Here is a 115,343-nt window from a genome sequence, read left to right as displayed (position 1 = left end):
AAATCCAGCTTGAGATTCTGAGGCCTTCGCATTTGTCCCTCTGCACAGGAGGTCTCAGTCGCCCTGTCTTCGTCCGGAGTGTGAGTCCATCATGAGTTTTTCCGTCGCCATCCAGCCCAGTGGCCGCAGCTTCACCATGGAGGCCAACGAAACGGTGCTGGGCGCTGCGATCAACGCCGGCATCGGCCTGCCCTATGGCTGTAAGGACGGCGCCTGCGGTTCGTGCAAGTGCAAGCTGGTGTCGGGCCAGGTCAGCCACGGCTCCCACCAGGACAAGGCTCTGAGTGCCGCCGAAGCGGCCGCCGGCTACCTGCTGACCTGCTGCGCCAAGCCCGAGAGCGACCTCGTCATCGAAGCCCGGCAGGTCGTGGCCCTGGGCGACCACCCGCCCGTCAAGATGCCCACGCGTGTGACCCGCCTCACCCGCGTCGCGCCCGATGTGATGGTGCTGCGCCTGCAACTGCCGGCCAACAACAGCTTTGGCTTTCGCGCCGGCCAGTACATCGAGTTCATCCTGAAAGACGGCCAGCGCCGCAGCTACTCGATGGCCAACGCCCCGCACGCCGTCAAGGAAGCCGGACCGGAAGGCATTGAGCTGCACATCCGCCACATGCCGGGCGGCCTGTTCACCGATCAGGTGTTCAGCACGCTGAAAGAGAAAGACATCCTGCGCGTGGAAGGCCCGTTTGGCACCTTCTTCCTGCGCGAAGACTCCGAGCGTCCCATCGTGCTGCTGGGCTCGGGCACCGGCTTCGCGCCGCTCAAGGCCATCATCGAGCACATGCGCCACGCCGGCATCAGCCGCCCGACCACGCTGTACTGGGGCTGCCGCAGCCGGGCCGATCTCTACCTGCACGACTGGGCGCAGCAACAGGCCGCCGAGCTGCCCTGGCTCAGCTACGTGCCGGTGCTGTCCGACGCCAAGCCGGAAGACGCGTGGACTGGCCGAACCGGTTTCGTTCACCAGGCCGTGCTGGCCGACCTGCCTGACCTGTCGGCCCACGAGGTTTACGCCTGCGGAGCCCCGATCATGGTGCAATCGGCACGCCAGGACTTCACCACGCAGGCCGGCCTGCCCGAAGAGTTCTTCTACGCCGACGCCTTCACCAGCGAGGCCGACAAGCACGGCGCTTGAGCACTCCGCGCGCTCAAGCCCTTCCAACCCTTTCACGGAGTTGCCATGTCCTACGACTCGAACAACATCTTCGCCAAGATCCTGCGCGGCGAGATCCCCTGCATCAAGCTGTACGAAGACGCCCACACGCTGGCCTTCATGGACATCATGCCGCAGGCCGAAGGCCACGCGCTGGTGATCCCGAAGGAGCCGGCCGTGACCTTGTTCGAGCTGTCGGATGCAGCCGCGCAGGCCTGCTTGGCCACCGTGCGCAAGATCGGCAACGCGCAGAAGAAGGGTTTGGGTGCCGAAGGCGTGGTGCTGATGCAGCTCAATGGCGAAGGCGCCGGCCAGACTGTGCCGCACTTTCACATCCACGTGATTCCCGGCTCGATCGCCGACCTGCGCAAGCCGCACGCCACGCACATGGCCGATCCGGCCCACCTCAAAACGGTGGCCGACAAGATCGTGGCCGCGCTGGCCTGATCTGGCCGAACAGCGCTCGGAGCGGGCGCGCCACGCCCCTCAGGTCCGTGGCATGAAGCCGGTTTGCAGGGCATGCGCCCACTCGGCCCGCCCTCGCTGACGCGCCAACTCGGCCATGGCCACGTGCGGGTAGGGAACGGCCAGCAAGGACACCGTCCACGCCGCACCGCAGCGCTCGACGATGGCGTAGCGGGCGTCGGGTGAACCCATCTCCACCCGGTGGTGCATCGGCTGGACATCGTCATAGGCCGGCCGCCCGACACTGCCGGGATTGACCACCCAGGCACCGGTGGCACTGCGCATCACCCGCGGCACATGGGTGTGGCCACAGGCAATCAGACTGGCCTGCACCACGTCCATCTGCGAACCCAGTCGTTCGCTCAACTCGGCCTGCGTGGCCATGCGCACGACGCCCTGCCCGTCGCCCACCGGCTGCACGGTCTCCATCAGGTAAGCCGCGTCGCTGCGAGGGGTGGCGTGACACAGGAACACTTCGTCCGACCACGCATGCCAGGGACGCTGCGCGGCCATCCAGGCCCGCTCGGCCTCGCCCAGTTGCGCACTGGCATGGCCGTCCGACGCCCCTTGCTGGTCCAGCGGGGTCTGCAACATCTGGCGTTCATGGTTGCCTGCCAGGCTGAACCAGCCTTCGGCCATCAGGCATTGCGCCGTCTCCTTCGGCAGCAGGGGGCCGGAAAGGCTGTCACCGAGGTTGAGCACCGCATCCACCCCCCGGCGGCGAATGTCGGCACGCACGGCCTCCAGCGCGGCCAGATTGCCATGGATGTCGGAGACCAGGGCCAGGCGCATGGCTCACACGGGGATCTCGGCCTCGACCAGCAAGGCGAGCAAGGCCAGCGACTCCTGCCAGCCCACATGACAGTCTTCGGGCGGAATGGCCTCCGGGATGCCCTCCTGCACGATGCTCAGTTCGGTGCCGCACGACACGTGTGTGAAGTTCACCGTCACCCGCATGGCGCCGGGCAGGCCTGCGTCATCGAACGCATCGGTGTGACAGATGCGGGTGTAGGGCAGCAACTCCAGGTACTCACCGCCGAACGAATGCGTCTGACCCGTGGCGAAGTGCGTGAACGACATCCGAAAGCGACCGCCGACCCGTGCGTCCAGCTCATGGACCTCACCGGTGAAGCCATGGGGTGGCAACCACTTGACCATCGCCTGCGGATCGAGGAAGGCGCGGTAGACGCGCTCAGGCGGCGCACGCAGCACACGGTGAAGGCGAACGGTATGGCCTGACATGGCGGCTCCTTCGTTGGCCTCACAAGGCCTGACGCTGCAGCCTACCCCGCCCGCCACGCAGGGTCAAGACGGCGACGGCACCGCCCGCCCCGAGGCTTCAACCGCCCAGATAAGCCGCCTGCACCTGCGGATTGCCCAGCAACTCCCTCGCCGGACCCGACAGAACGCACTCACCCGAGTCGAGCACATAGGCCCGGTCGGCCAGCTCCAGCGCGCGGTGGGCGTTCTGCTCGACCAGCAGCACGGTCACGCCCTGCTGCGACACGTCGCGCACCACCTCGAAGATCGTGTCCACCATGATGGGCGACAGGCCCATCGAAGGCTCGTCCAGCAGCAACAGCTTGGGGCGCGCCAGCAGCGCTCGCCCCATGGCCAGCATCTGCTGCTCGCCGCCCGACAAGGTGCCGGCCAGCTGCTTGTGACGCTCTTTCAAACGCGGGAAGCGCTGGTACACCGCCGCAATGTCGGCCTCCACCTCGCCGTCCTTGCGCAGGTAGGCGCCCATGCGCAGGTTCTCGTCGATGGTCATGCGCGCGAAGATGCCGCGGCCTTCGGGCACCATCACCAGGCCCTGGCTGACCAAGTCCCACGGGCCTTGGCCGATCAGGCTCTGGCCCTGGTAGCGCACCTCACCCGACTGGGGCTTGAGCAGGCCGCAGATGGCCTTGAGCGTCGTGGTCTTGCCCGCGCCGTTGGCGCCGATCAGGCTGACCAACTCGCCCGGATGCAGCACCATGTCCAGGCGCTTGACCGCCTGGATGCCGCCATAGGCCACATGCAGATCGCGCACGGCCAGCAAGGGCTCAGCAGCGCTCGAAGAAACAGAAACAGCAGCAGACAACGTCATCGCAAGGCACTCAAGCAGGCTGGTGGGACTGGCCCAGGTAGGCCGCGATCACAGCGGGATCGCGCTGCACGTCGGCTGGCAGCCCATGGGCAATGCGCCGCCCCTGGTCCAGCACCGTCACCTGGTCGCACAGGCCCATCACCAGCTTCACATCGTGTTCGATCAGCAGCACGGCACGCCCCTGGGCGCGGATGCGCTCGATCAGTTCACGCAGTTGCACCTTCTCGGTGGCGTTCATGCCGGCCGCAGGTTCGTCCAGCGCCAGCAGCTTGGGCTCGGTCGCCAGGGCGCGGGCAATCTCCAGGCGACGTTGGTCGCCGTAGCTCAGCGTGCGCGCGGTCTGGTGGTGCTTGCCCGACAGGCCGACGAAATCCAGCAAGGCCTGGGCATCGCGGGTGATCAGGGCTTCTTCGTGCATGAAGGCGCGCGTGCGCAGCAGGGCCTGCCACCAGCCCACTTTCGTGCGCACATGGCGCCCCACCCGCACATTGTCCAGCGCCGACATGTCGGCAAACAGGCGGATGTTCTGGAAGGTGCGCGCGATGCCGGCCTGCGCCACCTTGTGCACCTCGGTCGGTCGGTAGGCGCGACCCGCCAGCGTGAAGCGACCCCGGTCGGCCGGCACCAGCCCGGTGATCACATTGAAGAAGGTGGTCTTGCCTGCGCCGTTCGGGCCGATCAGGCCATGCACCTGTCCGGGCTCGATGGTGAGCTCGACCTCGCTGAGCGCCTGCAAACCGCCAAAGCGTTTGGACACGCCGGACACCGTCAACAGAGGGTTGCTCATGCGCGACCTCCCTTGGCCTCACCCGGGATCAGGCGATCTTCCGGGTTCGGAGAGGGCCACAGGCCCCGTGGCCGCGCCAGCATGATGCCGATCATGGCCAGCGCGATCAGCAACTGGCGAAGGATGGATGCATCCAGGCGGCCATCCGTGAGCGCTTGCAAGGGCCCCGCCACATGGCGCAGCACCTCGGGCAAGGCGGCCAGCAGGAAGGCGCCCAGGATGACGCCGGGGATGTGCCCCAGTCCGCCCAGCACCACCATGGCCACCACCAGCACCGACTCTTGCAGGCTGAACGATTCGGGCGAAACAAAACCCTGGAAGCTGGCGAACAGCACCCCGGCCACGCCACCGAACATGGCTCCCAGGCCGAAGGCCAGCAGCTTGAGGTTGCGCGTGTTCAGGCCCATGGCCTTGGCCGCGATCTCGTCTTCACGGATGGCGATCCAGGCGCGGCCCAGGCGCGAGTCGTGCAGGCGCAGGCTGATGACCACGGCCAGCACCACCACCGCCAGGAACAGGTAGTAGTACAGCGTGACCGAGTACAGCGTGAAGCCCCCGATGTGCAGCGACTCGCCCAGGCTCAAAGGCCCGATGTGGATGGGCTCGATGCTGCTGATGCCCTTGGGGCCGTTGGTGATGTTGACCGGCGCATCCAGATTGTTCATGAACACGCGGATGATTTCGCCAAAGCCCAGCGTGACGATGGCGAGGTAGTCACCACGCAGCTTGAGCGTGGGGGCGCCCAGCAGCACCCCGGCCATCGCCGCCACAGCCGCCCCCAGCGGAATGGCGGCCCAGATGGGCAGGTGCAGGCCGTTGGGGAACATGGCCGCCACGGCCGGCAGGTTCTCGACCAGGTGTGGCGACGCCAGCAGCGCGAACAGATAGGCGCCCACCGCATAGAAGGCGATGTAGCCCAGGTCCAGCAGGCCGGCAAAGCCCACCACGATGTTCAGTCCCAGCGCCAGCAGGATGTAGAGCAAGGCGGTGTCGATGATGCGCACCCAGGCTTCGCCCACGCCTTGCAAGGCCAAGGGCAGGATGGCCAGGGCCACGGCGCTGATCAGGAAAACGTGCAAACGGTTCTTCAACATGGCTCGACCTTTACCCATCACGCCCGGTCGGCCACGCGCTCACCCAGCAGGCCGCGCGGTCGCAAGGTCAGCACCAGGATCAGCACCGCGAAAGCGAAGATGTCCTGGTAGTGGCTGCCCAGCACGTCGCCCGTCAGCTCACCGATGTAGCCCGCGCCCATCGCCTCGATGACGCCGAGCAGCACCCCGCCCACCATGGCCCCGCCCAGGTTGCCGATGCCACCAAACACCGCTGCCGTGAACGCTTTGAGGCCGGGCAAGAAGCCCATGGTGTGCTGCACCGAGCCATAGTTGGCGGCCCACATCACCCCGGCCAGGGCGGCCAGCGCTGCGCCGATGATGAAGGTGGCCGAGATGACCTTGTCGGGCTGCACACCCATCAACTGCGCCACCTTCGGGTTCTCGGCCGTGGCGCGCATGGCGCGACCCAGCTTGGTGCCATGGATCAGCGCCAGCAGTCCTGCCATGGTCAGCGCCGTCACCACCAGGATCAGAATCTGCACCAGGTTGATCGTGGCGCCCATGAACTCATAGGGCTCGTCATTGAGCAGGATGGGATAAGGCTTGTAATCGGGCTTCCAGATGATCATGGCCATCGTCTGCAGCAGCAGCGACATGCCCATGGCCGTGATCAGCGGCGCCAGTCGGGGCGCATTGCGCAGCGGCCGATAGGCCAGTTTCTCGATCGCGTAGTTCAGCGCCATGCACACGGCCATGGCCGCCATCAGCGACAGGCTCAGCAGCACCCAGCCGGGCCAGCCGGTGTCGCCCAGCAGGGTGACCACCGTCCAGCTCACCAGCGCCCCCACCATCAGCACCTCGCCGTGGGCGAAGTTAATGAGGTTCACGATGCCGTACACCATGGTGTAGCCCAGGGCCACGAGCGCATACATGCTGCCCAGCACCAGGCCATTGATCAGTTGTTGAATGAAGATGTCCACGATCCGTGAGGCATGCAAAAAGCCCGCCAGGCAGGTCGAAACCAGCAGGCGGGCAGTGTCGAAATCAAACGGCTGGGATTATCGGCCATTCACAGGGTGACACCCCTGGGGGATCACCCTTCTTCCGCGGTGATTCACAGGGGCAGGCGGTACTTCAGCATCCCCAGGAACTGCGAGACCATGCGGCGCTTGAGGCCCGTGTAAGGTGGGTAGAACAGCATCTTGGCGGCGTTGATCGAGCCACCCTTGAGCACGCCACGCTCGTGCGAGAAGGTCTTGAAGCCGAACTCGCCGTGGGCGTTGCCGATGCCGGAGTTGTTGACCCCGCCGAACGGCAGGTTGCCCTGCGCGTAATGCAGCACCACCTGGTTGATGGCCACACCACCCGAGCTGGTCTGCGCCAGGATGCGGCGCGTACGCGCCTTGTCCTGGCTGAACACATACAGCGCCAGCGGCTTGGGGCCTTCGTTGATCTGGCGCACCACCTCGTCCACGTTGCGGAAGGTCAGGATGGGCAGCAGCGGGCCAAAAATCTCTTCCGACATGATGGCCGCGTCGCGGGGCACCTGATCGAGCAGCGTCGGCGCGATGTAGCAGCCCGCCACGTCCACCTCGCCACCGGTCAGGGTGCGCGCGCCCTTGGCCACGGCGTCTTGCAGCAGCCCGGCAATGCGCTGGGTGTGACGCTGGTTGATCACGCCCGTCAGGTCGCGGCAGGCACGTTGCGCCTCGGGCGTGGCGCCATAGCGCTCGGCCAGCACCTTGCGGCATTCGGCCACGAAGCGATCTTTCACGCTCTCGTGCACGAACACGTGGTCGGGCGCCACACAGATCTGACCACAGTTGGTCAGCTTGCCCCACAGCATCACCTCGGCGGCGTTGCGCACGTTGGCCGTCTCATCGACGATCACCGGCGACTTGCCCCCCAACTCCAGCGTGACACTGGTGAGGTGCTTGGCCGCCGCTGCCATCACCACCTTGCCCACGGCCGGTGAGCCGGTGAAGAAGATGTGGTCGAACGGCAACTCCAGCAGCGCCGTGGACGTGGGCAAGCTGCCCTCGAACAGGGCCACTTCGTTGGACGGGAAGGTGTCGGCAATGACCTGGGCCATCACGGCGCTGACCGAGGGCGTCATCTCCGAAGGCTTGAGGATGACGGTGTTGCCGGCCGCCAGTGCCGACACCAGCGGGCCGAAACACAGGTTGAGCGGAAAGTTCCACGGCGCGATGATCAGGCAGCGGCCCCGCGGCTGGTACTCGATCCAGCTTTCGGTGAACAAGGTGCCGATGGTGGGGCGAACGCGCTTGGGCTGGGCCCATTTTTTCAGCGAGCCAATGGTGTGGCGGATCTCTTCGAGCACCGGCATGAACTCGGTGCCGTCGACCTCGATGGCGGGCTTGCGGTAGTCCTTCTCGAAAGCCGCATAGAAATCGGCGCGGCGGGCCAGCATGGCCTCGCGCAGCTTCTTCAAGCGCGCAATGCGCTCGGCAAGCGTCGATTCGCGCCAGGCCAGCGACGTGGCCAGTTGCGAGTCGAAGACCCGACGGATGTCGGCGGGATCGGACTCCCCGGTCTTGGGATCGACAAGGTGCATCACAGGTCGGGTCATGAGAACTCCAGGTTCAACGATCGAGATCAGGCCACATCAGGATGGGAGACCCACCCGCCGAGATCAGGCCTTCTTGGTTTTGGCAGGGACGGCCTTTTTGACGGCCGCTTTCTTGGCTGGGGCCTTGTTGGCGACCACAGCCTTCGGCGTCGCGGCCTTTTTGGCGGGCACCTTCTTGGCTGGGGCCGACTTCACCGCCGTCTTGGTGGCGGTGGCCTTCTTCGCCGCTGCGGGTTTGGCCACCACGGGGGTCGTCGGCTTGGAAGCGGCCTTCTTCACAGGTTTCACCGGCGCCTCGGTCGCCGCAGCCGGTTTCGCCGGAGCCTTTGCGGGCGCTTTTGCAGGTGCCTTCACCGTCGGCAACTTCACCGCGACCTTCTTGGCGATTGCGGGGGACACTGCCTTCTTGGCTGTCGGCACACGCACGCCCTCGGCGCTCAGACCGGCACGGATCAGACGTTCGGTCAGGGCATTCAGGTCCCCGCCCTCTTGCTCAGCCAGGGCACGCAGGCGCTGCACCAACTCATCCTTGAGCTTGCAGGCGAACGGCACCAAGCCCGCCGCCTGGTCCAGTCGACGCTGCTCGCGGCGATCGGGCACCGCGGTCGAGGCCACGCCAAAGCGCGTCGGCACCGGGGCCTTCTGCACGCCTTCGCGCAGCTTGATGGCTTTGTTCTTTTCCAGGTCGGTTTTCTTCATGCTCATGGCGAGGCGGTCCCCTCACGGGACAAAATAGAGGTCGGGCACGCGGATCGCACCGTATCTGAAAACAGCGTGATCCACAATCCCGAGATTGTGCACGGTGAAACCCCTCTTGTGCCCTCGTCCATCCCCCTGACAACCCTGAATCGCCCCCCACCATGCCCCTGCAACAGATCACCTTTCCCCTGCGTGGCGAATTCATCACCCTGGACCGCCTGCTCAAGGCCTGCGGCCTCGCCGAAAGCGGCGGACGCGCCAAGACCATGGTGGCCGAAGGCATGGTGCAGGTTGATGGCCGCGACGAGCTGCGCAAGACGGCCAAGATCCGCGGCGGTCAGGTGGTGAGCCTGCACGGTGCCCGCATCAAGGTGCTGCCCGATCCTGATCTGGATCAGGTTTCCCCCGACAACGGGGATTGACCCGAGGCCACGCCTCGCCACTTGAGGCACGATGCAGGATTCCCACAAGGAGAAAACCGATGCCGAACATCTACGCGCAAGACCTGCCCAAAAACGACGCCAACTTTGCAGCCTTGACCCCGTTGCTGTACCTGGAGCGCTCGGCGCTGGTCTACCCTGACCGCCTGGCCATCGTCCACGGCGCCCTGCGCCAGACCTGGTCACAGACTTACACACGCTGCCGCCAGCTCGCCAGCGCCTTGCAACGGCACGGCATCGGCAAAGGTGACACGGTGGCCGTGATGCTGCCCAACACCCCCCCGATGGTCGAAGCGCACTTCGGCATCCCCATGTCGGGTGCCGTGCTCAACACGCTCAACACCCGCCTGGACGCTGAAGCACTGGCCTTCATGCTCGACCACGGCGAAGCCAAGGCCGTCATCGTCGACCCCGAATTTGCCGCGGTCATGAGCCGCGCGCTGGCGATGCGCCAGTCCACCCACCCGGTACTGGTGATCGACACCGAAGATGCGCTGTACGCCGGCACGGTGCAACGCATCGGCAGCCAGACCTACGACGACTTCGTGGCCAGCGGTGACGCGAACTTCGCCTGGCAGCTGCCCGAGGACGAGTGGGACGCCATCAGCCTGAACTACACCTCGGGCACCACCGGCAACCCCAAGGGCGTGGTCTACCACCACCGCGGCGCGGCGCTCAACGCCATCTCCAACATCCTGGAGTGGGACATGCCCAAGCACGCCGTCTACCTGTGGACGCTGCCCATGTTCCATTGCAACGGCTGGTGCTTCCCCTGGACGGTGGCCGCGCGGGCCGGCGTCAACGTCTGCCTGCGCCGTGTTGACCCCAAGGCCATCTTCGACGCTATCCGGGCTCACAAAGTGACCCACCACTGCGCCGCGCCCATCGTGCTGTCGGCCATGATCGCCGCGCCGGACGCGCTCAAGCAGGGCATCACCCACCAAGTCAAGAGCATGGTGGCCGGAGCCGCGCCCCCCGCCGCCATGATCGAAGGCATGGAACAACTGGGCTTTGACCTCACCCACGTGTACGGCCTGACCGAGATCTACGGCCCCGCCTCGGTGTGCGTGAAGCACGAAGCCTGGGATGCGCTGGACGTGGGCGAGCGTGCCCGCCTGAACGCTCGCCAAGGCGTGAACTACCACCTGCAGCGCAACGTCACCGTAATGGACACGATGACCATGCAGCCCGTTCCCGCTGATGGCGAGACCATGGGCGAAATCATGTTCCGCGGCAACATCACGATGAAGGGCTACCTCAAGAACCCCAAGGCCACGCAAGAGGCCTTTGCCGGCGGCTGGTTCCACACCGGCGACCTGGCGGTGATGTACCCCGATGGCTACGTCAAGATCAAGGACCGCAGCAAGGACATCATCATCTCGGGCGGCGAGAACATCTCGTCCATCGAGGTGGAAGACGTGCTCTACCGCCACCCCGCCGTGATGGCCGCCGCCGTGGTCGCCAAGCCCGACCCGAAGTGGGGCGAGACGCCGTGCGCCTTCATCGAACTGAAGGCCGGTGCCCAAGTCACCGCCGAAGACATCGTGGCGCACTGCAAGGCCCACCTGGCCGGCTTCAAGGTGCCCAAGGCTGTGGTGTTTGGCGAGCTGCCCAAGACCTCGACCGGCAAGATCCAGAAGTACGAGCTTCGCAAGGTGGCTGGCTCGGCCGATGCCATCGACGTCTGAGGTCCGCCGCGTGAACATGCCTTCCTTGAAAGACCAGGTCAGCGCCGAAGAATGGCAGTTGCGCGTGGACTTGGCCGCCGCCTACCGGCTGGTGGACCTGTATGGCTGGAGCGATCTGGTCTTCACCCACATCTCGGCGCGCATCCCGGGGCCCGAGCACCATTTCCTGATCAACCCCTACGGGCTGATGTTCGACGAGATCACGGCCTCCAGCCTGGTCAAGGTGGACTTGCAGTGCAACAAGGTGATGGACTCGCCCTTCCCGGTCAACCCGGCGGGCTTCAACATCCACAGCGCCGTCCACGAGGCACGCCACGACGTGGGCTGCGTGATGCACACCCACACAGTGGCGGGCGTGGCCGTGTCGGCACAGCGTGAGGGCGTCTTGCCCATCTCGCAGCAAAGCACCTTCGTGCTGAGCTCTCTGGCGTACCACGACTACGAAGGGGTGGCCTTCCGCGAGGAAGAGAAGCCCCGACTGCAGGCCGACCTGGGTGACAAGCGCTTCCTGATGCTGCGCAACCACGGCCTGCTGGTCGCCTCGCGCACCATCGCCGACGCCTTCCTGAACATGTACCTGTTCGAAAGCACCTGCCGCATCCAGCTGGCCGCCCAGTCGGGCGGGGCCGCCCTCACCGAGGTGGACCCTGGCATCATGTCGGGCGTGTCGCGCGCCAGCAAGGTGCAGACCGGCGGCCAGGGCGGCAACTTCGTGTGGCCGGCCCTGATCCGCAAACTGGACCGGGTGGACCCCAACTACAAGACATGAAGCAGTTCTGGATCGTGAGCGGCCTGGTGGTCGCAGCCTTGGGCGCCAGCGCCCTCATCGTGGGAGGCGGCATGTGGTCAGGCCAACACGATGCCCCCGCCGCCACCCACGACATGCCCTGGCAAGTGCAAGCCCTGCCTGGCGGTGGCAGTCAGGTGCTGGGCCTGACGCTGGGCGAGGCCTCTGCCGGCCGCAGTACCCTGGGCGACATCCAGCGTCGCTGGGGCGATGCGGTGCAGATTGCCATCGTGGCCGCGCCCAACGAGGTCGGCACGCTGGAAGCCTATGTGGACCCGATGCAGGCCGGCTTCATCAGCGGCAAGGCCATCATCACGGCCCACCTGCCGCCGGACGTCATCCAGGGCATGCGCGAGCGTGCCGTCAAAACGGAATACATGGGCGGCACCACGCGCAAGGCCACGCTCGCCAGCACCGACCTGGCCGAGGCCCTGAAAGCCCCGGTCACCGCCGTGAGCTTCATCCCCGCCGCCAATCTGGACGAAGCCATCATCCTGAGCCGCTTTGGCCAGCCCGCTGAGCGCGTGCGCAGCAACGGCCACCTGGTGCACTTCCTCTACCCCGACAAGGGGCTGGATCTGGCGCTCGACAGCGAAGGCAAGGAACTGCTGCAGTATGTGGCGCCCGCCGAGTTCGAGCGCCTGCGTCAGCCTTTGCTGGCCGCAGCATCGGCCGCTGCTTCAGGCGCCTCCGCCCCTGCCGCGCCTTGATCAGGCCGGCGCCCCGGTCTTCCGACCCGGGCGGGCCCTCGGCCTGGCGGGCTCAACCGCCCGCCATCACGTACCCGCCATCACTTGCCTGAATAACGGGCCTTGATCTCACCGATCTCACGGTCCTTGGCCTCCCACAGACCCTGCACCCAGGTCTGGATGGTGGCGCGGCTGGGGGCCTGGCCTCTCTCGTCCACCAGCACTTCCTTGGGAATCTTCACTTCCTTGACGGTGACCACCACCTCGTCCACGCGGCCCATCAGCAGGTCGGTGAAGGTGGGCACGCCGTGCGGATAGACGATGGTGATGTCGAGCATGCAGTCGAACATCTCCCCCATGGTTTCCAGCGCCATGGCCACCCCACCACTCTTGGGCTTGAGCAGGTGCTGATAGGGCGAGCGCTGCTGGTCGTGCTTGGCCTTGGTGAAACGCGTGCCCTCCATGAAGCTGATCACCGAGGTCGGGATCACGCGGAACTTCTCGCAGGCCTTGCGGGCCGTCTCCAGATCCTTCTGGGCACTGACGCCGCCCTTGCGCTTCATGAAGGGGAAGTCCAGCGCCCACCAGCACAGGCCGATCACCGGCACCCAGATCAGCTCCTGCTTGATGAAGAACTTGAGAAACGGGATGCGACGGTTGAACACGTACTGCAGCACCAGGATGTCCACCCAGCTCTGGTGGTTGCTACTGACCAGGTACCAGCCCTGGCGACGGAAGCCCTCATGGCCCGAGACCTGCCAGCGGGTGTGACCCACCATGTCGATCCACCAGTTGTTGGCGCCGATCCAGCTCTCGCCGATGCCGTTGATCACGGCGTCGAACACGCGGCGTGCCGGCTTGAAGGGCAGCAACAGCTTGAGCAGGGCAAACGGCATCATCAAGGTGAAGCCAATCAAGGTGCTGCAAGCCAGCACCAGCGAGGCAAAAGTGCCCCTGATGATTCGGACGAACTGAGACATGGGGTGCGACAGACGCCAAGCGTCTTTTCGAAAAAGCGACAACCCGGGATTATGTGCACAGATGTGCATCAATTCGTCCATCCCCCTCAAGACCGGGAGCAGGGACCCGCTGCCAGCCCGGGCATCCCCTGGCATGATCACCAAATCGACACACGACTGTGGCAAGGTGGGAAGCTGCTTTGTCCTTTGTTCCGCCTTTTGCCCCCGCCCTCTTTCGCATGAGCTCCACATCCAAACCTGTTCTCGACGCCGACATGCTGCGTCGCCTGCAAGACGACGCCATCGACAGCTACGACGAAGAGCTGGAGATGGAGGTTGATGACCGGCTGCTGGAAGGCACCATCGGCATGTCGCCCGAGGCCCGCGACCTGCGCCGCCTCTACTTTCGCGAGCTGTTCCGCCTGCAAGGTGAGCTGGTGAAGCTGCAGGACTGGGTGGTCGCGACCGGCCAGCGCGTGGTCGTCATCTTCGAAGGCCGAGACGCGGCAGGCAAGGGCGGCACCATCAAGCGCATCACCCAACGCCTGAACCCGCGCGTGTGCCGCGTGGCCGCCCTGCCCGCGCCCAACAACCGCGAAAAAACGCAGTGGTACTTTCAGCGCTACGTCGCTCACCTGCCCGCCGCCGGTGAAATCGTGCTGTTCGACCGCAGCTGGTACAACCGCGCCGGTGTCGAGACCGTGATGGGCTTTTGCACCGACGACGAGCTCGAAGAGTTCTTCCGCTCGGTGCCCGAGTTCGAGAAGATGCTGGTGCGAAGCGGCATCCGCATCATCAAGTACTGGTTCTCGGTGTCCGACGACGAGCAGGAAGCGCGCTTCCTGGGCCGCATCCACGACCCGCTCAAGCAGTGGAAGCTCAGCCCCATGGACCTGGAAAGCCGCCGCCGCTGGGAGGACTACACCCGAGCCAAGGAGGTGATGCTCGAGCGCACCCACATCCCCGAGGCCCCCTGGTGGGTCGTGCAGGCCGTGGACAAGAAGCGCTCGCGCCTGAACTGCATCGCGCACCTGCTGTCTCAGTTCGACTACCACGAGATCGAGCACCCCCCGGTGCAACTGCCCCCGCGTGAGCGCCGCGAGGACTACATCCGCCAGCCGGTGCCGGCGAGCATGTACGTGCCCGACATCTACTGACCCACAGCCTGGCCGCACCGGGCCGCTGCGGGTCTCGATCGGATGACCCCGCATTGGCACAGGCGGGCCCGCTCGCGCTACCCTAGAAGGTTTGATCCTTGGCGGAGACCTTGTTGTGCTGAGCTGGTTTGAAAATCTGGTCGATCCGTACCCGGCGGCGCCCCCGAAAACGCCCCCCAAGGGCTTCTTCGCTTTCCTGTGGGCCGGCACGCACGGCATGCGCCGCTACCTGCTGTGCATGACGCTGCTGACCGCCTCCATCGGCGCGTTCGAGGCCCTGCTGTTCAGCATGCTCGGCAACATCGTCGACTGGTTGGGCGCCACCCCACCCGGCGAGTTCTGGACGAGCTCGCGCAACACCTTGCTGGGGCTGGCCGCCGTGCTGCTGCTCAGCCCCTTGGCCGTGATGCTGCAGACCCTGCTCAAGCACCAGGCCCTGGCCGGCAACTTCCCGATGCGGCTGCGCTGGAACTTCCATCGCCTCATGCTCGGCCAGAGCATGCACTTCTACCAGGACGAGTTCGCGGGCCGCATCGCCACCAAGGTGATGCAGACCGCCCTGGCCGTGCGCGACACCTGCTTCATCGTCGGCGACATCCTCGTCTTCACCGTCATCTACTTCGTCACCATGACGGCAGTGGTGGGCAGCTTCGACGCCTGGCTGCTGCTGCCCTTCCTGGGATGGATGGTGCTGTACGGCAGCGCCGTGCGCTTTTTCGTCCCACGGCTGAGCCGCATGGCCAAGTCCCAGGCTGACGCCCGCTCGCTGATGACCGGCCGCATCACCGACGCGTACACCAACATCGCCACCGTCAAGCTGTTCTCGCACGCGCACCGCGAAGCCGGGTACGCCCGCTCGGCCATGCAGGAGTTCATGAAGACCGTGCACGGCCAGATGCGCCTGGTCAGCGGCTTCGAGGTGGTCAACCACACGCTGAGCATGTTGCTGATCCTGTCGACCGCAGGCGTAGCCCTGTGGCTGTGGACACAAGGTCAGGTCGGCATTGGTGCCGTGGCCGCCGCCACCGCGATGGCGCTGCGCCTGAACGGCATCTCGCACTGGATGATGTGGGAGGTGGCCTCGCTGTTCGAGCACATCGGCACCGTGCAGGACGGGATCAACACCCTGTCGCGCCCGCACAAGGTGGTGGATGTGCCCGACGCCACCCCGCTGCAGGTCGCCCAGGGCGACATCCGTTTCGACAACGTCGGGTTCAGCTACGGCGGGGATCGCACTGTCATCGAAGGCCTGAACCTGCACATCCGCCCCGGCGAGAAGATCGGCCTGGTCGGTCGCTCGGGCGCGGGCAAGTCCACCATCGTCAACCTGCTGCTGCGCTTCCACGATGTCGAGCACGGTCGCATCCTGGTCGATGGTCAGAACATTGCCCAGGTCACGCAAGACAGCCTGCGCGCCCAAATCGGCATGGTCACGCAAGACACCTCGTTGCTGCACCGCTCAGTGCGCGACAACATCCTCTACGGCCGCCCCGACGCCGGCGACCCCGAGATGATCGAGGCTGCGCGCCGCGCCGAGGCCCACGACTTCATCCAATCCCTGAGCGACCCCAAGGGCCGCACCGGGTACGACGCGCACGTCGGCGAGCGCGGCGTGAAGTTGTCAGGCGGCCAGCGCCAGCGCATCGCCATCGCCCGCGTGATGCTCAAGGATGCGCCCATCCTGCTGCTCGACGAAGCCACCAGCGCGCTCGACTCCGAGGTCGAGGCCGCCATCCAGGCCAGCCTCTACCGCCTGATGGAGGGCAAGACCGTGGTGGCGATTGCCCACCGTCTGTCCACCATCGCTGCCATGGACCGCCTGATCGTGCTGGACCAGGGGCGCATCGTCGAGCAAGGCTCGCACGCCGAGTTGCTGGCCCAGGGCGGCCTGTATGCGCGCCTGTGGGCGCACCAGAGCGGCGGCTTCCTGGGCGAGGAAGACACCGGGGACATCGCGCCCTCGGTGCCCTGATCGGCCGTCGGCCGCGCGCAGGAGGCCGTCAAGTGCACTCAGCGCACGGGCCGGCGCTCGGGCAAGGCCACGCCTTCGGCCTTGGCCACTGTGGCCAGGGCCTCTTCCATCAAGGCCCGCGCATGCCCCGCCACGCGGTACAGGTAGGCGTGCAAGGTGACATCGGCCGGCTGGCGGCTTTCACAGTCGGCGCTGTAGGCCTCGAACTGCCCCAGCATCGTCACCAGCTCGGACAGGTGCTGCGGACACTCGCAGGCCACGCGCGGCATGGACTGGGCCAGGTTGACCAAGCCTGGGCCATCGAAGCGCGGCGGTGGCGCGGGGTCGGGCAAGGTGCGCAGGGCTTCGGACACGCTTTGCCAGCCACGCACCGTGTCCACCAGCGCCTGACTGAGTTCATGCGGGGCCAGCGGCGAGCGGCGCAGGATCACGCCGCGCGCCCGCAGGGCTTCGAGCACCTGGCTGTTGGCAAAGCCGTAGATGACGCACATCTGCCGCGCATTGACCAACTTGGTCAGACGCACCAGCCAATCCACCGTTTCCATGTGCAGTGCGCCCAGTTCGGCCACCACCATGTCGGCCTGCAAATGCTGCACGCGCAACTCGGACTGCGGGCTGGCGTCCAGGCTGCCGACCACATCCAGTTCCGGCACGGCCTCTAGCGTGGTACGCCAACGGGTGCCGGCGTCCGGCCCCACCAGCAAGACCCTCAAGCGCGTCAAGGCATCGGCAGCCCGAGGCGTCGGTCGAGCAGGCACCGGTGCCACCGAGCGCTGCAACAAGCCTTCGGCCTGCTCGGCCTCATGCAGCAAATCCTGCAACTGCGGCGTCTGCATGCGCGCCAGCATGCCGATGCCGTGGCCCTTGTTGACCAGTTGTTTGATCAAGACCAAGCGCCGCACGTCTTGACTTGAGTAAAGTCTGTGGCCAGAAGCTGCTTGAGCAGGTCCCACAACCTGATATCGTCTCTCCCAGACCCGGAGGGTGGCGACAGGGATGTTGACCATGCGTGCCGCGGCACTGCTGCGGTATCGTGGGGTGCTGGCGTCGGCCAGCGTGGCATCTTGTTCAGTCATGCATCACCTTCAAGGTTCATTGACCTCAAATTGAAAACGTACGATGCATTCTGATACGGTCACAATCGAAATGACCGCTCAGAATGTGAGTCAAACCAAGGTCAAACCCTTTTCTTTCATCCCCACTGGAGAAAACACATGAGCACACGTCGCCAATTCATGATGACCCTCGTCCCAGCTGCCGCGGCCCTGACCGCCGTGACCGGTGCGCGCGCCCAAGCTGCCAAGGTCGATGAAAAAGACCCGGCCGCCGTGGCCCTGAACTACAAGCACGACGCCACCAAGGTGGACGCCAAGGCCAACCCGACCTACAAGGCCGGCAACAACTGCGCCAACTGCCAGTTCTACCAAGGCAAGGATGCCTGGGGTGCCTGCCCGATGGTCGGCGGCAAGCTGGTCAACGGCAAGGGTTGGTGCAAGGTCTGGGCGAAGAAGGCCTGATCGGTCTCTCGCGCCACTGACCGCGATGCACCCGCACGCGGTCAGACACAAAAAAGCCCGCGACGAAGCGGGCTTTTTGTTGGGCACAGACAGTCAGCGCAGCGTGCCAACCGCCTGAGCAGGCATCAGCCGTTGAGCGGTGTGATGCCGGCGATGGCCCACTCACCACTGTTGTCCAGCGGCTTGACCAGGTGCCACAGCTCATCAAACGGCTGGGCGCCAGCATTGATGTCTTCGCGGATCAGGCCATGGAAACGCACGGAAGCGACCCACTGACCGTTTTCCTGAGCGGTGTCCACCAACTCGGCGTCCAGCTGCATCACGTCGGTCTGGTTGGCAGCGCTGCCACGCTCTTGCAGGTCCAGGCGCAGCGAGGCAAACAGTTCGGGCGTGGTGAACTTGCGCAGGTCCTCGATGTTGCCGGCGTCGTTGGCCGCCTGCAGGCGGATGAAGATCATCTTGGCGATGCGCTGGAAGCCTTCGGCGTCGAAACCAGCCGGCACGTTGTTCAGGTTGCCCCCCACGGCCGCACCTGTGGCAGCGGCACCGACAGCGGCGGGCGCGGCGTCAAAGCCCTGGCGCTGCATCGGCTGCGCGAAGGCATCACGGCTGTCGGCCTGGTTGAACTGCTGACCATAGGGCGCACCGGCACCGGCCAATTGCGGGCCACGGGCCTGCTGGGCGCCGCCCTTGAAGCGGCGCATCAGGAAGGCGATCAGGGCCACGGCGGCCACGGCCAGCAGCGCCATCATCAGGAAATTGCCAAAGGCTTCACCCATGCCCAGGTGGCTCATCAGGGCGGCAATGCCCAGACCCGCAGCCAGACCGGCGATCGGACCCATCCACGAGCGCTTGGCCGGTTGGGCAGCGGCGCCAGCGGCGTTGGGCGCGGCGGCATTGGTCGGCGCGGCGCTCTTGTTCATCTGGTTGGGCGCTGCATCGGGCGCAGCATTGGGCTGCTTGGCCGGCATCTGACGCTGCATGCCGGACGCGCGTCCACCACCCAGTCGCTTGGCCTCGGCGTCCATCGGAACGCCCACCATGCCCACGCCAGCCATCGTCACAGCCAGTGCCATCAAGAGATTCTTCAATTTCATTGCGAGATCGGTCCTTGCCCCTCGGGGCGATTGATCGACGGTTGATCGGTTGATTGCCAGCGCATTGTGCGCAAGATCAAGGCCAGATATTCGGCCAATCCGGGCAGATGGCGGCAACTTTACAAAAATCAACACGCCCCGACTGGGGATAATCCGCCCCATGAGCACACCCCAGACCGACGCCCCTTCTTTCAGCAGCCTGCCGCTGAGCCCCGCCATGCAGGCCACCCTGCAGAGTCTGGGTTACCTCAGCATGACACCCATCCAGGCCAGCAGCCTGCCCCTGACCCTGGCCGGCCATGACCTGATCGCCCAGGCCAAGACGGGCAGCGGCAAGACCGCCGCCTTTGCGATCCCGCTGCTGAACAAGCTGGACGTGCGCAACCCCGCCGTGCAGGCCATGGTGCTGTGCCCGACGCGGGAGCTGGCCGATCAGGTCTGCCAGGAAATCCGCCGCCTGGCGCGCTCGGAGGCCAACATCAAGGTGCTGACCCTGTGCGGCGGCAGCACCATGCGCCCGCAAATCGAAAGCCTGGCCTATGGCGCCCACATCGTGGTCGGTACGCCGGGCCGCATCATGGATCACCTGGAGCGCGGCACGCTGGACCTGCGCCACCTGAACACCCTGGTGCTCGACGAAGCCGACCGCATGCTGGACATGGGCTTTCACGACAGCATCGTCTACGTGGCCCGCCAGTGCCCCAAGGACCGTCAGACCATGCTGTTCTCGGCCACCTACCCCGACACCATCGCCAAGCTGAGCGCCCAGTTCCTGCGCCAGCCCAAGGAGGTGAAGGTGGCAGCCACGCACGAGGCCAGCAAGATCCGCCAGCGCTGGTACCAAGTCGACCGCGACACGCGTCTGGACGCCGTGGTCAAGCTGCTGCTGCACTACCGCCCGGCCAGCACCATCGCCTTTTGCAACACCAAGCAGCAATGCCGCGATCTGGTCGATGTGCTGATGGCGCACGGCATCGAAGCCATCGCCCTGCACGGCGACCTGGAACAGCGTGACCGCGATCAGGTGCTGATCCAGTTCGCCAACCGCAGCGCCTCGGTGCTGGTGGCCACCGACGTGGCCGCGCGCGGCCTGGACATCGCCAACCTGGAAGCCGTGATCAACGTGGACGTGACGCCCGACCCTGAGGTGCACATCCACCGCATCGGCCGCACCGGCCGCGGCGATGCCGAAGGCTGGGCCCTGAACCTGGCCAGCATGGCCGAGATGGGCCGCGTGGGCAACATCGAGCTGCTGCAAAAGCGCGAGTCCGAGTGGCACAAGCTCGAAGAGCTGGCGCCCGCCAGCGACGACCCCCTGCTGCCCCCCATGGTCACGATTCAGCTGCTGGGCGGGCGCAAGGAAAAACTGCGCCCCGGCGACCTGCTGGGCGCCCTGACCGGCGAATGCGGCTTCGTGGGCAGCCAGATCGGCAAGATCAACGTCACCGACTTCCACACCTATGTGGCCGTGGACCGCGACATCGCCGCCAAGGTGGTGGCCCAGCTCAATCGCGTGCCGGTCAAGGGCAAGAAGACCAAGGCGCGCCTGCTGAAAGACGTGCAGCGCCAGGAACGCGACTGATCCGCCTCCACCGTCGGCCGCTTCCGTTCGCACGGCGCGGGGAGTAGGCGGGATACGACTAAGGCCTTGCACGCAAAAACTGCCACAGAAATGAGCAGAGCGGCGACAATATCAGGTTGCCCGCCTGCTCCCGTTTTTGCGTCTGCGCCTGCCCATGTCTGACCTGACCGTCGCGTCTCCTGCTGCTCCGGCCATGCCGAGCGCCAAGCCCATCGACAGCTACAAGCCGTTCTGGGCCAAGCGCTTCGGCCCGGCCAAGTTCCTGCCCACCAGCCGTGCCGAGATGGACGCCCTGGGCTGGGACAGCTGCGACGTCATCATCGTGACGGGCGACGCCTATGTGGACCACCCCAGCTTCGGCATGGCCGTGATCGGCCGCGTGCTGGAGAACCAGGGCTTTCGCGTGGGCATCATCTCGCAGCCCGACTGGCTGAGTGCCGAGCCCTTCAAAGTGCTGGGCAAGCCCAACCTGTTCTGGGGCGTGGCGGCCGGCAACATGGATTCGATGATCAACCGCTACACGGCCGATCGCAAAATCCGCAGTGATGACGCCTACACCCCCGGCGGCCAGGGCGGCGCGCGCCCCGACCGCTGCTCCGCGGTGTACGCCCAGCGCTGCCGCGAAGCCTTCAAGGACGTGCCCATCATCATGGGCGGCATCGAGGCCTCGCTGCGCCGCATCGCTCACTACGACTACTGGTCGGACAAGGTGCGCCGCTCCATCCTGATGGATGCCAAGGCCGACCTGCTGCTGTACGGCAACGCCGAGCGCGCCATCATCGAGGTGGCCCACCGCCTGGCTGCGCGCGAGCCCATCGAGAGCATCACCAATGTGCGTGGCACCGCCTTCCTGCGCCGTCGCCACGACCCGACGGCCGAGGGCTGGTTCGAACTGGACTCGACCGAGGTGGACCAGCCCGGCCGCATCGACCAGCACATCAACCCCTACTTGACCACCGGACAGCTGGCCGCCGAAAAGGGCGAGACCTGCGCGATGGAGGAGGCCGGCGCCTTTGACCCGCTCAAGGCATCAGGAAAGGTTCCGGCGCAAGCGGGTGCGGCTCAAGCCGGTCAAGGCGACCTGCGCGGCGGCGCCAAGCCCATCCAGATCGTGCGCAACCCGGCCCTGGCGGCCAAGGTCCTTCCAGAGCGCAGCGGCAAGATCGCCCTGCCCCCGCGCGACCGCACCGTGATCCGCCTGCCTGCCTACGAGCAGGTCAAAGACGACCCGGTGCTCTACGCCCACGCCAACCGCGTGCTGCACCTGGAAACCAACCCCGGCAACGCCCGCGCGCTGGTGCAGCGCCACGGCGAAGGCCCCGGCGCGCGCGACGTCTGGATCAACCCGCCCCCCATCCCGCTGAGCACCCCCGAGATGGACCTGGTGTTCGACCTGCCCTATGCCCGCGCGCCGCACCCCAAGTACGGCGACGCCGTGATCCCGGCCTGGGACATGATCCGCTTCAGCGTGAACATCATGCGCGGCTGCTTTGGCGGCTGCACCTTCTGCTCCATCACCGAGCACGAGGGCCGCATCATCCAAAGCCGCTCCGAGGCCTCCGTGCTCAAGGAAATCGAAGACATTCGCGACAAGGTCAAGGGCTTCACTGGCGTCATCTCCGACCTGGGTGGGCCGACAGCCAACATGTACCGCCTGGGCTGCGCGTCCAAGGCCATCGAGGCCGCGTGCCGCAAGCCGTCGTGCGTCTACCCCGGCATCTGCCAGAACCTGCACACCGACCACGGCCCGCTGGTGCGCATGTACCGCCGCGCCCGCGCCATCCCCGGCGTCAAGAAGATCCTGATCGGCTCGGGCCTGCGCTACGACCTGGCCGTGCGCGCGCCCGAGTACGTGAAAGAGCTGGTGACCCATCACGTGGGCGGCTACCTCAAGATCGCGCCCGAGCACACCGAATCGGGTCCGCTGTCGAAGATGATGAAGCCCGGCATCGGCACCTACGACCGCTTCAAGCAGATGTTCGAGCAGTTCAGCGAAGAAGCCGGCAAGAAGCAGTACCTCATCCCTTACTTCATCGCGGCCCACCCGGGCACGACCGATGCGGACATGATGAACCTGGCCGTCTGGCTCAAGCGCAATGGCTTCAAGGCCGACCAGGTGCAGACCTTCTACCCCAGCCCCATGGCCACGGCCACGGCGATGTACCACTCGGGCCTGAACCCGCTCAAGGGCATCAGCCGCCTGGCCAACAAGGGCGAGAAGGTCGACATCGTCAAGGGCGAGAAGCGCCGCCGCCTGCACAAGGCCTTCCTGCGTTACCACGACCCCAACAACTGGCCGCTGCTGCGCGAGGCACTCAAGGACATGGGCCGGGGCGACCTGATTGGCAACACGCCCAACCACCTGATCCCGACCTACCAGCCCGCCACCGACGGCACGTACGAAAGCGCGCGCCGCAAGAACTCGACCAAGTCGGGCACCAAGACCTCGGTGGTGACCGTGGGTCGTGTGGCCGGACAAGGTCGCGGCAGCCAGGCTCAGGCCCGCAGCGCCGAGCGTGATCCGCGCAACCTGCCGGCCAGCTCAGGGCGCCCGGCGGGCAAAGCGGCACCGCGCCCCGGTCAGATCCTGACCCAGCACACGGGACTGCCGCCACGGCAGCAACAGGTCTCGGGACGCGAAGGCCGACCGGCCGGCAAGCCCATGGGACCGCGCGGCGGCAAGAAGGCACGCTGATCCGCGGCCCGCGTGGGGCACGCACCAGCGTGATCTGCTGCCGCGTCCCGTCAGGGCACCGTCTGCGTGGGCAGGGCCTGAGCCTCGTACTGCAGGGTGCGCTCCCGCGCCCGGCTCACATCGGCATCGCGCGGCAAGATCAGCATCAACACGCCGCCGCTGCGCAACCGTGTCGGGCGCAGCAGCACCTGCGCTTCGCCCAGCGACACGTGCGCCTCTCGCACCGAACGCCCCAGTGTCAGGCCCTGCCCGATGCGGCCCACGGCCACCAACAAGGCATGCCCCTGCTCGGCCATCGCCGCACCATCGGCACCTTCGGTGCGCGCCCACACTTCACGGTTGGACAAAGCAAAAATACAGGCGCGCAAAGCCCCTGTGTGGGCCTGCAGCGCCATCAGGTGTGCATCCAGGCTCATGACAACACCGGCGTCCGTCACGCCAGGCGCACGGCCCTCGACGGTCCGCCCCTGAATCACCGGCATGGGTTTGGGCGCCCGCGGCGCCGGCGCCACGCGGGCGGGGTCGGGCGTGTCGGGCAAGCCCGACAACGTGATGCGCTCGATCAACGGCATGGCACCCGGTACCCCGGCCTGAGCCAAACGGTTCCAGTAAGTGGCCAGCAGCGTCCAATTGGCGGCCACCGTCTGGCTGACCGGACTCACCTCCACCTGCCAACGTGGCGTGCGAGCCAACGCCGAGAGGCTGAGCATCCAGTCAGGGTCACGGACCTGAGGCAGCGCCAACACCGACACCGCCCCCTCAGGATGCACCACCAGCAACTGCTCACGCCAATGGCTCACGCGCGCAGCCACATCCGGAGGCATCGGCGAGCCCCCCATCAGCACCTGCACCGAGGCCGAAGCCGCCAGCAAGCGACTCAAAGCCTCTTGCTCGCGCGACTCGGCCTGAACCTCGGCCAGGTAGATGCGCACGCATCCATCCGACACTGGGCAATCCAGATAGGACAAGGCCGCCAACACCGTGCCAAACCCCTGGCGCCGGATGCTCAAAGATTGCACGCGCCAGCCGGTGCGCTCACTCAGCCCCTGCAGAAAAGCTCGCCCGGCGCCATTGCCGAGATCGTGCAACAGCACGAAGGGAGACACCCCCATCTCGAAATGCTGGCGCAAGGCCTCTGACGGGTCGCAGACCACGAACAGCTCGCGCAAGGTGGGCGACACCTGTCGACCCAGCTCGCGCAAGGCCTGCACCGGCGCGCGCTCCTCCATCAACTGTGTGGCCACCTGGGTGTGTGCCGCCCAGGCGTCACGCTGTTCGCGGTCTTGATCGTGTGCCATCGCCATCCCCGTTCTGGCGTGTGCGATCTCGGCCAGTTGTGGCCGCGCCCACCCATTATTGTTCTGGATATTCTAATGGTCTGGCGCGCGACAACCCCGGCTTCAGCGCGCGACCCAGGCCACCCAAGCCCACCCCATCACCATGTTGGCGGCCAGGGCTGCGGCCACCACCACACCGAACCGCCAGCCGCCCGACACGCAGGCCACCGTGCCCCGGGTCGTGCTGTTGACGCTCAGGGCCACCATCAAACCCATCAGCAAATGCTCAGCCGGCAAGGTACCGGCACCGTACATCGCCAGCAGACTGGCCATGGGGGCCTGGGCATCGGCTATCGCCGCCACCCCGGTCCCCAGCAGCAAGCCCCCGACGCCCTGCTTTTGCGCATAGCTCACGACCAGGGCACCACCGACCAGGAGCAGCGCCACCATCACGGCCTCCCGCAAGCGCAGCACATTCCGCTGACCGGACGCGGGCACCACTTCCCCACCTTGGTGCTGCCACAGCAAGGCCCCAAGGGTCAGCGGCAAAGCCACTCCCACGGCCATCAGCGGCAAGGTCACCGGCAAAGCCGAGGGCGCCACCACCAGGATCATCAGCACGATCTGCATCCAGGTGGCGGCCGTCGACAAGATGGCCGCACACAGCGTCATGCGCAAGGGCACCTCGCGCTGACGCGCCAGGCTGCCCATGGCCCCGATGGTGGCCGTGCTCGAGACGAATCCCCCCAAGAAGCCCGACACGGCCAAACCGGAGCGGGCGCCCAACAGGCGCTGTGCCACATGGCTGGCGCCTTGCAACATCAGGATCACGATGAGCAGCATCAGCCCGCGCTGTGGTGACAATTCACCCAGCCAGCTCACCGGCTCCCGCGGCATGAGGGGCAGCAGCACCAGGGCCAAGGCGGCCAGCAGCAACCCGTCGTAGAGCTCCTTCTCGCTCAACCACGTGTGGGCAAAGTGGTGCAGGCGTTCGCGGGCCGCCAACACTCCGGCCAGCAGGGCCGCGCAAGCCGCAGACAGCACCGGCTCCGACACGGCCATGACGCCGATCAGGCAGGTCGCAATCAGCGACATCTCGGTGGTGATGCCGGGGTCATCGTCTCGGGTGCGCCAGTACGACAAGGCGGCCATCACCGCCACGCTGCACAAAGCCACGGCCGACAGCCACACGGACACGATCTGGGCGATCGCCCCCAGCAACGCCACCACCGCGAAGGTGCGCAACCCCGCAGCAGCCCGGTCCTGGCCGGTCCCCTTGCGGCGTTCGCGCTCCAGCCCGATCAACAGGCCACAACCCAGCGCCACCGCCAGGCCCATCTGGGCTGGTGACAAAGAAAAACCGTTCACCGAAGTGCCTCCTCATTGCATCGCCCTCAGTATGGCCCGTCCAGGGGGGATCGGGGTCAGGAAGTGCCCTGTGCTGCCTTAAACTGCGGTCTTTCCACGCGCTTGCTGTCCATGTCTGCCGCCTCCCCCGGAAACGCCTCCGCCCTGTTCGATTTCAAGAGCGCCACGCTCTCCCTGGAAGCCTTTCTGCTCCGCACGGCCAACCTGAGCTCGCTGGCCCAGGCCCTGGAAGAGCGTTTTGGCAGCAGCCCCGACCTGTTCAACGGCGAACCGGTGGTGATCGACCTCACCCATCTGGCCAGCCTTGACCTGCACGTCAACTTTCCCGAGCTGATCGCCCTGCTGGCTCGCTTCAAGCTCAAGGCCATCGCCGTGCGCGGCGGCACCGTGGCCCAGACCCGCTCGGCCCAGGAGGCCGGCCTGATCGAAGCCCCGGAAAGCCATGCCGCAACCCGCGTCGAAACCGTCGTGCAGGAAGTCGTGCGCGAAGTCATCCGCGAGGTGCCGGTGGAAGTGCCCGTGCACGTGCCGATGGCCGCCAGCACCATGTTCATCGACAAGCCGCTGCGCTCCGGTCAACAGGTCTACGCCAAGGGTGGCGACCTGATCGTGCTGGCGGCCGTCAACCACGGCGCCGAGGTGATTGCCGACGGCTCCATCCATGTGTATGCCCCCCTGCGTGGCAAGGCGATTGCCGGCGCCAAAGGCAACACCGAGGCCCGCATCTTTGCGCTGCACATGGAGCCCGAGCTGCTGTCCATCGCCGGCACCTACCGCACCACCGACAACCCGCTGCCCGACGACGTGACGGGCAAGCCCGCCCAGATCCGTCTGGAAGGCGAGCGCCTGGTTTTCGACCCCATTGCTCTCTGATTACTCGCATCTGAAAGGACCGCCAGACATGGCCAAGATCATCGTGGTGACCTCCGGCAAGGGGGGCGTCGGCAAGACGACCACCAGCGCCAGCTTCGCAGCCGGCCTCGCTTTGCGTGGCCACAAGACCGCCGTCATCGACTTCGACGTCGGCCTGCGCAACCTCGACCTGATCATGGGGTGCGAGCGTCGCGTGGTGTACGACCTGATCAACGTGATCCAGGGCGAAGCCAACCTGAACCAGGCGCTGATCAAGGACAAGCAGTGTGAAAACCTGTACGTCCTGGCCGCCTCGCAGACCCGTGACAAAGAAGCCCTGACGCAAGACGGCGTCGAGAAGGTGCTGCGTGATCTGGAAAAGATGGACTTCGAGTACATCGTGTGCGACTCGCCCGCCGGCATCGAGACTGGCGCGCTGATGGCCATGCACTTTGCCGACGAAGCCATCGTGGTGACCAACCCAGAAGTCTCGTCCGTGCGTGACTCCGACCGCATCCTGGGCATGCTCAACAGCAAGACCAAGCGTGCGCAGGACGGTGCCGAGCCCATCAAGGAGCACCTGCTGATCACCCGCTACAACCCCAACCGGGTCGAAGGCGGTCAGATGCTCTCGCTCGACGACGTGCACGACATCCTCAAGGTCAAGCTGATCGGCGTGATCCCCGAATCGGAAACCGTGCTGAACGCCTCCAACCAGGGCATCCCGGCCATCCACATGAAGGGAACCGATGTGGCCGAGGCCTACGGTGACGTGATCGACCGCTTCCTGGGCCAGGACAAGCCCCTGCGCTTCGTCGAGGCCGAGAAGCCGGGCTTCTTCAAGCGTCTGTTCGGAGGCAAGTAAGACATGGGATTCCTCAACTTTTTCCTCGGCGAGAAGAAGCAGACGGCCACGGTGGCCAAGGAACGCCTGCAACTGATCCTCGCGCACGAGCGCAACGGCCGCTCCAGCAGCCCCACCTACCTGCCCGATCTGCAGCGTGAACTGGTGGCCGTGATCTCCAAGTACGTGTCCATCAATCCTGACGACATCAAGGTGAACCTGGAACGTCAGGACGACCTGGAAGTGCTGGAAGTCAAGATCGAGTTGCCGGAAGCCCAGCGCTGAACACGGCATGGTGGGCGACAGTCGGCGCGGCCGGCCGTCGCCTCACCGTTGTTGCAGTGCACAATAGGCGCAGTTCATCGCAACACAAGGGATTCAGGTCATGCGTTACGTCGTGTTCAACCAGAAGGGTGGCGTGGGCAAGTCCACCATCACCTGCAACCTGGCCGCCATCAGCGCCGCGCAGGGCCAGCGCACCCTCGTCATCGACCTGGACCCGCAGGGCAACTCCACGCAGTACCTGCTGGGTGGCCCGCATGAGGACGCTAACATCAGCGCGGCCGAATTCTTTGACCAGACGCTGAAGTTCAGTGCCCGCCCCAAGGGGGCCGATGCCTATGTGGTGGGCACACCCTGGGAAGGGCTGGACGTGATGCCCTCGCACCCCAGCCTGGACGAGCTGCACAGCAAACTGGAGTCCCGCTACAAGATCTACAAGCTGCGTGACGCCTTGGTCGATCTGGCGGACACCTATGACCGCATCTACATCGACACGCCGCCCGCGCTGAACTTCTACACGCGCTCGGCGCTGATCGCCGCGCAAGGCTGCCTGATCCCGTTCGACTGCGACGATTTCTCGCGCCGCGCGCTCTACACCCTGCTCGACAACGTGCAGGAGATCCGCGCCGACCACAACGACGACCTGCAGGTGTCGGGCATCGTGGTCAACCAGTTCCAGCCGCGCGCCAGCCTGCCGCAAAAGCTGGTGCAAGAGTTGATCGACGAGGGCCTGCCCGTGCTGCAGCCCTACCTGAGCAGCTCGGTGAAGATCAAGGAATCACACCAGCAGGCGCGCCCCATGATCCATCTGGACGCGCGCCACAAGCTGACACAGGAAATGATCGCGCTGCACGACGCGCTGGCCGGCCGCCAAGCGGCCTGAGGCCACGGCCTCCGGACGAGGTCACCCCCGGCGGAAGGGGCGCAGCAAACGCTGCCCCAGCGTCACCAGCGCCAGGGTCACCGCCCCCACGACCACGCCGCCCACCCCATCGAGCACGGTGGGGGTAATCGCTTCGAGCAGGCCACCGATGCCCGGCACGGTGCCGGCTGCATGGGCGATGCCGTGCACCACATCGTGCGCCCCCGGCAGGCCGTGCAGCACGATGCCGCCGCCGACGAGGAACATGGCCGCTGTGCCCACCACGGACAGCGTCTTCATCATCACCGGCGCGGCGGCCAGCAGGCCACGGCCGACGGCGGCCTTGACCGCTCCACCACGTTGCTGCAGGTACAGGCCGACGTCGTCCATCTTCACGATGGCCGCCACCAGACCATAGACGCCGACGGTGACCGCCAGCGCCACGCCCGACAGCACCAGCACCTGCTGCGTGAACGAAGCTGCCGTGACCGTGCCCAGGGTGATGGCCACGATCTCGGCGGAGAGGATGAAGTCGGTGCGCACTGCGCCCTCGATCTTCTCGCGCTCGAACGCGACCAGGTCCACCGACTCGTCCTTCAGCGCAGCGCTGAGCGCCTCGTGGTGCGCCGCGTCTTCATCGTGGCTGTGCAGCAGTGGGTGGGCCAGCTTCTCCACGCCCTCGAAACACAGGTAGGCCCCGCCGATCATCAGCAAGGGGGTCACGGCCACGGGCAACCAGGCGCTGATCGCCAGGGCCGCCGGCACCAGGATCACCTTGTTGCGCACCGAGCCCTTGGCCACGGCCCACACGACAGGCAGTTCGCGCTCGGCGCGGATGCCGGTGACCTGCTGGGCGTTGAGCGCCAGATCATCGCCCAGCACACCGGCGGTCTTCTTGGCGGCCAGCTTGGACATGGCCGCCACATCATCGAGCATCAGGGTGATGTCATCGATCAGGATCAACAAGCTGGTTCCGGCCATCGTGGTGCGTATTGATGAGAAAGAGAGACAAAGTCAGCGCGAATCAGGCACGGCGGGTCAAACGATGTCGAGGTGGTCCCGCAACTCGTCTTCCCAGCTCAGCAACTCTTCCATCGGCAACTCCAACCAGGCCAGGGCGACCTCGCCGTGGGTGCGCCAATCGGCATCCTGATCCAGCCCTTCGTGACGACGCATCAGGAACTCCGCCAGCAGGCCCACAGCGATGAGGGCTCGCACATCCGGGTCCACCCGCCCTTCGCCCAAGGCCTCCAGATCGTGGTGCAGACGGATCGCCGCAGCCACCGTGGGCGAGAGGCGCCAGACCCGGGCCACCAGACCGCCGACCACCGCGTGATCGGTACGGTGGTTCGCGTTCTCAGTGGCCACATAGGGGCGATCGATGCGGGCTGCCGCCTCCACCATGGTGGAGGGATAGCCCTTGATGCTTTGCACCATCACCGGCAAGCCGACGTGGCAAAAGAGCCCATAGGTGTGCGCCACATCGGTCGACATGCCGGGCAGATGTCGCGCCATGAAAGCCATGGCGACGGCCCGCTTGGCCGAACGCTCCCAGAATCGCTGCAAGGCAGGGTGATTGACACGGATGGCGCTTTGCGCGAGAAACCGGGTCATGATGGTGGCGGTTTCATCCAGCCCCAGCAGGTTCATGGCCTGACCAATGGTCTGCACCGCCTGCCCCACGCTGTACACCGGGCTGTTGGCGCAGCGCAGCAAGGTGGCGGACATGGCCACGTCACTGGAGGCGATGCGCGCCACTTCGTTGAGGTCGGGCTCGGGTTCGGCCATCACCTGTTGCAGGCGGGTCAAGAGTTCCGGACAAGGGGGAATGACGATGTTCTGCAAGGGGCCGCTTTTGCGGGCGCTGTCCAGTTCCAGCAAAATGTCACTGGTGCGCGTGGCGGTCATGGCGGAGGTCATGTGAGATTCAAGTTCTGCAAAATCAGCACGATCCGGCGCCACCTCGACAGCACCGAGGTGACCACACGGACACGGTTGCCATCGTAGCCGTCCTGCCCGCGATTTTCTGCTTCAAACTCGCGCTTTGTGCGCATTGCGACCATGTCTGACCTGCATCCCCACGCCCTGGCCGAACGACTGGCCCGTAACCGCTTGAGCCGCCGTGATGCCATCTGGCTGTTTGGCGCGGCCACCGCTTCGCTGCAAGGCTGTGCGGTCTCGCCCGTGACGGGTGAACGCATCCTGGTCGGCATGAGCGAAGCGCAGGAGCAGGCGGTGGACCAGCAGCAGGCACCGCACCAGTTTTCGCAAGACCTGGGGGCCATCCAGAATGAGCCGGTCAACGCCTATGTGCGCGAGGTCGGACAGCGCCTGCATGCCGTCAGCCACCGGCCGAACATGCCCTATTCCTACCGGGTGCTCAACGCCAACTATGTGAACGCTTACACCTTTCCCGGTGGCGCCATGGGCTTGACGCGCGGCATCATGGTCGACATGGACGACGAAGCGCAACTGGCCGCCTTGCTCGGGCATGAACTGGGCCACGTGAACGCGCGCCACTCGGCACAACGCCAGGGTCAGGCCATGATCGCGCAGACGGTGCTGGCCGGGGTCAACGCCGCTGCACAGAACTCGAGTTGGGCCCCCTTGATCGGGCTGGGCAGCCAGGTGGGCGCCAGCGCCTTGCTGGCCAATTACTCGCGCAGCAACGAGCACGAGGCCGATGCGCTGGGGCAGGCCTACATGGTGCAAGCCGGCTACCCGGCGACGGGCATGACACGTCTGCACCAGATGCTGGTGAACGGGGAGAAGGAAGCGCCGCCCACCCTCGCCACGATGTTCTCCTCACACCCAATGAGCACCGAGCGACGCGACCGTGCACGCGAAGCGGCAGAGACCACCTACGCGGCCAGCGCGAAGGCCTCGACCCGGCGAGAGCGTTTCATGGACAACACGGCTTCGCTGCGCAAGATCAAGCCCGCCATCCAGGCCTGCCAGAAGGGCGAGAGTGCCATGTCGGCCAAACAGCTCGACGAGGCCTCTGGTCAGTTCCGCACCGCGCTGAAGCAGGCCCCACGCGACTACGCCGCCAACCTGCGCATGGCCCAGTGCCTGCAAGCACAGGGCAAGGTGACCGACGCACGCTCGTATGTGGACAACGCCCGCGCCATCTACCCACAGGAAGCACAGTCGCACAAACTGCTGGCCTCGCTGTCGCTGCAACAGCGCAACCCGCAAGCAGCCCTGCAGGCGCTCCACACCTTTGACCGCCTGCTGCCTGGCGACAGCGGTGTGCTCTTTCTCAAGGGGGTGTCGCTGGAAGCCATGGGGCAGCGGGAGCAGGCGGCTCAGCACTACGCAAGCTACCTGAAACAGGTGCGCGCCGGAGACGCCTCGCAGCATGCCTACGGGCGCCTGAAGGCCTGGGGCTACGCCAAGTAAAATTCGGCATGGCCCTGTTGCTCGCGCCCATGGAGGGCCTGCTCGATTTCACACTGCGTGATGCCCTGACCCGGGTGGGCGGGCTGAGCCGCTGCGTCTCCGAGTTCATCCGCGTGACCGATGCCGTACTGCCCGAGCGGGCCTATGTGCGCGTCATCCCCGAGTTGCGCCAGGGCAGCCGCACGGCGGCAGGTGTGCCGGTGCGCGCGCAACTGCTGGGCTCCGACCCGATCTGCCTGGCCGACAACGCGGCCTTTCTTGCCACCCTGGGCCCGGCCGGCATCGACCTGAATTTCGGCTGCCCAGCCAAGGTGGTGAACCGCCACGGCGGCGGGGCCGCGCTGCTGCAAGAGCCCGACCTGGTGCACCGCATCGTGCGCGAGGTGCGCCGTGCCGTGCCCAGCAGCATGGCGGTATCTGCCAAGATGCGCCTGGGCTTTCACGACGATGCCCAGGCCGAAGACTGCGCCCGCGCGATTGCCGAAGCCGGGGCCGACGAGCTGGTCGTGCACGCCCGTACCAAGGCCGACGGCTACCGCCCCCCCGCCTATTGGGAGCGCATCGCCGATGTGAAGGCCTGCGTGGGCATCCCGGTGGTCGCCAATGGCGAGATCTGGACCGTGGCCGATGCGCGCCGCTGCATCGAAGTCTCGGGCTGCACCGACCTGATGCTGGGCCGCGGCATCGTCGCCGACCCCGGTCTGGCACTGGCCATCCTGGCCGATCAGGGTCTCATGCCCGATGCGGCCGCCCCCACCTGGGAGAGGCTGCAACCGGTGCTGTGGCACTTCTGGGAGCTGGTGCAAACGCGCATCGAGCCGCGCGCACGCACCGGGCGCATGAAACAATGGCTCAATTACCTGCGGCGGCGTTATCCTGAAGCGGAAAGCGCTTACCAGGCCCTGCGCACGGTCACCGATTCGCGGCTGATGACGGCCTGGATGCAGGCCCACCTGCCCACACCGCCCGCGCTTGATCGGCTCGCCGCCTGAAGCGCCCTCGCACCACAACAAGAACACAAGCAGAAAGCCCCACACCGATGGCCATCCAATGGTTCCCCGGTCACATGAACGTGACCAAGAAAGCCATCACCGAGCGCATGAAGGACATCGACGTGGTGATCGAGTTGCTCGACGCCCGTCTGCCCGGCTCCAGCGCGAACCCCATGCTGGCCGAACTCACCGGTAGCCGCCGCAAGCTCAAGGTGCTCAACAAGCAGGACCTGGCCGACCCGGTGCGCACCGAAGCCTGGCTGGCCTGGTACAACGCCCAGCCCGAGACGCGCGCCATCTCGCTGGACGCGAGCGACACCGCCCCGGCCCAGCGCCTGATCAAGGCCTGCCGTGAACTGGCCCCCAACCGCGGCGGCATGGACAAGCCCTTGCGCGTGCTGATCTGCGGCATTCCCAACGTGGGCAAGTCCACGCTGATGAACACCCTGGTGGGCAAGAAGGCCGCCAAGACCGGCGACGAAGCCGGCGTGACCCGCATCGAGCAGCGCATCAACCTCGCCAGCGACTTCTATCTGTTCGATACGCCCGGCATGCTGTGGCCCAAGATCACGGTCGAGCGCAGCGGCTACCACCTGGCCGCCAGCGGCGCCGTGGGCCGCAACGCCTACGATGAGGAAGAGGTGGCGCTGGAGTTGCTGCGCAGCCTCAAAGGCCCTTATCCTGACCTGCTGGCCGCGCGCTACAAGCTCGACGACGCCAGCGCCATTCCCGGCATGCACGACGATGTGCTGCTGGAACTCATCGGGCGCAAGCGCGGTGCCGTCATGAGCGGCGGCCGCGTCAACCTGACCAAAGCCGCCGAGATCGTGCTCAACGACTTCCGCAGTTCGATCACGGGCCGTATCACGCTGGAAACCCCCGAGGAATTCGAGGTGTGGTGGGCCGAGGGCCAGGTGCTCGAAGCCGAACGGCAACGCAAGAAGGCCGCACGCCTGCAGAAAAAGAAGAAGGGCCCGGCCACCGCTGCGCCCGCCGACACATCCAACGAAACCGACGACGAGGAGTGAGGCCTCCATTGGCGATCTGCCAGAGGCTCACCTCCTGATCCACCCACACAAGGACCTTCATGGCTTCCACCCCTGAACACATCAGCATGGCGCTGTTTTGCGACTTCGAGAACGTCGCCCTCGGCGTGCGCGATGCCAACTACGACAAGTTCGACATCAAGCGCGTGCTCGAGCGCCTGCTGCTCAAGGGCAGCATCGTCGTCAAGAAAGCCTATTGCGACTGGGAGCGCTACAAGGGCTTCAAGGCCGCCATGCACGAGGCCAACTTCGAGCTGATCGAGATCCCGCACGTGCGCCAGTCCGGCAAGAACTCGGCCGACATCCGCCTGGTGGTGGACGCACTCGACCTCTGCTACACCAAGTCGCACGTCAACACCTTCGTCATCATCTCCGGTGACTCGGACTTCTCGCCGCTGGTGTCCAAGCTGCGCGAGAACGCCAAGTACGTGATCGGCGTGGGCGTCAAGCAGTCCACCTCCGACCTGCTGACGGCCAACTGCGACGAGTTCATCTTCTACGACGACCTGGTGCGTGAGAGCGCCCGCGTGGACGCACGTCGCAACACGCGTAACAACCAGCCCGCCGTCAAGCGCACGCCCGAGGAAGAGCAACGCCGCCGCGCCGAGCTCGACGCCCGCCGCACCAAGGCGGTGGAAATGGCGCTGGAAACCTACGAAGCCCTGGTCACCGACCGCGACGAAGGCGGCAAGATCTGGGCCTCGGTGCTCAAGGAGGCCATCAAGCGCCGCAACCCGGGTTTCAACGAGAACTACTACGGCTTCCGCACCTTCGGCAATCTGCTGGAAGAGGCCAAGGCCCGCGGCCTGCTGGAGTTTGGTCGCGATGAGAAGTCGAGCGCCTTCGTGTTCCGCGGCACCGGCTTGGTCGCCTTGCCCGAGGCCGTGAGCCCCGAAGCCCTCGCCGAGGATCTGGCAGAGAACGGCCATGCCGAGTTGGTGGCGTCCACCGACACCAGCGATGAGGGCAGCGCCCCCGCACAAGAGTCCATCGTCGCGGAGCGCGAGCCGCGCGGCGAAGCCAGCCGCACCGGCACGCGTGAGGGTGAAGGCCGCGGACGCCGTCGGGGACGCGGCCGTGACCGGGACCGTGAACGCGGCGAAGCGGTGGACGGCGCACGGAACGCATCACGCGAGTCGGCACCTGCACCGACACCGGCCCAGGAGACCCCTCAGGCTGCGACGCCTGCGGCCTCCTCATCGGCACCGGCTCAGGAGGCCCATCAAGCAGCAGAACCGGCCTTGAGCACGCCCGAACAAGCGCCCAGCGCCACAGAAACGGGAGAGGCACGTCGTCGCAGTCGTGGTGGACGTGGCGGCACGACGACGCGTCGCAGCAAAGCTGATGCGGCCACAGCCGAAGCCCCGAGCGCCGCGGCGCCTGAGCCAGCACCGGTGGTAACCGATGCATCTGCCGCACGTGCCGAAGCCCCTGACACCGCAGCCCCCCCCAAGGCAGCACCTGCAGCCAAAAAGGCCCGACGCGCGCCTGCCAAGAAGGCCGCCTCGCGTGCGCGCAAGGCCAGCGCGTCGAACGAGGAAGCCTGAAGCGCCCAACCATGTCAGGGTACGCCGAGGTGCCCTGACAACCTCAAATCACCGCCGCGCGCGTACAGACCGTGGCGCCGCGGGGTGCCGTCCGTCAGATGGCCGATTCGGTAGCCGGCAGCCAGAACCAGAACGTGGCACCCTGGCCTACCTGGCTTTCGGCCCCGACCCGGCCACCATGTCGCTCCACAATGCGCTGCACCAGCGTCAGACCCAGTCCCGTGCCCTCGAAGTCGCGGTCTTCATGCAAACGCTTGAACGGTGCGAACAAATCTGCACGGCGTGCCGCATCAAAGCCGACACCGTTGTCCTGCACAGTCACCTTCACGCCCCCATCATGGGTCTCGGCCCACACCCGCACCTGCGGTTGTGCCGAGCGACGAGAAAACTTCAAGGCGTTGCCCAGCAAGTTGATCAAGGCCTGACGCAACAAAGCCTTGTCCCCCTGCACCACCGGCAACGGGGCCACTTGCACTGGGCGGGCATGGCCTTCACCGTGCGACAACTCCAACTGCTGAACCGACTCCTCGACCAGGGACTCCAACGCCACGGTCTGACGGCGCAACTCGACGTGAGAAACCCGCGCCAATGCCAGCAGGTCCGACACCAGATCGGACAAATTGGCAGACTGCTTCTGAACGGCCTCGAACAAGCGCTGCGCACGGGGAACATCGCCCTCTGCCAACGCAGACAAGGCCACCGCAGACAGACCGGACATGCCGCCCAAAGGCCCCCGCAGGTCATGGGACACCATGCTGTTGAACGACTCCAGGGAGGCGATGATGTCGCGCAACTCGCGCGTGCGCTCCAGCACACGCTGCTCCAGCGACTCGTTGAGGTCACGCAGATGCGCCCGCATGCGCCCCATGGTGCCCGACATCACGCCCAAACCGGCCAGGGCAAACGGAACGGCCGACCAGTACCGCATCTCCACCTGGTTCAACCCCAGGGCTGCTGCCCCGGCCACCATCGGGATGTACAGCCCCAACATCGCGGCGGCAATGCCGTGACCGGCACCGGGCTCACGCCGCATCGCACCGATGCTGAGGTAGCCCAGGTAGGCAAAGATGGCGGCCGTCAGCGCATTGGCCATGAGGTTCTCATGACCCGGCCACAAGGGGCGGGCCGCAATCAATCCGATGTACAACAACCAGGTCACGGCGAAAGAGACCCAGGGGCCAGGGCGCGGATGCCCGGTGTACAGGCGACCGCCCGCGACCAGCGCCCCCATCGCAGAGATGCCCAACACCATGGTCACCAGTTTAAGCCCATCGCCCAGCGGCGAATGCATGGCGGCCAACAGCACGGGGGCGCCTGTGTTCATCACCCCCGCAGCGAGGTAGGTCGCACCCCACCAGCCCAGGCCCCATTCCGGGCGACCGTGACGAAAGCGCAAGAACACTGCGGCAACGAACAACTGCACCAAACCGGCGGCAATCGCGAAACCTTCCGAGAACGTCAAAGGAGGCATGCTGAGACCGAGGAATCTGACGTGCAGTGTCAGGCCATTCTCAACCCCGCTCGGCCGGTTTTTCCCTCACACCCCACCCAAATGGGGGATACACCCCTGCTGGAAGACCCGCAGTGCTCAAGGCTGTCGGACAGGTCGTGTCGGGATGCGCCACACCACGATGCAACCAACCAAGCCCGCCATCAGCACGGCCGCCTGCACCACAGGCCGCTCGGCCAACTGCCAGGCCGACACGCCCACCATCAAGGCCATCATCCCTGACGCCAGCCACTTGATGCGCAGCGGCAAACTGTGGTTCGCCTCCCAATCGCGCACCATCGGGCCCAGCCAGCGGTGCTGCACCAGCCACCGATGCAAGCGGGGCGAGGCCTTGGCAAAACACGCCGCGGCCAACAAGACAAAGGGGGTGGTGGGCAGGCCCGGCAGCACGGCGCCCAGCACACCCAGCAACAGCGAGAGCAGTCCTGCCCCGACCAGCAAGGCGCGCTTCAGTCGCACGCGGGCCGACAGGCGATCAGGTGACAGGGCAGGCTTCGGCGGGGGCATGCCGAGCATTGTCGCCCAGCGCGATCGTCCGTCACCCCATGCACGGGGTGGCACCTGAGCGCATCAGGCGCAGGCACGGGCCCAGTGGCGTGCCAGGCTGGGCTGAACCGCAGCGGGGTCTGCCAACAGCCCCATGTGCCCCAAGCCCACAACGGTCTCGACCACGGCGTGCGGATTGACCTCGGCCAGCCGGCTCACCATGTCGTGCGCAGGCGGCGTGGTGTGTGCACCGCGCACCAGGGTCATGGGTACATCCAACTGGTAGTGAGAGAAAGCCTGCGGCTCGGTCGAGACACTGCACACCTCGCGGAACATCTTCCAGGCCACGGGACGGGTCATGGCCTTCGCCTTTTCAGGCATGCTGGCCCACATGCCAGGGTGATTCCAGTAGTCGATGAAACGCTCGATCCAGGCCTCCGTGCCCCCCTCGGTCTCGTCCAGCATCGAGTTGGCCCCGTACAGCTCGGCGACCTGTGCGGCCGCTTCGGCGCTCAGCCGCTCGGGCTCTTGACGCAAGGCCCCGAACAGCACGGGCTCGTACAGCCACAAGGAACGCACGGGCAGGCCGCATTCCCGCGCCAGCGTCAAGGCCGCAAAGCCGCCATACGAATGCCCGCCCAGGTGAATGCCGGTGGTGCCCGGCTGAATCTGGGCCTTCAGGTGGGCCACTTCATCGTGCACCGAGAAGGCCGAGCCGCGCGGCAGCAGGTCCTGCGGGGTGTAGCCCCGGTTCACCGGCGTCAGCGGCGTGATGCCCTCGGGCAGGTCCACCAACAAGGGGCGCCACATGAATGGCCCCGTGGCCGTGGAATGGATGAACAACGCGACTTCGGACATGGCACACCTCATCTACTTGCATCAAAGAAGTAGATCAGAGATTAACACCACCAACTTGCATCAAGCAAGTAGAATCGAATCCATGCGTCGCACCTCCTTTGCCGACATGAACTGCTCGATTGCCCGCGCGCTCGACCTGATCGGCGAGTGGTGGACCTTGCTGATCGTTCGGGAAGCCTTCCTGGGCTGCCAGCGTTTTGGCGAGTTCGAAGCGCGCCTGGGCATCGCGCCCAATGTGCTGAGCCAGCGCCTGAGTCGGCTGGTCGAGGGCGGCATCCTGCAGGTGACGGCCACCAGCCAGAGCGGCAAGGCCCTGGCCTACCGCCTGACGGACAAGGGCCGCGATCTGCACCCGGTCATCGTGGCCCTGGCCCAATGGGGTGACAGGCATGCAGCCGCACCGGGAGGACCACCCATCCAGTTAGTGGAGCGCGCCACCGGCATGCCGATCGCGCCCCTGACCGCGCGCTCAGCCGTCACCGACCAGCCTCTGCGCCCGCGGGACGTTGCGGTGGTTGCCGGCCCGGGTGCCTCCGACGCGGATCGTGCACGGCTGAGCGATCTCAGGGCGCAGGAGCTGGCGCAAGGACGGCCGATGCCGGCCGAGCCAGCCCCGGGTACGTGATCAGGGCAACAGGCCCTGAGCTTGGCCGAACAGCAGGCCACCCACCGCCACCACGTGAACCACCAGCGTGGCCCAATAGGTGGTCTGAAACGCCTCCTTGCGTGATTTGTGACGCAGGATCTGCTGGGCGATCCGCGCCCCGGGCCAACCACCCAGCAAGCTCCACAGGTGCAGGCTGTTCTCCGGGGTGCGCCATTGGCCGCGCTGCGCCGCCCATTTGTCGCGCCAATACACGACAAAGGTCCAGACATTGAGCCCCAACCAGGCCGGAACGACCCAGGCCGGCAAACGCTGGGTCGCGCTGGCCCAGCCCAGCACGGCAGCCCACAACAGCGCGGCCCACAGGATCGGCCTCAGCCAGGGGTCGCGTGGTGCGGACGCAGGGGACGCCGCGCGCGCACGGCCACGCATGGGCGCATGGTTGGAAGCAGGCACCCGCCCTGTCGAGCGGGGCGCAAGCCCCTGCACGGCCACCGCACGCGGCCCCTTGCCGCCCACATGGACCAGCTCATAGCGCACAACCTGCCCCACCTGCGGCGTCCAACCTCGCTGCACGTCCTTCACATGGAAGAACACATCTTGCGTGTCAGCCGTGCCTTCGATGAAACCGAAGCCCCGGCCTGCCTCCCAGCGGATCACCTTGCCTGTTTTGTTCATGATGCAAAAAGGGGCCGAAGCCCCTTTGAATGGTGTCAAACTGTGATCACTTGGCCCAGTTGCCGTCCTTCAGGCCCGTGATCTTGTTGAACACGGGCTTGCCGGGCTGGTGGTCCAGGCGATCGGCCACGAAATAGCCGAAGCGCTCGAACTGGAACTTCTGATCGGGCAGCGCCGCAGCCAGCGAAGGCTCGACATAGGCCGTGACCACCTTCTTGCTGTCCGGGTTCAGGGCGGCCAGGAAGTCCTTGCCACCGGCGTCGGGTTGCGGATCGGTGAACAGGCGGTCGTAGATGCGCACTTCGGCAGCGACCCCATCGGCCACGCCCACCCAGGTGATGGCGGCCTTGACCTTGACCGAGTCGGCGCCCGGGGTGCCGCTCTTGGTGTCGGGCACCAGGGTGGCCAGTACCTCGGTGACGCGGCCGTCAGCGTCCTTGACGCAGCCAGTGCACTCGATGACGTAGCCGCCCTTCAGTCGCACCTTGTTGCCGGGGAACAAGCGCTTGTAGCCCTTGGGCGGCACCTCTTCAAAGTCCTCGCGCTCAATCCAGACTTCCTTGCCGATCGTGAAGTGACGGGGCGGCGCTGCCTGGCCTTCGGGCGGGTGCGGCAGCGCGGGCAAGGTGCAAGGCTCCAGGTGACCGGCACCCATCACCTCGTCCCAGTTGCTCAGGGTCAGCTTGACCGGGTCGAGCACGACCATGCCACGGTGCGCCTTGTTCTCCAGGTCGTCACGCAGCGCGATGTCCAGCGTGCTGTAGTCGATCCAGCTGTCGGACTTGGTCACGCCGATGCGCTCGGCAAACAGCTGCAGCGCCTCGGGCGTGTAGCCGCGACGGCGCAGACCCACGATGGTCGGCATGCGCGGGTCATCCCAGCCGCTCACGGTGCCCTCGTCCACCAGTTGCTTGAGTTTGCGCTTGCTGGTGATGACGTAGGTGAGGTTCAGGCGGGCGAACTCGTACTGGTGCGGTGTGGGTTGCTGCAGCAGGCCGCCTTCGGCCAGACGAGCTAGCAACCAGTCGTAGAACGGGCGCTGGTCTTCGAATTCGAGCGTGCAGATGGAGTGGGTGATCTGCTCGAGCGCGTCCTCGATGGGGTGCGCGAAGGTGTACATCGGGTAGATGCACCACTTGTCGCCCGTGTTGTGGTGGGTCGCACGGCGGATGCGGTAGATGGCCGGGTCGCGCAGGTTGATGTTGGGCGAGGCCATGTCGATCTTGGCGCGCAAGACCATGCTGCCGTCGGCATGCTGACCGTCGCGCATCTCCCGGAAGCGCGCCAGGTTCTCGGCCGGCGTGCGGCTGCGGAAGGGGCTGTCCTTGCCGGGCGTGGCGAAGTCGCCGCGGTTGGCGCGCATCTCTTCGGGCGTCTGCTCGTCCACATAGGCCAGACCGGCTTCGATCAGGTACTCGGCGGCGCGGTACATGAAGTCGAAGTAGTTGCTGGCGTAGTACAGGTGCTCTTGTGCCTGGCCGTTGAAGTTCGACGTCCACTCGAAACCCAGCCACTTCACCGCATCGATGATGGCGTTGACGTATTCGGTCTCTTCCTTCTCGGGATTGGTGTCGTCAAAGCGCAGGTGGCAGACGCCGCCATAGTCACGCGCCAGCCCGAAGTTCAGGCAGATGCTCTTGGCGTGGCCGATGTGCAGGTAGCCATTGGGCTCGGGCGGGAAACGGGTGCGGATCTTGGCCGGATCGGGCTCGCCGGCGGCGTGGTGGGCGGCATCGCCCGGGGTGCCGGCCCAGCGACGGCTGGCGTAGGTGCCCTGCTCCAGATCGCGATCGATGATGGCGCGCAGGAAGTTGCTGGGCTTGGCGGATGTGGTGTCGTCGGTCGGGGCGTTCATCCCTCGATTCTACGGGGCCGCTGGTCAGATGAGGCTCTGCACGATATAAGGAAAGCCTGTTCACCTGCACTCGCGACTACCATGGGCAACGGCAAAGACAACGGCAAGAACAAAGCCAAAGGCGGCAGCCAGACCGGTGGCAAAGGCAACGACACGGCTGGCAAGAACCGCAAGGCCGCGAGTGGTTTGAGCAAGAAGGATTACGAGGCCTTGCTGGAGCCGCTGCAGATCGAGCTCAACGGCATGGCGCGCTGGCTGGCCCACCACGGCAAACGCCTGGTCGTGATCTTTGAAGGGCGCGACACGGCCGGCAAGGGCGGCGCCATCAATGCGATAGCGGACTGCCTCAGCCCACGCCAGTGCCATGTGGTGGCGCTGAGCAAACCATCGGAAGACGAACAGGGACAGTGGTACTTCCAGCGCTATGTGCCCCACCTGCCCACCGCCGGTCAGATCACCCTGTTCGACCGCAGCTGGTACAACCGCCCCGGCGTCGAAACCGTGATGGGCTTTTGCAAACCGCAGGACACGGAACGCTTTTTCAAGCAGGCACCGGTGTTCGAGCAGTTGCTGGTCGATGATGGCATCCTGCTGTTCAAGTACTGGCTCACGGTGGACCAGGCCCAGCAGGAAGAACGCTTTGCCGAGCGCCGCGAAGACCCGCTCAAGCGCTGGAAGCTGTCACCGATCGACCTGGTGGCGCGCGAGAAGTACGAAGACTATGGCCGCGCCCGTGACCGCATGCTGGCTGCGACCCACACCCCGCACGCACCGTGGACGCTGGTGGATTTCAACGACCAGCGCCTGGGCCGTTTGACCCTGATCCGTCATTTGCTGGACCATCTGCCGGACACGCAGGTGCCCGAGCAGACCATCGAGTTTCCGCCGTTGCCGGGCCAGCCCGCCCAGGAATCTTTCAGCGGCCCTTTGAAGCCGATCCCGCCGTTCAAGCTGCCGAAGTCGGTGGATTGAAGCGCCGCAGTGCGGGTCAGGGTTGCGGCTTGGCCCGCTCCTGGGCGCGCTCGGCGTAGCGGTTGAAGCGCCAGGCCGTGCCTTCGGCGGTGATGCGGCGCCAGGTGGCGCGCTTCTCGGCCGGGCTCATCTCGGGCCAGTGCTGCACCTCGGCAAAGGTGCGGCCGCAGCCCTTGCACAGGGCGTCACCCTGACTGGTCGAGCAGATGGCGATGCAGGGGGTGTCGGGCAGGCTGTCGTACCAGGCCAGCCACGGGCCGCGGAAGTGCGCAGGCATGCTGGCCTCGTCGCACTCCACCTCCTGATGACGGTCCAGCAGTGCCAGCAAGGCGCTCAACTGAGTCACGGCATCGTGCGGTGTCCACCCGCCAAGCGGCGCTTCGCGACTGCGCCACCATTGCAGCGCAGCCTCGATGTCGGTGCGGTGGATGCCGGGCATGACGACAGCGTTCAGCAGAGGGTCCAGAAATCAGTAAGGGAGCGTGGTCGCCCCGGCTTCAGGCCTGGGCCGCCTTGCTCGCCTTGGCAGCCTGCTCTGCGGCCTCGTGGGCCTGCAGCGCCGCCAGGGCCGCTTCGACGGCTTCGCGGCTGACGCCTTCGGCCAGGCTCACGGGCGCTTCGGCCAAGGGCGCTGCCCCTTCGGTCTTGAAGCGCTTGACCCAGGCCCCCGCCACGCGGCCTTCGGCAAAGGCCTGGCTTTGCAACAGCAGGTCGCCGTGGGCGGTGGTCAGCTTGAAGTAGAACTGGCCATCGGCTTCACGATATTGCTTGAACACGGCCAACTCGGCCTTGTGCGCGGGGCCAGCCTTGGCCTCGACGGCTGCCGAGGCCACCATGCGGCGCAGACCGACGGCGTGGCGCAACTCTTTGAGGAACGGCGTGGCGCGTGCACGGGCCTTGTCGGCACCGGCTTGCAGCACCGACTCGATCTGCTCCGGATGGGCCACCAGTTCGGCATAGCGGGCGCGCATCGGGCCCACGTGGGCTTCGATCAGGTCAACCAGACGCTGCTTGGCCTCGCCCCAGGCTAGGCCGGCACGCAGGTCGGCGCGGAAGGTCTCGCGCTGAGCGGCGTCGGCAAAGGCGTCAAACAGGGTGACGAGGTGGGCGCCTTCCGGGTCCTTGGGCTCGCCGGGCAATTTGGAATCGGTCACCACGCGGGCAATGGCCTGCTGCAGCGCCTTCGGGCCACCTTCGAACAAGGGCACGGTGTTGTCGTAGCTCTTGCTCATCTTGCGGCCGTCCAGACCTGGCAGGGTCGCCACGGCGTCTTCGATCTCGGCCTCGGGCAGCACAAACAGATCCTTGCCACCGCCGTAGAGGTGGTTGAAGCGCATTGCCACGTCGCGCGCCATCTCGATGTGCTGGATCTGGTCACGGCCCACGGGCACGCGGTGAGCGTTGAACATCAGGATGTCGGCCGCCATCAGGATGGGGTAGCAGTACAGACCCATGGTGATGTTGGCGTCCGGGTCCTCGTCCTTGGCCACGTTGGCGTCCACCGACGCCTTGTAGGCGTGAGCGCGGTTCATCTGGCCCTTGGCGGTCACGCAGGTCAGCAGCCAGTTCAGCTCGGTGATCTCGGGGATGTCGCTCTGGGCGTAGAAGGTCACGCGCTCGGTGTCCAGGCCCGCGGCCAGCCAGGTGGCGGCGATTTCCAGACGCGAACGGGCGATGCGAGCCGGGTCGTCGCACTTGATGAGCGCGTGGTAGTCGGCCAGGAAGAAGAAGCTCTCGACCCCCGGCTCGCGGCTGGCCGCAATGGCCGGCCGGATGGCGCCGACGTAGTTGCCCAGGTGAGGGGTACCCGTGGTGGTGATGCCGGTGAGAACGCGTTGGGTCATGAGAGGGTGGCCAAAGGTCGGAACAAGAGGGAAATTGTAGGGGCTCCCCCTTGCGCCCGCTCCCCGAACCAAGACACGACCCACTACACTCTAGGCCGCATGAAAAACATCGTCATCCTGATCTCCGGCCGCGGCTCCAACATGGAAGCCATCGTCAACGCCTGTCAGCGTGAGGGCTGGCCTGCCCGCATCGCGGCGGTGATCAGCAACAAGGCCTCGGCCAGCGGCCTGCAGTTTGCGGCCGCCCAGGGCATTGCCACTGCCGTGGTCGACCACAAGGCTTTTGACAGCCGCGAGGCCTTCGATGCCGAACTGGCCCGCGTGATCGATGGCTACCAGCCCGATGTGGTGGTGCTGGCCGGCTTCATGCGCATCCTGACCGAAGGTTTTGTGCGCCATTACGAAGGCCGCCTGCTCAACATCCACCCCTCACTGCTGCCGGCCTTCCCCGGCCTGCACACGCATCAGCGCGCCATCGAGGCGGGTTGCAAGCTGGCCGGCGCCACCGTGCACTTCGTGACGCCCGAGCTGGACCACGGCCCGATCGTGCTGCAAGCCGCCGTTCCGGTGCTGGCCGATGACACCGAGGACAGCCTCTCAGCCCGTGTGCTGACGCACGAACACGTGATCTACCCGCAGGCCGTACGCTGGCTGGTGGAAGACCTGCTGAGCGTGAACGACGGCGTGGTGCGCCACCGCCAAGGTGCCACGCAGGTGCGCTGGGGCGGTTGAGCCGTGTGACGGCCGCGCCCCTCGGGTCACGGCCTCGGATGCCATGAGCACCCTGCCCCTTCTGTTCTCGTACCGGCGCTGCCCTTACGCCATCCGTGCCCGCCTGGCGCTGTGGCAAGCGGGCCTGGCCGTGCAGGTGCAGGAGGTGTCGCTGCGCGACAAGCCGGCCGAGCTGCTGCGGCTGTCGCCCAAGGGCACGGTGCCGGTGCTGTGTCTGGCCGACGGCATGGTGCTGGAGCAAAGCCTGGACATCATGCGCTGGGCCCTGGCGCAGCACGACCCGGATGGCTGGCTGCAAGCCGCCCCATTGGAGGCCATGCTGGCCCTGATCGCCCAGAACGACGGTCCCTTCAAACAGCTGCTCGACCGCTACAAGTACGCCGAGCGACATCCGGAACGCACGGCGAGCGAATGGAGAGATGAAGCCGTCCGCACGCACCTGGCCGACCTGGAAGCGCGACTGCAGCGCCAGCCCTGCCTGTTCGGCCCCCACTGGTCGCTGGCCGACATGGCCCTGCTGCCCTTCGTGCGCCAGTTTGCCCAGGTGGACCGCGCCTGGTTCGATGCCACCCCGGCCTTGCCCGCCCTCCGCGCCTGGCTGCAACGCGGCCTGGACCTGCCCCTGTTTGCCAACGTGATGGCCAAGCCGGAGCGCTCCGCGCAAGGCTGATCGCCCAACTGGATCGGCCGCGATCACGCCCACACCCTGCCCATGGACACCCTGAACCGACTGCGCGCAGGCCAACTGGCCGGCGTCACCCGCCTCGACCTGTCTTGCGGCCTGACCGAACTCCCCGAGGAGGTGTTCGCTCTGGCCGACACCTTGGAAGTCCTCAACCTGAGCGGTAACCGGCTGCGCAGCCTGCCCGACCTGAGCCGTCTGCATCGGCTGAAGGTGCTGTTCTGCTCGGACAACGACTTCACCGAAGTGCCCGAGCACCTGGGCGCGTGCCCCAGCCTGCGCATGGTGGGCTTCAAGTCCAACCACATCCGCCATGTGCCGGCCTCGGCCTTGCCACCCACGCTGCGCTGGCTGATCCTCACGGTCAACGAGATCGAGACGCTGCCCGACGCCATCGGCCGGTGCTCGGGGCTGGAGAAGGTCGCGCTGGCCGGTAACCGCTTGCGCACCCTGCCCGAGAGCATGGCGGCCTGCCAGCAACTGGGCCTGCTGCGGATCTCGGCCAACGACTTCCACACCCTGCCCGGATGGTTGCTGACCTTGCCCAAACTGGCCTGGCTGGCCTACGGGGGCAACCCATGTGAGGTCGCCGCGGCAAGCGGCGCGTCAACACCCGATGCGACAGCGCAGACCTCCTGGCCGCTCATCCCCTGGTCGAGCCTGACACTGGCCCACCTGCTGGGTGAAGGCGCGTCCGGCCACATCCATGCGGGCACGTGGCGACGCACACCCTCAGGCGAACCCGAAGCGGTGGCCGTGAAGCTCTTCAAGGGGGCCCTGACCAGCGACGGGCTACCGGACCAGGAGATGCAGGCCTGCCTGACCGCCGGCACACACCCGCACCTGATCCCGGTGCACGGTGTGCTGCAAGCTCACCCTGAAGGACGGCAAGGTCTGGTGATGCCACAGCTGGATGCCAGCTGGCGCGTGCTGGCCGGGCCGCCCAGCCTGGACAGTTGCACCCGCGATGTGTACGCGCCGGATGCCGCCTGGTCCATCGATACCGCCTGGCGCCTCGCGCAAGGCATCGCCTCGGCGACCGCGCACCTGCACGCCCGCGGTGTCCTGCACGGCGATCTGTATGCGCACAACATCCTGTGGCGCTCGGACGGGCAGGCTCTGCTCGGTGACTTCGGCGCCGCGTCCATCTTGCCGACGGGTGCGACACAACAGGCCACCCGCGATGCGCTGGCCAGGATGGACACGCTGGCGTTTGGCCACCTGCTCGAAGAACTGCTGCAAGGCACCGCCACCGCGGAGGACGATGATCCGCGTGCACAGACTTTGCGTCACTGGCAGGCGCGTTGCACCGATGCGCACGTGCTCGATCGACCTAGTATGCAAGAGGTGCGTCAGGCACTGCGCCAAGCCTGATGCCAGACAAGGTCGGCCGAAGCTAAAAAGCAAGTCCGCTGGGCACGCTGATGGAACAGTACTCTTGCTCGCAACTTTGGCCCAATTGGTCGTAGCTGTTGTCGCCCCAAACTCGCAAGCCACCCTCTCGGTTCAGTGCCGCACTGTGCCAACGGCCCGCCACGGCATGGCGGTAAGTGCCTGGCGCGCCGACCTGAACCGGTGTCGCAGCATCCGATTTGGGTTCATTGCCAATCTGGCCGCAGCAGTTGCTCCCCCAAGCCCACAGGCTCCCGTCTTGCTTCACCGCCAGGCCATGCCACTCGTTGATGGACACATGGGCATACCCCGGGCCGGCAATTTTGACTGGGGTTGATTGATCCGCAGCCGACCCATCCCCCACTTGCCCATACCCATTCCAACCCCACACATAGAGATCACCGCTCTCGGTGATCGCTGCGGTATTGGTGGTACCCGCAGCCACCTGCGTGAACTTCAGAGGCGTCAGCCCAACGTCCCAAACATCAATTTTTTGCGGCATGGACTGAGTCAGGTTGGTGCCGTCACCCAATTGCCCATGAGCATTGCCGCCCCAAGTCCACAGATTGCCACCGGCATCGATGGCAGCCGTGTGGTACGGCCCAGCCGCCACGGCAATGAACTGGGTCCCTGCCATGATGTGCTTCGGTACATCCGTGGTGTCGACCCCGCCATCACCCAACTGACCATAGGTGTTCTGGCCCCAAGTCCACAAACGACCGTCGCGGTCGATCGCTGCTGAGTGCGCGCCCCCGGCGCTCACCTGCTGGTAAAGGGCTTGGCCAACGCGAATGGGCAGTGCCTCATCCACATTCGCACCGTTGCCGAGTTGACCGTTCTCGTTCTTGCCCCAAGCCCACAAGGAGCCATCCGCCTTGAGTGCCAGGTTGTGAAACTCCCCAGAGGATACGGCGGTGTAAGCCTGGTCACTCGTGGCGTCCAATCGGGTCGGCGCCTGGCTGGTCGCAGCCGTCTTGTCGCATGCAGAACCGTAGGTGGAACACCCCCATGTCCACAGGCTGCCGTCGGCCTTGATGGCCACCGAATGTGTGGCGCCCGCGGCAATGGCAACAAAGCCCGTCGGTTGCACAGGTGGCGCGTTGGGCGTATCGGAAGATCCACCGCCACCACAGCCAAACAGGGAAGCCGTCACCAGGATGGTGGCGGTCCATCCACGAAGACGTGCGAATGAGCTCAATGGTGCGGACATCAGGTGTACCTTGATCGGGATCAGCCTGAGAAAGGCTCCGCGCAACCCGAGATGGTCACTGCAGAGCTGCCCCGACTCAATGACGTGAACGACGTCGATGGACACATGCCATCAAGGCCAAACCGGTCGCCAACAGCGCCCAGGTCGAGGGCTCCGGCACGGCCGCAGCCGACACCTTGAAGTTGTCAAAGCCATTGATCTCGCTGTTACCTTGCCCGAAGCCATTGTGTGACTCCAGCACGATGCTCACGCTCGTGACATCGGCCAGCACATCGCCCAGGTTGGCACCCCAGGTGGCCGCATCCAGCGTCGTGGCATAGGTTTGCCAGGTGCCACCCGGCTCTGTGCCTGGTACCAGATCCACTGTCACCTGCCCAGCCGAACCGGTCAAAGTGACCTGCCCGAAGTCCCCCCAATCCGATGCGACACCGCTGAGGTTGATGGCATCGAAGGACAAGGTGCCGCCCAGATACTGCGACCAGTTGCCCAGCAGGGACGACGGCAGGTACAGCGACATGTTGGCGCCATCGATGTCGGTTTGCGCCAGGTAGCCGCCCGCCTCGTGAACCAAGGTGCCGCCCGTTGCGGTGATACCTTGGGCATCGGTGTCAAAGGTCAAGGCGATGTTGGCCGCCTGGGCTCCGCCCACGCAGGCCGCCGCCAGCATCACCGCGCTCAAGCCATTGCGCATGCTCATGTTCCGGTCCTCCCTATGATTGGTGTTGCCAGCCCGCGGCCGGCCCAATCACTCTAAGAGAGAAATTCGGACACATCTGGCGACTGCAACACGCAGACACAATTGACCATGCAGCAGGCACCGCCTCCCCCGTGAACCGGGGAGGCGCAGGCGCTCAAGCAGCCTGTACGGTCAAGCCGGCTGGGTCCACGTAGCGCTGACGGAAGGCCTCGAAGTCCAGCGTGTCCGCGGCCTCGATCTGCGCCTGTTCGGCCAAGGAGGCTTGCGCCTGCGCCTGCCAGGTGGCGCGTTCAGCCTCCGACAAGGGCTGCGACAACAGGGACTGCTTCACGTCTTGCGAACAAGCCAAGCCAAAGGCATCGAAGCGACCAGCATGCTGCGTGCGGATCGCCTCCAGCACACGGGCCGAGGGCAAGGTGTCGGGCGCCAGGAAGTCGCGGCGCGCCTGGGCCCAGGCTGCCTGATACGCCTCGCCACCTTGGGCTTGGTCCAAGGCTTCGGCCACCGCCATGCCTTCGTCCAGCAAGGCCAAACCCCAATCCCGCAAGCTGATGACTTGACCGCCCCGTTGCAGCATCAGCCCCGGCTCGCGCCCACGGGATGCCGCCAACAGGTGGTTGGCCTGCAAGGCTCGGATCTCCTCAGGGCTGTCCGGCGGGCTGTCCGAGAGCAGCGCATGCGTCAGGAACACGTCCAGCACCCGGGCCGTGTGCGTATCGATGCCCACCGCCAGGAAGGGATTGAGGTCCATGCAACGTACCTCCACGTACTCCACACCCCGCTCGCGCAGGGCGTGCAAGGGACGCTCACCGCTGCGGATCACGCGCTTGGGACGGATGGTGCTGTAGAACTCGTTTTCGATCTGCAGCAAGCTGGTCGCCAGCTGGCGGTAGCCGCCCTGCTCGTCACGGATGCCGATGGCCTCGTAAGCCGGGTACGGCACCGTCAGCGCTTCGTGCAGCGAGTTGGCATAGCCTTCCAGGTCGTTGTAGCTCACGCACAGGGCCGATTGCGCATCGCTCTGGTAACCCAGGCGACCCATGCGCAGCGAGGTGGCGTAGGGCAGGTAGAGCGTCGCGTCGCTCAGGGTGTCCAGGCCATGCGGCTGGCCGGCGGCAAAGGCCGAGGTCACCGCAGGCGAGGCACCAAACAGCACCAGCAGCAAGAAGGAGTGGCGACGGAAGTTGCGGATCAGCGCAAAGTAGTCGGCACTGCTGGCGCCAGGGAAGGACCAGTTGTAGTGAATGCCCGAGATGGTCTGCATCCGCGAGCCGTAGCGATGCGACAGGCCCAGGCGATACACGCGCTTGGCCTGGCCGACGTTCGAGCTGCCGTAGTAGCCAATCGGGATGTCGGCATCGGCGGGCAAGCGGCCCGGCATGCTCGCGGCCCACATGCACTCGTCGCCCAGCGATTGCAGTACCACGCGGTGGATGGTGGTGAGCTCGTTGAGGCAGTCGTCAACGCGGTCGTGCACACCCGTCACCAGCTCCAGCTGCGATTCGCTGAAATCGGTGGTGATGTGCGGATGGGTCAGGGCCGAGCCCAAGGCTGCCGGATGGGGCGTGCGTGCCAAGGCACCGTCCGGCGCCACACGCAGGCCTTCCTTCTCGATGCCACGCTTCATGCCACGCAGGCGTGCGGCATCCAGGTCGCGCAGTCGTTGATGCAAGGTCATTCCGGGCCTACCCCTCTATTCTCAGCACAGGTGCCCCACCCACCCGGATGAGGCACGGGCGCCGATTGTGCGCCAAGCTGCCGACGCGTGCATGACAGCCCGAAATGCCCTTTTTGGACCTGCATCAAAGACGATGCCGACGGTTTTGACTTAGCGGCGGCGACGGAGTGGCACGATGGCTCACCACCGCGAGCGGTGATCCTCGGTCACCCCCAGCAGCCCATCGATCGGGATGACAGGCCCGTCGGGGGCCGTGCGCACCCAGCCGTGGAAGGTGCCCACGGGCTGGATGTAGCTGCTGGCCGCGACGCCGAGGTTGCGCCGATCTTGACGCGCGCCCTCCGGACGGAACTGCAACTCGAGCAGGCCATCGTCGGTGTGGATACGCCAGGGGCTCAGGGGATGCGCCGGATCGAAGTCGAACTGTGCCGCGCCCAAGGGATGCAGCCCCCCGTCCAGCCACAGCGCATTTTCCTGGTCGCCAAAGTAGCCTTGCTGCAGGTTGAAACCCAGATGCCGGTCGTGCGCGCTCGCCCAGCGCCAGGCGGTGTCACGTGCCAGCAGCCCGTTGGAGCTGTCCAGGCTGCCGGTGGCATCTTGCAGGCTGTGTCGCTCACCCTCCAGCTCGAACCAGCCCGCCACGGGCAGGCCGGGGGACTTCTGTGTGGCGTGCCCCAGGCCACCGTGCACGGGGCCCACCGCCAGCAAGAAAGGCGGTGCCTGACTCACATCCAAATCCACCTGCAGACGCAAGCCACCCGCCCGCACCCGCACGGCCAGCGTCTCTCCCGCGGACTGACCGATGCGCAACGTGGCACCTGGACCGCGAAACCGCGCCTGCCCGCCATGCACCGGTTGGTCGCTCACCGCGCCTGACAGCCAGGGCAAGCCATCTTGCGACCAGTCCAGCACCACCCGCTTGTGCCGGCGATCGAACACATAGGCAAACGCCGACATGGCCCACCCCAGGTCCACAATGGCCAAGCCGATGAACCAGTGTTCGGCCGCCAGCCCCACGTACTGCCAACGCTTGTGGTGACAGCGACGCCACCAGATCGCGCGCTGCTGGGCACTCGTCAAGGTCGACCAGTCGATGCGTGGGATGCACCCGGCATAGCGACCCGTGGCGATCTGACCCGCGTGCACGACCGACAGCGGTGGTGCGGGCACAGGCGACTCGGATGTTGGAGGCAAGGGGCTGGGAGGCGGCGCTGTGCGTGTCCCTGGACTCATCGTTGGATCCTGTTCATGTGCTGCCACTCATGTGCTGCGGCCAATTGTCAAAGCCCGACGACAGAGTGTCAGCTGCCGCTGCCGACGCCATTGCACCGGGGGCAGCCCCGTCCAATGGCGAAAGGCCCGCGTGAAGGCGCTTTGCTCGGAATAGCCCAGCAGCAAGGCGATCTCGGTCACGTCCAGCCGATCGCGTGTCAGGTGGGCCTCGGCCAGGTGCCGACGGGTGTCGTCCAGCAGTTGCTGAAACGAGGTGCCCTGCTCGGCCAGGCGGCGCTGCAGACTGCGCACGCTGGTGTGGTGGGCCTCGGCCAAGGCCGCCAGCGTGGTGCGCCCCTCGCGGATCAAGGGCACCAGGGTGCGGCGCCAGGCATCGACCACGGCGGGCACCCGTGACACCTCGGCCAGCAGCGCTTCGGCCTCGCGGTCCAGCGCGGCGAGCAAGGCCGAGTCGGCCTGGCGCATGGGCAGGCCCAGCACGGCGGCATCGAGCACGATGCGGGTGCAGGCCGCATCAAACCGCACGCCACCGCCAAAGAAGTCGAGATAGGGCTGCACCTGCGTGGGCGGTGGGTTGACGAAGCACACCTCGCGCACCGGCCAGTAGCGTCCGGTCAGGTTGCGCGCCAGTTGCACCAGCGACGCAATCGCGGTCTCATCCACCAGGGCGCCGGGCCGGCCACGGGCCACGCCCCACTCCACCGCCACACCGTCAGGGCCGGGGCGCACTTCCGCCGGGTTCGCGTCGTACACGGAGGCATGAAAGCGCTCCAGTCGCTGCAGGGCCTCGCCCAACGTCGCGCAGGCCAGGGCCACATGGCCCAGCACCCCGAAATGATGCGGCCCGATGCCCTCGGCAATGCGCAGCCCCAGGCCGGGCCGCTGCTCCAGCGCATCCACCCGGGCCAGCCAGCGCTGCCAGATCGACATGGGCACGAAGTGCGCGTCCGGGTCGGGCGCCTCGCCCAGCACCTGCGATGGGTCCAGCCCCTGCTGCACCAGGTATTCCTGCAACAGCTGAACGTAAGACGAGGCAACGCGGGTTTCGACCATGGACCTTCCATCAAGACAGCCCCGATCATGCCGCCCTTGCGGCCCCACGGCCATCGGGACGAGCCTCATGCGTGCCGCCTCAATTTGGCGCGATCGGTCAAGAAATGCCCGCCGCGGCACGGCAAGCTGAAGGCCTGTTTGCAGCCATCCGCTGCCTTTCCCCCCCGCCTGATCACCATGACCGACCTGGCCACCTTGCTCGCCACCTGGCGCATCGATTTGCCTTTCACCGTGCCGCCCTGGCTCGCTCACTCCGACCTGCGCGAATGGCTGCTGGTGCTGCTGGCGCCCGTGTTCCTGCTGACGGTGCTGGTGGAATGGCTGCATTTGCGGCGCCGTGACCGTCAAGCCGGCCCACCCATTTACGAACTGCGTGACGCGCTCGACAGCCTGAACCTGGGCGGCGTCTACATGCTGCTCGACGTGGTGATCGTGCTGACCCTGGTGCTGCCCGCGATGACTTTTGTCTACGGCCACCGCCTCACCACGATCGACATCACGCCCTGGACCTTCGCCGCCCTCTTCCTGGGCGTGGAGTTCTGCTACTACGTCTTCCACCGTGCCAGCCACCGCATCCGCTGGTTCTGGTGCGCACACGTCGTGCACCACGGCTCGGAGCACATGAACTTCACCACCGCCATGCGCCAGAGCTGGCTCTACAGCTTTGCCGGCAACTGGCTGTTCTACACCCCGCTGGTCTGGCTGGGCTTCGAGCCACGCTGGGTGCTGTTTGCGCTGGCCATCAATCTGGCCTACCAGTTCTTCGTGCACACACAGTGGATCGCCAAGCTGCCCGCGCCCATCGAGTTCATCTTCAACACGCCCTCACACCACCGGGCCCACCATGGCCGCAACCCGCGCTACATCGACAAGAACTACGGCGGCACGCTGATCATCTTCGACCGCCTGTTTGGCACCTTCGTGCCCGAGACCGAAGCGCCCGACTACGGCCTGGTGCGCCAGGTGCACAGCCACAACCCGATCTGGCTGACGATCCACGAGTGGGTGGCCATGCTGCGCGACATGGCCCGCCCCGGTCCATGGTCCGAACGACTGAAACACCTGTGGGCGCCCCCGGAATGGGAGCGAACGCGGGATAATCCGGCCCATGCATCCGAACGCCCTCCTCGACCTCACCACGCAACTCGTCCGTGAGGTGCTCAAGCTCGACGCCCCGGCCGACAGCATCGTCTCGTACTTCTTCCGCAGCCACAAGGAGCTGGGGCAGCGCGAACGCCACGCTCTGGCCGAAACCGCCTACGCGGTGCTGCGCCAGCGCCTGCTGTGGGCCAACCTGGCCCAGTCCGGTCACGGCCCGATGGAGCGCCGACTGGTGCTGCTGGCCTGGCAAGGTGAACCCCATGTCCTGAAAAAGGGCATGACCGCCGACGAGGCCCAATGGCTGGAACGCACCCAGGCCGTGGACCGCAGTGCGATGCCCGACAAGCTGCGCCACAACCTGCCCGACTGGCTGTCCAACAGCCTGCGCGCGCAGCTGAGCGATGAAGAGTTCTGGGCCCTGGTGGCCACCTTCTCGGCCGGCGCCCCGCTGGACCTGCGCGTCAACGCGATCAAGAACAAGCGCGAAGCCGTGATCGAGGCCCTGGCCGCCGCCAACATCCACGCCGAACCGACGCCCTACTCGCCCATTGGCCTGCGCATCCAGGGCAAGCCGGCGCTGCAAAAGCTGGCGCTCTACACCGGTGGCGAAGTGGAAGTGCAGGACGAAGGCAGCCAACTGCTGGCCCTGCTGACAGGTGCCAAGCGCGGTGAAATGGTGGTGGACTTCTGCGCCGGCGCCGGCGGCAAGACCCTGGCCCTGGGCGCGATGATGCGCAACACGGGCCGCCTGTACGCCTTCGACATCTCCGGCCACCGCCTGGATAACCTCAAGCCGCGCCTGGCGCGCAGCGGCCTGTCGAACGTGTACGCGACCCAGATTGCGCACGAAAACGACGACCGCATCAAGCGCCTGCGCGGCAAGATCGATCGCGTGCTGGTCGATGCGCCCTGTTCGGGCCTGGGCACCCTGCGCCGCAACCCCGACCTGAAGTGGCGTCAAAGCCCCAAGGCCATCGAGCAGTTGCAAGCCAAGCAGACATCCATCCTGAACAGTGCCGCCCGCCTGCTCAAGCCGGGTGGCCGTCTGGTGTACGCCACCTGCAGCCTGATGCCCGCCGAGAACGAGGTCATTGCCAACGCCTTCAGCGAAAGCCACCCGGACTTCGTGCTGCTGGACGCGAAGGAACAACTGGAGAAGATGGGCGTGGCCCAGGCCGAGACGCTGGTCACACCGGCCGGCCACCTGCGCCTGTGGCCGCACCGCCATGCCACCGACGGCTTCTACGCCGTGGCGTGGGAAAAGAAGGCCTGACCATGAAAAAGGCCTGAGTCACCTCAGGCCTGCATACGGGTCAAAGCGGGAAAGCGCCTGATCAGAACAGGCTTTCCTTGATGTAGATGATGTCGGACGGCTGAAGCTTGTCGTTCATGCCCGGCTCGATGATCTTGACCTTGCCCGACGCATCGCGGCGGTGCACTTTGATGCCGCGCTCGGTGCCGCGCAGGGTCAAGCCACCGGCGGTCGCCAGCGCCTGCAGCACGGTGGTGTCACGCACCAGCACCTGAGCGCCAGGACGCTGCACTTCGCCATACACATAAATCTGGGGGGCGCGGTCCACCCAGATGCTGTCGCCGTTTTGCAGCTGCATGTCTTCGACCGTGCCCTGGCTGGCAAATACCTTGGGGAAGTCCACTTCCAGGCGGAAAGGCTTGCCCTCTCGCGTGCCCGACACCACCACGATGTCAGAGCCCACGCCCGGCACGATGCCGCCGGCCAGCGCCAAGACTTCGCTCAGTCGCGAGTTGCCCGCTTCCAGCGGATAACGACCCGGACGGTTCACCTGCCCCAGCACCGACACCTGGTTGGCCTTCACGGCGATCACCAGGATCGCGACCTGAGGCTGCTTGAGGAAGTTGCCATCCTTCAGGCCTTTGGCGATCTTCTTCTCGGCGTCCGACACGGTGAGCCCACCGATCTGCACACTGCCCAGCAAGGGGTAGGAGATCACCCCGCCTTCAGGGATGCGGGTTTCGACCAGCAAGTCCGGGTTCTGGTACACCGTGACCCGAATCTGGTCACCCGCGCCCAGCACGTAAGCACTGTCCTCTGCAGCCCAGGCACCCAGGCTGCAAGCCATCAACATCGTGGTCATCAACCACTTCAGCACATCACGCATTCTCGTCATCACATGGTCCTCGCATCAACACATCGGGGCCCCCCTAGCGGGAAGCCTCGTAGCGCCCCAATGTAGCAGCGGCACTTGGGCGAAAACGCGTCAGAACCCCGGTGACACCACGAGTCGGGGTTCTCGCTTTCCCTGATGCCTGATCGCCGATGGCGCGCGGCAGGAACCGGCACCTCAAGCCAAGCTCATGTTGGTGCGCTCCAGGTAAGCCGCCACCTCCTGTGCCGGCATGGGGCGCGAGATCAGGAAGCCCTGCACGTCGCCACACCCCAGCGCACGCAACATGACCAGCTGTTCGGCGGTCTCCACCCCTTCGGCGGTGATGTCCAGGCGCAGAGCCTGGGCCAGCGTGATGATGGCCGTGACCACCGCCTGAGCGTCCTGGTCACTGTCGAGCGAGCGCACGAACATGCCGTCGATCTTGAGCTTGTCGAGCGGGAAGCGGCGCAGATAGGCCAGGGAGGAGTAGCCGGTGCCGAAATCGTCCATGGCCACCCGCACGCCACGCGCGCGCAAGGCCATCAGCGTGGCCTGGGCACCGTCGTGGTCTTCGATCAGCGCAGACTCGGTGATTTCCAACTCCAGACGCTCCGGAGCCAGTCCACTGATGTAGAGAGCCTCGTCCACCAGATCGAGCACCGCCGAACTTCGGAACTGCACCGCAGACAGGTTGACGGCCACACGCAACGCTTCCGGCCACTTGGCGGCGGCCAGGCACGCCTCGCGCAGCACCCAGTTGCCCAGTGGCACGATCTGACCAGTCTCTTCGGCCACAGGGATGAACTCACCCGGACCGATCAACCCCCGCTCAGAATGCTGCCAGCGCACCAAGGCCTCAAAGCCGATGACCTCACCACTGTCAAGGTGCATCTGGGGCTGGAAGTACAGCTGGAACTGCTCGGCCGCGAGCGCCTGGCCGAGTTCATTTTGCAAACGCACGCGGGCACGGGCGCTGTCGGCCAAGCCGATGTCGAAGAAGCGGAAGGTGTTGCGGCCAGCCGCCTTGGCAGCGTACAAGGCCAGGTCGGCACACTGGAGCAAAGACTGCGGATCACGCCCGTCACGCGGCGCCAGCGCCACGCCGATGCTGGCACGCACCTCCACGAGCACGTCATCGAGCTGGATGGGTTCGCTGAGCAGGTTGAGCAGGCGCTCGGCCAGCGCGCCCGACTTCTTGGGGCTGGTGTAACGCCAGGTCAGCAATGCGAATTCGTCGCCCCCCAAGCGGGCCAACAGGTCGCCCTCGGCCAGGATGGTCTTGAGACGGCCACCGACCCGACGCAGCAACTGATCGCCGACGCTGTGTCCCAGCGAGTCGTTGATGTGCTTGAAGTTGTCGAGGTCAAGGAACAGCAGCGCACACGGACGTGGCTCGGCGTCGGGGGCGGCCTTGAGTCGCTCCAGTTCGGTGCTGAAGCGATGGCGGTTGGCCAGTCCGGTGAGCGCGTCGTAATTGGCCAGACGGGCCAACTCATCGCGCGCCTGACGGGTGTGGGTGATGTCGGAGCCCACACCCCGCCAGCCCGCCGCCCGGCCCTTGTCGTCGAACAAGGGTTTGGCCGACAAGGACCACCAGTGAATCTCGTGGGCCACCTCCACCGGGATCTCCAGATCACGGAAGGGCTGGCCCATGCGCAGGCAGGTGGTGAGCCGGTTCAAGGCCTCGGTTGCCTCGTCGTCGTCAGGCGGCACCATCAGGGCCAGCAACTCGGTGAAGGATTGTTGCAAGAGCTGCTTGGCGGGCAGGCCGAAGGACTCGGACAGACGCCCTGAGACGTGACGCAGGTGACCCGTGGGCGAGACCTCCCACAACCAGTCGGAGGCGTGCTCTTCGAAATCGCGCAACAGCAGGTCGATCAGCTGCTTCTGGCGATCGGTCTCGGCCTCGGCGCGCAAGCGGCTGACGAAGACTTTGCCGCTGGCATAGCTCACGGCGCACATGATCACGGCGTACACAACCAGCAGGGCCAGCAAGGTGTGGTTGTCGGCCACGCCAGAGCGGGCCAGCCCCACGATGCTCGCCACGGACAGGGTCAGCACGAAGGCCCATGCCACCGGCACCATGGGACTGAGCAGGAACGCGCCACCGCAGATGGTGCCCACCACCACGGCCGCAATCAGCAGCGAACCTGCATGATCGGCATCGGGAAACACCATGGCAGGCAGCACCGACCACAGCACCGCGAAGAACACCACCTGCGCCACGATGAGCCGGGCGGCACCGCGCGTGGCGACCGGGCGAGGCGCCTTGCGAATCAGGCGGCGCCACCACACCGCGGCCACCGGCAAGGACAGCACCACGGCAAAGCACCACAGGGCCAGGATCAGGTGAGGCAGTCGCCCCCAGAACACCCACGAGATGCCCATGACATTGACCGCATTGCCCGCCGTGACCAGGGGCAACATGCGCACCAGTGCCTTGATCTGACGGGCACGGAAATGAGCGGCCAGAGGGCCATCGACGGCCTCACTGGGCACCACGTCATGACGCCACTGCGCCCAACCTTGCGGCCACTGTTGCTTACCGGAATCGTGTGCCTGGTACATCCCTGCCATTCATGCCCAAAACATGTGGTCAGCGTAACCCGATAAGGCCGCTGTTCGCGGGCCCGCAGGCTCGCAAACGCGATTTCAGCACGGGAAACAGGGGAAATCTCTGCCCTCATCCCCCTAAGTCGGGTCAGGGGGAACCTCACCGAAGCGTGGCACCCCGGGCAGATGTCGTACCATCGTCGCCCTCTCCGCGTGAAATAGACGATCATGAGTTCTGATAAGCCCTTGTCCGACGCCGAACAGTCCCTGCGCGACGCCGCCAACGAATACCACCGCCTGCCGACCCGCGGCAAGATCTCGGTGACCCCCACCAAGCCGCTGTCCAACCAGCGCGACTTGGCCCTGGCCTACTCGCCCGGCGTGGCCTACCCCTGCCTGGCCATCGAGCAGGACCCGGGCAAGGCCTTCGACTACACGTCGCGCGGCAACCTGGTCGCCGTGATCACCAACGGCACCGCGGTGCTGGGTCTGGGCGACATCGGCCCGCTGGCTTCCAAGCCGGTGATGGAAGGCAAGGGCTGTCTGTTCAAGAAGTTCGCCGGTGTTGACGTCTTCGACATCGAACTGGCCGAACGCGATCCGGACAAGCTGATCGAAATCATTGCCGCCCTGGAGCCCACGCTCGGCGGCATCAACCTCGAAGACATCAAGGCGCCCGAGTGCTTCTACATCGAGAAGGAACTCAGCGCCCGCATGAACATCCCCGTCTTCCACGACGACCAGCACGGCACGGCCATCATCTCGAGCGCCGCCCTGCTGAACGGCCTGGAACTGGTGGGCAAACAGATTGACCAGGTGAAAGTGGCCGTCTCGGGCGCCGGCGCTGCGGCCATTGCCTGCCTGGACGTGATGGTGGGCCTGGGCGTCAAGCGCGAAAACATCTTCGTGTGCGACTCCAAGGGCGTGATCCACCACGAGCGCACCGACAAGCTCGACGTCTCCAAGCAGCGCTACCAGCAGACCACCTCGGCCCGCACCCTGGCCGATGCGGTCAATGGTGCCGACGTGTTCCTGGGCTGCTCGGCTCCCGGCGTGCTGACCGCCGACATGGTCAAGACCATGGCCGACAAGCCGCTGATCCTGGCGCTGGCCAACCCCGAGCCGGAAATCCGCCCTGAAGTGGCCAAGGCTGCCCGCCCGGACTGCATCATCGCCACCGGCCGCTCAGACTACCCGAACCAGGTCAACAACGTCCTGTGCTTCCCCTACATCTTCCGTGGCGCGCTCGACTGCGGCGCCACCAAGATCACCGAAGCGATGAAGCTGGCCTGCGTGCGCCAGATCGCAGACTTGGCCAAGGCCGAGATCTCGGACGAAGTCGCTGCTGCCTACCCGGGTCGCGAACTGCGCTTCGGCCCGGACTACCTGATCCCGACGCCGTTCGACTCGCGCCTGATCCTGCGCATCGCGCCGGCAGTGGCCGAAGCCGCCGCCGCCTCGGGCGTGGCCACCCGCCCGATCGCCGACCTGAAGGCCTACCGCGACTCGCTGACCCAGTTCGTGACCAACACGGGCCTGTTCATGCGTCCGCTGTTCCTGGGTGCCAAGGCCGCGCCCAAGCGCATCGCCTACGCCGAAGGCGAAGAAGAGCGCGTGCTGCGCGCGGCCCAGATCGCCGTGGACGAAGGCATCGCCCAACCCATCTTGGTCGGCCGTCCTGACATCATCATGGCGCGCATCGAACGCGCTGGACTGCGCCTGGAGCCGGGCGTGAACTGCGAGATCGTCAACCCGGCCAAGGACGAACGCTTCAAGCGCTACTACGAGACGTATCACAAGCTCAAGGCCCGCGACGGCGTCTCGCCTGACCTGGCCAAGGTCGTGGTGCGCCGCTCCAATTCGCTGATCGCCACCTTGATGGTCAAGCTGGGCGATGCCGACGGCATGATCTGCGGCGTCATCGGCCGCTACGACTTCCATCTGGAGCACATCCGCGACGTGATCGGTGTGCGCGAGGGCGCCCATGGTCTGGCCGCACTGAATGCGCTGATCCTGGACAACCACAACCTGTTCATCGCCGACACCTTCGTCAACGAAGACCCGACTGCCGAGCAACTGGCCGACATCGCCGCGATGGCCGTGGAAGAGGTGCAGCGCTTTGGCCTGCCGCCGCGCGTGGCCTTCCTGTCGCACTCGATGTTTGGCTCCAGCAGCCGTCCGTCGGCGCGCAAGATGCGCCAGGCCCGCGACATCTTCGTGGCCCGCATGCCCCACATCCCCGCCGACGGCGAGATGCAGGGTGACGCGGCCCTGAGCGAAGCGGTGCGCAGCAAGCTGCTGCCCGGGTCGACGCTGGATGGCAGCGCCAACATCCTGATCTGCCCGAACCTGGATGCCGCCAACATCCTGTTCAACGTGCTGAAGATGACCGGCGGCAATGGCATCACGGTGGGCCCGATCCTGCTGGGTGCCGCCGCACCGGTGCACATCCTCAACCCGTCGGCCACGGTGCGCCGCATCGTGAACATGACGGCTGTGGCGGTCGCGCACGGTACCAAGTAAGCCCCTGCATTCAGGTCAGCGGGTGCCGCAAGCTAGACTGACGGCACCCATGAATGCACCACCTCGCCCCGCTGCCCTACAGGGCTACCTTGCCGCCCTGTCCACCGCGCTGATCTGGGCGGGTTTCATGTTGCTGGCCCGCGTGGCCGGCCAGCACGCCCTGACCAGTTGGGACGTGGTGGCTTTGCGCCTGGGGACCGCGGCCCTGGTCTTGCTGCCCTTTTGCTTTCAACTGCCGCCCGGCACCTGGCGCAACCCACGTTTGTGGGTCTTGTCGCTGACGGGCGGCTTTTTGTTTTTGAACCTGGTGTACGCGGGCCTGAGCCGGGCCCCGGCGGCCCACGGCGGCGTGTTCCTGTCCGGGCTGCAGCCCTTCATCATCACGATGCTGGCGTGGTGGATCCTGGGTGCCCGCCCACGCCGTGAGCGCATGTGGGGGCTGTTGGCGATCGCCTTGGGGGTGACCTGTGTGGCTGGCCCGCAGTTGCTGGGCAGCCATGCCGCCAGCGCCAGCACGCTGCAAGGTGACCTGCTGCTGGTGTGTGCCTCGCTGGCCTGGGCCACCTACAGCGTGATGGTGCGCAAGTGGGTGTTCGATGTGTGGCTGCTGACGCGCTTTCTGGCGGTCGCCTCGGCCCTGGTCTATATCCCGATCTACCTGTTTTGGCTGCCCAAGAACCTGGCGGCCGCGCCCTGGTCGATGCTGGCCTTGCAGGCGGTATACCAAGGCGTGATCACGACCATCGTGGCCATGCTGCTGTTCCTGCGGGCCATCTCCATCCTGGGGCCCGAGCGTACCGGGGCCATCGTGGCCATCGTGCCGGTGGTGGTGGGTCTGGCGGCCGTGCCGCTGCTGGGTGAGCCGCTGACGCTGTGGCTGATCGGGGGCATGGTGCTGGTGTCGGGTGGCGCCTACCTGGCGGCACGACCCTTGCCGACACCGCTGCGCTGAAGCACCGAGGCAAAAAAAAGGCCCCGCCCGAAGGCGAGGCCCGAATCGCCTCTGTCCGCGGGTAGCGGACAGAGCCCCCCTCAACACGATCTGCCGACGGACCGAGCGCCTCGCACGTCCGCAGCGGCGCGGCCTCGGCGGCCCCACATTCCGCCCCCCTTACAGGCCCATCTGCTTGATGATGATCTCGTTCATGATTTCGTGCGTGCCGCCACCGATCGACAGGATGCGGTTGTCACGGTACAGGCGCTCGACCACCGATTCGCGCATGTAGCCCATGCCGCCGAAAATCTGCACGGCTTCGTGGGTCACGTAGTCGGCCACGTCGGTGGCGAAGTTCTTGGCCATGCACACCTCGTTGATGGCCGGTTTGCCGGCCTGCATGCGGGCGGCCACGCGGTAGCTGTACTCGCGGGCCACTTCGACGCGGGTGGCCATTTCGGCCAGCTTGTGGCGAATGACCTGGTGCTTGGCCAAGGGCTTGCCAAAGGTGACGCGGTCCTTGACGTAGTCCAGACAGGCTTCCAGTGCCATCTGGGCCGTCATGTAGGCCATGATGGCCAGCGAGAGGCGTTCGGCCTGGAAGTTGGCCATGATCAGCATGAAGCCGGCGTTTTCCGGGCCGATCAGGTTGGCGACCGGCACACGGCAGTCTTCGAAGAACAGCTCGGCCGTGTCCGAGGCCCACCAGCCCATCTTCTTGAGGTTGCGGCCCACGCTGAAGCCGGGCGTGTCTTTCTCGATGAGCAGCAGCGAGACGCCAGTGAAACCTTCGCCGCCCGTGCGCACGGCCACGGTGTAGTAGTCGGCGCGGGTGCCGGAGGTGATGAAGGTTTTGGAGCCGTTGACGATGTAGTGGTCACCATCTCGCACGGCACGGGTGCGCAGGTTGGCCACGTCGGAGCCGCCACTGGGCTCGGTGATGGCCAAGGAGATGATCTTGTCGCCTGCGATGACGCTGGGCACCACGCGTTGCTGCAATTCGGGTGAGCCGCCTCGCCAGACAGGCGGCAGGCCGATGTCGAGCGAGCCCAGACTGGCGACGAGGCCACCTGAGGTGCTGCGCATCAGCTCTTCGCTGACAGCGACCTTGAGAAACACATCTTCTTCACCGGCACCGCCCAGGCGTTGTGGATGCCCGATCCCCAGCAGGCCCAGTTCGCCGGCCTTCTGGTAGAGCTCGCGCGGAAAGGTGCCCGCCTCCTCCCACTCGGCGATGTGGGGCTTGACCTCCTGCTCAATGAAGCGCCGCGCCGTGGTGCGGGCCATCTGGTGCGTTTCGTTGAAGTAGGTGGGGTACACAGCGTCGGTCATGGGGGCCTCGGGTGAATGCGGACCGAATGCGGTCAAGAGAACAGACAACAAGCCGTTCAGAATGGTCAGCGTAATGAGCGCCATGCCCGGTGACCATCGGTAATTAACCTTAATGGCGCTTGATTGACGCATACGTCACCCAGGTTTAGAGTGCCCTCATCTTTGTCTGCCTTCCCACTGCCATGACCACCTCTTCGCACTACGACAGCATCTTCCGTCCCGGCCTGTTCCGGGGGCAAGTCCATGTCGTCACGGGGGGCGGCAGTGGCATCGGCCGCTGTGTGGCGCATGAACTGGCTGCGTTGGGGGCGACGGTGGTGATCACCGGTCGCACCCAGGAGAAGCTCGACAAGGTGGCTGCCGAGATCCGTGAAGATGGGGGCCAAGTGGACACGGCGGCCTTCGACATCCGCGATGAGGACCAGGTGAAGGCAGCGGTGGCGCGCATCGTTGAGACGCATGGCCGCATTCATGGCCTGGTCAACAACGCAGGTGGGCAGTTTCCGGCGCCGATGGAGATGATCTCCAAGCGCGGGTTCGAGGCCGTGGTGGCCAACAACCTGACGGGCGGCTTTCTGATGGCACGCGAGGTGTTCAATCAGTCGCTGAGCAAGCACGGTGGCGGTGCCATCGTGAACATGGCCGCCGACATGTGGAATGGCATGGCCGGCATGGCGCACTCGGGTGCAGCCCGTGCCGGCATGGTGAACCTGACCAAGACGGCCGCCTTCGAGTGGGCGCGCGCGCACGTGCGTGTCAACGCGGTGGCGCCGGGCTGGGTGGCGTCGAGCGGCATGGACTCGTATGGCCCTGCAATGGCGCCAATGATCCTGAGCCTGAAGGACAACCTGCCGATGCGCCGCCTGGGCCTGGAAGCGGAAATCAGTTCGGTGATCTGTTTCCTGCTGAGCCCTGGCGCAGCTTTTGTCACCGGTGTGACGGTGGCGATCGACGGCGGTGCGGGCGTGAACAACCCGGTTTGGCCCAAGGCGCCACACGAGCCTGCGCCCAGCTTCAACGGCTTTCACCGAGCGACCACACCCAAGGTCTTGCAGGGTCTGTGAGCAGCTTCAGGCTGGCTGACGCGGCGGCAACCAACGGCTCAGCAAGGCCCACAGGGCTTCCGGGCTGAAGGGTTTGGAGATGTAGTCGTTCATGCCCGCAGCCAGGCAGCGTTCGCTGTCTTCGACCATGGCGTTGGCGGTCATCGCGACGATGGGCAACGGCGTTCGGTCCGGTAGCTGCCGGATCTGTCGCGTGGCCTCCAGGCCGTCCATCACCGGCATCTGCATGTCCATGAAGACGAGACGGTAATCGGCGGCACTGCCCGCCTCGACCCGGGTGAGGCGATCAACCGCCTGTTGACCGTTGTGTGCGAAGTCCACGACCAGACCGACCCCCTGCAGCAACTCGCCCGCCAGCAGGCGATTGAGTTCGTTGTCTTCCACCACCAACACCCGGCTCCCGCGCAGATAGGCCAAGGTCTCACGCGCCTCGCTCAGTGAGGTGGGCGTGCGCGCGTTCGGCCCGCTGCCGGCCTGCGCGGGCTCCTCCTCGGCGCGCTCCAGAGTGAGGGTGAACCAGAACAGACTACCCTGACCCGGCTCGCTGTGCACGCCCACGGCGCCACCCATTTGCTCGGCCAGATGGCGAGAAATGGCCAGCCCCAGGCCTGTGCCACCGTACTGCCGGGTGGTGGAAACGTCGGCCTGCTGGAAGCTCTGAAAGAGTTGGGACTGCTCGGTGTCGCTCAGGCCAATGCCGGTGTCGCGCACCTCGAAGCACAAGCTCACCTCGCGATCGGTGTGAGACTGCACCCGCACGCTCAGGTCGACCTGGCCCTGCTCGGTGAACTTCACCGCGTTGCTGCCAAAGTTGAGCAGCACCTGGCCAATGCGCAGGCCGTCGCCCATCAGGCGAGGGGACAGCGCCGGATCGATGTGCAACTGCAAGGCGAGCCCCTTCGCGTGCGCCTTGTCGATGAGCTGGGCATGCACGTCACGCAGGATCTGGGCGATGTCCACACTGAGGCGCTCCAGTTGCAGTTTGCCCGACTCGATTTTGGACAGGTCCAACACGTCGTTGACGATGCCCAGCAGGTGCTGGCTGGCCCCCTGAATCTTTTGCAGGTAGTCGCGCTGGATGTCGTCGAGCGAGGTGTCCAGGGCGAGGTGAGTCAAGCCGATGATGGCATTCATCGGCGTGCGAATTTCGTGGCTCATGTTGGCCAGAAAAGCCGACTTCAAGCGGGTGGTGGCTTCCGCGGCCTCCTTGGCCTTGCGCAGGGCTTCCATGGTGGCCCGCTCGGCGCTGATGTCTTCCATGATGCCCAGCACACCCTTGGCCGGGTCCTGCGGGTCGATCAGGCGCCCGGTGATGCGTGCCCAGAACAGGCTGCCATCCTGCCGGATCAGCTGCTCGTCGCGCCAGTACATCTCGCCCTGATTGATGATTTCGTAGACCTTGCGTCCACCCGCCTCGTACGCGGCATGGTCGGGATACCAGACCCGCGTGGATCGGCCGACCATGCCTCCGGGCTGGAACCCGAACATCTGCTCCAGACGCTGGTTGCAGTAAACCACATGGCGGTCCTTGAGCAAACCTATGCCCACGGGCACGGCATCGACAATGGTCTTCTGTTCGGCGTGGGCTTGGCGCAAAGATTCGGCCAGCTCGGCGAGCTGGTGGGTCCGCTCGTCCACCAGTTCAGTCAGGTGATTGCGCAGACGCTGCAGTTCCTGAGCGGCGCGCTCACGCTCGGTGATGTCGCGCGAAACACCGAGCACACCGATGACCTCGCCCCGGCTGTCAAGCATGGGGCTCTTGATGGTTTCAACCAGGCGAGGTTCGTCACTGCCCGCGAAGGTGATCCACTCCTCGTTCATGTGCGGCTGACCCGAGGTCATGGCCAGGAAGTCGTTTTCACGAAAGAGCGCCGCCTGTTCGGCCGACAGGAAGTCGGCATCGGTTTTGCCAATGATGTCGGCTTCCACGGCGCCGAAAAAGCGCTCAAAGGGCTCGTTGCAGGCTAGGTAGACGCCATCGATGTCCTTGAGCCAGACCAGATCGGGAATGTGGCGCACCAGGTTCTGCAACAGCAGGCGGCGCTCTTCCAGCGCCTGGATGCGCTGCCGCGTGCGGGCACGCCATGTCAGGCCCCACAGCGCAACGGTGGCACCGAGGGCCAGGAGCAGCACGGCCACCACCGTGTTGATCAACCACCAAGGTAAATCCGAGAACATGCACCACTGTCGCGCAGATCTCGGACGGCGTCTTGTCTCGAAAACCCCTGAGGAGCGCTCAGGCAAAACCGGGTTGACAGCCGACTCGGGGGTGCACGCGCAGGGGGCGGCCCGCATGACCCTGAGCTTGACCCGCCTTTGTCGTGGGTGCCCACCACCCGGGCCGCCAAACTGCTAGAGTTCAGTTCCGGTCGCTGCGTCCGGGCTCCCCCGGCATCGTGGCGTGACCGGAGCCCATCTCATGCAAAGTTTCCTCGACCCGGCCATCCTTTTTTTCGTGTTTGGCCTGCTGGCCGGCGCCCTGCGCTCCAACCTGGAGATCCCGCCGCAGATCGCACGCTTCCTCTCCCTGTACCTGCTGATGGCCCTGGGGCTGAAGGGTGGCTTCGCGCTGCACCAGTCGGGTCTGACGGCCGATGTGGCCGTGAGCTTGGGCTGCGCCTTGTTGTTGGCCACGGTGGTGCCGCTGCTGGGCTATCACCTGCTCAAACGCTTCCTGAGCGGCTACGACGCGGCCGCGATCGCGGCCACCTATGGTTCGGTCAGCGCCGTGACCTTCATCACGGCAGTGCAGTACCTGGACAACCACAACCTGCCCTATGGCGGACACATGGCCGCGGCCATGGCCTTGATGGAATCCCCGGCGATCATCATGGCGGTGCTGCTGGCCAACATGGTGCGCCAGCGTGAGAAGGAGCAGGCGCTCGCTGCCGAGTCGCGCACGGTCCGCAACACACCGCTGGGCCGCATCCTGCATGAGTCGGTGACCGACGGAGCGCAGTTGGTGTTGCTGGGCGCGATGGTGATCGGCATCGTGACCGGGCAATCGGGCCACGACGCCATGAAGCCATTTGCGGGTGACCTGTTCAAGGGCATGCTGGCCTTCTTCCTGCTGGACATGGGCCTGAACGCGGCACGCAACATGGGTGAGCTCAAGGGCAAGTCACCCTGGTTGCTGGCCTATGGCCTGATCGGCCCTCTGGTCCATGCGGCTCTGGCGCTGGGCCTGTGTGTGCTGCTCGACATCCCGGCAGGCAACGGTGCCTTGCTGATGGTGCTGGCCGCCAGTGCGTCCTACATCGCCGTGCCGGCGGTGGTGCGCCATGCCATTCCCGAGGCCAACCCCTCGCTGTACATCGGCATGTCGCTGGGTCTGACCTTCCCGTTCAACATCCTGATCGGGATCCCGATGTACGTGGGGGTGGCGCACCAGGTGCTACGCTGAGGGGGCAGCGCCCCTGCGCCGCACACCACGCCGATCAGGCGTCGCGCTGCGGGGTGGCACGCGCGATGATCGCCGCACAGTCGATGCCGCGCGGTAAGGTGCCGTAGTGGTGCTGGTTGTCGCCGCCCAGGCGTGAGGCACAGAACGCATCGCTGACCACGCTGGGCGCGTGCTGCACCAGCAGGGCCGCCTGCACCGCCAGCGCCATGCGGCCCACCACATCGCGGGCGCGGTATTCCAGATCGGACAGATCGGTGAAGGCGCGCTGCAAGTCGGCCACGTAGCGGTCGAGCAAGGCATGGCCGCCACGGGCGCGAGCCAGTTCGCTGAAGAAGGCCTGCACCACGTCCGGCGTCTTGTGCATGGCACGCAGCACGTCCAGACACTGCACGTTGCCGCTGCCCTCCCAGATGGCGTTGACGGGAGACTCGCGGAACAGGCGCGGGAAGGGACTGTCTTCCATCACCCCGCTGCCGCCGATGCACTCCATGGCCTCATAGGCGTGTTGCGGCGTGCGCTTGCAGATCCAGTATTTGCCGACGGCGGTGAGCAGGCGGGCCAGCCGGTCTTCGTGCAGATCAGTGGCGCGCTGGTCCATGGCGCGGGCCATGCGCATGGTCAGCGCCAGTGAGCCTTCGCTTTCCAGCACCAGGTCGGCCAACACGTTCTGCATCAGTGGTTGCTGGTTGAGCACGGTGCCGAAGGCCGAACGCTGCGAGCAGTGATGCAGCGCCTGGGCGACGGCCGCACGCTGGCCGGCCGATGAACCGATCATGCAGTCGAAGCGGGTCATGGACACCATCTCGATGATGGTGCGCACGCCCCGCCCTTCTTCACCGACCATCCAGGCCAGGGCGCCCCGCAATTCGGTCTCGCTCGATGCGTTGGAGACGTTGCCCATCTTGCGCTTGAGGCGCAGCACCTGCAGCGGGTTCTTGCTGCCATCGGGTCGCCAGCGCGGCAGCAGGAAGCACGACAGGCCGCCCGGCGCCTGGGCCAGCACCAGGAAAGCGTCGCACATGGGCGCGGACACGAAGAACTTGTGGCCGACGAGCTCGTACGCCTCACCGGGACCGGAGGCGTCTACCGGGTACGCTCGGGTGGTGTTGGCGCGCACGTCCGAACCGCCCTGCTTCTCGGTCATCGCCATGCCGATGGTCAGGCCGTGCTTGGCCGCGTCGGGCACGTTGCGCGGATCGTAGATGGGCGCGGTGATCTTGGGCACCCACTGCTCGGCCAGCTTGGGCGTGGTCAGCAGGCTGGGCACGGCCGCAAAGGTCATGGTGATGGGGCAGCCATGCCCGGCTTCCACTTGCGCCTGCAGGTAGAACTTGGCGGCACGGGCCACATGGGCGCCCGGCTTGGGATCGGTCCAAGGCGAGGCGTGGATGCCTTCTTCGATGGCCGTCTTCATCAGCGTGTGATACGCCGGGTGAAAGCGCACCAAGTCGACGCGGTGGCCGAAGCGGTCGTGGGTGTCGAGCTCGGGCGGGTGGCGGTTGGCCAGGGCGCCCAGCTCCAGATAGTCGGCCGAACCGGTGAGCTGGCCAAAACGCGTCAGGTCGGTCTGGGCCCAGGCCGCGCCCTCACGCTGGACGGCCTCCTGCAAGGCCGCGTCCTGCGTGTACATGTTGTAGCCCGCCAGCTCACACGAGACGTTGTGGACCTCGTGGGTCTGATCCAGAAAGCGGGACGGCGTGACAGGCGTGGACATGGTCGGCAAACGGGGTGATGACGCGACAGATCATGTCACCGATCATCATCATTTGCCAACTCATGTCATACCCTGATGTCGCAGACCTCGGCGGTGATCGCCATCGATCGCCAGCGCAGCGCGGGGTCGAACACATCGGACACCATCATGACCTCGTCGGCCTGAGTCAGCTCCAGCAAACGGGTCAAACCCGCGCGCACGGTATCGGGCCCGCCGATGACAGCCGCGCCAAGGAAGTCAGCCACGCCCGCGTGCTCGGACGGTGACAGCGTGGCGCGGAAGCCTGCGACTGGCGGCGGCAAACGCCCGCGCTCCCCCTTCAGGATGCCCAGCACGCGCTGCTCGGTACTGGTGGCCAGGAACTCGGCCTCGTCGTCGGTGGGCGCGGCCACGATGGGCACGCCGATCATCACGTGCGGCTGGGCCAGCACCTTGGACGGCTTGAAGCGCTCCCGGTACAGCTCGACCGCCTGCAGCAGCATGCGCGGCGCGAAGTGCGAGGCAAAGGCGTAGGGCAGGCCCTTCTCGGCCGCCAGTTGCGCAGAAAACAGGCTGGAGCCCAGCAGCCAGATCGGCACCTCGGTGCCCGCACCGGGCATGGCGACGATGGCCTGCCCCGGCTGCACCGGCCCGAGCAGGCGCTGCAACTCGCTGACCTCGCGCGGGAAGTCGTCTTCGGTTTCGACGTGGTGGCGGCGCAGGGCCCGCATGGTGGCGCGGTCGGTGCCGGGTGCGCGGCCCAGTCCCAGGTCAATGCGACCGGGGTAGAGCTCGGCCAGCGTGCCAAAGGCCTCGGCCACGACCAGCGGCGCGTGGTTGGGCAACATGATGCCGCCCGAGCCGACGCGGATGCGCTGCGTGCCCCCCGCGATGTGGCCCACCAGCACAGCCGTGGCCGAACTGGCGATACCGGGCATGTTGTGGTGTTCGGCCAGCCAGTAGCGGGTGAAACCGAGGGCTTCGGCCTGCTGGGCGGTGCGCAGAGCGATGGCGAGGGCCTCGGCCACCGTGCCGCCTTCGCGCACGGCCACCAGGTCCAGCATGGACAGGGCAATGTCTTGGAGCGCTTTCATCGAACCATTCTGCGGCACCTGGGTTTCCCCCTGCAGCCATCGGTCTATTCGCCCTTGGCCGATACTGAACGAGTGACACCCCAGACAGTGGCGTGTCCACCGTTTCGATCTCCAAGCCGCCACGAAAGACCCGCCATGTCCACGCCCACCCGCATGCCCACCTATTTCATCCCGCATGGCGCAGGGCCCTGTTTCTTCATGGACTGGAACCCGCCCACCACCTGGCACCGCATGCGCGACTTCCTGATGGGCATTGCCGACACCCTGACCTCGCGCCCCACCGCCATCGTCATGGTGTCGGGCCACTGGCTCACGGGGGGCTTCAACGTCACCAGCGGCGCCCAGCCCGAGCTGATCTACGACTACGGCGGCTTTCCGCCCCACACCTACGAACTGCGCTACCCCGCGCCGGGTGAGCCCCAGCTGGCCGAGCGCACCACGCAGCTGTTGCACGCCGCAGGCCAACCCTCCCAGGCTGATCCGCGCCGCGGCTTCGACCACGGCATGTTCATCCCGCTGAAACTGATGTTCCCCGACGCCGACGTGCCCGTGGTGCAACTGTCCCTGCGGCACGACCTGGACGCGCAGGCCCATCTGCAAGCCGGCCAGGCCTTGACCACCCTGCGCGACGAGGGCGTGCTGATCGTCGGCAGCGGCATGAGCTTTCACAACATGCGCGGCTATGGCGACCCACGCTTTGGCCCGATCTCCGACACCTTCGACGCCTGGCTCACCGCCACGGTGGAGGCCGACCCGGCGACGCGCGCACAGGGTCTGGCGCACTGGGACCAGGCCCCCTCGGCCCGGCTTTGCCACCCGCCCCGCGCCGAAGAACACCTGCTGCCCCTGATGGTGGTGGCCGGCGCCGCCAGCGAAGGACGTGGCCAGCGGGTGTTCAGCGATCGCGTACTGGAAACCACCTTGTCGGCCTACCGTTTCGACTGACACACGGCCGTTTGACCCGGGTTTTCCCGGGTGATGGAGAGGGGCTGCAGCGCTGGCTCCATGCTCATTTCTGAGTCATACTCAAAAAATGAGTTCCAGTACCCTGGCCCGCACCGTCCCTAAAAGCAGCAAGTCGCAGCATCGCCTGCAAGATTTGTTGAGCGCCGCTCAATCCGTGTTCACGCAGCACGGCTACCAGCGCACCACCATGGCCCTGATCGCCGAGACCGCCGGGGTCTCCGAGGCCACGGTCTTCACCTACTTCGCCAGCAAGCGCGAGCTGTGCATCCAGGTCATCACCCGCTGGTATGACGAAATCAGCGGCGAGCTGGAGCGCGACGTACCCCGTCTGAGCGGCGTGCACGCCAAGCTCAGCCACGTTGTGCGCGCCCACCTCGGCACCCTGCTGGCCGACGGCTCGGGCATGTGCGCCCTGGTGCTGGGCGAGGGCCGCGCCGCTGGCTCGGCCGAGCCCGAACTCGCCGAGGTCATCGCCGCCTGCAAGCGCCGCTACACCGCCCCCTTGATGGACGCGCTGGCCGAGGCCCAGGCCCAAGGCCAGGTCCGCGCCGACATGCCCCTGCGCCTGCTGCGCGAGCTGGTCTACGGCTCGATGGAGCACGTGCTGTGGGACGCCATCACCTCGGCCAAGCGCCCCGACATCGACACCACCGCCGCCCAGTTGACCGAACTGATCTGGAGCGCACTGGTGCCGCGTGAGGCCGCCCTGGCCTCGCTGGCAGCGCTCAGCCGCTTCCGCGACGAGGTCCACGATGCCCTGCATCGCGCCTCCCCTCCTCCTTCCCTGCCGCCGCTCCAGGCCTGATCGACCATGCCCGTCATCGAGACCCAACTCAATCCGCGCAGCGAAACCTTCAAGGACAGCGTCCGCGCCATGCAGGCCCTGGTGGCCGACCTGGAGGCGCAACTGGCCCGCATCGCCCTGGGTGGCGGTGACGCCCCACGCGCCAAGCACCTGGCGCGCGGCAAGCTGCTGCCGCGTGACCGCGTCGAACAGCTGCTTGATGCTGGCTCGCCCTTCCTGGAAGTGGGCGCGCTGGCTGCATTGAACGTGTACGATAACGCTGCACCCAGCGCCGGCATCATCACCGGCATCGGCCGCGTGTCGGGCGTCGAATGCATGATCGTGTGCAACGACGCGACCGTCAAAGGCGGCACCTACTACCCGCTCACCGTCAAGAAGCACCTGCGTGCGCAAGAGATCGCCGCGCAGAACCGCCTGCCCTGCATCTACCTGGTGGACTCGGGCGGCGCCAACCTGCCCAACCAGGACGACGTCTTCCCCGACCGCGACCACTTCGGGCGCATCTTCTACAACCAGGCCAACCTGAGCGCCGCCGGCATCCCGCAGATCGCCGTGGTGATGGGCTCGTGCACGGCCGGTGGCGCCTATGTGCCCGCCATGAGCGACGAGACCATCATCGTCGCCAACCAGGGCACGATCTTTTTGGGCGGCCCACCGCTGGTCAAAGCCGCCACCGGCGAGGTCGTCACCGCCGAAGACCTGGGCGGCGGCGATGTGCACACCCGCCTGTCGGGCGTGGCCGACCACCTGGCCCGCGACGATGTGCACGCGCTGGCCCTGGCCCGCCAGGCCGTGGCCCGCCTGAACTGGCGCAAGACGCCCGAGCTGGCCCTGGTCGCCCCGCGCGCCCCGCTGTACGACGAGGCCGAGCTCAACGGCATCATCCCCACCGACACGCGCAAACCTTTCGACGTGCGCGAGGTGATCGCCCGCCTGGTCGACGGCTCCGAGTTCGACGAGTTCAAGGCCCGCTACGGCACCACCCTGGTCACCGGCTTTGCCCACATCGAAGGCATGCCCGTGGGCATCGTCGCCAACAACGGCATCCTGTTTGCCGAAAGCGCCAACAAGGGCGCACACTTCATCGAGCTGTGCTGCCAGCGCAAAATCCCGCTGGTCTTTTTGCAGAACATCACCGGCTTCATGGTGGGACGCAAGTACGAAAACGAGGGCATCGCCCGCGCTGGCGCCAAGATGGTGACCGCTGTCTCGTGCGCCGCTGTTCCGAAGTTCACCGTCATCATCGGCGGCTCGTTCGGAGCCGGCAACTACGGCATGTGCGGCCGCGCCTTCAACCCGCGCCTGCTGTGGATGTGGCCCAACGCCCGCATCAGCGTCATGGGTGGCGAGCAGGCTGCCAGCGTGCTCGCGACCGTCAAGCGCGATGGCATCGAGGCCAAAGGTGGCAGCTGGTCGGCCGACGAAGAAGAAGCCTTCAAAGCACCCGTGCGCGATCAGTACGAAGCGCAAGGCCACCCCTACTACGCCAGCGCCCGCCTGTGGGACGACGGCGTGATCCGCCCCACCGACACCCGCCGCGTGCTGAGCCTGGCCCTCAGTGCCGCGCTCAACGCCCCGATCCCCGAGACGCGTTACGGCGTCTTCCGCATGTGAGGACGCCCGCCATGTCGAACCTGGACATCCGTCATGAAGGCCCCGTCAGCCACGTGTGGCTGAACCGCCCGACGCTGCGCAACGCCTTCGATGCCGCCACGATTGCCGAATTGACGCACACCTTCACCGAGTTGGCCAACCGGCCGGGCTTGCGCGTGGTGGTGCTGGGCGCGCACGGCAAGGCGTTTTGCGCTGGCGCCGACCTGAACTGGATGCGCGAGATGGCCGGCTACAGCTGGGACGAGAACCACGCCGACGCCACCGGTCTGGCCGACATGCTGTGGGCGATTGCCAGCTGCCCGGTGCCCGTGATCGCCCGCGTGCAGGGTGACGGCTACGGCGGCGGCGTGGGCCTGGTCGCCGCCTGTGACATCGCGGTCGGCACCCCCAACGTGGGCTTCAGCCTGTCGGAGGTCAAGCTGGGGCTGACGCCCGCGACCATCAGCCCCTATGTGCTGCGTGCCATCGGGGAGCGCGCTGCGCGTCGCTACATCGTCACCGCCGAGCGCTTCGATGCGGCACAGGCTCATCATCTGGGCCTGCTGCATGAGGTGGTCGTAGCCGATGCGCTGGACGCCGCCGTGGACCAGCTGGTGCATGCCATCGTCGCCAACGGCCCGCAGGCCGTGCGGGCGGGCAAGCGCCTGATCAGCGAAGTGGCCGGGCAGCCCCTCACGCCCGCCCTGCGCGACCACACCGCGCGCCACATCGCCGACATCCGCGCCAGCGAAGAAGGCCGCGCTGGCCTGCACGCTTTCCTGAACAAGACCGCGCCCGCGTGGCAACAAGGCTGAGCCCATGTTCACCAAAATCCTCATTGCGAACCGCGGAGAGATCGCGTGCCGCGTCGCCAGCACCGCACGCCGCCTGGGCATCCGCACCGTGACCGTCTACTCCGACGCCGACGCGCTGTCCCGCCACGTGCAACTGTGCGACGAGGCCGTGCACATCGGCGGTGCCAGCCCGCGTGAGAGCTATCTGTGCGCCGACCGCATCCTCGCGGCCGCCCAGGCCACCGGCGCCCAGGCCATCCACCCCGGCTACGGTTTCCTGAGCGAAAACGAAGCCTTCGCGCAGGCCTGTGTCGATGCGGGCATCGCCTTCATCGGCCCACCGCCATCGGCCATCGCCGCCATGGGCAGCAAGTCGGCTGCCAAGGCACTGATGGAGCGCGCGCAGGTGCCCCTGGTACCGGGCTACCACGGCGACCACCAGGACCCCGCCTTTCTGCAAGCCCAAGCCGACGAGATCGGCTACCCCGTGCTGATCAAGGCCAGCGCCGGCGGTGGCGGCAAGGGCATGCGTCTGGTGCAGCAGTCGGCCGATTTCGCCGCCGCCCTGGCCTCCTGCCAGCGTGAAGCCCAAGCCAGTTTCGGCGACGCCCATGTGCTGATCGAGCGCTACGTCACCCGCCCGCGCCACATCGAGATCCAGATCTTTGGCGACACCCACGGCCACTACGTGTACCTGGGCGAGCGCGACTGCTCGGTGCAACGCCGCCATCAGAAGGTGCTGGAAGAGGCCCCGGCCCCCGGCATGACGCCTGAGCGTCGCGCCCAGATGGGCGATGCGGCCATCGCCGCGGCGCGCAGCGTGGGCTATGTCGGGGCGGGCACGGTGGAGTTCATCTGCGAGCAAGACGGCAGGTTTTACTTCATGGAGATGAACACCCGCCTGCAGGTGGAGCACCCGGTCACCGAGGCCATCACCGGCCAAGACCTGGTGGAGTGGCAACTGCGCGTGGCTGCCGGTGAACCTCTGCCCTTGACGCAAGCGCAGATCACCTTCACCGGCCACGCCATCGAAGCGCGCATCTGCGCCGAGAACCCGGCCCAGCAGTTCCTGCCCGCCACCGGCACGCTGCAGGTGCTGCGCACCCCGATCTGCAGCACCTTCGCGATTGCGCCGGTGCGCATCGACAGCGGCGTGCGCGAAGGCGATGCCATCACCCCGCACTACGACTCGATGATTGCCAAGCTCATCGTGCACGGCGAAGACCGCGCTGCCGCCTTGTCCCGACTCGACACCGCCCTGTCCGATCTGCACATCACCGGCCTGAGCCACAACGTCAGCTTCTTGCGCCGCGTGGCCGCCACCGCGTCGTTCGCGCAGGCCGACCTGGACACTGCCTTGATCGAGCGCGAACACAGCGCGCTGTTTGAAGCGCCCTCGCTGCCCATCGCGCACGCCGTGGCCGGCGCCCTGCTGCGCCTGCAGGCCGACGCCCAGAACACCACGCCTCACCACGCTCACCGCGACCCCTGGTCGCGCACCGACCACTGGCGCCTGCACGGTGACGCACGTCGTCTCGTCAAACTCCACATCGACGGCCAGACGCTCGCTGTCATGCTGGACATCCAACGCGACGGCACCTGGCAACTCAGCTGGGATGCCGTCAACGTGACGGTGCAGCCCCTGAGCCGCACCGACCACGGCGGCGAGCAGTTCGAGGCCGATGTGCAAGGCCAACGCCTGCGCCTGAGCGTGTACCGCCACGGCAACGAGCTGGATGTGTTCACCTCGCAAGGTCACGCCCGCGTGCAACGCATCGACCCCCTGCGCCAGTCCGACGAGCAGGCTGCCGGAGGCCGCCTCACCGCGCTGATGCCCGGCAAGGTCGTGGCCATGCTGGTCAGCGAAGGCCAGCAGGTCAAGCAAGGCGAGGCCCTGGCCGTCACCGAAGCCATGAAAATGGAGCACACCCTCACCGCTCCGCACGACGGCGTCGTCTCCGCCATCCTCTGCGCCGTGGGCGACCAGTTGGCCGAAGGCGTCGAACTGCTGCGCCTGGAAGCCACGGCCTGAGCATCGTCACACAGGATCACACCATGAGCCACCCCACCTTCCCCAGCCACGTCACCCTGGTCGATGTCGGCCCGCGTGACGGCCTGCAAAACGAAGCGCAGCCCGTGGAGGCTGCCGACAAGATCGAGCTCGTGCACCGACTGCAAGCCGCCGGCCTGCGCGAAATCGAGGTCACCAGCTACGTCAGCCCCAAGTGGGTGCCGCAGATGGCCGACAACGCCCAGATCATGGCCGGCATCCAGCGCCAACCGGGCGTGCGCTACAGCGTGCTCACGCCGAACATGAAAGGCTTTGAAGGCGCCCTCGCCTCGCGGGCCGACGAGGTGGTCATCTTCGCCGCCGCCAGCGAAGCTTTCAGCCAGCGCAACATCAACTGCTCCATCGCCGAGTCCATCGAACGCTTCCGCCCCGTGGCCGAGGCCGCCAAGGCCCACGGCATGAAGGTGCGCGCCGCCGTCTCGTGCGCCCTGGGCTGCCCTTACCAGGGCGAGGTCTCGCTTGACGCGGTGGAAGACGTCGTGCAACGCCTGCTTGACATCGGCTCTGACCACATCGGCATCGCCGACACCATCGGCGTGGGCACCGCCGGCCGCGTGACCGCCGTGATGGAACGCGCCTTGAAGCACGTGCCCCTGGCCGAGCTAAGCGGTCACTTCCACGACACCTACGGCCAGGCGCTCACCAACATCTACTCCAGCCTGGCGCTGGGCATCCACACCTTCGACACCAGCATCGCTGGTCTGGGCGGCTGCCCCTATGCCAAGGGCGCCACCGGCAACGTCGCCACCGAAGACGTGGTCTACCTGCTGCACGGCCTGGGCATCAACACGGGCATCGACCTCGACGCCTTGGTGGATGCCGGCGCCTTCGTCTCCAGCGTATTGGGCCGCAAGCCCGTCTCCCGCGTCAGCAATGCCCTGCTGGCCAAGCGCACCCAAGCCTGATCTGCCCCCATCTTTCTTCACTCTGACAACACGACACCGAGGAGCTTTCTCATGACCCTGCCCGGCCTGAATCACCAACTCGGTGAAGACATCGACGCCCTGCGCGACAGCGTGCGCACTTTCGTGGACAAGGAACTCGCGCCCCGCGCCGCCGACATCGACCGCGACAACCTCTTCCCTGCCGACATGTGGAAGAAGCTGGGCGACCTGGGCGTGCACGGTCTGACCGTATCCGAAGAGTACGGCGGCACCAACCTGGGCTACCTGGCCCACATGGTGGCCATGGAAGAAGTCAGCCGCGGCAGCGCCTCGGTGGGCCTGAGCTACGGCGCGCACTCCAACCTGTGCATCAACCAGATCCACCGCAACGGCAGCGAAGCGCAAAAGCAAAAGTACCTGCCCAAGCTGATCAGGGGTGACTTCGTCGGCGCCCTGGCCATGAGCGAGCCCAACGCCGGCTCCGACGTCGTCAGCATGAAGTTGCGCGCCGAGAAGAAAGGCGACCGCTACGTCCTCAACGGCAGCAAGATGTGGATCACCAACGGCGGCGATGCCGACGTACTCGTGGTCTATGCCAAGACCAACCCGGAAGCCGGCGCCAAGGGCATGACCGCCTTCCTGATCGAGAAAGGCATGAAAGGCTTCAGCAAGGGCCAGCACCTCGACAAGCTGGGCATGCGCGGCTCCAACACCTTCCCGCTGTTTTTTGAAGACTGCGAAGTGCCCGCTGAGAACGTGCTGGGCGGCGAAGGCAACGGCACCAAGGTGCTGATGAGCGGCCTGGACTACGAGCGCGCCGTGCTCTCGGGTGGCCCGCTGGGCATCATGCAGGCGGTGATGGACAACGTCATCCCCTACATCCACGAGCGTAAACAGTTCGGCCAAGCCATCGGCGAGTTTCAGCTTGTGCAAGGCAAGGTCGCCGACATGTACACCGTGCAGCAGGCCGCCCGCTCGCTGGCCTACACCGTGGCCAAGAACCTCGACGCTCTGGGCGCCCAACACGCCCGCCATGTGCGCAAGGACTGCGCCGCCCTCATCCTGTGGACGGCAGAAAAAGCCACCTGGATGGCCGGCGAAGGCATCCAGATCTTCGGTGGCAACGGCTACATCAACGACTACCCGCTGGGCCGCCTGTGGCGCGATGCCAAGCTCTACGAGATCGGTGCCGGCACATCGGAGATCCGCCGCATGCTGATCGGCCGCGAGCTGTTCGCCGAAACGGCCTGACTGGCGTCCAGCACTGCCACCGGTCTCAGCCGGTGCCCCCCCAACGCACACCGGTGACACACCGGCGCATCGTTCACGCGTCCGTCGTCTCCAGCACCACCCGGTTGCGCCCCTGGGCCTTGGCCTGGTACAGCGCCGCATCGGCCCGCGCCAGCCAGCCCGTCAGGCTCAGTTCACGGCGATCAAACTGCGCCACCCCGATGCTCACGCTGAACTGAAGCGGCTTGCCCTCCACCAGCAAGCGGCTGTTGTGCACGGCCTCGCGGATGCGCTCGGCCAAGGCGGTGGCCTGCTCGGCCGTGATGTTGGGCAGCAGCACCACGAACTCCTCGCCACCCAAGCGAGCCACCAGGTCCACCTTGCGCACCAGTTGCTGCACCGTCTGCGCAAAGCTCACCAACACCGCATCGCCCGTCACATGGCCATGGGTGTCGTTGACCACCTTGAAGTGGTCCAGGTCCATCATCAGCAAGGACAACTCGGTACGGTAACGCAGGGCCCGCTGCATCTCGGCCTCGGCGGCTTCCGAAAATGCCCGCCGGCTTGCCACCCCGGTCAGCGAGTCGGTGCGCGCAGCCCGCTCGGCCGCCTCCTTCTGGTCACGCAACTCCTGCGTGGCCTGGCTGATCTGGTGCTGCAACTCTTCCTGGGTGGTGGCGATCCGCGCCACCATGGCATTGATGCCCACCGCCAGCGGGCGCAAGATGCCACTGTGGGCCACGTCCACACGCTCCGCCAGATGCCCCTCTCCCACCAGCTCAACCACCCGGTTGATGCGGCCAATCTGCGACGACACCAGATCGGCCAACACCGAAGCCATCACCCCCGCCAGCATCAAGCCCCCCACCGCCGTCGCCAAAGACCAGATCAGCAACTCGCGCCGCTGCTGCGCCAAGACATCCAGCGACATCTCCACCACGGCGTACCCCAGCAAACGCCTCTCGGTGGCCCGAATCCGGGTGTCTTCCTCTGGCACCGGGGCATACACATCGTCTATGGGCACGGTCGCCGTGGAGTAGATGGGCTGTGACACCACCAAAGCATCTTTGGACTGCACAATCTGAACGGCGCCATCGAGGCGCGGCGCACGCGCCTTCATCTTGCCGGCTGCCGCACGCAACTGCCCCTGGGCGTTGTAGATGATCACACCGCGCAGCTGCACGTCGCTGCGCATGGTGGCTTCCGCCAGACGCGCCAGCGCCTCCTGGTCACCCGCAAACAGACTGAATTCGGCCGCGCTGCCCAGTTGTCCCGCCGAAGCCGCTCCGCGGTCTTTCAGCGCCTCGGTCATGCGGCCGCCGTACTGAGAGGTGAAGCCCACCACCAGCAAGGCGATCACCAGCATCGCTGGCAAGGCCGTCGCCAGCCACAAGCGCACCCGTACGCCACTCAACTTCAGTTTCACCGCATGCCCTCCTCACGCCGCAAGGCATCGGTCAACACCGTCACGTCCGGCACATCCAGCCCCAATGATCGGCACACCTGTTCATTGATGGCAATCGTGAAATCATCAGCCCACCGTGAAGCCGGCCACGCCGCCAACACCGACGCCGCACCCAGCGGCACTTTCAACATGCCCGCCACCTGACGGCCCGCCTGAGACGGACTGGCGTACAGGCCCAGGGCCGCGCCGGCTTTCACCAAGGCCGGTGAGTAGCTCACCACCGGCACCCGCTGACGATAAGCGGTCATCAACACATGCTGCAGGACCGCCACGTCGGCCACGGCACCATCCGGCAGAATCAACAACACGTCGGCGTCGGCCAACACCGAGCGCAGCGCAGACGACACCGCATCGGGCTTGTCCACCACCCCGATCACCAGCCGCAAGCCACGATCTTGAGCGGCCTTGTGTAAAGCCTGTCGCTGCGACGCAGTATCGTCGTCCAGCAACACCCCCACGGTGGTCAGCCGTGGCATGGTGCGACGGATCAAATTGAGGTAGCGCTCGACAGGCTGATCCAGATACGCCGCAGACACCCAACTGGGCGGGCGCTTCCAGATGGCCGTGAACCCATCCTTGGGCAACAGCGCCGACAAGATCGGCACCCGCGCCCAATCGGCTTGCGTACCGGTGCGCTCCATGGCCATGCGCAAGGCGCTGGCACCCAGCGTCACCAACGCTGTCGGCGGCGGTGAGATGGGCCACTCCCGCGCATTCAAGATCACCAACTCCTTGCCACGCCCCACCTGACGCCAGTCGGCCTGCAAGGCTGCTGCAGCCTCCTTGTAAGCCCAGGACGTGTCAGAGAGCAGCACCCACACCCCCTCACCCGCGGCCCACACCCGCCCCCCTGGCACAGACAGGGTGGCCGCTACGGTACAGGCAAGGGACTGGCGGCGCGTGATCAGATCACATCTCCATGCGCAAAGTCAGGAAGCTCTTGCGAGCGAGTTGGAAGTTCTCTTGAACGCGAACGAAGGTGGCAGGCCCATTGACCGACTGAACGGTCAACGCCACCTCGGCTTTGTTGGCGCCAATGCGGAAAGGATAGGCCAAACGCACATCCGTGCGATGCTCAAACGGCATCCAGTCCTCCCTCGCACGCCAGGTCATGCTCCCAATCCGTTCGTGAATCACCCCCAGCTGCACGTTAGCAGGCAAACGTTGGAACAACGCGATCATGGTCGTGTGCTTGGGTGGTCGGCGCTCCTTGTGCTGCTCAAGACCCGGATCATCCCACTTGACGTGACCGACGCTCTGGTTGAACCAGACCTCGGTCGCGCTGAACGGCTTCCAGCGAAGTTGGTACTCCAGCCCCGTCAAGGACAAACCCGTGAGATTGACGTAATCACGGGAGCGTCGCCCATTGATCGGATTGGTCTCCGGGTGTGGGTACAACTTTGTGCGAATGACGTCTTGCATCCGCTCGTGGTAAAGCCGCGCATCCAGGGTCAGGTGGAGATCCTTGAAGCGCCCCACATAGCCCAACTCCTTGCTCAGCAGCTTCTCCGGCTGAACGCCACCGGTCGCAGCGTACTCATGCACGTACAAGCCACCCACGTCAGTGTAGATGCGGGTATCAGCCTTGTACTCATACAAGTTTGGTGCACGGATGGACTCGGTGACCCCGAAACGGAAGGTGTGCTCCGGTGACAGCAGCCAGTTGGCCATCAGGCGAGGCGCCGTGTAGGTGCCAGCACGGCTGTGGTTCCCCACAAACAGACCGCCATTGAGCAGCCATTGGGGATGAAGCCGCCACTCCAGGGTGCCGAACGCACGTGTTTCCCGGAAAGACACCCATTCGCTGGTGTTGTACAGCGGCGCAGAGCGCGCGCGCTCATCCTTGAACCCCACCCCCATCACCGCCCGCACACTGTCGGACAGGCCCAGCTTGCGCTGCACCTCCACGTTCGCCCGGCGCCCGAGCCCACCATAGTCCATCGTGAAATAAGCGCCCGGGATGGGATACGTCGCACGGGTCGCGCGGTCATTGGGCGCCGTGGCGAAGTCCTCTTTGGCATCTTCCATGAAACTGGCTGACACCTTGAGTTCGTCGTCAAAGCCCAGTTGACGGCGCCACTCGCCCTGCACATAGCTGTCGCGGGTGCGGATCTTGTGGGGTGGATTTTCGTTGTCGCTGTCGCCCTCGCCGGCATCCAGGTACGACACTCCCATCGCCACCATCACGTCATCGGCCAGGGTCGGCTTGAAGTCAGCACGCGCGTTCACCTGTCCCAGGCGCTTGTCATCGTAAGCATTGAGATAGCCCGCATCTCGCTGCTCACCCACCGAGAGGCGGAAACTCGCCGCCTCATCGCCCCAGCCAATCCGCACCCGGCGATCGCGAATTCCATTGTCCCCGGACGTCAGCAGCACCTCACCACCGGTTGTGTCCGCACTGTGGCGCGTGATGATGTTGATGACACCAAACATGGCGTTCGCACCATAAGCCGCTGAGTTGGCACCGCGCAGCACCTCGATGCGCTCGATGTCCTCCAACATCACATCCATCATGCCGCGGTGCGTGTCGCCCAGATAGCTGGTCGAGTACACCGAGCGACCATCGATCAGCACCAGGTTGCGCGTTCCGTAGTCGTCCATCGGGATGTGGTAGGCCGCCAGCGGGTTGGCCCCGTTCCAGCCGCCCGCCAGGTAGCCTGGCACCAGACGCAGCACCTCCGGCAGCGTGCGTGCCCCTGACTGACGGATCGTCTGGCGATCGATCACCGTGATGGCCCCGGGCGCTTCATTCAGGGGCTGATCCAGCCGACTGGCGGTCAAGACCACCGGCACGTTGGCGAAGTAGTCCTCTTCCGTCACCGACCGCTCGGCCGCGTGCGCACCGACCCCGGCAACACCCGCCAAGGTCACAACCAGGCCCACGCTGTGGCACACCTGACGAACACGAAACGCTGGCAACAACACCATGACACACCCAAAAACTGCACGTGCTCAATTATGAGCACGGGCTGTGTGCCCTGTATGACGGGAAACCGAGAGATGTGACCAGCGAGGTCATGCATCACACTCTCGGCCACGCTGCTCACATGACCCAGACCGAATCCACGCGCCGATGAGCGGCCGCGCCATTCCGTGAACAGCTGCACACCCCATTACACTCAAACATGATTCAAATCGGCGTCAACTCAATCAGACGCCCTTTTGCACTGGAATTGTCGATACCTTCGCGCCAACGCAACCTTCCAAGCAGTGAGCATTGGCATGAATCTCCAGCAGTTGTCCGTCGGCAAACGCCTCAGCATCGGTTTCGGCCTGGTCCTGGCCATCCTCATCGTTGTCACGATGATCGCCCTGGTCAAGGTCAACGTCATCAACACCGCCCTGCACGCCAACAGCGACGAGCACACCTCCATTCAGCGGTTTGCGATCAATTTCCGCGGCTCGGCACACGATCGCGCCATCGCCATCCGGGACGTGGTGCTGAGCACGCAACCGTCCGAGCGAGACAAGGAAGTCGCCACCATTGCAGCCTTGGCCCGCTTCTACGCCGAGTCCGCCACCCCGCTGGAGAGCCTGCTCGGCAAGTCCGCCGATCAGGCGGAGCTCAAGCGCCTGTACGGTGCCATCCAGGCCATCGAGGCACAGGCTGTCGCCACCACCCAGGCCATCGTGAACATGGTGAACGCGGGTGACACGGCCGGCGCTCAAGCCCTGTTGTGGACGCAGGCCAAGCCCCAGTACGTCCAGTGGCTGGCGGCCATCAACCAGCTGATCGACTACGAATAGCAGCGCGTCCAGATCCAGAACAAGATCGCGCTGGAAGAAGCAGAAGGGTTCCTCATGGCGATGCTCACCGCGCTGACCCTGGCGCTGCTGTGCGGCGCCGCGCTCGCGTGGACACTGTCGCGCAGCATCGTGCGGCAACTGGGCGCCGAGCCTCAGGCGCTGGGAGAGGCCGCCCGACGCGTCGCCGCGGGCGATCTCAAACCGATTCCCGGCGCCGACCTGGCCCCGGCTGACAGCGTGCTTGCCTCGCTGGGGGCCATGCGCACCAGCCTGGCTGGCATCGTGGCCCAGGTACGTCAGGCGTCTGACTCGATTGATACGGGTTCGGCAGAGATCGCCACCGGCAACGCGGACCTGTCGGTGCGCACCGAGCAGCAAGCCTCCAACCTGCAGCAGACCGCCTCGTCGATGTTGCAGATGAACACCGCCGTCAAGGCCAACGCCGAGACCGCCCGCCACGCCACCCAACTGGCCTCATCGGCCACCGCCGCCGCCACCAAGGGTGGTGAGGTGGTGGGTCAGGTGGTCGCGACCATGGAGGACATCAGCGCCAGTTCGCGCAAGATTGCCGACATCATCGGCGTGATCGACGGCATTGCCTTCCAGACCAACATCCTGGCGCTCAACGCCGCAGTCGAAGCCGCTCGGGCGGGTGAGCAGGGCCGCGGGTTCGCTGTGGTCGCCTCCGAGGTGCGCAGCCTGGCCCAACGCAGTGCGGAAGCAGCCCGTGAGATCAAGTCCCTCATCGGCGACAGCGTCACCAAGGTCGAGCAAGGCACCCAACTGGTCAACGACGCTGGCGCCACCATGGACGACATCGTCACCCAGGTCAAGAACGTATCGGACCTGATTCACGAGATCGGAGCGTCCACGCAAGAGCAGACCGACGGCATCGACCGGGTCAGCCACGCCGTCACCGAACTCGACCGCAGCACGCAGCAGAACGCTGCACTGGTCGAGGAAAGCGCTGCCGCCGCGGAAAGCCTGCAGCATCAGGCCCGCCGTCTGGCTGAACTGGTACGCCTCTTCCAGTTGAACGCGACAGAGACCGCTCGGTGATCCCACGGGCGCGATGGACTGCGCCCCCGCCCCTGAACCGGGGCACCACCTCCCGTCTTCATGGCCCCAGGCCCGGCATGGAACTTTCGTCCGATTTAGCACTCTGACACCGCGAGTGCTAACATTAGCTGAGAAGGACCACGAAAGGACCATCCATGACCCTGACGACCGCCCTTGCCCCCCGTGACCCCTGGAGTGTGGTGCCCTCACTGGGCAATCTGGACGCGTACATCCGCTCGGTCCAGGCCATCCCCATGCTGGATGCCGACGAGGAGCAAACCCTGGCGCGTCGTCTGCGTGACCAGCAAGACTTGCAGGCCGCCTCCAAGCTGGTGCTCTCGCACCTGCGTCTGGTCGTGTCCATCTCCCGCCAATACATGGGTTACGGCCTGCCGCAAGGTGACCTGATTCAGGAAGGCAACGTCGGTCTGATGAAGGCCGTCAAGCGCTTCGACCCTGATCAGGGCGTGCGCCTGGTGAGCTACGCCATGCACTGGATCAAGGCCGAGATCCATGAATACATCCTGAAGAACTGGCGCATGGTCAAGGTGGCCACCACCAAAGCCCAGCGCAAGCTGTTCTTCAACCTGCGCTCACTCAAACACCAGTTCAAGGGCGAAGAAGGCGCAGAACACCTGGGCCGTGCCACCCTGTCCGACCACGACATCCACCGCGTGGCCAATGAACTCAATGTGCGTCCGGAAGACGTCATCGAGATGGAGACCCGCATGGCCGGCGGTGACGTGGCCCTGGAGGCTCCTACCGACGACGACGGGGATGCGCCCGTCGCCCCGCTGGCCTATCTGGCCGACGAAGCGCACGAGCCGACCCGCGTGATCGAGGCGCACCGCCGCGACTGGCTGGCCAGCGATGGCATCGCCCTGGCGCTCGACCAGCTGGATGCCCGCAGCCGCCGCATCGTGGAAGAGCGCTGGCTGCAGGTCAACGACGACGGCTCGGGCGGCATGACCTTGCACGAATTGGCCGCCGAATATGGCGTCAGCGCCGAACGCATCCGTCAGATCGAAGTGGCCGCCATGAAGAAAATGCGCAAGGCCCTCACCGAGGTCGTCGACGCCTGATCCCTCGCGACGTCCCCAGCCAGCTGGCTGGGGCTGCGCGGTCGCACAGGCGGCCAATCAAGCCCGGGTCAGGCACCGCGCAGTCGCGCGATCATCGCCGCCGTGGCGGGGTCCAGTCCGCTGACATCCCCGCTGTCCAGGCGCGGCAACAGGTCGTTGCTCATCGCCTTGCCCAGCTCCACGCCCCACTGGTCAAAGGAGTTGATGCCCCACAAGGCTCCGCTCACCAGCACGCGGTGTTCGTGCAAGGCGATCAGGGCGCCCAGAGAGCGCGGGGTCAAGGCATCGATCACCATCGTCAGGCTGGGGCGATTGCCAGGGAAGGTGCGGTGGCGGGCAATGATCTCCGGAGGCACCTCTTTCGAGGCCGTGGGGGCCACCTCGTGCGCAGCCTGCTCGGTGGTCTTGCCCCACATCAGCGCCTGTGCCTGCGCCAAGCCATTGGCCAGTAACATCTGATGCTGACGGTGCAGCATCGCCTGCACGGCCGGCGACAACTGCCCGGCATCGCGCAGCGGCAGGCCCTTGAACAAGATGAACTCCACCGGGATCACGTCGGTGCCCTGATGCAGCATCTGGAAAAACGCGTGCTGTCCGTTGACCCCAGGCTCGCCCCACACCACCTCACTGGTCGCATAGGTGAGCGGCTGCCCGTGGCGGTCGACGCCTTTGCCGTTGCTCTCCATCACCAACTGCTGCAAATAAGCCGGCAACCGGCGCAAGCCATGGTGATAAGGCGCGACACAACGGCTGGTGTAGCCCTTGAAGTTGCGGTACCAGACGTCCATCAGGCCCAGCCACAGCGGCAGGTTCGCCTCCGAGGGGGCCGAAGCGAAATGCTGGTCCATCGCATGGGCACCGTCGAGCAAGGCGCGAAAATGCTGGCTGCCCAGGGCCAGTGCAATCGGCAAACCAATGGCCGACCACAGCGAAAACCGGCCGCCCACCCAGTCCCAGAAACCGAAGGTGCGGGTGATGCCAAACGCCGCAGCCCCCTCCACATTCGAGGTCGTGGCCACAAAGTGACGGGCAATGTCCGTGCCGCCCTGATCCAGGAACCACTGGCGCGCGGTGCGCGCGTTCACCATGGTTTCCTGGGTCGTGAACGTCTTCGACGCCACGACGAACAAAGTGTGCTTCGGGTCCACCTGGCGCAACACACCGGCCAGATCCTGACCGTCGATGTTCGAGACAAAGTGACAGCGCAGGCGCGGGTTCGCAAAGGCCTCCAGCGCCATCACCACCATCTGCGGCCCCAGATCGGAGCCGCCAATGCCGATGTTCACCACATCGTGGATGTCACCGGGGTTCGGCCCACCCGCGCTGGCCTTTACCTCATCGGCAAAGGCCAGCATCTGATCGAGCACCGCGTGAACTTCGTCGCTGAAAGGCGCTTGGCCGCGTGGCGCACGCAGTGCGGTGTGCAGCACCGCACGCCCTTCCGAGCCATTGACCAGTTCACCGCGCAGCAGGGCATCGCGCCGCTCGGCCAGTCGACACTCGTGAGCCAAGTCCAACAGGTGGCGCCGCGTGGCGACATCCCAGTGCACCCGCGACATGTCCACCACCACCTCGGGCGCCTCGAAGGTCAGAGACTCGACGCGGCGAGGATCTTCGGCAAACAGAGTGCGCAGGTCCAGGTCGGCGCCATGGGCCTGGTAATGCCCACTCAGGGCCGCCCAGGCCACCGTCTGATCACAGCGTGGAGAAGACGAGATCATGCCCACTCCCTACTCAAAGCTGGGCTTCGATCAGGGCATCCAGCTTGCCGGCATCCACCGCGAACGCGCGAATGCCCTCGGCCAGCTTCTCGGTGGCCATGGCATCTTCATTGAGGGCGTAGCGGAAGGCGGCCTCGCTCAAGGGCGCCTCGGGCGCCTGCGTGCCAGAGGGCGGCGTCAAATGGCGCACCACCGGCGCCTCACTGGCCTGCAATTGCGCCAGCAACTCGGGACTGATGGTCAGCAGGTCACAGCCGGCCAGGGCCAGGATCTGCCCCACATTGCGGAAGCTGGCGCCCATCACCTCGGTGCGCACGCCGTGGGCCTTGTAATACTGATAGATGCGGGTGACGGACTGCACGCCTGGATCGTTCACGCCCGCCTGTGCGGCCTCGTCCCAGGCAGCCCCGGCCGACTTCTTGTACCAGTCGTAGATGCGGCCCACAAAAGGCGAGATCAGCTGCACGCCGGCGTCGCCACAGGCACGCGCCTGTGCAAAGGCGAACAGCAGCGTCAGATTGCAATGGATGCCTTCTTGCTCCAGCACGCGTGCCGCCTGGATGCCTTCCCAGGTGGCGGCGATCTTGATGAGCACGCGAGACCGCGCCACACCGGCCGCCTCGTACAGCGCGATCAGGCGACGGGCGCGCGCCAGGGTGGCTTCGGTGTCGAAGCTCAGCCGGGCGTCCACCTCGGTCGACACTCGGCCCGGCACCACCTTGAGGATTTCCAGACCAAAGCGCACCAGCACCTGGTCGACGATCGCGTCCAGCGGCGCAACCCGGTGGGCGGCCACCACCTCGGCCAGCAAGGGCGCGTACTCGGGCTTTTGCACCGCCTTGAGGATCAGGGACGGGTTGGTCGTAGCGTCTTGCGGGGTGAACTGGGCCAGTTGCTTGAAGTCACCGGTGTCGGCGACGACCGTGGTGCAGGCCTTGAGCTGATCGAGTTGCGAGGTCATGGGCAAACAACGTGAAACGGGCTGGCGCAGACCCCGTCATGCAACGAGATCGACCAGCATCCTGAATTTGGCTTATCGTGAGACCACATTCTGTCCCCAAAATCATGACAGGCGCCCTCTCCGGCCCCTCTGTGGCCCGTATTCCACCCTTATGGGGTCCCCTCCATGTCCTTTGATCTGGTTTTTTTTGGCGGCACCGGTGATCTCACCTGGCGCAAGCTCATGCCGGCACTGTTCCAGGCCTGGCGCCACGGCAAGCTGCCCGCGCAGGGTCGCATCCTTGCAGTGGCCCGCGACGAGCGCTCCGACGCCAGCTACCGACAGTGGCTCAAGGACAAGCTGACCTCGGGCGATGACCTCGCCAAGCGCCCCACAGAGGACGAGTTCGAGCGCTTTGCCGCCCTGGTGCACTACCTGCGCATGGACCTGTCCCAGCCCGGGGACTATGCCGTGCTGCGCCAGTGGCTGCAGACGCGCCAGGCCGACACCGTGGTGATGTACCTGGCCACCAGCCCCCATCTCTTCCCCGTCATCTGTGAGCAGCTGGGTGCCGCCGGGCTCAACCACCCGGCGGTGCGCGTGGTGCTCGAAAAGCCCCTGGGGCACGACCTGGCCTCGGCCCAGGCCATCAACCGGGCCGTGGGTGCGGTGTTCAGCGAACGCCAGGCCCTGCGCATCGACCACTACCTCGGCAAACCCTCGGTGCAGAACCTGATGGCCCTGCGCTTCGGCAACGTGCTGTTCGAGCCCCTGTGGCGCCGCGAGAGCATCGCCAACATCCAGATCACGCTGGCGGAAAGCCTGGGCGTGGGCACCCGGGGCGACTTTTACGACCGCACTGGCGCCCTGCGCGACATGGTGCAGAACCACGCGCTGCAGTTGCTGACCATGGTCGCGATGGAGCCGCCATCGAGCGCCGACGCCGACGCCATCCGCGACGAAAAGCTCAAGGTGCTGCGCTCACTCAAGCCCTTCGACGCGGCCTCGGTGGCGCGCGACGTGGTGCGCGGTCAGTACCGTGCCGGCACCGTGGGCGGCATGAGCGTGCCAGGCTATCTGGACGAGGCCAAGGTGCCCGCCGGCAGCCACACCGAAACTTTCGTGGCGCTGCGCTGCGAGGTTCAGAACTGGCGCTGGGCCGGCGTGCCCTTCTACCTGCGCACCGGCAAACGCCTGGCGCACCGCCACGCCGAGATCGTGGTGAACTTCCGCCCCACCCCGCACTCAATCTTCCCCGGCACGCAGCCCCCTAACCAGTTGGTGATCAAGCTGCAGCCCGATGACGGCCTGCAGTTGCACCTGCTGGCGGCCAAGGGCGCCTTGGGCCCGGACCTGGCGGGAGACCATCAGGCGGAACACCTCTCACCCGTGTCCCTCGATCTGGACTTCGACAAGGCCTTTCCCACCGACCGGGTAGGCGCCTATGAGCGCATGCTGCTTGACGCCCTGGCGGGCCGCTTGAACCTCTTCGTGCGCTCGGACGAGCAAGAACAAGCCTGGCGCTGGGTCGAGCCCATTCTGGAGGCCTGGCGACACGATGGCAGCGGCCTGAAGACCTACAGCGCAGGCACCTGGGGACCGGCCGCTGCAAGTGCGCTGGTCGCACGTGACGGCTTCGCCTGGGCCGAAGAAAGCTGACGCTGCGCGACTGCGCACACGCCGGAGCCGGCTGCGGCGTTCAAGCCGACTGCAGGAGCCCGTCCACGCCGTACAGCCTGGCCAGCTCGGTCAGCTTGGCGGGCAGGTGCTGCACCGCAAAGGCGCGGCCATTGGCCCGCGCCATGCGCTGACACTCGAGCAGAACGGCCAGCGCGCTGGAATCGAACTGCTGCAAGGCCGCACCGTCCACGGTCAGCATGGCGGCTTCCGTGCCCCCTTGGGCCGCAGCCTGGTCCAGCGTCTGACGGAACAGGCGCAACACATGCGGCACCTCAGCATGCGTGATGACGGCAGGCAGCAGCAACATGACTCAGCCTGCGTTCTTGGCCACCAACTGGCGGTTGCGTTCGGCCAGCTTGGAGATCAGACCGTCGATGCCCGAGGCATTGATCTCCTGAGCAAAGCTGCTCTGGTGGGTTTGCACCAGCCAGGCACCCAGCACGTTCACGTCGTACACCTTCCAGCTGCTGCCCGACTTTTCCAGGCGGTAGTTCAGCTGGATGGGATCCCCCTTGCCCTTGACCACGGTGCGCACCACCACATCCGTGTCGGTGGGACGCGCGCGTGACGGCAGGTACTCGATGACCTGGTCCTTGACCTGGGAGGCCGCGCCCGCGTAGGTGTGCACCAGCAAGGTCTTGAACTCGTTTTGCAGGCGCTGACGCTGATCCGGCGTGGCGCGACGCCAGGCGGGGCCGACGGCGGCAGCGGTCATGCGCACGAAGTTCACGTTCGGCATGATCTTGGCGTCGACCACGGCGGTGATCTTGCGCAGGTCACCCGACTGGATGGCCTTGTCAGCCTTGACCGTGGCCATCACGTCATTGGTGATGGCCTGGATGAAGGCTTCGGGCGTCTGGGCGGGCACAGCGGCCTGCGCGGGTGCGGCCTGCGCCCACACAGGGGCAGCGACCAGCGCCGACGCGGCCAACACGGCCGAACTCACCACACGGACAGCGAACATACGAGAGTGCAACACAAGGGTCCTTTCTGCAATCCTCATACTCTCCTGAACGCCTCAGCGGGCGCACAGGATGACGGGATCATCTGATTTTGAGCGGAGAAACGTGGCCCACCATCCACCACATCAGGGGGCGCTGGCTGCCGAGGCGGCCGGGACCACAGGGGTGGCCTCATCTTCGGATTCGGGCAGGTCATAGCGAGGCTGGGGGGCCTCATCTTCTTCCTCAGGCTGAGGTCGCCCCTCTTCAATCAGGCTCTGGCGACGCTGCAGGTAGGCGTCGCGGGTGAAGGTGTACTTGTCCAGCGCCACGCCATCGAGCAGGTCGGTTGCCTGCAGGAAAGCAGCACGGGTACTGACCCCGTTGAGCAAGCGCACCAGGTTGTCCTCTCGCGCGCCATCCACCAGCGTCGTGGCGGAGAACGTCATGCTGCTCGCCAGATTGGCCGAGTCCCGCACACTCGAAGGCCCCAAGATGGGCCAGACGATGTATGCGCCCGAAGGGGCACCCCACACACCCAAGGTCTGCCCGAGGTCCTCTCGGTAACGGTCCAAGCGCATCGGCGTTGCCAGATCGATCAAACCGCCGAGGCCCAGGGTCGAGTTCACGGCCACACGCATGGTGCTGGCCGCCCCCTCTTTGAAACGCCCCTGCAGGAACAGGTTCACCGACGACCACACGTCGTCGATGTTGCCGAAAAAGTTGCGCACGCCCGTCTGCACGAGTGAGGGCGTGACCTTCACATAGCCTTCAGCCAAGGGCTTGAGCACATGCGCATCCACCCCCTCGTTGAAGGAAAACACCCCACGGTTCCAGGACTCCAGCGGATCGGGCGATTGCGACGTGGCGCAACCCGACAAGCTGAACACCAGAGGCAGGCTCAAGGCTGCGCCCCAGGTGCGGACGCGACGGACAGCGAAAGATCGGAGAGGCATCATTTGTCACCTTCCTTGCCGCCTTCGGCAGCCTTGCTGTAGAGGAACTGACTGATCAGGTTTTCCAGCACGATGGCCGACTGGGTGGACTTGATAGCGTCGCCCGCCGCGAGATTGGTCTCACCGTAACCGGGCTCCAGACCGATGTACTGCTCGCCTAGCAAACCTGCGGTGAGGATCTTGGCCGAGGTGTCCTTGGGAAAGGCCACACCCTTGTTCATCTCGATCTCGACCTTGGCCTGAAACGTTTCATTGTCAAACGTGATGGCCTTGACACGCCCCACCACCACGCCGGCACTCTTGACCGCGGCCTTGGGCTTGAGTCCGCCGATGTTGTCGAACAGGGCCACCACCTTGTAGCCCTGCTCGAACGACAGGGTCAGGAGGTTACCGGCCTTCAGCGCCAGAAAAACGATCGCGGCCGCCCCCAGCATCACGAAGAGGCCCACCCACACATCATGTTTTGATTTCTGCATATTGTCCGTCCTTGCGACCTGCCTCGATCAGATCGAGAACATCATGGCCGTCAACACAAAATCCAGCCCCAGCACAGCCAGGGATGCCATGACCACCGTTCGGGTGGTGGCCAGCGACACGCCCTCGGGCGTCGGGTCACACTCATGGCCTTGCAACAAGGCCACGAAGGTCACGGTCAAGCCGAACACGAAGCTCTTGATCATGCCGTTGCCCACATCGGCCCACACCTCGACACCGTTCTGCATCTGCGACCAGAAGGCACCGTCATCGACGCCGATCATGGCAACGCCCACCACCCAGCCGCCGAGCACACCCACGGCCGAGAAGACCGCCGCCAGCAGCGGCATGGCAATGACACCGCCCCAGAAGCGCGGCGCGAGCACACGCTGGATCGGATCCACCCCCATCATCTCCATGGCAGACAGCTGCTCACCGGCCTTCATGAGACCGATGCCCGCCGTCAGCGCCGTGCCCGCACGACCGGCGAACAGCAGGGCCGCCACCACCGGCCCCAGTTCGCGCACCAGGGACAGGGCCACCATCAGGCCCAGCGCCTCGCTGGAGCCGTAGCTTTGCAGAATGTAGTAACCCTGCAAGCCCAGCACGAAGCCCACAAAAGCCCCGGACACCGTGATGATGGCCAGCGAATAATTGCCCAGAAAGAAAATCTGCTCGGTGAGCAAGCGAGGCCGCTTCAACGTGGCCCCCAGCGACAGCAGCAGGCGCAGGAACAGGCGCGCGCCATAGCCCAGATCGGCGAGCTTGAGTCGAACCGCACGCCCGACCCGGGACGGATTGAGCCAGGACATCATCCGCGCACCCCAAAGTCATGACCTGCATCGATGGCAGGGTGATGAAAGCGAACGGGACCGTCCGGCGCCGCATCCACGAACTGACGCACCAGCGGATCACTGCTCGCGCGCATCTCAGCCGGTGTGCCCTGCGCCACAATGCGCCCATTGGCCAGCAAGACCACATGGTCGGCGATCAGGAAGGTCTCTTCCACATCGTGCGACACCAGCACGCTGGTGAGCCCCATGGTGTCATTGAGCTCGCGGATCAAGCGCGCCGACACCCCCATCGAGATCGGGTCCAGTCCGGCAAATGGCTCGTCGTACAACATCAATTCCGGGTCCAGCGCCATGGCCCTGGCCAAGGCCACCCGACGGGCCATGCCCCCGGAAATCTCGCTGGGCATGAGGTCACGCGCACCGCGCAACCCCACGGCGTTGAGCTTCATCAGCACCAGATCGCGCAAGATGGATTCGGGCAACTTCGTGTGCTCACGCAAAGGAAACGCCACGTTTTCGAACACCGACAGATCGGTGAACAGGGCCCCAAACTGGAACAGCATGCCCATGCGTCGACGCGCCGCCATCAGGCCGGCAGCGTCCAGGCGGGCCATGTCCTGTCCGTCGAACATGACTTGGCCGGACATGGGGGTCAATTGGCGACCTATGAGTCGCAACACTGTGGTTTTGCCACCACCGGAGGTGCCCATCAGGGCCACCACCTGGCCTCGTGGCACCACCAGGTTGATGTCAGACAGGATGACCCGGTCACCGTAGCCACAGGTGACCGCGCGCAACGCCACCAGCGGCTCAGGGGCCGCAAGCGAGGCAGATGCGTCGTGGATCGGAGTTTCAGCTTGTGACATGACCATGAAAAAAAGGGCCAGTGATGGTCACTGGCCCTGGGATCATAGGGGATACACGGATCCCCGCTGAGCACGCCCCGAAAGGCGTAATGGACTGTGGGGTCAACGCGGCAGCGTGGTCGAGCCCATCAGGAAGGCGTCGACCTCGCGAGCAGCCTGACGGCCTTCGCGGATGGCCCACACGACCAGCGACTGACCGCGGCGCACGTCACCGGCGGCGAACACCTTGTCGGCATTGGTCTTGTAACCGCCGATGTCGGTCGAAGCCTTGGCGTTGCCACGGGCGTCCTTCTCGACACCGAAGCCTTCGAGCAGGGTGTTCACCGGGTTCACGAAGCCCATGGCCAGCAGCACCAGGTCGGCCTTGAGGATCTGCTCCGAGCCGGCGACTTCTTCGAACTTGCCGTTCTTGAACTCGACGCGCACGGTCTTGACCGCCGTGACCTTGCCGTTCTCGCCGATGAATTCCTTCGTGGCGATGGCGAACTCGCGCTCACAACCTTCTTCATGGCTGGAAGACGTGCGCAGCTTGATCGGCCAGTAGGGCCAGGTCAGCTCCTTGTTTTCCTGCTCGGGCGGCTGCGGCATCAGCTCGAACTGGATCACGCTCTTGGCGCCATGGCGGTTGGACGTGCCCACGCAATCGGAGCCGGTGTCGCCGCCGCCGATCACGATCACGTTCTTGCCCGTGGCCATGATCTGGTCCTTGACCTTGCCGCCGGCGTTCACGCGGTTCTGCTGCGGCAGGAACTCCATCGCGAAGTGGATGCCGGCCAGGTCACGCCCCGGCACAGGCAGGTCACGCGACTGCTCGGCACCACCGGCCAACAGCACGGCGTCGAAGTCCTGCTTCAGCTGCTCGGGCGAGACGGTGTCCTTGGCCCAGTTGGTGACCTTGGAGCCCTTGGGCATCTCGCCGACGATGGTGTTGGTCTTGAAGACCACGCCTTCGGCTTCCATCTGCTTCACACGACGGTCGATGTGCGACTTGTCGAACTTGAAGTCGGGGATGCCGAAACGCAGCAGACCGCCGATGGTGTCGTTCTTCTCGAACACGGTCACGTCATGACCGGCACGGGCCAGCTGCTGGGCTGCGGCCATGCCAGCGGGGCCGGAGCCCACGATGGCGACCTTCTTGCCGGTCTTGACCGCAGCAGGCTGCGGCTTGACCCAGCCTTCGGCCCAGGCACGGTCGATGATGGCGTGCTCGATGGACTTGATGCCCACGGCGTCGTTGTTGATGTTCAGCACGCAAGCGGCTTCACACGGTGCCGGACAGACCCGACCGGTGAAGTCGGGGAAGTTGTTGGTCGAGTGCAGCACCTCGATGGCGTTTTGCCAGTCGCCGCGGTACACCAGATCGTTGAAGTCCGGGATGATGTTGTTGACCGGGCAGCCGTTGTTGCAGAACGGGGTGCCGCAGTCCATGCATCGCGCGCCTTGGATCTTGGCCTCTTCAGGCTTCAGACCAATGACGAACTCCTTGTAGTTCTTGACGCGCTTCTCGACGGGCTCGTAGCCCTCTTCCAGACGCTCGAATTCCAGAAAGCCAGTGACTTTTCCCATTTCAAACTCCTGATCGTGCGCTTCAGGCCTTGGCCTTGGCGGACTTGGCCTTCGCGACGGCGGCCGTTGCTTCTTGCTGGGCACCCTTCTCGGTCAGGGCGCGACGGTACTCGTGCGGGAAGACCTTGACGAACTTCGGCAGCTGGGCCGACCAGTTGTCCAGGATCTCGCGGGCACGGAGCGATCCCGTCCAGCGGTGGTGGTCCTCGATGAGCTTCTTGAGCAGGGCCTCGTCGGCCTGGTCCTTGTGCATCGGGATGCCGGCTTCGGCTTGCTCGGCAGCGGGCAGCACCTTGTCCAGGGAGACCTGGGCGGTGTTGACGCGCTTGGCAAACTGACCGTCTTCGTCGTAGACGTAAGCCACACCACCGGACATGCCGGCAGCAAAGTTGCGGCCGGTCTTGCCCAGCACCACGACCGTACCACCGGTCATGTATTCGCAACCGTGGTCACCCGTGCCTTCGACCACTGCCGTGGCACCCGACAGACGCACGCCGAAACGCTCGCCGCCGACACCGCGGAAGAAGGCCTCACCGCTGGTGGCACCGTACAGCACGGTGTTACCGACGATGATGTTCTCGGTGGCGTTGCCACGGAACTCGATGCTCGGACGCACGATCACGCGGCCACCCGACAGACCCTTGCCGGTGTAGTCGTTGGCTTCACCGATCAGGTACAGGGTGATGCCCTTGGCCAGGAAGGCGCCGAAGGACTGGCCGCCCGTGCCTTCCATCTGGATGAAGACGGTGTCGTCAGGCAGACCATCGGGATGGTGCTTGATCAGCTCGCCCGACAGCATGGCGCCGACGGTGCGGTTGACGTTCTTGGCCACTTCCATGAACTTGACGGCTTCGCCACGCTCAATGGCGGGCTTGGCCTTCTCGATCAGGCGCTGGTCCAGGGCCTTGTCCAGACCGTGGTCTTGCGTGTCCACGTGCAGGCGCGGCACATCGGCCGGCACCGGCGGCAAGGCGAAGACCTTGCTGAAGTCCAGACCCTGGGCCTTCCAGTGTTCGACGCCCTTGCGGGTGTCGAGCAGGTCGGCGCGGCCGATCAGGTCGTCGAACTTGCGGATGCCCAACTGGGCCATGATCTGACGCGCTTCTTCGGCGACGAAGAAGAAGTAGTTCACGACGTGCTCAGGCTTGCCGGAGAACTTCTTGCGCAGGACGGGGTCTTGCGTGGCCACACCCACCGGGCAGGTGTTCAGGTGGCACTTGCGCATCATGATGCAGCCTTCAACGACCAGCGGCGCAGTCGCGAAGCCGAATTCGTCAGCACCCAGCAGGCCACCGATGACCACGTCACGGCCGGTCTTGATCTGACCGTCGGTCTGCACGCGCACACGGCCGCGCAGACGGTTCAGCACCAGGGTCTGCTGGGTTTCAGCCAGGCCCAACTCCCACGGCGTGCCGCAGTGCTTGATCGAGGACCAGGGCGAAGCGCCCGTGCCGCCGTCGTGACCGGCGATCACGATGTGGTCGGCCTTGGCCTTGGCCACACCGGTCGCCACCGTGCCGACGCCCACTTCGGACACCAGCTTGACCGACACGTCGGCCTTGGGGTTCACGTTCTTCAGATCGTGGATCAGCTGAGCCAGGTCTTCGATCGAGTAGATGTCGTGGTGCGGCGGGGGCGAGATCAGGCCCACACCCGGCACGGAGTGACGCAGCTTGCCGATGTACTCGGAGACCTTGCCGCCCGGCAGCTGACCGCCTTCACCGGGCTTGGCGCCCTGGGCCATCTTGATCTGGATCTGGTCGGCGGACACCAGGTACTCGGTGGTCACACCGAAGCGACCCGAGGCCACCTGCTTGATCTTCGAGCGCAGGCTGTCGCCGTCTTGCATCTCGTAGTCGGCTTCGACGCGCGAAGAGCCAATCACGTCCGACACCTTGGTGCCCTTGACGATCTTGATGCCCTTGAGCTCGTTGCGATAACGGTTCTCGTCTTCGCCGCCTTCGCCGGTGTTCGACTTGCCGCCGATGCGGTTCATGGCCAGGGCCAGGGTCGAGTGGGCTTCGGTGGAGATGGAGCCCAGCGACATGGCGCCGGTGGCGAAACGCTTGACGATTTCCGAGGCGGGTTCGACTTCCTCGACCGGGATGGCCTTGCTTGGGTCGATCTTGAACTCGAACAGGCCACGCAGGGTCAGGTGGCGCTTGCTCTGGTCGTTGATGATCTGGGCGTATTCCTTGTAGGTGTCGAACTTGCCCGAGCGCGTGGAGTGCTGCAGCTTGGCGATCGCGTCCGGCGTCCACATGTGCTCTTCACCGCGGGCACGCCAGGCGTACTCACCGCCGGTTTCCAGCATGTTGGCCAGCACGGGGTCGTTGCCAAACGCAGCCTTGTGGTTGCGGATGGCTTCTTCGGCCACTTCGAACACACCGATGCCGCCGACTTGCGTGGGGGTGCCACGGAAGTACTTGTCGATCAGTTCCTTGTTCAGACCGATGGCTTCGAAGATCTGGGCGCCGCAGTACGACATGTACGTGCTGATGCCCATCTTGGACATGATCTTCGAGAGACCCTTGCCGATGGCCTTGGTGTAGTTGTAGATCGCCTTGTCGGCCGACAGGTCGCCCGGCAGGTCCTTGGCCATGTCGGCCAGGGTTTCCATCGCCAGGTAGGGGTGCACGGCTTCGGCGCCATAACCGGCCAGCACGGCGAAGTGGTGCACTTCGCGGGCGGTACCGGTTTCCACGACCAGACCGGTCGAGGTGCGCAGGCCCTTGCGAACCAGGTGGTGGTGGATGGCAGACAGGGCCAGCAGCGCCGGGATGGCGATGTTGGCACGGTCCATCTTGCGGTCGGTCACGATCAGGATGTTGTGACCGGACTGGATGGCTTCCACGGCTTCGGCGCACAGCGAGGCCAGGCGCGCTTCGACACCTTCATGACCCCAGGCTGCGGGGTAGGTGATGTCGATTTCGTAGGCCTTGAACTTGCCGCTGGTGTGCTTCTCGATGTTGCGCAGGCGGGCCATGTCGTCGAAGTCCAGCACGGGCTGGGAGACTTCGAGGCGCATCGGCGGGTTCACCGCGTTGATGTCGAGCAGGTTGGGCTTCGGACCGATGAAGGACACGAGCGACATCACGACCGCTTCGCGGATCGGGTCGATCGGGGGGTTGGTCACCTGGGCGAACAGCTGCTTGAAGTAGTTGTACAGCGGCTTGTTCTTGTCCGACAACACGGCCAGCGGCGAGTCGTTGCCCATGGAGCCGGTCGCTTCTTCGCCGTTCTGGGCCATCGGGGCCATCAGGAACTTGATGTCTTCCTGAGTGAAGCCGAAGGCTTGCTGGCGGTCGAGCAGCGATTCGCTGAACTCGCCAGCGTTGCCCTTGGCATCGATGCTGTCGAGCTTGATGCGGACGTTCTCGATCCACTGACGGTAGGGCTTGGCCGAAGCGTACTGGGCCTTGAGCTCTTCGTCTTCGATGATACGACCTTGTTCAAAGTCGATCAGGAACATCTTGCCCGGCTGCAGACGCCACTTCTTGACGATCTTGTTCTCGGGGATGGGCAGCACGCCGGACTCGGAAGCCAGCACGACCAGGTCGTCATCGGTGATGATGAAACGAGCGGGACGCAGACCGTTGCGGTCCAGCGTGGCGCCGATCTGGCGGCCATCGGTGAAGACCATGGCGGCGGGGCCGTCCCACGGCTCCATCATGGCAGCGTGGTACTCATAGAAGGCGCGGCGGCGCTCATCCATGGTGCTGTGCTGTTCCCAGGCTTCCGGGATCATCATCATGGCGGCCTGAGCCAGGGGGTAGCCGGACATCGTCAGCAGTTCGAGCGCGTTGTCGAACGTGGCGGTGTCGGACTGGCCGTCCAGGCTGATCGGGTACAGCTTCTTGAGGTCGTCGCCCAGCACGGGGGACTTCATCACGCCTTCGCGGGCACGCATCCAGTTGAAGTTGCCCTTGACGGTGTTGATTTCACCGTTGTGGGCCACCATGCGGTACGGGTGAGCCAGCGGCCACTCGGGGAAGGTGTTGGTCGAGAAGCGCTGGTGCACCAGGGCCAGGGCCGAGGTCACGCGCTCGTCGCGCAGGTCGAGGTAGTACTTGCCCACCTGATCGGCCAGCAGCAGACCCTTGTAGATGATGGTACGGCACGACATGCTGGGCACGTAGTACTCGTGGCTGTGCGTCAGGTTCAGGCTCTGGATCTTGCTGGACGCCGTCTTGCGGATGACGTAGAGCTTGCGTTCCAGGGCATCGGGCACCAGGATGTCGTGGCCGCGGCCGATGAAGACCTGACGGATGACCGGCTCTTTTTCGCGCACGGTGGGCGACATGGGCATGTCGCGGTCCACCGGCACGTCACGCCAGCCCAGCAGCACCTGACCTTCGGCCTTGATGGCGCGCTCGAGCTCTTGCTCGCAAGCCTGACGGGAAGCGCTTTCCTTGGGCAGGAAGATCATGCCGACGCCGTATTCACCGGGCGGAGGCAACTCGACACCCTGCTTGGCCATTTCGGCGCGGTAGAACTCGTCGGGGATCTGGATCAGCAGACCCGCACCGTCACCCATCAGCGGGTCGGCACCGACGGCGCCACGGTGGTCGATGTTTTCCAGGATCTTCAGACCCTGCTGCACGATGTGGTGCGCCTTGTGGCCCTTGATGTGAGCGACGAAGCCCACGCCGCACGCATCGTGCTCGGCGTTGGCGTACATGCCCAGTTCGGCTGCGGCTTTGATTTCCTGTGCAGTGGCCACGGAGGTGACGGCTGCGTCAGACGCGGAGGGGATGGGGAACGAGGTTCCCGAAGTCGCCTGGGTCATGGGGGGCGCTCCAGAGTAAGTGTGGGAAAACAACACGGTGAGCGGCGAGGATACTCTCGTTCTCCCGGGGTTTCAAGCACTAATTAATAGGGTCAGAACCCAATAAATAACAAGCACCAGCTTGGTGCGGTCATAAATAGGGTCAGATCATGGGGCCGGGCCAGCGGTCACCTTGCGAGGCCGCCCACGCGGCCGCGGCGTCAGGCGCCGACCCACAGCCGCCTCCAGTGCTGGCAAGGCCGCATCCGGCATCAAGGCCCAACCTTTGTGCATGGCTTCCGACATGCGCCGTGCGAGTGGCACCGAAAGCCCCTCCTCCAGCCTGCTGCGCCAAGCCGCCTCACGCTCGAAAGGCGTGTTGCCCAACGACCAGAACACCCGGTGATCACTGACCAAGGGGTCGGAGCCGCGCCCCAGGTGGTGGCGCGCGCTGGACCAGGCATCGTCCAGAACGGGCGAGAGACCCCCGGCGCGCTGCCCGTGCGTCTCGACCCACACCATCGCATCAAGCAAGTAACGCGCCGGGTCGACGATCGTGGCACGGTAGCGCCCCGCCCATAAGCCCCCTTGCCGACCATGCCGACGGTTGAACGCACTCACATAGCGGCGCCCCACCGCCTGCATGAACAGACTCAAAGAAGCATCTTGCTCAGGGGTCAGCAGCAGGTGAAAATGATCGGCGGCCAGGCAATAGGCATGAATGCTGACCTGATGCGCCCTGGCCGCCTCACGCCAGGTTTGCAACAGCAAGGCCCGATCGGCGTCGTCGCGGGCCAAAAGTTGGCCGTCGTGCACCCGCTGCACGACGAGATGAGGCCAATGAGCCACCTCCAACCGGGGCAATCGGGCCATGGTGTTGATCCTCGCAATCTGATGTGCACCGATTATGAGTCGCCCCATGGGGACCCCAAACCGCGACACACCTCAAGTCGGCGGACCACTGACCGATAAACCCGTCATCGGGATCTGCCGATACAGGAATGCCCTCACCGATCGTTTTGCCGACGCACGCACGCCGACAGAACGGTTAGGATGCCAAGCAACACTCGCGCGTGCTCCCCCACCATGATCGTTCTCGTAGGTTACCTGCTCTGCCTCGGTTGCATTTTTGGCGCTTTCATCATCCACGGCGGCAACATTTCCGTGATCCTACATGCCATGCCCACCGAAATGATGGCCATCGGCGGCGGGGCCATTGGCGCTTTTCTGGTCAACAACCAGCCCAAGGTCGTGAAGGCCGTGTTGGCCAACTTTGGACCACTGTTCAAGGGCTCGAAGTACACCAAGGCGCGCTACATGGAACTCATGGCCATGCTATATGAGATCTTGCAGAAGGTCCGAAAAGAGGGCCTGATGTCCATCGAAAAAGACGTGGACGACCCTGACAACTCGCCGCTCTTCAAAAAATACCCCATCGTGGGCGCCGACCATCATGTCGTCGAGTTCATCACCGATTACCTGCGCATGATGGTCTCGGGCAACCTCAACTCGCACGAGATCGAGGCCCTGATGGACAACGAAATCGAAACCCACCACAACGAAGGCCATCAACCGGTGGCAGCCATTGCCCGACTGGCTGGCGCTCTGCCGGCCTTCGGCATCGTGGCCGCGGTGCTGGGCGTGGTCAACACCATGGGTTCGGTGGGCCAGCCTCCAGCGGTGCTGGGCGGCATGATTGGCTCGGCGCTGGTCGGCACGTTCCTGGGTATTTTGCTGGCCTACGGCGTGGTGGAACCCTTGGGGGGGCTGATGGAGCAGAAGCTCGACGAGGGCACCAAGGAATTTCAGGTGATCAAAACCGTGCTGCTGGCCAGCATGCAGGGCTATGCGCCCCAGGTGGCCATCGAATTCGGTCGCAAGGTGCTGTTTTCGACCGAACGCCCGACCTTCGCCGAACTCGAAGCTCACGTGAAGAAGAAGTAAGTCATGGCCGGAGATTCGAAGAAGGTCCAGCCGATCATCATCAAGCGCATCAAGAAGGGCGGCCATGCCGCTCACGGGGGTGCGTGGAAGATTGCTTACGCCGACTTCGTGACGGCCATGATGGCCTTCTTCCTGCTGATGTGGCTGCTGGGCTCGACGACGGAAGGTGACCGCAAGGGCATTGCCGACTATTTCAACAACCCGGTCAAGGTGTCGATGATGGGCGGCTCGGGTGCGGGCGATGCCACCTCCATCATCAAGGGCGGTGGCAACAGCCTGACCGAAACCACAGGGCAGCAAAACAAGGGGCGCTCGGAAACCGTTGACGAAAAACTGCGCCACAAGGCCTTGAAGGCTGAAATGATGCGCCAGGAACAAGCCCGCCTGAACGCCCTCAAGGCCAAGGTGCAGGAAGTGATCGCCAACGACAATCGGCTGTCCAAGTATCAATCGCAGTTGCGTCTGGATCTGACTGCCGAAGGCTTGCGCATCCAGATCGTGGACGATCAGAACCGGCCCATGTTCGCCAGCGGCTCGGAAACGGTGGAAGGGTACATGCGCGATGTGCTCCGTGCCATTGGCTATGTGCTGGCCGACGTGCCCAATCGTCTGACCATCGAAGGACACACGGACGCCAAGCCTTTCGTTGGCGGCGAGGCCGGCTACAGCAATTGGGAGTTGTCGGCGGACCGTGCCAATGCCTCTCGGCGGGAATTGATTGCAGGCGGACTCAAGGGAGAGAACGTGCTGCGGGTACAAGGTCTGGCCGCCAGCATGCTGTTCGATGCGCAGAACCCAGAGAGCCCGCTGAACCGGCGCATCAGCATCATCGTGATGAACCGTGAGGCGGAAGAGCGCTTCTACGAAGCCGCGCGCACGGCCTCCGGCACCTCTTCAAACGCCGAAGACGAGACAGAAGCCACACCTGAAGGGTCACTCCCACCCGGCACAGGTGCGCCAAACCGATAAACTCCTCCACCGAAGGCATCCACAGAGAGATGCCGGCTTTTAGGACACAAGGACGAGCCATGAGCAACCCCGCCGATTTCAAGTTTCTGATCGTGGACGATTTTTCGACCATGCGCCGCATCGTCCGCGGCCTGCTCAAGGAAAGCGGCTACGTCAATGCCGACGAGGCGGAAGACGGCGTGGTGGCCCTGAACATGCTGAAGAACGGTAAGTTCGACTTCGTGGTCAGTGACATCAACATGCCCAACATGAACGGCTTTGAATTGCTCAAGGCCATCAAGGCGGATGACGCGCTCAAGCACATCCCGGTGCTGATGGTGACCGCCGAGGCGCGCAAGGAAGACATCGTGCTGGCCGCCCAAACGGGGGCCGCTGGTTACATCGTCAAGCCTTTCACCAAAGCGACGCTGGAAGAGAAAGTTCAGAAAATCCTGCAAAAGCTGGCCACCACGGCTTGAGGGAGCGCCACGTGCAGAAAATCGACTTGCCTGACAACATGACGATGCCCGCGGCATCGCCCGAGATCTTTCAGCAACTGGGCACGCTGACACGACAGTTGCATGACACGCTGAACATGCTCGGCGTGCTGCCCAATCTGAAGCACACGGTGGACAACCTGCCGGATGCCCGCAGCCGCCTGAACTACATCGCCTCCAAGACGGCGGATGCCGCCGAGAAGGTGTTGAATCTGGTGGACACGGCCAAAGCCGATCAGGAGCACATTGCTCAGGAAACGCGCAAGCTGGCCCAACTGATCACCGCCGATCCGGTGAAGGCCGTGGCCAGTGGCGCGGTGTTCAACTTCGTGCAGGACGTGGAGGCCACGACCCGCCGGGTGGATGCACACCTGACCGACATCATGATGGCGCAGGACTTCCATGACCTGACCGGTCAGGTGGTGGCCAAGGTCGTGAATCTGGCCAATGACCTGGAAACGCAACTGGTGAAGCTGCTGGTACAGGCGGCCCCGCCGGAGCAGGCACACAAGGTAGAAGCGGCGCTGACACACAATCAGGATGCGGGCGCTGGCGAACCTCGTCTGGATGGCCCGGTGGTCAATGCCGAAGGTCGCACCGACGTGGTGGCCAATCAGAGCGAGGTCGATGACCTGCTGGCCAGCCTGGGCTTCTGACGCCCATGGCGACGCCACATCAGTGGCAGTCGCCCATGGCTTCTCGCACCGCCGTGACCTGACGGCGTGAGACCGAGAGCCAGACCTGGGTGGGCATGATCTGCACAGCCCAGGTCTCGCCCCCCTCCTCATCGTCCGCCCGACGCTCCAGCGCCTTCATGGCCCGGCGCGCGACCAGCGCATTGCGGTGCACTCGGATGAAGCGCGTGCCCACACGGGCTTCCAGCTCGGTCAGGGATTCGCTCACGGGATGCACTTCATGGGCTGTGTGCAAGGTGACGGCCTTCTGTTCGGCCTTGAAATACAGCACGTCGGCCACGGGGATGCGCAACATGCGGCCCCGATCGTGCACCACGATCACGTCCGCATCCAGCGCCTGCAAGCGGGGTTGGGCCAGACGCCAACGCTGTACCCGACCCAGGCAAGTCTGCAGACGCTCGGCACGCACAGGCTTGGTCAGGTAATCCAGCGCCGCCACATCAAAGGCCCGAACCGCGTGTTCGGCATGCGCGGTCACGAACACAATGGCCGGCGGATCGCGCAGTTCGCGCAACCGCGCCGCCAGCACCATGCCATCCAGCCCAGGCATCTGGATGTCTAGCAAGATCATGTCGGGCCCTTGCCCGATGGCGTCCTGTTCGCGCAACCACAGCAAGGCAGCCACCGACTCGCCAAACTCCCCCACCACCTCGCAGCCGGGCTGCACCTGGGCCAGCAGGGTGCGCAGCCGCAGGCGGGCCAAGGGCTCGTCATCGATCAAGGCCACGGTCAATCGGGTCATGCCTGCACCTCGGTGGAGATGGGCACCTTCAGGCGCACCTCGTAATAGGGTGATGCACCCACCGTCTCGGGAGGCTTCAAGCCCGCGGCAAACTCAGCCTGAACGTCGTGCATCAACTGCAGTCGCTGGCGCACATTGCGCAAAGCCATGCCGTGGCCGGGCGCAAAAGGCAAAGCACCTTGCTGAGGTACGCTGTTGCGCACCGTGAGCACCATGTGGCCAGCTTGCACCTCGGTGTGGACCGCGATCCACCCACCCTCGGCACACGGCTCCACCCCGTGTCTCACGGCATTCTCGACCAGGGGCTGCAGGATCAGTGGCGGCAAGGGAGCCGAGGCGGCAGCCGGATCCAGTTGCCAACGCACGTGCATGCGGTCACCAAAACGCAACTGCTCGATGTCCAGATAGCGACGCGACAGCGCGACCTCGTCGGCAAGGGTGGTGCGCCCATGCGGCGCAGACAGGGCTTGGCGAAACAGCTCGGACAGATCCTCCAGCACGCGCTCAGCACGGGGTGGGTCAACCTGCACAAGGGCAATGGCCGTGTTGAGGGTGTTGAACAGAAAGTGCGGACGAATGCGGGCTTGCAACTCCGCCAAACGCGCAGCTGCATGCGCTGGCAACACGCTGCGGGCGCGGTGCCTGAGCCAGGCCAGGCACAGCGCGCCCATGAGTCCTCCCGTTACGGCGGCAGGCACTTGAGGCCATCCCCAGGGAATCGGCACATCGGTCAGCACCTGCGTCAACCAGGCCAGCTCCCACTGTGCCAGCAGCGCCACTGCCGCCCCCAAGCCCGCAGCGAACAGCCATTGCACCCGATCCTGGACACGCTGCAATGGACGGCGGGCCGCGCAGGCCAACACCAACCAGAGCAAACTGGCCGGCAAGGTGGCCACGGTGGTTTGAGACCATCGATTGAAAGCCTCCAGCGCATCGGGCGCCTGAAAGGCCGACGCCAACAGCATGACGACCTGCACGCTCAGCACCACGCGCAGCACCACACCGACGTGGCAAACGTCGAAGAGTTCAGGGGGTTCGTACCTCGCGCTGGCGCCCGAGGCCACAGGCTCATTAAAATCCATGGTTTGCACATTCTGCGCCAAGCGCGCGCTGCCGGATCCCCCCATGAGCACGAACCAACTCGACAAGAAGTCCCAGGCCTGGTCGGCCCTGTTTTCCGAGCCGATGAGCGAGCTGGTCAAGCGCTACACCGCCAGCGTGTTTTTCGACAAGCGCCTGTGGGCCGCCGACATCCAGGGCTCGCTGGCCCACGCCGAAATGCTGCAGGCCCAGGGCCTGATTTCGGCCGATGACCTGGCCGCCATCCAGAAGGGCATGGCCCAGATCCGCGCCGAGATCGAAGCCGGCACCTTCGAGTGGAAGCTCGACCTGGAAGACGTGCACCTGAACATCGAAGCCCGCCTGACCCAGCTGGTGGGCGACGCCGGCAAGCGCCTGCACACGGGCCGTTCGCGCAACGACCAGGTCGCCACCGACGTGCGCCTGTGGCTGCGTGGCGAGATCGACGAGATCGGCGTGCTGTTGACGGAGCTGCAAAAGGCCCTGGTAGACGTGGCCGAGCAAAACGCCGACGTGATCCTGCCCGGCTTCACCCACCTGCAAGTGGCCCAGCCTGTGGCCTTCGGCCATCACCTGCTGGCCTATGTGGAGATGTTCGCCCGTGACGCCGAGCGCATGATCGACCTGCGCAAGCGCGTCAACCGCCTGCCGCTGGGCTCGGCCGCGCTGGCGGGCACCAGCTACCCGCTCGACCGCGAGCGCGTGGCCCGCACCCTGGGCTTCGAAGCCGTGTGTCAGAACAGCCTGGACGGCGTGTCTGACCGTGACTTCGCCATTGAATTCACCGCCGCCGCCTCGCTGCTGATGGTGCACGTCTCGCGCCTGAGCGAAGAGCTGATCCTGTGGATGAGCCAGTCGTTTGGCTTCATCGACCTGGCCGACCGCTTCTGCACCGGCTCGTCGATCATGCCGCAGAAGAAGAACCCTGACGTGCCCGAACTGGCGCGTGGCAAGACCGGTCGTGTGGTCGGCCACCTGATGGGCCTGATCACCCTGATGAAGGGCCAGCCCCTGGCCTACAACAAGGACAACCAGGAAGACAAGGAACCGCTGTTCGACACGGTGGACACCTTGAAGGACACCCTGCGCATCTTCGCCGAGATGGCCGCGGGCATCACCGTCAAGCCCGAAGCGATGGAACGTGCCGCCAAGAAAGGCTACGCCACCGCCACCGACCTGGCCGACTACCTGGTCAAGAAGGGCCTGCCCTTCCGCGATGCGCACGAAGTCGTCGCCCATGCGGTGAAGGACGCGATTGCCGCCGGCGTGGACCTGTCGGAACTGCCCCTGGACAAGCTCAAGGCCTACAACCCGGCCATCGAGCAGGATGTGTACGAGGTGCTGAGCCTGCGTGGTTCGCTGAACGCCCGCAACATCCTGGGCGGCACGGCGCCTGAGCAGGTGCGCGCCCAGGTGGCCCGCCACCGCGCCCGCCTCGCCTGATCGAGAGATCCATCACGGGCGATACCGACTCCCGCATACGGGGAGTGGGTATCGCCTGATTTCATTGAGCCATCTCAAAACCATGGTGGCGCCACACCACTACCCTCGCCCACCATGGCGATGGCCGCTGTTGGCCCGACGATCGCTGTCAACAATGCTGTAAGGAAGCCACCGATGTCGAGTTTCACCTGGTCCCCTGAAATGTCGCTGGACATGCCCGCGCTGGACGCCCTGCACACAGAGTGCACGGATCTGATCGCTGCCGTTCTGGACGCCTGCGACAACACGGTGTTGGCGGCATGGGACCGTCTCGTCGCCCACACCGCAGAGCACTTCGGGCAAGAGGATCGCTGGATGCAGGCCACCGGCTTTGCGCCGAACAACTGCCACAGCTCGCAACACGCGACGGTGTTGCAAATCATGCGAGAAGGGGCCGAGAAAGGCGCCCAAGGCGACCTGGGCATCGTGCGCCAGATGGCGCATGAGTTGACGGTGTGGCTACCGCACCATATCGACGCCATGGATGCCGGCTTGGCCCAGCACCTCAGCGAGGTGGGCTACGACACGGCCACAGGCCACATCAGCAAGCCAGAGATGCTGCCCCAGAACATCGTGAGCAGCTGCAGCGTCGAGCCTTGCGGCGAACACCACTGAGCCGCGAGCCAAGCCCTGCCCCTTTCACGCCCGCGCAGGCCTGCCCTGAAAAGGCCCTGACACGGAACTCAGGCTGACAACTGTGCGCGACGTTCGCGCACGGCCTGCTCAATCCCCTCGGCATCCAGCCCGCACAGCGCGAGCAACTTGGCCGGGTCGCCGTGCTCGACGAACTCGTCGGGCAGACCCAGCATCATCAAGGGCGTGTTCACGCCAGCTGCCGACAAGGCCTCGGCGACCGCGCTGCCCGCGCCCCCTTGGACACAGCCTTCTTCCACCGTCACCAGCAGGTCGTGGCTGCCCGCCATCTCCAGCAACAGCGCGGTGTCGAGGGGCTTGACGAAGCGCATGTTGACCACGGTGGCGTCCAGCGCCTCGCCGGCCTGCAGAGCGGGGTACAGCAAGGTGCCAAAGGCCAGGATGGCCACGCGCTTGCCGGCCGCAGGCGCATGCACCTGACGACGCACCTCGGCCTTGCCCCAGGGCAGCGGTGTGAGGTCGTTGGGCACCGGCACGCCGGCACCGGCACCACGCGGGTAGCGCACGCACACCGGGTGGTTTTGCGCGTGCGCCGCGCTCAGAGCCTGACGGCACTCGGCCTCGTCGGCGGGCGCGATCATGCTCATGTTGGGAATGCAGCGCACGAAGGCGATGTCGAAGGCGCCCATGTGGGTGGCGCCGTCGGCCCCGACGATGCCAGCACGGTCCAGCGCGAACACCATGGGCAGGTTCTGCAGCGCCACGTCGTGGATCATCTGGTCGTAGCCGCGCTGCAGGAAGGTCGAGTAGATCGCCACCACAGGCTTGAGCCCTTCACAGGCCAGACCCGCGGCAAAAGTGACCGCGTGCTGCTCGGCAATGCCCACGTCGAAGTACCGCGAAGGAAACTTCTTGTGGAACTCGACCATGCCCGAGCCCTCTCGCATGGCCGGCGTGATGGCCACCAGGCGCGGATCGTGTGCCGCCATGTCACACAGCCACTGCCCGAACACCTGCGTGAACGTGGGCTTGGGCGGCGTGACGGGGGTGGCTTTCACGAGGCCTACCGCCGGGTCGAACTTGCCGGGACCGTGGTAGGCAATCGGATCGGCCTCGGCAAGTTTGTAGCCATAACCCTTCTTGGTGACCACATGCAGGAACTGAGGGCCACCGCGGTCGCGCAGGTTCTCCAGTGTCGGGATCAGCGAATCCAAGTCATGCCCATCAATGGGGCCGACGTAGTTGAAGCCGAACTCCTCGAAGATGGTGGCGGGCACCACCATGCCCTTGGCGTGCACTTCCAGCTTCTTGGCCAGCTCGAACAGCGGCGGCGCGTGGCGCAGCACCTCTTTGGCGCTTTCGCGGGCGGCGGCGTAAAAGCGCCCGGACATCAGGCGGGCCAGGTGGCGGTTGAGCGCACCCACCGGCGGCGAAATCGACATGTCGTTGTCGTTGAGCACCACCAGCATGTCGGGCATCTTGCCGTCGTGCGGCACGCCCGCGTTGTTCATGGCCTCGAAGGCCATGCCGGCGGTCATCGCACCGTCGCCGATGATGGCGACGGACTTGCGCTTTTCACCCTTGAGTTGCGCGCCCAGGGCCATGCCCAGCGCCGCCGAGATCGAGGTGGACGAGTGGGCCGTACCGAAGGTGTCGTACACGCTCTCGTCGCGACGCGGGAAGCCGCTCATGCCACCGTACTGGCGCAAGGACGGCATGCGGTCACGGCGACCGGTGAGGATCTTGTGCGGATAGGTCTGGTGCCCCACGTCCCACACCAGGCGGTCATCGGGTGTGTGGAACACGTAATGCAGCGCGATGGTGAGCTCGACCGTGCCCAGGTTGGACGACAGGTGGCCACCCGTGCGAGAGACGCTGTGGAGCAGAAAGTCCCTCAGTTCGTGGGCCAGTTGCTTGAGCTCGGAACGAGACAGGTGCCGGATGTCGGCGGGCTGGTCGATCCTGGACAGCAGGGGGTAGCTCATGGTGTGCACATCCTCGGGGGATTGTTCGGTGTGTGTCAGTGGTCGCGATGGACGATGCGCTCGGCAAGGTCACGCAGCGTGGCCGTGGCGGTGTCGCCCAGCCCACTGCGCTGGAGCGCTGCCCTGGCTTCGCTCAGCAAGGCGCCAGCTTCTTGGCGCGCGCCTTCCAGACCGAGCAAACTGACATAGGTCGGCTTGTTGGCATCGGCATCCTTGCCCGCCGTCTTGCCCAGGGTCTCCGAGCCCTGGGTCTCGTCCAGCACGTCGTCTACGATCTGGAAGGCCAGACCGATGGCGTGCCCGTAGTCCGTCAACGCCTGCCAAGTAGGGCTGTCCGCCGCCACGCCGCCACAGGCCGCCCCCATCTGCACGCTGGCCCGCAACAAGGCGCCGGTCTTGCGCTGATGCATGTCGCGCAAGGTGGCCTCGTCCAGCGACTGACCGACATTGGCCAGGTCGATCGCCTGGCCGCCGGCCATGCCGGACTGCCCCGAAGCGCGGGCCAGCAGGCGCACCAAGCGGGCTTGCAGCGCTGGGGACACGCCAGCGCCCTCTCCTTCATCGGGCGTCAAGACTTCGAAGGCCAAGGCCTGCATGGCATCGCCGGCCAACATGGCCTGTGCCTCGCCATACTTCACGTGCACGGTCGGTTTGCCACGACGGAGCACGTCGTTGTCCATGCAGGGCATGTCGTCGTGCACCAGCGAGTAGGCGTGGATCAACTCGACCGCCGCGGCCGCGCGCAAGGCGGCTTCGCCTCCCCCCACGTCCGCCGATGCACCGGTGGCCTCGGCCGCAGCTTGCACCAGCAGGGCACGCAAGCGCTTGCCGCCATCGAGCACACCGTAACGCATGGCCTCACCCAGACCTGCAGGCGCCGACGCAGGCACCCACTCCGACAAGGCCGCCTCGACACGGACCAGCACGGCGTCCGACCACGACTGGAAATCCATCGGGGTCATGCCGCGTTCCAGGACTTGAGTTGACCGTCTTCCAACACCTTGACCTGCTCCTCCACCGCCTGCAGGCGGCCACGGCAGAACTTCAACAGCTCGGCACCACGCTGGTAGCTGCTCAACAACTGCTCCAGCGGCAAAGCCCCCGACTCCATCTGGTCCACGAGTTGCTCCAGTTCGGCCAGAGCGGCTTCGTAGGAGGGTGGCAGGGATGGCGCCGCCGCGGCGGTGCTGGATGTCGAAGAAGATCTGGCCATGAACTTGCCTGTGGGTGCCGGTTAGGGGCAAACGCGTATTCTATTTCGGACGTGCGGATCCGCTCCGCCAATCCTGCACAGGACCTCAGGCCTTTGCCCACACATCGGGGGGCCACACGCGCGCGCCAGAGATCTACACGGTGTTTGACCTCCCTCAGGGTGCGGGCATTGCACGCCGCCCCCGGAAAACCCCCTAACGGGTACAATCGCCCCCTCCCCGATACCCGACCTGTTGTCCTGCCAACGCCGTTGCCAGCAGGACCAGCTTCATTTTGGCTGACAGGACGGCCTCGCGGACCTTTCGCCCCCTGGCCTTGCCAGGGATGTTTCAAGCCTCGGATCGCCTTTGTTTGCCGGCACCGAGGTGGGTTGACATTGGTTTTTGGAGATCCTGGGGATCATGTCTGACCTGAGTCCTGCGCTCAACGCCCTTCACCGCAGCCGCACGCAGCTGCCCGTGTCCGTCTATTTCGACGAATCACTGTACAAGGAGGAGCTTGCACGCATCTTTCAGTCCGGTCCTCGCTACCTGGGCCACGCCTTGAGCGTGCCCGAGGTGGGCGACTACTATGCACTGGCTCAGGAAGGCGAAGGCCGCGCGCTCGTGCGCACACCCGATGGCATCGAGTTGATCTCCAATGTGTGCCGCCACCGCCAGGCCGTCATGCTCAAGGGCCGCGGCAACAGCCGGCACAACATCGTGTGTCCGCTGCACCGCTGGACCTACAGCCACAAGGGCGAGCTGATCGGGGCCCCGCACTTCGACCACGATCCCTGCCTGAACCTGAACAACTACAAGGTTCGTAACTGGAACGGCCTGCTGTTCGAGGACAACGGCCGCGACATCGCCGCCGACCTCGCCGGCATCGATGCCCGCTTCAAGCCCGGTGGCGATCTGGACTTCAGTGGCTTCGTGCTCGACCGCGTCGAGCTGCACGAGTGCAACTACAACTGGAAGACCTTCATCGAGGTCTATCTGGAGGACTACCACGTCGGCCCCTTCCACCCCGGACTGGGCAACTTCGTGACCTGTGACGACCTGCGCTGGGACATGGCCAAGGAGTACTCGGTGCAAACCGTGGGCGTGGCCAGCACCTTCGACAAGCCGGGCTCGGACGTCTACAAGAAGTGGCACGACGTGGTCATGCGCTACCGCAACGGCGAAAAGCCCACGCAAGGCGCCGTGTGGCTGACCTACTACCCCACGATGATGGTGGAGTGGTATCCGCACGTGCTGGTCGTGTCGAACATGTACCCGCAAGGCCCGCAAAAAACCCTCAACGTGGTTGAGTTCTACTACCCCGAAGAGATCGCAGCCTTCGAGCGCGAGTTCGTCGAAGCCCAGCAGGCCGCCTACATGGAGACCTGCATCGAGGACGACGAGATCGCCGAGCGCATGGACGCCGGCCGCAAGGCCCTGATGGAGCGCGGCGACAACGAAGTCGGGCCGTACCAGAGCCCGATGGAAGACGGCATGCAGCACTTCCACGAGTGGTACCGCCGCGCGATGGACTTCAAGGACTGAAGCCTACTGTACTGACCCAAGCCGCCTCCGGGCGGCTTTTTCCTGCCTTCCGATGTCCTCACGCGCCTCCCCCTATGTCCAGATGGTTCTGGCCACCCTGCTGTTCGCTGGCATGGGGGTGTGCGTGAAGTTTGCCTCTCACGACTTCGGCACCGCCGCCGTCGTGAGCGCACGCGGCACGGTGGGTGCCGTGATCATGCTGATCGTGGCACGGGCCACCGCCACGAGCCTGTACACCCGCGTGCCCGTGCTGCATGTCAAGCGCGGCCTCGCCGGCGTGTTCGCCCTGTCCATGTGGTTCTACAGCATGGCGCATCTGCCGTTGGCCACCTCGGTCACGCTGAACTACATGTCCTCGGTGTGGATGGCCGTCTTCCTGCTGCTACAGGCCGCTCTGCTGGATGGGCCACGGGTCGATCGACGCCTGATCGTGGCCATCGCGGTGGGTTTCGCGGGCGTGGCCCTGGTGCTGCATCCCACCTTGAACCAAGACCAGATCTGGGCAGGCCTCATTGGGCTGACCTCAGGCATGTTGTCGGCCATGGCCTACCTCCAGGTCACCGCCTTGGGTCGCGCTGGCGAGCCGGAGGTTCGCGTGGTCTTCTACTTCTCCCTGATGGGCTCCGTGCTGGGGGCCTTGTTCTGGCTGCTGCCCGGGCAGCTCAATCCAACCCCCGTGGCCGACATCCCTCTGCGCTCTTGGCTGGCCCTGTTCGGTGTGGGCGCCTTCGCCACCATCGCCCAGTTGCTGATGACACGCGCCTATGCACAGGGCAGTACCCTGGTCAACGCCAATTTGCAGTACCTGGGCATCGTGCACGCAGGCCTGCTGGGCACGGTGCTGTTTGGCGAAACCCTGGGGCTGGACGCGCTGCTGGGTATGGCGCTCATCGTGGGGTCGGGCATGGTCGCCGCACGGCTCAAGCCGGCCACCAAGCCCGCCACGGCATCATCCGTCGCCCACACGGCGGACAAGCCTTGAACCGCGGAGGGCCGCAACCCTCCCCGGACTTCTGCCCCAGTGGACTCTCAACGC

100 protein-coding genes and 1 pseudogene are annotated in these 115,343 nt (G+C 65.5%); 48 read left to right on the top strand and 53 right to left on the bottom strand.

Going from position 1 to position 115,343, the window contains the following annotated elements:
* Positions 1-91 precede the first annotated feature (91 nt).
* Positions 92-1,135 (top strand): CDP-6-deoxy-delta-3,4-glucoseen reductase, encoded by a 1,044-nt coding sequence (locus WIT60_RS06930; protein WP_339583201.1) that lies wholly within the window; start codon positions 92-94, stop codon positions 1,133-1,135.
* A gap of 45 nt (positions 1,136-1,180) precedes the next feature.
* Positions 1,181-1,600, top strand: a complete 420-nt coding sequence (locus WIT60_RS06925; protein ID WP_339583200.1) for an HIT family protein — start codon at positions 1,181-1,183, stop codon at positions 1,598-1,600.
* 39 nt (positions 1,601-1,639) lie between these two features.
* On the opposite strand, the gene WIT60_RS06920 is transcribed toward WIT60_RS06925, so the two are convergent.
* The 8 genes from WIT60_RS06920 to WIT60_RS06885 form a co-directional block, all read right to left on the bottom strand.
* Entirely contained in the window at positions 1,640-2,410 is a 771-nt protein-coding gene (locus WIT60_RS06920) for a metallophosphoesterase family protein (RefSeq protein WP_339583199.1), read from the bottom strand.
* Positions 2,411-2,413: 3 nt separating this feature from the next.
* Positions 2,414-2,860, bottom strand: coding sequence for an SRPBCC family protein (locus WIT60_RS06915; protein WP_339583198.1), 447 nt, complete (start codon positions 2,858-2,860; stop codon positions 2,414-2,416).
* Positions 2,861-2,957: 97 nt separating this feature from the next.
* On the bottom strand, positions 2,958-3,707 hold the full coding sequence (locus tag WIT60_RS06910; protein ID WP_339583197.1) for an ABC transporter ATP-binding protein: 750 nt from the start codon (positions 3,705-3,707) through the stop codon (positions 2,958-2,960).
* A 10-nt stretch (positions 3,708-3,717) separates the two neighbouring features.
* On the bottom strand, positions 3,718-4,494 hold the full coding sequence (locus tag WIT60_RS06905; RefSeq protein ID WP_339583196.1) for an ABC transporter ATP-binding protein: 777 nt from the start codon (positions 4,492-4,494) through the stop codon (positions 3,718-3,720).
* Positions 4,491-5,588: a branched-chain amino acid ABC transporter permease gene (locus WIT60_RS06900; protein WP_339583195.1), complete on the bottom strand. Its 1,098-nt coding sequence runs from the start codon at positions 5,586-5,588 to the stop codon at positions 4,491-4,493. The genes WIT60_RS06905 and WIT60_RS06900 overlap by 4 nt, the downstream gene beginning before the upstream one ends.
* A 17-nt stretch (positions 5,589-5,605) precedes the next feature.
* Positions 5,606-6,529 (bottom strand): branched-chain amino acid ABC transporter permease, encoded by a 924-nt coding sequence (locus WIT60_RS06895; RefSeq protein ID WP_339583194.1) that lies wholly within the window; start codon positions 6,527-6,529, stop codon positions 5,606-5,608.
* A gap of 134 nt (positions 6,530-6,663) precedes the next feature.
* Complete coding sequence (locus WIT60_RS06890; RefSeq protein ID WP_339583193.1) at positions 6,664-8,139, bottom strand: aldehyde dehydrogenase family protein; 1,476 nt, start codon at positions 8,137-8,139, stop codon at positions 6,664-6,666.
* Positions 8,140-8,202: 63 nt separating this feature from the next.
* Positions 8,203-8,844 (bottom strand): hypothetical protein, encoded by a 642-nt coding sequence (locus WIT60_RS06885; protein WP_339583192.1) that lies wholly within the window; start codon positions 8,842-8,844, stop codon positions 8,203-8,205.
* 155 nt (positions 8,845-8,999) lie between these two features.
* Here WIT60_RS06885 and WIT60_RS06880 point away from each other — a divergent pair, with 155 nt between their 5' ends.
* From WIT60_RS06880 to WIT60_RS06865, 4 genes are read left to right on the top strand one after another with little or no spacing between them, the layout of a single operon-like run.
* Positions 9,000-9,260 carry an RNA-binding S4 domain-containing protein gene (locus WIT60_RS06880; protein WP_084819831.1) on the top strand — a complete coding sequence of 87 codons (261 nt, stop codon included), beginning with the start codon at positions 9,000-9,002 and terminating at the stop codon, positions 9,258-9,260.
* A 59-nt stretch (positions 9,261-9,319) separates the two neighbouring features.
* Positions 9,320-10,966, top strand: coding sequence for an acyl-CoA synthetase (locus WIT60_RS06875; protein ID WP_339583191.1), 1,647 nt, complete (start codon positions 9,320-9,322; stop codon positions 10,964-10,966).
* A 16-nt stretch (positions 10,967-10,982) separates the two neighbouring features.
* Positions 10,983-11,735, top strand: a complete 753-nt coding sequence (locus WIT60_RS06870) for a class II aldolase/adducin family protein (RefSeq protein WP_339583247.1) — start codon at positions 10,983-10,985, stop codon at positions 11,733-11,735.
* Positions 11,732-12,463, top strand: a complete 732-nt coding sequence (locus tag WIT60_RS06865) for a hypothetical protein (RefSeq protein ID WP_339583190.1) — start codon at positions 11,732-11,734, stop codon at positions 12,461-12,463. Before WIT60_RS06870 ends, WIT60_RS06865 begins: the two co-directional genes overlap by 4 nt.
* 80 nt (positions 12,464-12,543) lie before the next feature.
* On the opposite strand, the gene yihG is transcribed toward WIT60_RS06865, so the two are convergent.
* Positions 12,544-13,422, bottom strand: a complete 879-nt coding sequence (gene yihG, locus WIT60_RS06860; RefSeq protein WP_339583189.1) for a 1-acylglycerol-3-phosphate O-acyltransferase, YihG family — start codon at positions 13,420-13,422, stop codon at positions 12,544-12,546.
* A gap of 218 nt (positions 13,423-13,640) precedes the next feature.
* Here yihG and ppk2 (WIT60_RS06855) point away from each other — a divergent pair, with 218 nt between their 5' ends.
* The gene (ppk2, locus tag WIT60_RS06855) at positions 13,641-14,558 is read left to right on the top strand and encodes a polyphosphate kinase 2 (RefSeq protein ID WP_339583188.1); all 918 of its coding nucleotides are present in this window, start codon (positions 13,641-13,643) and stop codon (positions 14,556-14,558) included.
* 115 nt (positions 14,559-14,673) lie between these two features.
* Positions 14,674-16,530: an ABC transporter ATP-binding protein gene (locus WIT60_RS06850; protein WP_339583187.1), complete on the top strand. Its 1,857-nt coding sequence runs from the start codon at positions 14,674-14,676 to the stop codon at positions 16,528-16,530.
* A gap of 38 nt (positions 16,531-16,568) precedes the next feature.
* Here WIT60_RS06850 and WIT60_RS06845 read toward each other — a convergent pair whose 3' ends face one another.
* Positions 16,569-17,606, bottom strand: coding sequence for a MerR family transcriptional regulator (locus WIT60_RS06845; protein WP_339583186.1), 1,038 nt, complete (start codon positions 17,604-17,606; stop codon positions 16,569-16,571).
* A 138-nt stretch (positions 17,607-17,744) separates the two neighbouring features.
* On the opposite strand from WIT60_RS06845, the gene WIT60_RS06840 reads away from it, so the two are divergent.
* The gene (locus WIT60_RS06840) at positions 17,745-18,047 is read left to right on the top strand and encodes a high-potential iron-sulfur protein (protein WP_339583185.1); all 303 of its coding nucleotides are present in this window, start codon (positions 17,745-17,747) and stop codon (positions 18,045-18,047) included.
* 125 nt (positions 18,048-18,172) lie between these two features.
* On the opposite strand, the gene WIT60_RS06835 is transcribed toward WIT60_RS06840, so the two are convergent.
* Complete coding sequence (locus tag WIT60_RS06835; protein ID WP_339583184.1) at positions 18,173-19,144, bottom strand: Tim44 domain-containing protein; 972 nt, start codon at positions 19,142-19,144, stop codon at positions 18,173-18,175.
* A 160-nt stretch (positions 19,145-19,304) separates the two neighbouring features.
* On the opposite strand from WIT60_RS06835, the gene dbpA reads away from it, so the two are divergent.
* Entirely contained in the window at positions 19,305-20,726 is a 1,422-nt protein-coding gene (gene dbpA / locus WIT60_RS06830) for an ATP-dependent RNA helicase DbpA (protein WP_339583183.1), read from the top strand.
* Between the two features lie 154 nt (positions 20,727-20,880).
* Complete coding sequence (locus WIT60_RS06825; protein ID WP_339583182.1) at positions 20,881-23,421, top strand: YgiQ family radical SAM protein; 2,541 nt, start codon at positions 20,881-20,883, stop codon at positions 23,419-23,421.
* 50 nt (positions 23,422-23,471) lie between these two features.
* On the opposite strand, the gene WIT60_RS06820 is transcribed toward WIT60_RS06825, so the two are convergent.
* Both WIT60_RS06820 and WIT60_RS06815 read right to left on the bottom strand, forming a co-directional pair.
* Positions 23,472-24,719, bottom strand: coding sequence for a hypothetical protein (locus tag WIT60_RS06820; RefSeq protein WP_339583181.1), 1,248 nt, complete (start codon positions 24,717-24,719; stop codon positions 23,472-23,474).
* A 102-nt stretch (positions 24,720-24,821) separates the two neighbouring features.
* Positions 24,822-26,066, bottom strand: a complete 1,245-nt coding sequence (locus WIT60_RS06815; protein ID WP_339583180.1) for an MgtC/SapB family protein — start codon at positions 26,064-26,066, stop codon at positions 24,822-24,824.
* Between the two features lie 111 nt (positions 26,067-26,177).
* Between WIT60_RS06815 and minC the strand changes: the two genes are divergently transcribed.
* The 4 genes from minC to WIT60_RS06795 all read left to right on the top strand — a co-directional run bounded on the left by minC (position 26,178) and on the right by WIT60_RS06795 (position 28,927).
* The gene (minC, locus tag WIT60_RS06810) at positions 26,178-26,939 is read left to right on the top strand and encodes a septum site-determining protein MinC (RefSeq protein WP_339583179.1); all 762 of its coding nucleotides are present in this window, start codon (positions 26,178-26,180) and stop codon (positions 26,937-26,939) included.
* 28 nt (positions 26,940-26,967) lie between these two features.
* The gene (gene minD, locus WIT60_RS06805; RefSeq protein WP_339583178.1) at positions 26,968-27,783 is read left to right on the top strand and encodes a septum site-determining protein MinD; all 816 of its coding nucleotides are present in this window, start codon (positions 26,968-26,970) and stop codon (positions 27,781-27,783) included.
* Between the two features lie 3 nt (positions 27,784-27,786).
* Positions 27,787-28,047 carry a cell division topological specificity factor MinE gene (gene minE / locus WIT60_RS06800; protein WP_339583177.1) on the top strand — a complete coding sequence of 87 codons (261 nt, stop codon included), beginning with the start codon at positions 27,787-27,789 and terminating at the stop codon, positions 28,045-28,047.
* A gap of 100 nt (positions 28,048-28,147) precedes the next feature.
* The gene (locus WIT60_RS06795; RefSeq protein ID WP_339583176.1) at positions 28,148-28,927 is read left to right on the top strand and encodes a ParA family protein; all 780 of its coding nucleotides are present in this window, start codon (positions 28,148-28,150) and stop codon (positions 28,925-28,927) included.
* Between the two features lie 21 nt (positions 28,928-28,948).
* On the opposite strand, the gene WIT60_RS06790 is transcribed toward WIT60_RS06795, so the two are convergent.
* Genes WIT60_RS06790 through WIT60_RS06780 form a run of 3 tightly spaced genes read right to left on the bottom strand, consistent with a single transcriptional unit; the run spans position 28,949 to position 30,969 of the window.
* Entirely contained in the window at positions 28,949-29,887 is a 939-nt protein-coding gene (locus tag WIT60_RS06790; RefSeq protein WP_339583175.1) for a DUF808 domain-containing protein, read from the bottom strand.
* A 57-nt stretch (positions 29,888-29,944) separates the two neighbouring features.
* Positions 29,945-30,826, bottom strand: a complete 882-nt coding sequence (locus tag WIT60_RS06785) for an HDOD domain-containing protein (protein ID WP_339583174.1) — start codon at positions 30,824-30,826, stop codon at positions 29,945-29,947.
* A complete protein-coding gene (locus WIT60_RS06780) occupies positions 30,823-30,969 on the bottom strand; it encodes a hypothetical protein (protein ID WP_339583173.1) in 147 nt (48 codons plus the stop codon). The genes WIT60_RS06785 and WIT60_RS06780 overlap by 4 nt, the downstream gene beginning before the upstream one ends.
* Between WIT60_RS06780 and WIT60_RS06775 the strand changes: the two genes are divergently transcribed.
* Genes WIT60_RS06775 through WIT60_RS06760 form a run of 4 tightly spaced genes read left to right on the top strand, consistent with a single transcriptional unit; the run spans position 30,968 to position 35,893 of the window.
* Complete coding sequence (locus tag WIT60_RS06775) at positions 30,968-32,308, top strand: M48 family metalloprotease (RefSeq protein WP_339583172.1); 1,341 nt, start codon at positions 30,968-30,970, stop codon at positions 32,306-32,308. The two genes, WIT60_RS06780 and WIT60_RS06775, sit on opposite strands and share 2 nt — an antisense overlap.
* 8 nt (positions 32,309-32,316) lie before the next feature.
* On the top strand, positions 32,317-33,300 hold the full coding sequence (locus WIT60_RS06770; protein ID WP_339583171.1) for a tRNA dihydrouridine synthase: 984 nt from the start codon (positions 32,317-32,319) through the stop codon (positions 33,298-33,300).
* A gap of 47 nt (positions 33,301-33,347) precedes the next feature.
* A complete protein-coding gene (ylqF, locus tag WIT60_RS06765; RefSeq protein ID WP_339583170.1) occupies positions 33,348-34,328 on the top strand; it encodes a ribosome biogenesis GTPase YlqF in 981 nt (326 codons plus the stop codon).
* A gap of 59 nt (positions 34,329-34,387) precedes the next feature.
* Positions 34,388-35,893 carry an NYN domain-containing protein gene (locus WIT60_RS06760; RefSeq protein WP_339583169.1) on the top strand — a complete coding sequence of 502 codons (1,506 nt, stop codon included), beginning with the start codon at positions 34,388-34,390 and terminating at the stop codon, positions 35,891-35,893.
* A gap of 94 nt (positions 35,894-35,987) precedes the next feature.
* Here WIT60_RS06760 and WIT60_RS06755 read toward each other — a convergent pair whose 3' ends face one another.
* The 3 genes from WIT60_RS06755 to WIT60_RS06745 form a co-directional block, all read right to left on the bottom strand.
* Positions 35,988-37,364, bottom strand: a complete 1,377-nt coding sequence (locus tag WIT60_RS06755; protein WP_339583168.1) for a sensor histidine kinase — start codon at positions 37,362-37,364, stop codon at positions 35,988-35,990.
* 117 nt (positions 37,365-37,481) lie between these two features.
* Complete coding sequence (locus tag WIT60_RS06750; RefSeq protein WP_339583167.1) at positions 37,482-37,910, bottom strand: YbaN family protein; 429 nt, start codon at positions 37,908-37,910, stop codon at positions 37,482-37,484.
* 63 nt (positions 37,911-37,973) lie between these two features.
* A complete protein-coding gene (locus WIT60_RS06745) occupies positions 37,974-38,747 on the bottom strand; it encodes an alpha/beta fold hydrolase (protein ID WP_339583166.1) in 774 nt (257 codons plus the stop codon).
* A gap of 82 nt (positions 38,748-38,829) precedes the next feature.
* Between WIT60_RS06745 and WIT60_RS06740 the strand changes: the two genes are divergently transcribed.
* Positions 38,830-39,372, top strand: a complete 543-nt coding sequence (locus WIT60_RS06740; protein ID WP_339583165.1) for a winged helix-turn-helix transcriptional regulator — start codon at positions 38,830-38,832, stop codon at positions 39,370-39,372.
* Here WIT60_RS06740 and WIT60_RS06735 read toward each other — a convergent pair whose 3' ends face one another.
* On the bottom strand, positions 39,373-40,029 hold the full coding sequence (locus WIT60_RS06735) for a DUF1294 domain-containing protein (RefSeq protein WP_339583164.1): 657 nt from the start codon (positions 40,027-40,029) through the stop codon (positions 39,373-39,375). It abuts the gene before it with no gap.
* Positions 40,030-40,075: 46 nt separating this feature from the next.
* Entirely contained in the window at positions 40,076-41,884 is a 1,809-nt protein-coding gene (locus WIT60_RS06730; RefSeq protein ID WP_339583163.1) for a glutamine--tRNA ligase/YqeY domain fusion protein, read from the bottom strand.
* Positions 41,885-41,965: 81 nt separating this feature from the next.
* Between WIT60_RS06730 and ppk2 (WIT60_RS06725) the strand changes: the two genes are divergently transcribed.
* A complete protein-coding gene (ppk2, locus tag WIT60_RS06725; RefSeq protein WP_339583162.1) occupies positions 41,966-42,856 on the top strand; it encodes a polyphosphate kinase 2 in 891 nt (296 codons plus the stop codon).
* Between the two features lie 16 nt (positions 42,857-42,872).
* Here the strand turns inward: ppk2 (WIT60_RS06725) and WIT60_RS06720 are convergent, their stop codons facing one another.
* Positions 42,873-43,295 (bottom strand): DUF1289 domain-containing protein, encoded by a 423-nt coding sequence (locus WIT60_RS06720; protein WP_339583161.1) that lies wholly within the window; start codon positions 43,293-43,295, stop codon positions 42,873-42,875.
* 58 nt (positions 43,296-43,353) lie between these two features.
* Complete coding sequence (locus WIT60_RS06715) at positions 43,354-44,700, bottom strand: tryptophan--tRNA ligase (RefSeq protein ID WP_339583160.1); 1,347 nt, start codon at positions 44,698-44,700, stop codon at positions 43,354-43,356.
* 99 nt (positions 44,701-44,799) lie between these two features.
* Here WIT60_RS06715 and purN point away from each other — a divergent pair, with 99 nt between their 5' ends.
* The 3 genes from purN to WIT60_RS06700 are packed head-to-tail and all read left to right on the top strand — an operon-like array spanning position 44,800 to position 47,488.
* On the top strand, positions 44,800-45,432 hold the full coding sequence (purN, locus tag WIT60_RS06710; protein ID WP_339583159.1) for a phosphoribosylglycinamide formyltransferase: 633 nt from the start codon (positions 44,800-44,802) through the stop codon (positions 45,430-45,432).
* Between the two features lie 43 nt (positions 45,433-45,475).
* The gene (locus WIT60_RS06705) at positions 45,476-46,102 is read left to right on the top strand and encodes a glutathione S-transferase (protein ID WP_339583158.1); all 627 of its coding nucleotides are present in this window, start codon (positions 45,476-45,478) and stop codon (positions 46,100-46,102) included.
* A gap of 42 nt (positions 46,103-46,144) precedes the next feature.
* Entirely contained in the window at positions 46,145-47,488 is a 1,344-nt protein-coding gene (locus WIT60_RS06700) for a leucine-rich repeat-containing protein kinase family protein (protein WP_339583157.1), read from the top strand.
* A gap of 22 nt (positions 47,489-47,510) precedes the next feature.
* Here WIT60_RS06700 and WIT60_RS06695 read toward each other — a convergent pair whose 3' ends face one another.
* From WIT60_RS06695 to WIT60_RS06675, 5 genes are all read right to left on the bottom strand, one after another.
* The gene (locus WIT60_RS06695) at positions 47,511-48,716 is read right to left on the bottom strand and encodes an RCC1 domain-containing protein (RefSeq protein WP_339583156.1); all 1,206 of its coding nucleotides are present in this window, start codon (positions 48,714-48,716) and stop codon (positions 47,511-47,513) included.
* A 76-nt stretch (positions 48,717-48,792) separates the two neighbouring features.
* Entirely contained in the window at positions 48,793-49,413 is a 621-nt protein-coding gene (locus tag WIT60_RS06690) for a PEP-CTERM sorting domain-containing protein (protein ID WP_339583155.1), read from the bottom strand.
* A 154-nt stretch (positions 49,414-49,567) separates the two neighbouring features.
* Positions 49,568-51,091, bottom strand: coding sequence for a glutamate--cysteine ligase (gene gshA / locus WIT60_RS06685; RefSeq protein ID WP_339583154.1), 1,524 nt, complete (start codon positions 51,089-51,091; stop codon positions 49,568-49,570).
* Positions 51,092-51,271: 180 nt separating this feature from the next.
* Entirely contained in the window at positions 51,272-52,324 is a 1,053-nt protein-coding gene (locus WIT60_RS06680) for a DUF2804 domain-containing protein (RefSeq protein WP_339583153.1), read from the bottom strand.
* Between the two features lie 27 nt (positions 52,325-52,351).
* A complete protein-coding gene (locus WIT60_RS06675; RefSeq protein WP_339583152.1) occupies positions 52,352-53,377 on the bottom strand; it encodes an AraC family transcriptional regulator in 1,026 nt (341 codons plus the stop codon).
* A 177-nt stretch (positions 53,378-53,554) separates the two neighbouring features.
* On the opposite strand from WIT60_RS06675, the gene WIT60_RS06670 reads away from it, so the two are divergent.
* Together WIT60_RS06670 and WIT60_RS06665 are read left to right on the top strand one after the other, a co-directional pair.
* Positions 53,555-54,532, top strand: coding sequence for a sterol desaturase family protein (locus WIT60_RS06670; protein ID WP_339583151.1), 978 nt, complete (start codon positions 53,555-53,557; stop codon positions 54,530-54,532).
* Positions 54,486-55,751, top strand: coding sequence for an RsmB/NOP family class I SAM-dependent RNA methyltransferase (locus WIT60_RS06665; RefSeq protein WP_339583150.1), 1,266 nt, complete (start codon positions 54,486-54,488; stop codon positions 55,749-55,751). Before WIT60_RS06670 ends, WIT60_RS06665 begins: the two co-directional genes overlap by 47 nt.
* A gap of 61 nt (positions 55,752-55,812) precedes the next feature.
* Here WIT60_RS06665 and epsE read toward each other — a convergent pair whose 3' ends face one another.
* Both epsE and WIT60_RS06655 read right to left on the bottom strand, forming a co-directional pair.
* Positions 55,813-56,625: a polysaccharide export protein EpsE gene (gene epsE, locus WIT60_RS06660; RefSeq protein ID WP_339583149.1), complete on the bottom strand. Its 813-nt coding sequence runs from the start codon at positions 56,623-56,625 to the stop codon at positions 55,813-55,815.
* 174 nt (positions 56,626-56,799) lie between these two features.
* Positions 56,800-59,172, bottom strand: a complete 2,373-nt coding sequence (locus tag WIT60_RS06655) for an EAL domain-containing protein (RefSeq protein WP_339583148.1) — start codon at positions 59,170-59,172, stop codon at positions 56,800-56,802.
* A 213-nt stretch (positions 59,173-59,385) separates the two neighbouring features.
* Between WIT60_RS06655 and WIT60_RS06650 the strand changes: the two genes are divergently transcribed.
* Both WIT60_RS06650 and WIT60_RS06645 read left to right on the top strand, forming a co-directional pair.
* Positions 59,386-61,680: an NADP-dependent malic enzyme gene (locus WIT60_RS06650; protein WP_339583147.1), complete on the top strand. Its 2,295-nt coding sequence runs from the start codon at positions 59,386-59,388 to the stop codon at positions 61,678-61,680.
* Between the two features lie 49 nt (positions 61,681-61,729).
* Positions 61,730-62,632: a DMT family transporter gene (locus WIT60_RS06645; protein ID WP_339583146.1), complete on the top strand. Its 903-nt coding sequence runs from the start codon at positions 61,730-61,732 to the stop codon at positions 62,630-62,632.
* A gap of 159 nt (positions 62,633-62,791) precedes the next feature.
* On the opposite strand, the gene WIT60_RS06640 is transcribed toward WIT60_RS06645, so the two are convergent.
* On the bottom strand, positions 62,792-63,946 hold the full coding sequence (locus WIT60_RS06640; RefSeq protein ID WP_339583145.1) for an acyl-CoA dehydrogenase family protein: 1,155 nt from the start codon (positions 63,944-63,946) through the stop codon (positions 62,792-62,794).
* Positions 63,947-64,128: 182 nt separating this feature from the next.
* On the opposite strand from WIT60_RS06640, the gene WIT60_RS06635 reads away from it, so the two are divergent.
* A complete protein-coding gene (locus tag WIT60_RS06635; protein WP_339583144.1) occupies positions 64,129-65,010 on the top strand; it encodes an SDR family oxidoreductase in 882 nt (293 codons plus the stop codon).
* 6 nt (positions 65,011-65,016) lie between these two features.
* Here the strand turns inward: WIT60_RS06635 and WIT60_RS06630 are convergent, their stop codons facing one another.
* Complete coding sequence (locus tag WIT60_RS06630; protein ID WP_339583143.1) at positions 65,017-67,188, bottom strand: PAS domain-containing protein; 2,172 nt, start codon at positions 67,186-67,188, stop codon at positions 65,017-65,019.
* 241 nt (positions 67,189-67,429) lie between these two features.
* Here WIT60_RS06630 and WIT60_RS06625 point away from each other — a divergent pair, with 241 nt between their 5' ends.
* The gene (locus tag WIT60_RS06625) at positions 67,430-68,413 is read left to right on the top strand and encodes a sodium-dependent bicarbonate transport family permease (RefSeq protein WP_339583142.1); all 984 of its coding nucleotides are present in this window, start codon (positions 67,430-67,432) and stop codon (positions 68,411-68,413) included.
* 34 nt (positions 68,414-68,447) lie between these two features.
* Here WIT60_RS06625 and WIT60_RS06620 read toward each other — a convergent pair whose 3' ends face one another.
* Together WIT60_RS06620 and WIT60_RS06615 are read right to left on the bottom strand one after the other, a co-directional pair.
* Positions 68,448-70,127, bottom strand: coding sequence for an isovaleryl-CoA dehydrogenase (locus tag WIT60_RS06620; RefSeq protein WP_339583141.1), 1,680 nt, complete (start codon positions 70,125-70,127; stop codon positions 68,448-68,450).
* 65 nt (positions 70,128-70,192) lie between these two features.
* Positions 70,193-71,200 carry an LLM class flavin-dependent oxidoreductase gene (locus WIT60_RS06615; RefSeq protein ID WP_339583140.1) on the bottom strand — a complete coding sequence of 336 codons (1,008 nt, stop codon included), beginning with the start codon at positions 71,198-71,200 and terminating at the stop codon, positions 70,193-70,195.
* 135 nt (positions 71,201-71,335) lie between these two features.
* Between WIT60_RS06615 and WIT60_RS06610 the strand changes: the two genes are divergently transcribed.
* The 7 genes from WIT60_RS06610 to WIT60_RS06580 all read left to right on the top strand — a co-directional run bounded on the left by WIT60_RS06610 (position 71,336) and on the right by WIT60_RS06580 (position 79,564).
* Positions 71,336-72,145, top strand: a complete 810-nt coding sequence (locus tag WIT60_RS06610; protein ID WP_339583139.1) for a DODA-type extradiol aromatic ring-opening family dioxygenase — start codon at positions 71,336-71,338, stop codon at positions 72,143-72,145.
* 70 nt (positions 72,146-72,215) lie between these two features.
* Positions 72,216-72,971 carry a TetR/AcrR family transcriptional regulator gene (locus WIT60_RS06605; RefSeq protein ID WP_445207669.1) on the top strand — a complete coding sequence of 252 codons (756 nt, stop codon included), beginning with the start codon at positions 72,216-72,218 and terminating at the stop codon, positions 72,969-72,971.
* 6 nt (positions 72,972-72,977) lie between these two features.
* Positions 72,978-74,585 (top strand): carboxyl transferase domain-containing protein, encoded by a 1,608-nt coding sequence (locus WIT60_RS06600; protein WP_339583137.1) that lies wholly within the window; start codon positions 72,978-72,980, stop codon positions 74,583-74,585.
* A gap of 11 nt (positions 74,586-74,596) precedes the next feature.
* Positions 74,597-75,379, top strand: coding sequence for an enoyl-CoA hydratase/isomerase family protein (locus WIT60_RS06595; RefSeq protein WP_339583136.1), 783 nt, complete (start codon positions 74,597-74,599; stop codon positions 75,377-75,379).
* A 4-nt stretch (positions 75,380-75,383) separates the two neighbouring features.
* Entirely contained in the window at positions 75,384-77,390 is a 2,007-nt protein-coding gene (locus tag WIT60_RS06590) for an acetyl/propionyl/methylcrotonyl-CoA carboxylase subunit alpha (protein WP_339583135.1), read from the top strand.
* A gap of 23 nt (positions 77,391-77,413) precedes the next feature.
* Positions 77,414-78,334, top strand: coding sequence for a hydroxymethylglutaryl-CoA lyase (locus WIT60_RS06585; protein WP_339583134.1), 921 nt, complete (start codon positions 77,414-77,416; stop codon positions 78,332-78,334).
* Between the two features lie 51 nt (positions 78,335-78,385).
* A complete protein-coding gene (locus tag WIT60_RS06580) occupies positions 78,386-79,564 on the top strand; it encodes an isovaleryl-CoA dehydrogenase (RefSeq protein ID WP_339583133.1) in 1,179 nt (392 codons plus the stop codon).
* Positions 79,565-79,637: 73 nt separating this feature from the next.
* Here WIT60_RS06580 and WIT60_RS06575 read toward each other — a convergent pair whose 3' ends face one another.
* The 3 genes from WIT60_RS06575 to WIT60_RS06565 form a co-directional block, all read right to left on the bottom strand.
* A complete protein-coding gene (locus tag WIT60_RS06575; protein ID WP_339583132.1) occupies positions 79,638-80,969 on the bottom strand; it encodes a diguanylate cyclase in 1,332 nt (443 codons plus the stop codon).
* Positions 80,966-81,823, bottom strand: a complete 858-nt coding sequence (locus WIT60_RS06570) for an ABC transporter substrate-binding protein (RefSeq protein WP_339583131.1) — start codon at positions 81,821-81,823, stop codon at positions 80,966-80,968. The genes WIT60_RS06575 and WIT60_RS06570 overlap by 4 nt, the downstream gene beginning before the upstream one ends.
* 94 nt (positions 81,824-81,917) lie before the next feature.
* A complete protein-coding gene (locus WIT60_RS06565) occupies positions 81,918-83,891 on the bottom strand; it encodes a TonB-dependent receptor plug domain-containing protein (protein ID WP_339583130.1) in 1,974 nt (657 codons plus the stop codon).
* Positions 83,892-84,230: 339 nt separating this feature from the next.
* On the opposite strand from WIT60_RS06565, the pseudogene WIT60_RS16870 reads away from it, so the two are divergent.
* Positions 84,231-85,814 (top strand): annotated as a pseudogene (locus WIT60_RS16870) (methyl-accepting chemotaxis protein).
* Between the two features lie 155 nt (positions 85,815-85,969).
* On the top strand, positions 85,970-86,896 hold the full coding sequence (gene rpoH, locus WIT60_RS06550) for an RNA polymerase sigma factor RpoH (RefSeq protein WP_339583127.1): 927 nt from the start codon (positions 85,970-85,972) through the stop codon (positions 86,894-86,896).
* A gap of 68 nt (positions 86,897-86,964) precedes the next feature.
* On the opposite strand, the gene pgi is transcribed toward rpoH, so the two are convergent.
* Together pgi and tal are read right to left on the bottom strand one after the other, a co-directional pair.
* Positions 86,965-88,617 (bottom strand): glucose-6-phosphate isomerase, encoded by a 1,653-nt coding sequence (gene pgi, locus WIT60_RS06545; protein WP_339583126.1) that lies wholly within the window; start codon positions 88,615-88,617, stop codon positions 86,965-86,967.
* Between the two features lie 13 nt (positions 88,618-88,630).
* Entirely contained in the window at positions 88,631-89,578 is a 948-nt protein-coding gene (gene tal, locus WIT60_RS06540) for a transaldolase (RefSeq protein WP_339583125.1), read from the bottom strand.
* 165 nt (positions 89,579-89,743) lie between these two features.
* On the opposite strand from tal, the gene zwf reads away from it, so the two are divergent.
* The gene (gene zwf, locus WIT60_RS06535; protein ID WP_339583124.1) at positions 89,744-91,216 is read left to right on the top strand and encodes a glucose-6-phosphate dehydrogenase; all 1,473 of its coding nucleotides are present in this window, start codon (positions 89,744-89,746) and stop codon (positions 91,214-91,216) included.
* A 40-nt stretch (positions 91,217-91,256) separates the two neighbouring features.
* Here the strand turns inward: zwf and WIT60_RS06530 are convergent, their stop codons facing one another.
* From WIT60_RS06530 to WIT60_RS06490, 9 genes are all read right to left on the bottom strand, one after another.
* Positions 91,257-91,544 (bottom strand): STAS domain-containing protein, encoded by a 288-nt coding sequence (locus tag WIT60_RS06530; protein ID WP_339583123.1) that lies wholly within the window; start codon positions 91,542-91,544, stop codon positions 91,257-91,259.
* A 3-nt stretch (positions 91,545-91,547) separates the two neighbouring features.
* A complete protein-coding gene (locus WIT60_RS06525; RefSeq protein WP_445207668.1) occupies positions 91,548-92,201 on the bottom strand; it encodes an MlaC/ttg2D family ABC transporter substrate-binding protein in 654 nt (217 codons plus the stop codon).
* Between the two features lie 123 nt (positions 92,202-92,324).
* Entirely contained in the window at positions 92,325-93,134 is an 810-nt protein-coding gene (locus tag WIT60_RS06520; protein ID WP_339583122.1) for an MlaA family lipoprotein, read from the bottom strand.
* Positions 93,134-93,610: an outer membrane lipid asymmetry maintenance protein MlaD gene (gene mlaD / locus WIT60_RS06515; RefSeq protein ID WP_339583121.1), complete on the bottom strand. Its 477-nt coding sequence runs from the start codon at positions 93,608-93,610 to the stop codon at positions 93,134-93,136. The genes WIT60_RS06520 and mlaD overlap by 1 nt, the downstream gene beginning before the upstream one ends.
* A 27-nt stretch (positions 93,611-93,637) precedes the next feature.
* Positions 93,638-94,420 carry a lipid asymmetry maintenance ABC transporter permease subunit MlaE gene (mlaE, locus tag WIT60_RS06510; RefSeq protein ID WP_339583245.1) on the bottom strand — a complete coding sequence of 261 codons (783 nt, stop codon included), beginning with the start codon at positions 94,418-94,420 and terminating at the stop codon, positions 93,638-93,640.
* Positions 94,420-95,268, bottom strand: a complete 849-nt coding sequence (locus WIT60_RS06505; protein WP_339583244.1) for an ABC transporter ATP-binding protein — start codon at positions 95,266-95,268, stop codon at positions 94,420-94,422. The genes mlaE and WIT60_RS06505 overlap by 1 nt, the downstream gene beginning before the upstream one ends.
* 102 nt (positions 95,269-95,370) lie before the next feature.
* Positions 95,371-96,834: a glutamate synthase subunit beta gene (locus WIT60_RS06500; RefSeq protein WP_339583120.1), complete on the bottom strand. Its 1,464-nt coding sequence runs from the start codon at positions 96,832-96,834 to the stop codon at positions 95,371-95,373.
* 22 nt (positions 96,835-96,856) lie between these two features.
* Positions 96,857-101,656, bottom strand: coding sequence for a glutamate synthase-related protein (locus WIT60_RS06495; protein WP_445207667.1), 4,800 nt, complete (start codon positions 101,654-101,656; stop codon positions 96,857-96,859).
* A 114-nt stretch (positions 101,657-101,770) separates the two neighbouring features.
* Positions 101,771-102,475 (bottom strand): transposase, encoded by a 705-nt coding sequence (locus WIT60_RS06490; protein WP_339583119.1) that lies wholly within the window; start codon positions 102,473-102,475, stop codon positions 101,771-101,773.
* 213 nt (positions 102,476-102,688) lie between these two features.
* On the opposite strand from WIT60_RS06490, the gene motA reads away from it, so the two are divergent.
* From motA to WIT60_RS06470, 4 genes are read left to right on the top strand one after another with little or no spacing between them, the layout of a single operon-like run.
* A complete protein-coding gene (gene motA, locus WIT60_RS06485) occupies positions 102,689-103,546 on the top strand; it encodes a flagellar motor stator protein MotA (RefSeq protein WP_339583118.1) in 858 nt (285 codons plus the stop codon).
* Between the two features lie 3 nt (positions 103,547-103,549).
* On the top strand, positions 103,550-104,515 hold the full coding sequence (gene motB, locus WIT60_RS06480; RefSeq protein ID WP_339583117.1) for a flagellar motor protein MotB: 966 nt from the start codon (positions 103,550-103,552) through the stop codon (positions 104,513-104,515).
* Between the two features lie 59 nt (positions 104,516-104,574).
* Positions 104,575-104,973 carry a chemotaxis response regulator CheY gene (cheY, locus tag WIT60_RS06475; RefSeq protein ID WP_339583116.1) on the top strand — a complete coding sequence of 133 codons (399 nt, stop codon included), beginning with the start codon at positions 104,575-104,577 and terminating at the stop codon, positions 104,971-104,973.
* Positions 104,974-105,011: 38 nt separating this feature from the next.
* A complete protein-coding gene (locus WIT60_RS06470; RefSeq protein WP_339583242.1) occupies positions 105,012-105,647 on the top strand; it encodes a protein phosphatase CheZ in 636 nt (211 codons plus the stop codon).
* Between the two features lie 19 nt (positions 105,648-105,666).
* Here WIT60_RS06470 and WIT60_RS06465 read toward each other — a convergent pair whose 3' ends face one another.
* Together WIT60_RS06465 and WIT60_RS06460 are read right to left on the bottom strand one after the other, a co-directional pair.
* Entirely contained in the window at positions 105,667-106,428 is a 762-nt protein-coding gene (locus WIT60_RS06465; RefSeq protein WP_339583115.1) for a LytR/AlgR family response regulator transcription factor, read from the bottom strand.
* Positions 106,425-107,510: a sensor histidine kinase gene (locus WIT60_RS06460; protein WP_339583114.1), complete on the bottom strand. Its 1,086-nt coding sequence runs from the start codon at positions 107,508-107,510 to the stop codon at positions 106,425-106,427. The genes WIT60_RS06465 and WIT60_RS06460 overlap by 4 nt, the downstream gene beginning before the upstream one ends.
* Before the next feature lie 43 nt (positions 107,511-107,553).
* On the opposite strand from WIT60_RS06460, the gene argH reads away from it, so the two are divergent.
* A complete protein-coding gene (argH, locus tag WIT60_RS06455; protein WP_339583113.1) occupies positions 107,554-108,951 on the top strand; it encodes an argininosuccinate lyase in 1,398 nt (465 codons plus the stop codon).
* A gap of 174 nt (positions 108,952-109,125) precedes the next feature.
* The gene (locus WIT60_RS06450; RefSeq protein WP_339583112.1) at positions 109,126-109,605 is read left to right on the top strand and encodes a hemerythrin domain-containing protein; all 480 of its coding nucleotides are present in this window, start codon (positions 109,126-109,128) and stop codon (positions 109,603-109,605) included.
* Positions 109,606-109,673: 68 nt separating this feature from the next.
* Here WIT60_RS06450 and dxs read toward each other — a convergent pair whose 3' ends face one another.
* Genes dxs through WIT60_RS06435 form a run of 3 tightly spaced genes read right to left on the bottom strand, consistent with a single transcriptional unit; the run spans position 109,674 to position 112,782 of the window.
* Positions 109,674-111,569, bottom strand: coding sequence for a 1-deoxy-D-xylulose-5-phosphate synthase (gene dxs / locus WIT60_RS06445; protein WP_339583111.1), 1,896 nt, complete (start codon positions 111,567-111,569; stop codon positions 109,674-109,676).
* 35 nt (positions 111,570-111,604) lie between these two features.
* Positions 111,605-112,531, bottom strand: a complete 927-nt coding sequence (locus WIT60_RS06440) for a polyprenyl synthetase family protein (RefSeq protein ID WP_339583110.1) — start codon at positions 112,529-112,531, stop codon at positions 111,605-111,607.
* Positions 112,528-112,782 carry an exodeoxyribonuclease VII small subunit gene (locus tag WIT60_RS06435; RefSeq protein WP_339583109.1) on the bottom strand — a complete coding sequence of 85 codons (255 nt, stop codon included), beginning with the start codon at positions 112,780-112,782 and terminating at the stop codon, positions 112,528-112,530. The genes WIT60_RS06440 and WIT60_RS06435 overlap by 4 nt, the downstream gene beginning before the upstream one ends.
* A gap of 400 nt (positions 112,783-113,182) precedes the next feature.
* Between WIT60_RS06435 and WIT60_RS06430 the strand changes: the two genes are divergently transcribed.
* Together WIT60_RS06430 and WIT60_RS06425 are read left to right on the top strand one after the other, a co-directional pair.
* The gene (locus tag WIT60_RS06430) at positions 113,183-114,307 is read left to right on the top strand and encodes an aromatic ring-hydroxylating oxygenase subunit alpha (protein ID WP_339583108.1); all 1,125 of its coding nucleotides are present in this window, start codon (positions 113,183-113,185) and stop codon (positions 114,305-114,307) included.
* Positions 114,308-114,359: 52 nt separating this feature from the next.
* On the top strand, positions 114,360-115,289 hold the full coding sequence (locus WIT60_RS06425; RefSeq protein WP_339583107.1) for a DMT family transporter: 930 nt from the start codon (positions 114,360-114,362) through the stop codon (positions 115,287-115,289).
* The last annotated feature ends 54 nt before the right edge of the window (positions 115,290-115,343 follow it).

Origin of the sequence: Aquabacterium sp. G14 (assembly GCF_037482285.1) — a bacterium.
Classification (GTDB): domain Bacteria; phylum Pseudomonadota; class Gammaproteobacteria; order Burkholderiales; family Burkholderiaceae_C; genus Aquabacterium.
Note: the sequence above shows the minus strand (reverse complement) of the source record. Positions and strands in the feature narration are given on the sequence as shown.

Bases quoted from the DNA above. Each gene is read 5' to 3' on its own strand.
- WIT60_RS06930 (WP_339583201.1), top strand. From the start codon at position 92: ATGAGTTTTTCCGTCGCCATCCAGCCCAGTGGCCGCAGCTTCACCATG.
- WIT60_RS06925 (WP_339583200.1), top strand. From the start codon at position 1,181: ATGTCCTACGACTCGAACAACATCTTCGCCAAGATCCTGCGCGGCGAG.
- WIT60_RS06920 (WP_339583199.1), bottom strand. From the start codon at position 2,410: ATGCGCCTGGCCCTGGTCTCCGACATCCATGGCAATCTGGCCGCGCTG.
- WIT60_RS06915 (WP_339583198.1), bottom strand. From the start codon at position 2,860: ATGTCAGGCCATACCGTTCGCCTTCACCGTGTGCTGCGTGCGCCGCCT.
- WIT60_RS06910 (WP_339583197.1), bottom strand. From the start codon at position 3,707: ATGACGTTGTCTGCTGCTGTTTCTGTTTCTTCGAGCGCTGCTGAGCCC.
- WIT60_RS06905 (WP_339583196.1), bottom strand. From the start codon at position 4,494: ATGAGCAACCCTCTGTTGACGGTGTCCGGCGTGTCCAAACGCTTTGGC.
- WIT60_RS06900 (WP_339583195.1), bottom strand. From the start codon at position 5,588: ATGTTGAAGAACCGTTTGCACGTTTTCCTGATCAGCGCCGTGGCCCTG.
- WIT60_RS06890 (WP_339583193.1), bottom strand. From the start codon at position 8,139: ATGACCCGACCTGTGATGCACCTTGTCGATCCCAAGACCGGGGAGTCC.
- WIT60_RS06885 (WP_339583192.1), bottom strand. From the start codon at position 8,844: ATGAGCATGAAGAAAACCGACCTGGAAAAGAACAAAGCCATCAAGCTG.
- WIT60_RS06880 (WP_084819831.1), top strand. From the start codon at position 9,000: ATGCCCCTGCAACAGATCACCTTTCCCCTGCGTGGCGAATTCATCACC.
- WIT60_RS06875 (WP_339583191.1), top strand. From the start codon at position 9,320: ATGCCGAACATCTACGCGCAAGACCTGCCCAAAAACGACGCCAACTTT.
- WIT60_RS06870 (WP_339583247.1), top strand. From the start codon at position 10,983: ATGCCTTCCTTGAAAGACCAGGTCAGCGCCGAAGAATGGCAGTTGCGC.
- WIT60_RS06865 (WP_339583190.1), top strand. From the start codon at position 11,732: ATGAAGCAGTTCTGGATCGTGAGCGGCCTGGTGGTCGCAGCCTTGGGC.
- yihG (WP_339583189.1), bottom strand. From the start codon at position 13,422: ATGTCTCAGTTCGTCCGAATCATCAGGGGCACTTTTGCCTCGCTGGTG.
- ppk2 (WP_339583188.1), top strand. From the start codon at position 13,641: ATGAGCTCCACATCCAAACCTGTTCTCGACGCCGACATGCTGCGTCGC.
- WIT60_RS06845 (WP_339583186.1), bottom strand. From the start codon at position 17,606: ATGACTGAACAAGATGCCACGCTGGCCGACGCCAGCACCCCACGATAC.
- WIT60_RS06840 (WP_339583185.1), top strand. From the start codon at position 17,745: ATGAGCACACGTCGCCAATTCATGATGACCCTCGTCCCAGCTGCCGCG.
- WIT60_RS06835 (WP_339583184.1), bottom strand. From the start codon at position 19,144: ATGAAATTGAAGAATCTCTTGATGGCACTGGCTGTGACGATGGCTGGC.
- dbpA (WP_339583183.1), top strand. From the start codon at position 19,305: ATGAGCACACCCCAGACCGACGCCCCTTCTTTCAGCAGCCTGCCGCTG.
- WIT60_RS06825 (WP_339583182.1), top strand. From the start codon at position 20,881: ATGTCTGACCTGACCGTCGCGTCTCCTGCTGCTCCGGCCATGCCGAGC.
- WIT60_RS06820 (WP_339583181.1), bottom strand. From the start codon at position 24,719: ATGGCACACGATCAAGACCGCGAACAGCGTGACGCCTGGGCGGCACAC.
- minC (WP_339583179.1), top strand. From the start codon at position 26,178: ATGTCTGCCGCCTCCCCCGGAAACGCCTCCGCCCTGTTCGATTTCAAG.
- minD (WP_339583178.1), top strand. From the start codon at position 26,968: ATGGCCAAGATCATCGTGGTGACCTCCGGCAAGGGGGGCGTCGGCAAG.
- minE (WP_339583177.1), top strand. From the start codon at position 27,787: ATGGGATTCCTCAACTTTTTCCTCGGCGAGAAGAAGCAGACGGCCACG.
- WIT60_RS06795 (WP_339583176.1), top strand. From the start codon at position 28,148: ATGCGTTACGTCGTGTTCAACCAGAAGGGTGGCGTGGGCAAGTCCACC.
- WIT60_RS06790 (WP_339583175.1), bottom strand. From the start codon at position 29,887: ATGGCCGGAACCAGCTTGTTGATCCTGATCGATGACATCACCCTGATG.
- WIT60_RS06785 (WP_339583174.1), bottom strand. From the start codon at position 30,826: ATGACCTCCGCCATGACCGCCACGCGCACCAGTGACATTTTGCTGGAA.
- WIT60_RS06775 (WP_339583172.1), top strand. From the start codon at position 30,968: ATGTCTGACCTGCATCCCCACGCCCTGGCCGAACGACTGGCCCGTAAC.
- WIT60_RS06780 (WP_339583173.1), bottom strand. From the start codon at position 30,969: ATGGTCGCAATGCGCACAAAGCGCGAGTTTGAAGCAGAAAATCGCGGG.
- WIT60_RS06770 (WP_339583171.1), top strand. From the start codon at position 32,317: ATGGCCCTGTTGCTCGCGCCCATGGAGGGCCTGCTCGATTTCACACTG.
- ylqF (WP_339583170.1), top strand. From the start codon at position 33,348: ATGGCCATCCAATGGTTCCCCGGTCACATGAACGTGACCAAGAAAGCC.
- WIT60_RS06760 (WP_339583169.1), top strand. From the start codon at position 34,388: ATGGCTTCCACCCCTGAACACATCAGCATGGCGCTGTTTTGCGACTTC.
- WIT60_RS06755 (WP_339583168.1), bottom strand. From the start codon at position 37,364: ATGCCTCCTTTGACGTTCTCGGAAGGTTTCGCGATTGCCGCCGGTTTG.
- WIT60_RS06750 (WP_339583167.1), bottom strand. From the start codon at position 37,910: ATGCCCCCGCCGAAGCCTGCCCTGTCACCTGATCGCCTGTCGGCCCGC.
- WIT60_RS06745 (WP_339583166.1), bottom strand. From the start codon at position 38,747: ATGTCCGAAGTCGCGTTGTTCATCCATTCCACGGCCACGGGGCCATTC.
- WIT60_RS06740 (WP_339583165.1), top strand. From the start codon at position 38,830: ATGCGTCGCACCTCCTTTGCCGACATGAACTGCTCGATTGCCCGCGCG.
- WIT60_RS06735 (WP_339583164.1), bottom strand. From the start codon at position 40,029: ATGAACAAAACAGGCAAGGTGATCCGCTGGGAGGCAGGCCGGGGCTTC.
- WIT60_RS06730 (WP_339583163.1), bottom strand. From the start codon at position 41,884: ATGAACGCCCCGACCGACGACACCACATCCGCCAAGCCCAGCAACTTC.
- ppk2 (WP_339583162.1), top strand. From the start codon at position 41,966: ATGGGCAACGGCAAAGACAACGGCAAGAACAAAGCCAAAGGCGGCAGC.
- WIT60_RS06720 (WP_339583161.1), bottom strand. From the start codon at position 43,295: ATGCCCGGCATCCACCGCACCGACATCGAGGCTGCGCTGCAATGGTGG.
- WIT60_RS06715 (WP_339583160.1), bottom strand. From the start codon at position 44,700: ATGACCCAACGCGTTCTCACCGGCATCACCACCACGGGTACCCCTCAC.
- purN (WP_339583159.1), top strand. From the start codon at position 44,800: ATGAAAAACATCGTCATCCTGATCTCCGGCCGCGGCTCCAACATGGAA.
- WIT60_RS06705 (WP_339583158.1), top strand. From the start codon at position 45,476: ATGAGCACCCTGCCCCTTCTGTTCTCGTACCGGCGCTGCCCTTACGCC.
- WIT60_RS06700 (WP_339583157.1), top strand. From the start codon at position 46,145: ATGGACACCCTGAACCGACTGCGCGCAGGCCAACTGGCCGGCGTCACC.
- WIT60_RS06695 (WP_339583156.1), bottom strand. From the start codon at position 48,716: ATGTCCGCACCATTGAGCTCATTCGCACGTCTTCGTGGATGGACCGCC.
- WIT60_RS06690 (WP_339583155.1), bottom strand. From the start codon at position 49,413: ATGAGCATGCGCAATGGCTTGAGCGCGGTGATGCTGGCGGCGGCCTGC.
- gshA (WP_339583154.1), bottom strand. From the start codon at position 51,091: ATGACCTTGCATCAACGACTGCGCGACCTGGATGCCGCACGCCTGCGT.
- WIT60_RS06680 (WP_339583153.1), bottom strand. From the start codon at position 52,324: ATGAGTCCAGGGACACGCACAGCGCCGCCTCCCAGCCCCTTGCCTCCA.
- WIT60_RS06675 (WP_339583152.1), bottom strand. From the start codon at position 53,377: ATGGTCGAAACCCGCGTTGCCTCGTCTTACGTTCAGCTGTTGCAGGAA.
- WIT60_RS06670 (WP_339583151.1), top strand. From the start codon at position 53,555: ATGACCGACCTGGCCACCTTGCTCGCCACCTGGCGCATCGATTTGCCT.
- WIT60_RS06665 (WP_339583150.1), top strand. From the start codon at position 54,486: ATGCATCCGAACGCCCTCCTCGACCTCACCACGCAACTCGTCCGTGAG.
- epsE (WP_339583149.1), bottom strand. From the start codon at position 56,625: ATGACGAGAATGCGTGATGTGCTGAAGTGGTTGATGACCACGATGTTG.
- WIT60_RS06655 (WP_339583148.1), bottom strand. From the start codon at position 59,172: ATGTACCAGGCACACGATTCCGGTAAGCAACAGTGGCCGCAAGGTTGG.
- WIT60_RS06650 (WP_339583147.1), top strand. From the start codon at position 59,386: ATGAGTTCTGATAAGCCCTTGTCCGACGCCGAACAGTCCCTGCGCGAC.
- WIT60_RS06645 (WP_339583146.1), top strand. From the start codon at position 61,730: ATGAATGCACCACCTCGCCCCGCTGCCCTACAGGGCTACCTTGCCGCC.
- WIT60_RS06640 (WP_339583145.1), bottom strand. From the start codon at position 63,946: ATGACCGACGCTGTGTACCCCACCTACTTCAACGAAACGCACCAGATG.
- WIT60_RS06635 (WP_339583144.1), top strand. From the start codon at position 64,129: ATGACCACCTCTTCGCACTACGACAGCATCTTCCGTCCCGGCCTGTTC.
- WIT60_RS06630 (WP_339583143.1), bottom strand. From the start codon at position 67,188: ATGTTCTCGGATTTACCTTGGTGGTTGATCAACACGGTGGTGGCCGTG.
- WIT60_RS06625 (WP_339583142.1), top strand. From the start codon at position 67,430: ATGCAAAGTTTCCTCGACCCGGCCATCCTTTTTTTCGTGTTTGGCCTG.
- WIT60_RS06620 (WP_339583141.1), bottom strand. From the start codon at position 70,127: ATGTCCACGCCTGTCACGCCGTCCCGCTTTCTGGATCAGACCCACGAG.
- WIT60_RS06615 (WP_339583140.1), bottom strand. From the start codon at position 71,200: ATGAAAGCGCTCCAAGACATTGCCCTGTCCATGCTGGACCTGGTGGCC.
- WIT60_RS06610 (WP_339583139.1), top strand. From the start codon at position 71,336: ATGTCCACGCCCACCCGCATGCCCACCTATTTCATCCCGCATGGCGCA.
- WIT60_RS06600 (WP_339583137.1), top strand. From the start codon at position 72,978: ATGCCCGTCATCGAGACCCAACTCAATCCGCGCAGCGAAACCTTCAAG.
- WIT60_RS06595 (WP_339583136.1), top strand. From the start codon at position 74,597: ATGTCGAACCTGGACATCCGTCATGAAGGCCCCGTCAGCCACGTGTGG.
- WIT60_RS06590 (WP_339583135.1), top strand. From the start codon at position 75,384: ATGTTCACCAAAATCCTCATTGCGAACCGCGGAGAGATCGCGTGCCGC.
- WIT60_RS06585 (WP_339583134.1), top strand. From the start codon at position 77,414: ATGAGCCACCCCACCTTCCCCAGCCACGTCACCCTGGTCGATGTCGGC.
- WIT60_RS06580 (WP_339583133.1), top strand. From the start codon at position 78,386: ATGACCCTGCCCGGCCTGAATCACCAACTCGGTGAAGACATCGACGCC.
- rpoH (WP_339583127.1), top strand. From the start codon at position 85,970: ATGACCCTGACGACCGCCCTTGCCCCCCGTGACCCCTGGAGTGTGGTG.
- pgi (WP_339583126.1), bottom strand. From the start codon at position 88,617: ATGATCTCGTCTTCTCCACGCTGTGATCAGACGGTGGCCTGGGCGGCC.
- tal (WP_339583125.1), bottom strand. From the start codon at position 89,578: ATGACCTCGCAACTCGATCAGCTCAAGGCCTGCACCACGGTCGTCGCC.
- zwf (WP_339583124.1), top strand. From the start codon at position 89,744: ATGTCCTTTGATCTGGTTTTTTTTGGCGGCACCGGTGATCTCACCTGG.
- WIT60_RS06530 (WP_339583123.1), bottom strand. From the start codon at position 91,544: ATGTTGCTGCTGCCTGCCGTCATCACGCATGCTGAGGTGCCGCATGTG.
- WIT60_RS06525 (WP_445207668.1), bottom strand. From the start codon at position 92,201: ATGTTCGCTGTCCGTGTGGTGAGTTCGGCCGTGTTGGCCGCGTCGGCG.
- WIT60_RS06520 (WP_339583122.1), bottom strand. From the start codon at position 93,134: ATGCCTCTCCGATCTTTCGCTGTCCGTCGCGTCCGCACCTGGGGCGCA.
- mlaD (WP_339583121.1), bottom strand. From the start codon at position 93,610: ATGCAGAAATCAAAACATGATGTGTGGGTGGGCCTCTTCGTGATGCTG.
- mlaE (WP_339583245.1), bottom strand. From the start codon at position 94,420: ATGTCCTGGCTCAATCCGTCCCGGGTCGGGCGTGCGGTTCGACTCAAG.
- WIT60_RS06505 (WP_339583244.1), bottom strand. From the start codon at position 95,268: ATGTCACAAGCTGAAACTCCGATCCACGACGCATCTGCCTCGCTTGCG.
- WIT60_RS06500 (WP_339583120.1), bottom strand. From the start codon at position 96,834: ATGGGAAAAGTCACTGGCTTTCTGGAATTCGAGCGTCTGGAAGAGGGC.
- WIT60_RS06490 (WP_339583119.1), bottom strand. From the start codon at position 102,475: ATGGCCCGATTGCCCCGGTTGGAGGTGGCTCATTGGCCTCATCTCGTC.
- motA (WP_339583118.1), top strand. From the start codon at position 102,689: ATGATCGTTCTCGTAGGTTACCTGCTCTGCCTCGGTTGCATTTTTGGC.
- motB (WP_339583117.1), top strand. From the start codon at position 103,550: ATGGCCGGAGATTCGAAGAAGGTCCAGCCGATCATCATCAAGCGCATC.
- cheY (WP_339583116.1), top strand. From the start codon at position 104,575: ATGAGCAACCCCGCCGATTTCAAGTTTCTGATCGTGGACGATTTTTCG.
- WIT60_RS06470 (WP_339583242.1), top strand. From the start codon at position 105,012: ATGACGATGCCCGCGGCATCGCCCGAGATCTTTCAGCAACTGGGCACG.
- WIT60_RS06465 (WP_339583115.1), bottom strand. From the start codon at position 106,428: ATGACCCGATTGACCGTGGCCTTGATCGATGACGAGCCCTTGGCCCGC.
- WIT60_RS06460 (WP_339583114.1), bottom strand. From the start codon at position 107,510: ATGGATTTTAATGAGCCTGTGGCCTCGGGCGCCAGCGCGAGGTACGAA.
- argH (WP_339583113.1), top strand. From the start codon at position 107,554: ATGAGCACGAACCAACTCGACAAGAAGTCCCAGGCCTGGTCGGCCCTG.
- WIT60_RS06450 (WP_339583112.1), top strand. From the start codon at position 109,126: ATGTCGAGTTTCACCTGGTCCCCTGAAATGTCGCTGGACATGCCCGCG.
- dxs (WP_339583111.1), bottom strand. From the start codon at position 111,569: ATGAGCTACCCCCTGCTGTCCAGGATCGACCAGCCCGCCGACATCCGG.
- WIT60_RS06440 (WP_339583110.1), bottom strand. From the start codon at position 112,531: ATGACCCCGATGGATTTCCAGTCGTGGTCGGACGCCGTGCTGGTCCGT.
- WIT60_RS06435 (WP_339583109.1), bottom strand. From the start codon at position 112,782: ATGGCCAGATCTTCTTCGACATCCAGCACCGCCGCGGCGGCGCCATCC.
- WIT60_RS06430 (WP_339583108.1), top strand. From the start codon at position 113,183: ATGTCTGACCTGAGTCCTGCGCTCAACGCCCTTCACCGCAGCCGCACG.
- WIT60_RS06425 (WP_339583107.1), top strand. From the start codon at position 114,360: ATGTCCTCACGCGCCTCCCCCTATGTCCAGATGGTTCTGGCCACCCTG.